Origin of the sequence: Lysobacter yananisis (genome assembly GCF_031199375.1) — a bacterium.
In the GTDB taxonomy this organism is placed as follows: domain Bacteria; phylum Pseudomonadota; class Gammaproteobacteria; order Xanthomonadales; family Xanthomonadaceae; genus Lysobacter; species Lysobacter yananisis.
In genome coordinates this window covers 3,727,840-3,840,041 of sequence record NZ_CP133568.1, presented here as the reverse complement: position 1 = coordinate 3,840,041, position 112,202 = coordinate 3,727,840, and the positions used below count along the sequence as shown (strand labels likewise).

The window sequence follows — 112,202 nt, the reverse complement described above, 5'->3', positions numbered from 1 at the left end:
GATGGTGTTCACATCGACCGCTTCGCCGCTTTCCACGGCATTGCGGCCGAGGTCGTAGCCGAGCGCGTAGCTCAGCTTGCCCTTCTCGGAAGAAGTGTCCTGCGCGACGGCGTTGCCGGCGGTCAGAGCCAGGGCCGCGACGGCGGCAGCAATCAAACGCAACTTCATTCGATGAAATCTCCGGTAATGGCACGGGGCGACCTGGGCCGCCCCGATCAGCTGGGGGCGGCTTCCAATGCCCCGTATGTAGTGTCCATCGGTCGAAAGGCCCCGACAGGACGGGTTAGGATACCGGCGGCAGCGCTTAACCGCTACTGACGCCAGCCCGCTCTGACCGCGCCGCCGGCGCGGAGTTCAACGCCGGTCGCAATCCCCCTCGTCCCTGAATCTACGGCCATCACATGACCGAATCGCCCTTGCTGATCGCCGATCGCGGCGCCGTGCGCCAGATCACCGTCAATCGTCCCGACAAGCTGAATGCGCTCAACGCGGCCACCCTGGACGCCCTGCTGGCCGCCTTCGAGGCCGCCGCGGCCGATCCGGCGGTGCGCGCCGTGGTCCTGACCGGCGCCGGCCCCAAGGCCTTCGTCGCCGGCGCCGACATCGCCGAGATGAACGGACTCGCTCCGGTTCAGGGTCGCGACTTCTCCCTGCGCGGGCAGAAGCTGATGCGCCGGATCGAGAAGATGCCCAAGCCGGTGATCGCCATGATCAACGGCTTCGCCCTCGGCGGCGGCCTGGAACTGGCGATGGGCTGCCACCTGCGCATCGCCGCCGACAGCGCCAAGGTCGGCCAGCCGGAAATCAACCTCGGCCTGATCCCGGGCTTCGGCGGCACCCAGCGCCTGCTGCGCCTGGCCGGGCGCGCGGCGACCCTGGAACTGTGCCTGCTCGGCGCGCCGATCGATGCGGCGCGCGCGCAGCAGCTCGGCATCGTCAACCGCGTGGTCGCGGCGGCCGAGCTGGAAGCGGAAACCTTCAAGCTCGCCGAGCAGTTGGCCTCATCCGCGCCGCTGGCGCTGCGCGGCGTGCTCGACTGCATCGCCGTCGGCGGCGAGTGCGGGATCGAGGAAGGCCTGGAATACGAGACCGCGCAGTTCGGCCTGATGTTCTCCACCGACGACATGCGCGAAGGCACCGGCGCGTTCCTGGAACGGCGCAAGCCGGCGTTCCGCGGCAGTTGAGCGACCGGTGAGCGAGCGCGCGCCGAACGCCTGCGTGTGCGCCTGCGCCGATGCGTCCGGCGCGCGCGCGCATGCGATCGCGCGCGCGCTGGCCGACGACGATCTCGACCGCGCGATCGCGCTCGGCCTGCTCGATCCCGACTTCGATGCCGCCTGCGTCTGCGCCGCCTGCGCGCCGGCGTGCGCGCAGCGCAGCCGCCACGCGCGCCAGGCGCGCCTGCGCGCGCTGGCCGCGCGCGAACGCTACCGCGCCCGCGACCGCCGCCTGCAGCGCCGCGCCGAGGAACGCACGGCGCAGCGCGCCGCGGCGTCGGTCCGGACGGCTGCCGAGACGTCCGCCGACGACACCGCGGCCGACGCGGCGACGGCCTCGACTGAGCCCCCGAACCTCCCCGCCGCCGAAACCGCGCCGCGCCCCGCTCTGCCGAGCGCCGCAGCCGCCGCGCTCGCGCGCGCCAAAGCCAAGGCCGCCCAGCGCGGAACGCCGTAGCCGTTCGCGCCGGCCTTACCCTTCGAACCTCCTTCGCACCGCCCTCCCCGCATGCCCAAGACCGCGCCCGCCTCCCGGCCAGCCACGTCCGCCCGCTCCGCGTCCTCCGCCGCGAACAAGCCCGCGGCGAAACGGACTTCGGCGGCGGGCTCCGCCAAGAAGACCGCCGCAAGCAAGAGCGCCGGGAAGACCGTCGCGAGCAAAGCCGCGACCAAGAAACCGGCGGCGAAGAAACTCGCGACCGCGAAGAAAACCGCCGCCAAGCCCTCGCCCAAACCGGTCCGCCCGAGCGCACGCGTCGACGCGACCGTGCGCGAACGTCCCGGCGCGCAGATGAAGCCGGCGCAGATCGAGGAGATGTTCGCCCGCTTGCAGGCGCTCAACCCGCATCCGACCACCGAACTGGAATACACCACGCCGTTCGAATTGCTGGTCGCCGTCGCGCTCTCGGCGCAGGCCACCGACGTCGGCGTCAACAAGGCCACGCGCAAGCTGTTCCCGGTGGCGAACACGCCGCGGGCCCTGGTCGATCTCGGCGTGGACGGGCTCAAGCCCTACATCGCCACCATCGGTCTGTTCAACACCAAGGCGCAGAACGTGATCGCGCTGTCGCAGCAGTTGCTGGACCGGCACGGCGGCGAAGTGCCGCGCGAGCGCGCCGCGCTCGAAGCGCTGCCGGGCGTCGGCCGCAAGACCGCCAACGTGGTGCTCAACACCGCGTTCGGCGAGCCGACCATCGCGGTCGACACGCACATCTTCCGGGTCTCCAACCGCACCGGACTGGCGCCGGGCAAGGACGTGCTCGCGGTCGAGCACAAGCTGGTGAAAGTGGTGCCGGATCGCTACCTGCAAGACGCTCACCACTGGCTGATCCTTCACGGACGTTACGTTTGCAAGGCACGCAAACCCGACTGCCCGCATTGCGCGATCCGTGATCTTTGTCGCTTCCCGGACCAGACGCCGGGCGATCCGGAGCCCGTAGCTGTCTGATCGGAAAGGATATTTCAGCCGAAACCTGACCGTTGTAACCACGTCATCCGGCGGTCATGCCCAAGAAATAAGTCAGTCCTGTCACATTTACGCAACTTTCACACCCTAGCCTGCGCGCCATCTCTCCACGCCTCAGGGCTAGCCCAATGAAACTCTCGCGCACCACCCTCGCCGTTGCGTTGCTCGCTGCGCTCGCCGCGCCCGCCGCGCACGCCGAAATCGCCCTCGACGTCATCGGCGACTCGGAAGTCACCTTCGAAGGTCTGGTCCAGGCGGATTACAACGACTTCAACAGCGATGTCCTGAACCTCAACGGCGACCTGCCGGACGGCAAGGACACCGACCAGGAACTGCGCCGCGCCGAGCTGGTGCTCAAGGGCAAGGGCCCGGGCAACTTCGAGTGGGTCGCCGGCTACGACGCCAAGGCCGACAAGTTCCTCGACGTCAACCTGAAGTACAAGATCGGCGGCGACGGCAACCACTACGTGCAGTTCGGCCAGTTCAAGCAGCCCAACAGCATGGAAGAGCTGTCGTCGACCAAGAACAACGACTTCATCTCCAAGGCGATGGTGACCAACACCTTCGGCATCGCCCGCCGCCTCGGCGTCGCCTACAGCTACGGCACCAACGACTGGAGCCTGACCGCCAGCTACTTCGGCGACGAGCTGACCCGCAACCAGAAGCACGGCAAGGGCTACGGCCTGCGCGGCACCTTCGCCCCGATCAACGAGAAGGGCAACGTCCTGCACCTGGGCCTGTCGTACGTGAACCTGGACGCGGAGCTGGAAGGCAACACCGGCATCCTCGACAACAGCGCGCGCATCCGCACCCGTCCGCAGGTCGATCTGGCCTCCGGCCGCCTGGTCGATTCGGGCACCCTGACCAACGTCGACACCCAGGCCATCATCGGCGCCGAGGCGATGTACGTGCAGGGCCCGTTCAAGGTCCAGGCCGAGTACATGCGCAGCACGCTGGACCGCTACAAGACCGCGACCCTGACCGGCAAGGACTACACCACCGACAGCTGGTACGTCAGCGGCGTGTGGAACATCACCGGCGAGACCTGGGGCTACAAGTCGGGCACCCCGACCACCCCGCTGCCCAACGAGCCGGCCACCGGCATGTGGCAGGTCGGCCTGCGCTACGACAAGATCGACCTCAACGACGGCAGCCTGCGTCCGGGCGCCACCCCGACCGCCGCCCCGATCGTCGACGGCGTGCTCGGCGGCGAGATGAGCGCCTGGACCGTGGGCGTGAACTGGTACTGGCGCTCGAACTTCAAGTTCATGCTGGACTACTCCATCGTCGACAGCTCGCGCTACATCGGCAAGACCAGCGCGACCTACTCGCAGAACCCGCAGTACAACAACCGCACCTTCAACCGCGTGGTCGACGACAGCCCGAACGTGCTGTCGGCGCGCCTGCAGTTCTACTGGTAAGCGCTCGACGGATCTCTCTCCCCCTCGATCGGTTTCGATCGTTACAGGGCGCGGCAGGTGCCGCGCCCTTCTTTTCGCAGCCCGTCTTTCGCAGCCGCGCCGGCGACGCCGACGGCCGCGCATCGGACGCCGGGGGACGTCATCGCTTCGTCATTCTTCCGACCTGCCGCTGTCACCGATCCGTTATGCAATGCGCGCCAACGGATTCGTGCCAGCCGTCTCTCTTCAGGAGCCCCATCGTGTTCAATTCCCGTAGCTTCCGCGTGACCGCGCTGGCCCTGGCCGCCGCGTTCGCCTTCAATGCGCAGGCCGCCGACGTGACCGGCGCCGGCGCCTCGTTCGTCTACCCGGTGATGTCCAAGTGGTCGGCCGACTACGCCAAGGCCACCAACAAGAAGGTCAACTACCAGTCGATCGGTTCGGGCGGCGGCATCGCCCAGATCAAGGCGGCGACCGTGGACTTCGGTTCGTCCGACGCTCCGCTCAAGCCCGAAGAGCTGGCCAAGTTCGGCCTGGCCCAGTTCCCGTCGGTGATCGGCGGCGTGGTGCCGGTGGTCAACGTCCCGGGCGTGGCGTCCGGCGCGATGAAGCTCGACGGCGCGACCCTGGCCAACATCTTCCTCGGCAAGATCACCATGTGGAACGATCCGGCCATCGTCGCCCTCAACGGCGGCCTGAAGCTGCCGGAGAAGAAGATCACCGTCGTGCACCGCTCCGACGGTTCGGGCACCACCTTCAACTTCGTCAACTACCTGTCGAAGATCAGCCCGGAGTGGAAGTCCTCGGTCGGCGAAGGCACCGCGGTCAAGTGGCCGACCGGCATCGGCGGCAAGGGCAACGAGGGCGTGGCCGCCTACGTCAAGCAGATCCAGGGCGGCATCGGCTACGTCGAGCTGTCCTACGCGCTGCAGAACAAGATGTCGTACTCGCGCCTGAAGAACGCCGACGGCAAGTTCGTGCTGCCGACCGACGAGACCTTCTCGGCCGCCGCCGCCAGCGCCGACTGGGCGAATTCGAAGGACTTCTACCTGGTCATGACCAACGCGCCGGGCGAGAACTCCTGGCCGATCACCGCGACCAACTTCATCCTGATGTACAAGCAGCCCAAGAACGCCGAAGGCGCCAAGAACGCCAAGGAATTCTTCAAGTGGGTCTACGCCAACGGCGATGCCCAGGCCAAGACCCTCGACTACGTGCCGCTGCCCGACGCGCTGGTCAAGCAGATCGAGACCTACTGGCAGAGCAACATGAGCTATTGATCGACCGGGAAGGCGATCGGACCGGGGGGTTGCGGTCGCTTGCCAGGGGAGATCGGACGCAACGGGCCTTCGGGCCCGTTTCGTTTTTTGCGGCCCGCGCGGGGATGGGCTCGCCAGGGCCGGGCTCGCCGGAACCGGGCCGGAGCGCCGGCGCTTGTGGGAGGGCCTTCAGGCCCGACGCTCTTGTCCCACGTCGCGGCGATCTGGAACAAGAGCGTCGGGCCTGAAGGCCCTCCCACAACACCGCCCACAACACGTCCCGGCCGCCACCCAGGCCACGCTCCGCATTCGAACCCGGGCCGCGCCCAGGCCGCCCGAGATCGCTTTGTTACCGCCAAATCGCGCGCAAACCCCGCAAAACCGCGACCCCGGACACCCCTGGCGGGCTTTCACTACAGATTCGTGACGAATCCATGTCATAGCGGTGTAACAAAAAGATCATCAAATGGCGCCACCCAGCCGGCGCCCAGCCGGCCTCCCCACGATGGAGTTCCGAATGAAATCGTCGCCGGCCCGCCTCGCCGTCCTCTCCCTTGCCATCGCGCTGACCGTCGCCGCCTGCGGCGGCGGCAACCAGCCCAATCCGGCGGCCTCCGGCGACGCCAATACCGACGCCGCCGCCCCGGCCGGCGACAAGGTCGCCGCCCAGATCACCGGCGCCGGCGCGACCTTCATCTTCCCGCTGCTGTCGAAGTGGTCGGACGACTACAACAAGGCCACCGGCGCCAAGGTCAACTACCAGTCGATCGGCTCCGGCGGCGGCATCGCCCAGATCAAGGCCGGCACGGTCGACTTCGGCTCCTCCGACAAGCCGCTGCCGAGCGACGAGCTCGCCGCCGCGGGCCTGGGCCAGTTCCCCTCGGCGATCGGCGGCGTGGTGCCGGTGGTCAACGTCGACGGCATCGACGCCGGCAAGCTGCGCCTGACCGGCCCGCTGCTGGCCGACGTGTTCATGGGCAAGGTCGCCAAGTGGAACGACCCGGCGATCGCCGCGGCCAACCCGGGCACGACCCTGCCGGACCTGAAGATCAACATCGTGCACCGCTCCGACGGCTCGGGCACCACCTTCAACTTCTCCAACTACCTGTCCAAGGTCAGCCCGGAGTGGAAGGCCAAGGTCGGCGAAGGCACCTCGGTGCAGTGGCCGGGCGGCGTCGGCGGCAAGGGCAACGAAGGCGTGGCCTCGTACGTGAAGCAGATCAAGGGCTCGATCGGCTACGTCGAACTGGCCTACGCGATGCAGAACAAGATGGCCCACACCCAGTTGCAGAACGCGGCCGGCCAGTTCGTCCAGCCCAGCGCCGAATCGTTCCAGGCCGCGGCCTCGACCGCCGACTGGGCCAGCGCCAAGGACTTCAACCTGGTCATCACCAACGCCGGCGGCGAGAAGTCCTGGCCGATCACCGCGACCAACTTCATCCTGATGTACAAGACCCCGAAGGACGCCAAGCGCAGCGCCGATACCCGCGCGTTCTTCAAGTGGGCCTTCGAGAACGGCCAGTCGCAGGCGCAGGCCCTGGACTACGTGCCGCTGCCGCCGGAACTGGTGAAGCAGATCGAGGCGTATTGGGGCGCGGAGTTCAAGTGACGTTCTGACCCGCGCCCGCTTAGCGGGCGCGGCTTTGTCAGAACGTCATTCCCGCGAAAGCGGGAATCCAGAGCCTTCAGCGCGTTGCCTCCTACCCTGAGCGCCACGTCGCGATGAAGCCCTGGATTCCCGCCTACACGGGGATGACGGCAGGTAAGAAACGCAACACCTGACTGTTCATCGGCTTCGGCACTCACGCTCCACGCCGAAGAAAACCGCGAGCACCCAACGCACCACCCGACAGCCAGCCTCCTTCCCACGCGTGGCCCCGCCGGACATCTCTCGCAAATGAACGCGACCGCCCTACCCGCCCAGACCGGGACCTCCTCCGCCCGCGACGTCAAGGACGCGCGCCAGGACCGCCTGTTCCGCTACGTCCTCACCGCCACCGTCGTCTTCGTCCTCATCGCCCTCGCCAGCGCCGCGCTGTCGATGCTGTGGGGCGGCCGCCACGTGCTGGAAGAAGAAGGCCTCGACTTCTTCATCACCGCGCAGTGGAACCCGGTCGAGAACCACTACGGCGCGCTGGTTCCCATCTACGGCACCATCGTCACCGCGCTGATCGCGATGGTCATCGCCGTGCCGGTGAGCTTCGGCATCGCCTTCTTCCTGACCGAGGTCGCGCCGCGCTGGGCGCGCGGTCCGATCGGCACCGCGATCGAACTGCTCGCCGGCATCCCCTCGATCATCTACGGCATGTGGGGCCTGTTCGTGCTGGTGCCGGTGATGACCGAATACGTCACCCCGTGGCTCAACGACAACATCGGCACCTGGCCGGTGATCGGCGCGCTGTTCCAGGGCCCGCCGCTGGGCATCGGCATGCTCACCGCCGGCATCGTGCTGGCGATCATGGTCATTCCTTTCATCTCCTCGGTGATGCGCGAAGTGTTCCTGACCGTGCCCACGCGCCTGAAGGAATCGGCCTACGCGCTGGGCTCGACCAAGTGGGAAGTCAGCTGGGACATCGTCCTGCCCTACACCCGCTCGGCGGTCATCGGCGGCATCTTCCTCGGCCTGGGTCGCGCGCTCGGCGAGACCATGGCGGTGGCCTTCGTGATCGGCAACTCGGTCAACTTCTCCGCTTCGCTGCTGGAGCCGGGCACCACCATCGCCGCGCTGATCGCCAACGACTTCGGCGAGGCCACCGAGACCTACCGTTCGGCCCTGCTGCTGCTCGGCTTCGTGCTGTTCATCGTGACCTTCGTGGTGTTGGCCGCGGCGCGGCTGATGCTGATGCAACTCGCGCGCAAGGAGGGCAACTGATGAGCGCCGTCGCCAACAAGCACGACGCGGCCGAAGCCGCGCGCCACCGCACCGCCGATGCGCTGTACCGCCGCCGCCGCGTGGTCAACGCGGTGTCGGTGGTGATGGCCTGCGCCGCCGCGCTGTTCGGCCTGTTCTTCCTGGGCTGGATCCTCTACACCCTGATCTCCAAGGGCATCGGCGGCATCAACCTGGCGCTGTTCACCCAGAACACGCCGCCGCCGATGCAGGAAGGCGGTCTGCTCAACGCCTTCTTCGGCAGCGCGGTGATGTGCCTGATCGCCATCGTGATCGGCACCCCGCTCGGCATCGCCGCCGGCACCTGGCTCGCCGAATACGGCGCCGGGCGCAAGATGGGCACGGTGGTGCGCTTCGTCAACGACATCCTGCTGTCGGCGCCGTCGATCGTGCTCGGCCTGTTCGTCTACACCCTGGTGGTGATGCAGACCGGCGGCAACTTCTCCGCGCTGGCCGGCGCGATCGCCCTGGCCTTCATCGTGCTGCCGGTGGTCGTGCGCACCACCGACGAGATGCTGCGGCTGGTGCCGCCGCAGATGCGCGAAGCGGCGCTGTCGCTGGGCGTGCCGCAGTGGAAGGTGATCATGCAGGTGCTCTACCGCAGCGCCTCGGCCGGCATCGTCACCGGCGTGCTGCTGGCGCTGGCGCGCATCAGCGGCGAAACCGCGCCGCTGCTGTTCACCGCCTTCGGCAACCAGTACTGGAGCCACAACGTGCTGCAGCCGATGGCGAGCGTGCCGGTGGTGATGAACCAGTTCGCCGGCAGCCCGTACGAAACCTGGCAGACCCTGGCCTGGGCCGGCGCGCTGGTGCTGACCTTCTTCGTCCTCGTCGTAAGCCTGCTCGCGCGCGCGCTGGTGCTGCGCAATCGGATCTCCAATGACTGACCTCTCCACCACCCCCGCCGCCGCCCGGAACCCGGTTATGAATGACGCTCGCTCGTCCGACGCACGCCTGTCCGTCGCCACGCCCAGCCGCGAAGCGGCCGGCGCCAACCCGGTCAAGCTGGCCGCGCGCGATCTGAACTTCTATTACGACAAGTTCCACGCGCTCAAGTCGATCAACCTGGAAATCCCGGAGAAGCAGGTCACCGCGCTGATCGGCCCGTCGGGCTGCGGCAAGTCGACCCTGCTGCGCATCTTCAACCGCATCTACGCGCTGTACCCGAAGCTGGAGGCGCGCGGCCAGGTGCTGCTGGACGGGGAAAACATCCTCGACCCGAAGTACCCGATGAACCGCCTGCGCAGCAAGGTCGGCATGGTGTTCCAGAAGCCGGTGCCGTTCCCGATGACCATCTTCGAGAACGTCGCCTACGGCATCCGCCACCACGAGAAGCTGTCGAAGTCGGAAATGAACGACCGCGTCGAGCAGGCCCTGCGCCAGGGCGCGCTGTGGGACGAGGTCAAGGACAAGCTCGGCCAGAGCGCGCTGGGCCTGTCCGGCGGCCAGCAGCAGCGCCTGTGCATCGCCCGCGCGGTCGCGCTGCGCCCGTCGGTGCTGCTGCTCGACGAACCGACCTCGGCGCTGGACCCGATCTCCACCAGCCGCATCGAGCAGCTGGTCGAGGAGCTGAAGAAGGACTACACGATCGCGATCGTGACCCACAACATGCAGCAGGCCGCGCGCGTGTCCGACTTCACCGCCTTCATGTACCTGGGCGACCTGATCGAACACGGCCCGACCGAACAGATCTTCTCCAAGCCGACCAAGCAGCAGACCGAGGACTACATCACCGGTCGCTTTGGGTGAGGGGCCGCGCTTAGCCGGTGCCCTGTCGGCACCGGCTGCGGCACCGAACGACCGGCCATGGATGGCCGGGCCGGACTGTCCGAAGATGCGCCGTCCCGCCATGGACGGCGGCGTCGGCCCAGCAAGAACACGAGCGAGATTGGAACCTACATCCATGAGCAACCAGATGCACGACCACATCGTCAAAAGCTACGACGACGAGCAGCGCCGCCTGCTCGACGAAACCCTGCGCATGGGCGAGATCGCCGCGGCGCAACTGGAATCCGCGCTCGACGTGGTCCAGCGCCGCGACGACAAGGCCGCCGAGCGCATCATCGCCAACGACGAGGCGATCGACGCGCTCGAGCAGGAAATCAGCCACGACGTGATGAAGCTGGCGCTGCGCGGGCCGATGGCGCGCGACCTGCGCGAGATCCTCGCCGCGATCCGCATCGCCTCGGACATCGAGCGCGTCGGCGACTACGCCGCCAACGTCGCCAAGCGTTCGACCGCGCTGAACCTGTCGCCGCCGCTGCCGCACGTGGCCGGCCTGCACGCGCTGGGCACCCTCGCGGTCAAGCAGTTGCGCGACGTGCTGGTGGCCTACCGCGACAACGACGTCGAACTCGCGCAGCGGGTGCGCGACCGCGACGCCGAGGTCGACACCGCCTACACCGGCCTGTTCCGCGAACTGCTGACCTACATGATGGAGGACGCGCGCAGCATCACCGCCTGCACCCATCTGCTGTTCATGGCCAAGAACATCGAGCGCGTCGGCGACCACGCCACCAACATCGCCGAGAACGTGTGGTTCCTGGTCAAGGGCGACGAACCGCTGCCGCCGCGCGACAAGCGCGACGCCACCAGCACCACCGGCGCGGTCTGACCCGCCGGCGCCGGCCGGCGGAAGCTTCCGCCACCGGCACGCTTGCTGGCCCGCCGCGCGCCGCGCGGCGGGCCGTCGCGTTTTCGCGGGCCCGATCCGCGCAACGCCGTCGCAGACGCCCGCTGCACCGCAGCATGCCGCGCGGGCCGGGCCGACGCGCCGCCGCGGCCACCGGCTCGCGCGCAAACGCCGCCGCCGCGCGGATGCAACCGTTTTCAACGTCCGCGCGCTGAATGCTTTCTTAACCCAGGCGCGCCGCCGCGCCGCGGCCGCGAATCCTTCGGCCCCGCCCCCGACTCTTGATGGATGCCCGCAGCCCCCGGCTTTGGGTGTATTTTCCACAGGCTTAAGGAGGACACCGGGGACATGACGTCGTTACTGGCCAATGGCGATCTGGCCGCCGCCCGCGCGGGCGATACGGCCGCCTTGGAGCGGGTGCTGCGGCACTCGCGCCAGGACCTGCGCCGCTACGCCGAATTCCACTGCGTCATCAACGACGTCGAGGATGCGGTGCAGGAAAGCCTGATCACGGTGTCGCGCAAGCTGCGCGACCTGCGCGTGCTCGAGTGCTTCGTCTCCTGGACCTTCCGCATCGTCAAGCGCGAGTGCAACCGGCTCAAGCGCGGGCGCCGCATGTTCAGCGGCCAGCCGATCACCGAGGAGATCGCGCCGGTGGTCGTGCCCGAACCGGCCGAGTGGCGCCACGACGTCGCCGCCGCGCTGGAATCGCTGCCGGCGCATTACCGCCAGATCGTCCTGCTGCGCGACCTGGAGGGCCTGACCGTGGCCGAGATCGGCGCCGAGCTGGGCCTGAGCCGCGAGGCGGTGAAGTCGCGCCTGCACCGGGCGCGGGTGCTGGCGCGCGAGTACCTGTCGCCGTGACTGCATCCGCGCCGCGCCGCCCGCCGTATCCCTGTTTCGAAACCGGTCCGCAGTCGCGGGCCGGCCCGGATTCCGTACCGGCCAGGCCGTTACGGTTGTCACCGCGCACCACCCCGCAATCGTTCTAAGCTCCGCACCAGCACCATCCACCGGGCCCCTCGCGGCCCAGCGCAACCCACGGCGGAGCAATCGCCCGTCGCCACAAGGAGAGAACGCATGTCCAAGAAAATCAACAAGCCCGTCGCCCTCGCTCTCGGCGCCACCCTGCTCGGCGGCCTGAGCCTGTCGGCTTCCGCGTTCGCGATGAGCGACCTGTCGCAGGGCTACATGCTCGGCGCGCAGCAGGCCCAGGCCGCCGAGAAGGCCGCCGACGCCAAGGCCACCGACGCCAAGAAGGCCGAGGGCAGCTGCGGCGCGAAGAAGGCCGAAGGCAGCTGTGGCGGCGACAAGAAGAAGGCCGAGGGCAGCTGCGGCGGCGACAAGAAGAAGGCCGAAGGCAGCTGCGGCGGCGACAAGAAGAAGGCCGACGCCAAGGGCAAGAAGGCCGGCGAAGGCAAGTGCGGCGAAGGCAAGTGCGGCGGTTCGATCTGATCGCGGCATGACGATGGACGGCACGCATCCGCTGAACCCGGATGCCGTCGGCCTCGGCCTGCGGCGGGCCCTGTTGGGCCCGCTGCAGTCCGCGCCGCACGCGCCCGGCGCCGCGCGCGACTTCGATTTCCTGGAGCTCGCTCCGGAGAACTGGATCGGCGTCGGCGGCCGCTACGGCGAGCAGCTGCGCGAGCTGTCCGCGCATTACCCGCTGGTGTGCCACGGCCTGTCGCTGTCGCTCGGCGGCACTGCACCGCTGGACGAGACCTTCCTCGCCCGCGTGCGCCGCTTCCTCGACGAACACGCCGTGGCCTGCTACAGCGAACACCTGAGCTATTGCAGCGACGACGGCCATCTCTACGACCTGCTGCCGATTCCCTTCACCGAGGAAGCCGTGCGCCACGTCGCCGCGCGCATCCGCCGCACCCAGGACATCGTCGGCCGCCGCATCGCGGTGGAGAACGCCTCCTACTACGCCGCGCCGCACCAGGAAATGAGCGAGATCGAGTTCACCCGCGCGGTCCTGGCCGAGGCCGATTGCGACCTGCTGCTGGACGTCAACAACGTCTACGTCAACTCGATCAACCACCGCTACGACGCGCGCGCGTTCATCGCCGCGATGCCGCACGAGCGCATCGCCTACATCCACGTCGCCGGCCATTACGACGAAGCCGACGACCTCAAGGTCGACACCCACGGCGCGCCGGTCAAGCACGAGGTCTGGGACCTGCTCGGCGACGCCTACCGCCTGTTCGGGCCGCGCCCGACCCTGCTGGAACGCGACTTCAATTTCCCGCCTTACCAAGAGCTGGTCGACGAGCTGGGCATCGTGCGCCGGATCCTGCGCGAATCGGCCGTCCCGGCCGCGCGCGAACCGGCCCGCCGCGCCCGCGCCTGAGCACATGAGCGACGCCCCTTCGCGCCTGCGCGCGCAGCAGTTCGAACTGACCCGGCACCTGCGCGATCCCGCCGCGAGCCCCGCGCCGTCCGGCATCGAGGACCGCCGCCTGGCGGTCTATCGCGAACTGCTGTTCAACAACATCGCGAGCCTGCTGTCGGGCAACTTCCCGGCGATTGAACGGATCCTGGGCGAGCGGCGCTGGGAGCGGCTGGTGCGCGACTTCTATCGCGACCACCGCTGCCACACGCCGCTGTTCGCCGAAATCGCGCGCGAGTTCCAGCGCTACCTGCAGGACCTCGACGAGCGCGAGCCGGACGGGCTGGACCCGCCGTTCCTGCTGGAGTTGGCGCATTACGAATGGGTCGAGCTGGCGCTGCAGCTGAGCGAGGCGCAGGCGCCGCGCGACGATGCCGGCCACGACGCAGCCGACCTGCTCGACCGCGCGCCGCGGCTATCGCCGCTGGCCTGGCCGCTGGCCTACGCCTGGCCGGTGCACCGGCTCGGGCCCGACTACCAACCGGCGCAGCCGCCGCCGGCGCCGACTTTGTTGCTGCTGCGCCGCGAAGCCGACGGCGAGGTGCGCTTCTCCGAGCTCAGCCCGCTCGCGTTCCGCCTGTTGCAGCGGCTGGAAGAATCGCCGCAGTTGGACGCTCGCGCGCAACTGCGCGCGCTCGCGGCCGAAGCCGGCAGCGACGACGAAGCCGGTTTTGTCGAGATGGGCGCGGCGTTGTTGCGGCAGATGCGCGCCAACGGCGTGGTCTACTTCTGAGCCGAAGCCCCCTGCAGGAGCGGCGCGAGCCGCGACCAACCGAAGAAGTCCACGCCAGCGCCCCATCCGAAGCCAGATCGACTGGCACACTCGCAAACCGCGCCGATCAGCCGCAAACAGCGCCCATCGTCCAGGCTTCGGCCCGACGCGTGGTATTAAACCGCTGCGGTTGTTAGGCTTCCCGCCATGATCGACCCCGGCCCCGCCTCCAGCGCCGCTCCCGCCGCGCCCGTCCCTGCCACCCTCGCCACCCGCTTCCGCGGCTACCTGCCGGTGGTCGTGGACGTGGAGACCGGCGGATTCGACTGGAACAAGCACGCCCTGCTGGAAATCGCGGTGCAGCCGATCGAACTGGACAGCGACGGCCGGCTGGTGCCCGGCGAGGTCGCCAGTTCGCACGTGGTGCCGGCCGCCGGCACCCTGATCGACCCGAAGTCGCTGGAAGTCACCGGCATCGACATCGACCACCCCTTCCGCGACGCCAAGCCCGAGCGGCAGGCGCTGGAAGCGGTGTTCGCGCCGGTGCGCGAGGCGGTCAAGCGCCACGGCTGCCAGCGCGCGATCCTGGTCGGCCACAACGCCCACTTCGACCTCAACTTCCTCAACGCCGCGGTCGCGCGCAGCGGCCACAAGCGCAACCCGTTCCATCCCTTCAGCGTGTTCGACACCGTCACCCTGGCCGGCGTGGCCTATGGCCAGACCGTGCTCGCGCGCGCGGTGCAGGCCGCCGGGTTCGTGTGGAACGGCGAGGAAGCGCATTCGGCCGTGTACGACACCGAGCGCACCGCCGAGCTGTTCTGCAAGATCGTCAACGCCTGGCCGGCGCGCGGCGGCTGAGCCGCGCCGCCCGCGCTCATGGACGAGCCCGTTACGCCGCCCTATCTGTGGATTCCGGGCCTCGGCCCCGATCCGGATGCGTTGCGGCGGCTGCGCGAACGCGCGCCGCGACCGCGCGAGCCGATGGGCGAAGCCTGGTTCATGGGCGGCGACCGGCAGATGTACGCCGGGCTGATGCACCCCGATCCGCAGGCCTGGGCCGCGCGCGAACTGGAACACGCGCTGGATGCGCTGACGTCCGGTCCGCGCTGCTTCGACCACAGCGACGAATGGAGCCAGTGGTTCGATTACCTGCTGCCGCGGGTGCTCGCACGCGCCGACGATCACCGCAATTTCGAACTGCTGGTCACCGCGGTGTTCGTGCATTGCCTCGATCCCGCGCTGCCCGGGCGCGCGCCGCGGTTCCGTCGCGACCTGCTCGACACGCTCGGCCGCAGACTGATGGCTCCGTCGTGCTGGCTCCCCGCATCGGCCGACGGCAGCGACGGCCTGTTGCGGCCCCTCGGAAGCGGCTACTACAAGATCGAACCGGGCCGCGCGATCTCGGCGGCGTGCAGCCTGGTCCTGCGCTACCTGGACGCGGAACTGATCGACGGTTGGATCGGATCGGTGCTGGCCATCGACGATGCCTCGTGGCGTTGCGCGTTCGTGGTCTGGCTCGCCGGCGCCGCAACGTTGGTGTTCGACGACGCGCAACCCGAAGACATGGACAACCCGCCTCACCTGGACATCGGCTGGAACGGCCATTGGCTGCTCGAAGGCAGCGTTCCGTCGCGGAATCTCGACCGGGATGCGCCCCGGTTCGGCTTTTTCGCCGCCTCCCAGCGCGAGGCCCTGCTCGCTTCGGTCGGGCGCCGACTCGATCTGGCCAGCCTGCTGGGCTGGGGCGAAGCGCTGGCCGCCGGGCTCGCCGCCGATGGCGATCGCGTCACCACCGCGTGGCAGTACGACGACGCGGTAATCACCGTCCTCGATCGCTACGGCCTGACTTGAGCCTCGCCGCGGCACCGCCGAAATCGTTGCATGGGCGCAACATCCTCGACTGTCCTTTCCGGCAAAGCGCGCTCGTTGAATGAGCATGGGCGGCATCGCGGCGCCTCGCCCGGCGCCCGCATCGCGCGCGTCCAGGCCCACGGACAGGAGAACAGGATGTTCGCTTTCGACGACGAGCAATTCCTCGACGGCTACCGCAAACGCTTCGGCCCGCTGCGCGACGACCTCGCCCAGGCCGTGCGTTTCCTGATCGGCCGGATCGAGCGCGACGCCAGTTTCAGCGTCGATCCGGTGCATCGCCACCAGATCGCGTATTGCCTGGCGACGTTCAAATGGGAAACCGCGCATACGCTGCGGCCGATCGACGAGTTCGGCGACGATGCGCGCTTCGAGCGCCTGTACGGGCCGGACACGCGCATCGGCAAGGCGCTGGGCAACAGCAAGCGCGGCGACGGCGCCCGCTATCACGGCCGCGGCTACGTGCAGCTGACCGGGCGCGCCAACTACGAACGCGCCGGCAAGTTCCTCGGCATCGACCTGGTCGGCAAGCCCGAGGACGCGAAGCGGCCCGAGATCGCCTACGCCATCGCCATGCAGGGCATGAAGCAAGGCTGGTTCACCGGCAAGAAGCTCGATCACTACTTCAAGCCGGGGCAACTGCCGAACTACGAAGAGGCGCGGCGGATCATCAACGGCCAGGACAAGGCGCAGACCATCGCCGACATCGCGCGGCGCTTCGACGAGTTGCTGGCGAACGCGCTGGAATGAGCGCCGCGGCGGCGCAAGGCGGTGCCGCCGACGTCAACCCAGCGCCGATCGCAGCGGCCTGCACGTAAGGCCCGCCTGCGCCAGCGTTCAGCCGGCCGCGTCGCGCGGCAAGGCCATGTGGATCAGCGGGAACGGGCGCCCCTGCCCGTCCAGCGGCGAGCGCCCGGTGTCGACGAAGCCGTAGCGGCGATAGAAGCCGTGCGCCTGCGGGTTGTGTTCGTTGACGTCGACCGTCAGCGCGCCGCGCAGGCCGCGCGCGTGGTCGAGCAGGCGCGTGCCGATGCCCTGGCCGCGCCGTTGCGGCTCCAGGAACAGCATCTCGACCTGCGCGTCGGCCAGGCCGACGAAACCGGCGAGGCCGTCGGCGTCTTCGAACACCCAGATATCGACCGCGTCGAGATAGACATCGCGCACCTGCGGACGCAGTTCGTCGATATCGGCCTCGGCGAGGAAGTCGTGGGTGGCGCGCACCGAGCGCTCCCACAGCGCCAGCAGTCGGGGATTGTCGTCGCGGCGGCGTTCGCGGATGGGCATGGCGCGGGTCCCGTCGTTGGGCTATCGGTGGAAACCAAAAGCGGCGCCGCTGCCGCGGCGCCGCTCGGGGCGATGATGATCGGTCGCCGGCAGCCTCGCCAGCACCGCAGCGCGAATCACGAATGCCCGGGCCGCGGCCCGGACGCCGGGACCTCAGGCCAGCTTGAGGCCGACCAGGCCGGCGACGATCAGCACGATGCTGGCGATGCGCAGCGCGGTGGCCGGCTCGTTGAACAGCACCATGCCGAGGATGACGGTGCCGACCGCGCCGATGCCGACCCAGATCGCGTAGGCGGTGCCGACCGGCAACGACTTCATCGCCAGGCCGAGCAGGCCGACGCTGATCGCCATCGAGGCGACGGTGCCGACCGACGGCCACAGGCGGGTGAAGCCCTCGGTGTATTTGAGGCCGATGGCCCAGCCGATTTCGAACAGGCCGGCGAAGACGAGAAGAACCCAAGGCATGATGCAGCTCCCATATCGATGGGGCCGTCCCCGGATGTAACGCGCGTCGCCGCGATGGATCGGACTGCGCGGACCCGGGCCGTCCCGGGTCGGTCGCGGCGCATTATATCGACGCGGTCGCGGGCGGGGCCGCGGGCGGGGTCATGGGGTCAGCGGGGGGTTACATAGGTCTTTGCGGCGTCATGGCCGTGCGGGAATCGCTGCGCCGGAGCGGAAAGCGTCGGGACTGAAGTCCCTCCCACAAAAGCCGAGCGTCTCCCAAATGCCTCGAACGGTCCGATGGCGGCGGTTGTGGGAGGGACTTCAGTCCCGACGCTTTCCGGCCAGACCGCCGCGCCTGCTCACCCGCGCTGCCGCACCGCCTCGAACAAGGTCACGCCCGCCGCCACCGACACGTTCAGGCTCTCCACCCCGCTGGCCGCATCGCCGCCGGGCATCGGGATCTTGACCAACTGGTCGCAGGTCTCGCGGGTCAGCCGGCGCAGGCCGTCGGCTTCGCCGCCGAGCGCCAGGGCGACATTGCCGCGCAGGTCCAGCGAATACAGCGAGGCCTGCGCCTCGCCGGCCAGGCCGTAGATCCACACGCCCAGCTTCTGCAGGTCGCGCAGGGTCCGCGCCAGGTTGGTCACCGGGACCACCGGCACGCTGTCGGCGGCGCCGGCCGAGGTCTTGCGCACGGTGGCGTTGACCTGAACCGACTTGTCCTTGGGAATGATCACGGCGGTCGCGCCGGCCGCGGCCGCGCTGCGCAGGCAGGCGCCGAGGTTGTGCGGGTCCTGCACGCCGTCGAGGATCAGGATCAGGGCGCGGCCCTCGGCGGCCTCGACCAGGCCTTCCAGTTCGTTCTCGCTCCAGGTCTTGGCCGCGGCATAACGCGCGACCACGCCCTGGTGGCGCAGCCCGCCGACCACGCCGTCGAGCGCCTGGGTCGCGACCCGGCGCACGTCGATGTCGGCGCGGCGCGCGGCGGTCTCGATCTCGGCCAGGCGCGGGTTCTTGGCGCCGGCCTCGATCAGCACCTCGCGCACGTTGGCCCCGTCGTGCTCGATCGCGGCGGAGACGGCGTTGATGCCGGCGATCCATTGTTTCTGGCTCATGGGTGGTCCGTGTGGGCCTGGGGCCCGGTGAGGCGTGGGGGCGGCAATTCTACGGCATGAGCGCGCTGAAGCCCGATGGCCCCCTGTAGGAGCGGCGCGAGCCGCGACCGCGACAACGCAGCTGCGGCGAGGGTTTCGGCGCGGCGGAAACCCCGCAGTCGCGGCTTGCGCCGCTGCTACAGGGGGCTACCGCAACCATGCTCAATACTTCTGCTTGGTCCGCTTCGCCGGCTGCCCGCGCGGCGGCAGCGGCTTGGCGCCGCGCTCCTCGTCGACTAGCCGGAAGTCGATCTTGCGGTCTTCGACGCTGGCCTTGAGCACGACGATGCGCACGCGGTCGCCGAGCCGGTACTCGCGGCCGGTGCGTTCGCCCGAGAGCGTCTTGCGGATCGGGTCGAAGTGGTAATAGTCGTGCGGCAGCTGGGTCACGTGGACCAGGCCGTTGACCTTGGAGTCGTCGAGCTCGATGAACAGGCCGAAGCTGGTCACGCCGCTGATCACGCCGTCGAACTCGCCGCCGACGTGCTGTTCCATCCACGCCGCGCGGTAGCGCTCGTCGACCTCGCGCTCGGCCTCGTCGGCGCGGCGTTCGCGCTCGGAGCACTGCAGCGCCAGCGCCGCCATCTGCCGCGGCGAGTACAGGTACGCGGACGGCTTGGCGCCGCTGAGCGCGTGCTTGATCGCGCGGTGCACCAGCAGGTCCGGATAGCGCCGGATCGGCGAGGTGAAGTGGGCGTAGGCGTGCAGCGCCAGGCCGAAGTGGCCGGTGTTCTCCGGCGCGTACACGGCCAGGCTCTGGCTGCGCAGCAGCACCGATTCCAGCAGCGTGGCGTCGGGGCGGTCGCGGATCTTCTTCAGCAAGTGGGTGAAGTCGCGCGGTTCCACCTGGTTCCAGGCCGGCATGCGCAGCTTGAATTCCTTGAGGAACTCCTGCAGGTCGGCGTACTTCTGTTCCGGCGGCCGCTCGTGCACGCGGTACGGCGCCGGGACTTCCATGCTCATCAGGTACTTCGCGGCCTCCACGTTGGCCGCGATCATGCATTCCTCGATCAGCTTGTGCGCGTCGTTGCGCTGGAGCATCCCGGCCTGCACCACCTCACCGTCCTTGCCGATGACAAAGCGCACTTCGCTGGATTCGAACTCGATCGCGCCGCGCTGCTGGCGCGCCTTGACCAGCACGTGGAACAGCTCGTGCAGGCGCTGGATGTTCGGCAGCAGCGAACCGATCTGCGCCTGCGCTTCGGCCTTGGCCTCCTCGGGCACGTCGCCGACCGCGTTCCACACGGTGGTGTAGGTCAGGCGCGCGTGCGAATTCATCACCGCTTCGTAGAACTTCGACGAGGTCACCTCGCCGCTGTGGTCGATCTGCATGTCGCAGACGAAGCACAGCCGGTCGACCTTCGGATTCAACGAACAAATGCCGTTGGACAGCGTCTCCGGCAGCATCGGCACGACGAAGCCGGGGAAGTAGACCGAGGTCGCGCGCTTCTGCGCTTCGTCGTCCAGCGGCGTGCCGGGGCGGACGTAATGCGAGACGTCGGCGATGGCGACGACCAGGCGGAAGCCTTTGCGGTTGCTCTCGCAATAGACCGCGTCGTCGAAGTCCTTGGCGTCCTCGCCGTCGATGGTGACCAGCGGCATCGCGCGCAGGTCGACGCGCTGCGCGGCGACGGCCTCGGGCACGGTCAGCGGCACCGCCGAGGCTTCGTCGAGCGCTTCCTGCGGGAACACGTCGGGAATCTCGTGGCCGTGGATCGCGGCCTGCACCGCCAGCGAGGCGGTGAGCTTTTCGCCGAGCACCGCCAGCACCCGGCCGATCGGCGGACGGTGGTGGTCCGGCGCCTGCACCAGCTCGCAGACCACCAACTGGCCGTTCTTGGCGTCCATGCGCGCATCCGGCGGAATCTGCACGTTGCGCTGGATGCGGCGGTCGTCGGGCACCACGTAGCTGATGCCCTGCTCGAGGGTGAAGCGGCCGATCAGGCGGTTGAGCCGGCGTTCGAGCACTTCCACGATCGCGCCTTCGCGGCGGCCGCGGCGGTCGACGCCAGTGACGCTGGCGAGCACGCGGTCGCCGTGCATGGCCTTGCGCATTTCGAACGGCGGCAGGAACAGGTCGTCGCCGCCGCCGGATTCCGGGCGCAGGAAGCCGAAGCCGTCGGGGTTGGCGATCACCACGCCCGGGATCAGGTCCATTTGCGCGGCCGGGGCGAATTCGCCCTTGCGATTCAGCAACAACTGCCCGTCGCGGATCATCGCCGCCAGTCGCTTGCCGAGCGCGTCGGCGCGCTCGGGCTCGGTCAGTTCCAGGCGCTGGGCCAGTTCCTCGGCGCGCATCGGGCCGTCGGCGCCGCTGAGGGTCTGCAGGATCAGCTCGCGGCTGGCGATGGGCTGGGCGTAGCGCGCGGCCTCGCGCTCGGCGTGCGGATCCTGGTGCGCGCCGTAGTTCGCGCTGGGCAGCGGCGCGGCCGCCGGGCGCTTGCCCGGCGCGCCAGGGGTGCGGGCGGGCGCGGCGCCGGAACCCTCGCCCTTGGCCGGGCGGGCCTTGCCGCGCGGGCCCTTGCCCGGGCCGTGCTGGAGGTTTTCCGGCAACCAGGCCGGGCGCGGCGCGGCGGGCTTGCGGGCGCTCTTCTTGGCACCCGGGGCCGCGCTGGAGGAGGTGGTGGTATTGCCGGTCTTTCCGGTCTTGTTCTTGGTCTTCTTGGCCATGGCCGATATGGTCTCACATCCCCATGAAAGCGGCGTCGGGGCGGCGTGCAGGGCATGCGAACGGCGGCGGCGGGCGACGGACGGTAAGGCGGCGCAAGCCGATCGCCGCACTGCGCGAAGGAGCACGATCCGCGGACTTGGGCGCCGCGCCTGGATGACGCCCTGGATTCCCGCGTTCGCGGGAATGACGGAATCGAAGGGTCGCGTTCGCTGGCCGATGCGCTCGTTCGCTCACGCACTCGCCTCATGCACTAGCGTCGCGAGCTCGTGCCGTGCGCTCGCGCGCATGCCGGCCGCGGTTGCGCCGCGTCGTTTTCGTCGCTTCATCGCGCCATCATTCGTCGCGCCGACAGGCGATAGCTCAATCGCGCGGACCGGCCTTGCATTCGCTCGCACGCGAATCGCAACGATGCGATTCGACCCGGCGCGACTTCGCATTTCACCCTCGACACTCCGCGTCGCTCGCGCAAATCCGGCGTGCATACCGGACTACGCTCACACCGAATCCCGGCACTCGCCGATCCACGCATTTGTGATCGCAACCACGCTTGCCCGCGATGGTTTCGCCAGTAACCGCTTGCACTTCCATGGCTTCCGAGAAGCCCGCTTGAGCGCACAAAAAACGCATGCGGATGCCGACAAGGTTGAATCGCGCCCGCGTCCTCAGCGAGCGCCGCGGCGCGAGTCCGCCGCCCTTCCCTATTCGCCATTCCGACAAGGAAACGCACGATGATCCGCAAGAACGCGCTTTGCCTGGCGCTCGTCGCCGGGCTGTCTGGTTTCTGCACCCTGGCTTCGGCCAAGTCCCCGGTCGCCGAGATGGATTCGGCGCCGGTCACCGGTACGCCCTCGGCCGGCGCCATGGGCGCTGCCGAATTCGCCGCCACCGCCAAGGCCAGCGTGCCGCGCGTGGTCAGCCTCGGCCAGCCCACCAGCCTGGACGTGTCGGCGCTCAAGAGCCGCCGCTTCGAGCAGGACAAGCACGGCCAGCCGCTGGAGATCGGCTTCGCCCGCGACATCGCGCGCAGCGCGGTCGATCTGAACACCCTGGCCTGGCAGCCGCTGGCCGACGGCGGCCGCGCCGCGCGCTTCGAAGTGTCCTCGGCCGGCGCGGTGGCGTTGCGCGCGGGCCTGTCGCTGCGCGGCGCCGGCGCGAAGTCGGCGACGCTGCACTTCGCCGGCAGCGACGGCCGCGTGTTCGCCCAAAGCGGCGCCGATTTCGCCGGCAACGAACTGGGCTGGTCGCCGGTGGTGGCAGGCGACACGCTGACCGTCGAACTGGTGCTGCCCAAGGGCGTGAACGCCAAGGCGCTCAAGCTCAACCTGCCGCAGCTTTCGCACCTGGACATCAGCCCGGTCGCCAGCGACCGGCAGATCCAGGAGAAGGTCGCCAAGGTCGGCGAGAGCGACTACTGCGAGAAGGACATCGTCTGTCGCGTCAGCCCGCCGTCGGGCTTCGTCTCGACCGCCAAGTCGGTGGCGCGCATGACCTTCACCACCTCCGGCGGCACCTACCTGTGCACCGGCACCCTGCTCAACAACAACCACTCGCCGAAGAAGCGCCTGTTCTGGACCGCGGCGCACTGCATCAGCACCCAGACCGTCGCCAACACCCTGCAGACCTACTGGTTCTACGACGTCACCACCTGCGGCGGCAGCACGGTCAACCCGGCCTTCACCACGCTCAGCGGCGGCGCCTACCTGCGCCACGCCAACACCACCCGCGACACCGCGCTGCTGGAACTCAAGACCGCGCCGCCGTCGGGCGCCGTCTACGCCGGCTGGTCGAGCGCGGCGATCGCCGCCACCGGCACCGCCATCGAAGGCATCCACCATCCGGCCGGCGACGTGAAGAAGTACTCGCTGGGCTCGGTGAACGGCCTGTCGACCTCGATCGACGGCAAGTCGCCGCTGTACCGCGTGGTCTGGAGCACCGGCGTGACCGAGGGCGGCTCCTCGGGCTCGGGCCTGTTCACCGTCACCAGCAGCGGCGGCTACCAGCTGCGCGGCGGCCTGTACGGCGGCACCTCGTACTGCAGCGCGCCGCGCGATCCGGATTACTACTCGCGCTTCGCCGACATCTATTCGAGCGTGTCGTCGTACTTCAATCCGTAAGCGTCGCATCGCAACGCAAAGCCGGCCGTCGCCTCGCGCGACGGCCGGTTTTTTTTTGGGGCGGATTTTTTTTATGGGGCGGATGCAAGCCGCGACCGCGGCATCGCGGCTGCGACGCGAACCCGGAACGGCGCGGCCGCGGCTTGTGCCGCGCCTGCAGGGGCGTCCGGACCGTTCGTCGCAAACCCTTTATCTCGCGATTGCAGGTTATGGCGGACTGCCATAACCTGCAAAACGTATTTAAGGGGTTTTCGATGCGGCTCGAACACCATCAATTCCGCGACATGGACCTGATCGGCGGCGATCCCGCCCTGGACCTGGTCAATACCGTCACCGCGCGCGACACTCTGCCGCGCGACTGGCTCGACGATTACCCCGCACTGCTGCGCTGGGCGCGCAAGGCCGCGCTGATACCGGCCGCCGAACTGCAGGCGCTGGAGCGCCTGGCCGCCGCACCGGCGGCGAAGTCGGCGGCCGCGCTGGCCCGCTGCAAGCAACTGCGCGAGGCCTTGTGCGCCGCGCTGTATGCGCTGGCCGGCGGCAGCGAACCGGGCGCCGCCGAGCTCGAAATCCTCGACCAAGCGCGCTTGTCCGCCTCGCGCGCCGCGCGCCTGGTCTCGCGCGGCGGGCGCCTGCGGACGCAATGGTCGGCGCAGCGCTCCGGGCTCGACCTGATCGCCCACGTCGCCACCGCCCATGCCATCGAACTGCTCAAGGACGCGCGCCTGGAACGACTGCGCGTGTGCGACGGCCGCGACTGCGGTTGGGTGTTCGTGGACAGTTCCAAGAGCGGGCGCCGGCGCTGGTGCGACATGGCCACGTGCGGCAACGCGGCCAAGGCGCGGCGCTTCAATCAACGCCACAAGGAATGAACCCGCGCCGCGATGCGCGGCCCGTCCGATCCAACCGTCCACCGTGCCGGAGCGCCGATGCGCCGTTTCCGCCTGCCCCGCAGCCTGCGCCCCGCCGCTGCGTCCGACTCTCCCGCGCGCTGGCTGCCGATGGCGATCCTCGCCGCGGCCTGCGCCAGCGTCTGCGCACTGGCCTATCCGCGTTCGCCGGCAGCGACGCCGCAACGCTGGGCGCCAGCCGGCATCGCCAGCGACCAGTACGAATCCTCGCCGACCTTCTCGCCCGACGGCCGCGAGCTCTATTTCATGCGCAGCGACCGCGACTTCGCCCAATGGCGCATCCTGCATTCGCGCTGCACCGACGCCGGCTGGTCGCCGCCGGCGCCGCCCGCCTTCGCCGCGGCGCGGCCGGGGCTCGACGCCGATCCGTTCGTGAGCGCCGACGGCAAGCGCGTGTACTTCGTATCGGCGCGCCACGACCCCAAGGGCGAAGACCTCGACATCTACTACGTCGAGCGCGAAACCGGCGACTGCAAAACCGACGACTGCTGGAGCGCGCCGGTGCGGCTGCCGACGCCGGTGAACTCGCCGGCGTCCGAGCTGCTGCCGCGCGCGCTGGCCGACGGCCGGCTGCTGTTCGGCTCGGCGCGCGCCGGCGGACTCGGCCAGGGCGATCTCTACCTCGCCGCGCCGCGGCCCGGCGGCGGCTGGCGCGTGCGCAACCTCGGCGCGCCGGTCAGCAGCGCGGCCAACGAGTACGAAGCCGAAATCTCGCGCGACGGACGCGAACTCATCGCCGTGACCGACCGCGGCGACCGTTCGCACCTGTACCGCTATCGCCTGGAAAACGGCCGCTGGCGCGCGCGCGGCAGGATCGCCGCACGCGCCGATGCGTTTCAGGTCGGCCCGCTGCTGTCGCCGCGCGGCGACCGCCTGCTGTTCGCCCAGGCCGACGGCGAGCGCTCCGGCGAGTTCTTCCTGATCGACCTCAAGCCCGATCCCGACCCGCGCTGGCCGCCGCATTGTGCCGGCGCGGACTGAGCCCGGAACGAGCCGGATCGCGCCTCAGGGCAGCAGCCAGGCGTGAACGCTGCCGACCAATCCGCCGATGGTGGCGAAGCCGGCCAGCACCAACAGCACGACCCGCAACGCGATGCCCGCGCCGACCGGCCGCTGGACCACGATCCACGCGCGCTGCTGCGCTTGCGGCGACATGCCGTCCACGCTCAGGCTCAGTTCGCTGTCGCGCGCGAGTTCGAACCAGCCGGTGCTGATCCGGGTCGAACTCAAGCCGCTGACCTTGGTGCGGCTGAGATACTTGCGATGGACCGCGATCGGCTCGCCGCCGGCGGCCTCGTGCAATGCGTAGCGCACGCCGAGGAAATCGGGACTCAGGGTGCGCCCCTCGATGCACAGGTCGTAACGGCCGGCCGGCACGCTCAGGCGCTCGCCGCTGCGCGCCGGCACGCGCGCGACCAGCGCGCGGTCGAGCAACCGCAACAGCGAGCCGATCGTCCGCGCCAGCGCGACCAGGCCGGCGACGAACAGCAGCGGACACAGCAGCCCCCACACGGTGACGCTCATCGCCGCGTCCTCGCCGCCCGCCGCCTCAAGCCGAAATGCCGGGCACGTGCTCTTCCGCCTCGGCGGGATCGTGCTGGCGCGGCTTGGGCGCGATCAACGGCGTCTGCTGCATGTTGCCGTACAGCAGCGACACGCCCGCGCGCACGCCGTCGACCAGTTCCAGCTCGAAGCGCTCGGCGTCGCGGCGGCGGATGTCGGCCACCACCTCGGCCGCGTCGTCGGCCGACACGCCCAGCTCGATCAGCGCCGCTTCGCCGAAGCGCATCGCCGATTCGAAGGTCTCGCGCACCTGCAGATCGACCCCGGCATGCACCAGCTCCAGCGCGTGCTCGCGGTCGAAGCTGCGCGCCAGCACCCGCGCCTGCGGGAACTCGTGGCGGATCAGCTGCGCCGTGCTGGTCGCCGCGGCGCGGTCGTCGATGCAGATCGCGATCAGCTGCGCGGTCGCCGCGCCGGAGGCGTGCAGCACGTCCAGGCGGGTGCCGTCGCCGTAGTAGACCTTGAAGCCGAAACTGCGCGCGCTCTCGATCATCTCCACGTCGGTGTCGATGATCGCGACCTCGACCCCGCGCGCCAACAGCGACTGCGACACCACCTGGCCGAAGCGGCCGAAGCCGATCAGCAGCACGCTGCCGCTGAGGCCGTTGGGCTCGTCCACGCCCTCCAGCGACAGCGCGGTCTTGGGCGAGAGCCGGCGCAGCACGATGATCGCCACCGGCGTGAGCACCATCGACAGCACCACGATCGCGGTGAGGTTGGCGCCGATCTCGGCCTGGATCAGGCGCGCGTTGACCGCCGCGGAGAACAGCACGAAGGCGAACTCGCCGCCTTGCGCCATCAGCACCGCGCGGTCCAGCGCCTCGGTGTGGCAGGACTTGAGCAGGCGCGCGACGATGTAGATGCACAGCGCCTTGACCAGCATCAGCGCGAACACGCCGCCGACGATCAGCGGCCAGTTGGCGGCCACCACGGTCAGGTTCAGCGACATGCCCACGCTGAGGAAGAACAGGCCGAGCAGGATGCCGCGGAACGGTTCGACGTCGGCCTCCAGTTGATGGCGGAAGCTGGATTCCGACAGCAGCACGCCGGCCAGGAACGCGCCCATCGCCATCGACAGGCCGCCGACCTGCATCAGCAGCGCCGCGCCGAGCACCACCAACAGCGCGGCCGCGGTCATCACCTCGCGCGCCTTGGCCGCGGCGAGCACGCGGAACATCGGGTTGAGCAGCCAGATGCCGGCGGCGAGCAGCGCCGCCAGCGAGGCCATGGCGATGCCGACATCGGCCCAGCGCGAATGCGCGGCGGCCGCGGCGGCGCCCGGTTCCGGCGGCGCCATCAGCGCCACCAGCGCCAGCAGCGGCACGATCAGCAGGTCCTCGAACAACAGGATCGAGACGATGCGCTGGCCGCGCGGCAGCGCCAGATCGCCGCGCTCGCCGAGGATCCGCATGACGATCGCAGTGGAGGTCAGCACGAAGCCCATCGCGCCGATGAAGGCCACCACCGGCGGGAAGCCGAACAGCAGGCCGACGCCGGTCATCGCCGCCGAGCACAGCGCGATCTGCGCGGTGCCGAGGCCGAAGATCTCGCGGCGCAGGCTCCACAGGTGCGAGGGCCGCATCTCCAGGCCGATGATGAACAAGAACATCACCACGCCGAGCTCGGCGACATGCAGGATCGCCTGCGGGTCGGCGAAGAAGCCCAGCCCGAACGGGCCGATCGCCAGGCCCGCGGCCAGGTATCCGAGCACCGAGCCCAGGCCGATGCGCTTGAAGATCGGCACCGCGACCACGCCCGCCGCCAACAGCACCACCACCTTGACCAGTTCGCTCCCGCCCGCCGCTTCGGCCGCCATCGCACTCTCCTCTTGCCGCGCCGCCGGCGCGCCGTTCACGTTCACAGGACCAACCGCGCGGGTTGGGGCCACAGCCTAGCAGGCACAGGCACCCGCCGATGCGCACGCGCGCCGCACGCTGCATTGCCCGTGGCGACGCTTGCGGCGGCGATCGGCGTGCGTGGCGGGCGCTGATACCGCGTCCGTTGCCGGCGCGTGCGCCGCGAGCGCCGCGCTTATCGCCAGCGCCGTGCGCCTCGCCGGCGCCGAGCAGCTCGCCAGCACCAGGCGCTCACCAACACGTATCATCGCGGCGATGCCAGCACCTGCCGCTCCCTCCGCCTCTTACGGCTTGCCGCGCTCCGCGCCGCTGCGACGCGCGTGGCGGCTCGCGGCCGCGGCCGTCTGTCTGGCCTGGGCCGCCTGCGCCGGCGCCGCGGGCGTCGACGGCGCCGGTTCGAACGGCGCCACCTCCAACGGCACCGCCCCCAATGGCGCCGGCTCCAATGGCCCGATTCCCCACGCCACCGGCTCCGACCGCGCGCTCCCCGACAACGCGATCAGCGTGCTCGACGCCACCCGCGCCGACCGCCGCATCGAAGCGGCCAACGTCGAACTGCGCCGCGACGGCCAACCCACCCTGGCCGCAACCAGCGACGCGCAAGGCCGCGCCGCGCTCGATCAGGCCGCGCTGCGCGATCCGGCCGCGCGCCTGAGCATCCGCAAGCCCGGCTATGCCGAACTGCTGGCGCAATGCCCCTGCGACGGCCGGCGCTATGCCTTGAGCCCGGCCCTGGCCAGCCTCGACGGCCTGCGCGTGGTGCTGGGCTGGGACGCGCCCGGCGTGGACCTCGACGCGCACCTGAGCTTCCCCGGCAACCACGTCTACTTCCAGCGCCCGCGCGGCCTGGAGGCGCGCCTGGACCTGGACGCGGCCGACCGTCGCCGTCCGGAGACCGTCACCATCGCCCGCCGTCGTCCCGGCGAGGCCTACACCTATGCCGTGCACGACTTCGGCCATCGGCAGCGACCCGAAGCCGACGCGCTGGCGCGCAGCGGCGCGCGGGTCTACGTCTACGTCGGCCAATCGCTGGTGCGCACCTACGCCGTGCCGGCGCAACCCGGCAACGTGTGGACGGTGTTCCGCATCGACGGCGAGGGTCGGTTCGAAGAGATCGACCGCATCGCCGCCAGCCGCGCCAGCGCCGATGCGCTCGGCGCCGAACTGGCGCGCGCGCCGGGCCAGGCGGCCGCCGCCGCAGCGGTCGAAGGCGAGGACGCGGTCGCGGCCAACCAGCGCGGCGAAGCCGCCTATCGCGGCGGCGACCTCGCCGCCGCCATCGCCGCCTACCAGCAGGCGATCGAACTCGATCCCGGCTACGCCCTGGCCTTCAGCAACCTCGGCCTGGCCTACGTGCGCAAGGGCCGCGCCGCCGAGGCGATCTGGACCTCGCGCCGCGCCATCGCCCTGGCCAAGGGACCCGGCGCGGCGACCATCCGCGCCGGCGCGTACTACAACATCGGCAAGCTCTACGAACTCGACGGCCAGTACGAGCGGGCGATGTCGAACTACCTCGCGGCCAAGCGCGAGAAACCCGACAAGAGCTACGACGAAGCGCTGCAGCGGGTCAGCGGCTACTGAGCCGGCCGCGCGACGGCCGCGAAGCCCGCACGCCCTTCGCGATCACTCATGGACACGCAGGCCAGCGACAGACCGGCCGAGGACCGACGAACATGGACACCATTCAAGACCACAGCCATTCCCCGTCGCCGGCCCGACGCCTGCGCGCCGCGGCGCTGCGCGCACCGGCGTTCGCCGCGCTGTGCGCGCTGCTGGCGCTGGCCCCGGCCCACGCCGCCGGTCCGGCCGAGGTCGCCGCCGCCGACCGCGCCGCCTGGCCGCGGCCGATCGATTCGCCGGCCGCGTTCGACCGCGCCTCGCGCGCCGAGATCCTCGCCTTCGCCCATGAGCTGGCGCTGTCGGAACCGCTCGACGACGCCGCGCTGGCGCAGCGCCTGCGGCTCAAGCAGGTCGATCGCGCCAGCGTCGACAAGATCCGCGCGCGCTGGTGGCGGCGCCTGAGCGACAACTACCGCCTCGCCGCGCGCGCCTGCGCGCCGCGCGAGCCGTTCTGCGCGCCGGCCGGCGATGCCGCCGCGCTGCGCGCGCTGGCGACCGACTTCGGCGCCGCGCCGCAAGCCGAGTTCGCCGCCTGGCGCGCCGACGCCGCGCGCTTCCACCGCATCTACCTCGACGAACAGCTGCGCCTGGCGGCGCTGTTCCCGCGCACCAGCAGCGAGATCGACACCTACTCGGCGCAGGAGATCGACGGCAGCGAACTGCCCGACCGCCAGTTCCTGCTGACCTTCGACGACGGCCCGACCGCGCCCGGCGGCAACACCGACACGCTGCTGCGTACCTTGCGCGAGCACAAACTCAACGCGACCTTCTTCGTGCTCGGCGAGCGGCTGCAGCCGCGGCTCAAATCCGAAGCCGCGGCCAAGACCTATGCCGGCATGTGCGTGGCCTCGCACGGCTGGGAGCACCAGTCGCATTCGCGCTGGCCGCAGTGGCAGGACTCGGTGATCCGCAGCAGCGCGCTGGCGCGCGAGCACGCCGGCGCGCTGTACCGGCCGCTGTTCCGCCCGCCGTACGGCCAACGCCGCGCCGACAGCGGCGAATTCTTCCGCGCGCAAGGCCTGCGGGTGGCGCTGTGGACCATCGATTCGCAGGACTGGAACGCCAAGGTCGGCGCCGGCGAGGTGCAGGGCCGCTTGCTGAGCCTGATGCTGTTGTGGCGGCACGGCACGATCCTGTTCCACGACATCCACGACAAGGCCCGCGTCGCCCTGCCGTGGCTGCTGCGCCAGACCCGCGGCGCCGGTGTGCGCTGGGTCGATTGCAACACTTACCCCGCTCCCTGAGCGAAGCCCCTGTAGGAGCGGCGCAAGCCGCGACCGCGACACTTCGACTACGGCGAAAGTTGCGACGTAGCCGGAGTGTCGCGGTCGCGGCTTGCGCCGCTCCTACAAAAGCCGACTGCGAACCGCCGGGCCTTGCGCCCGCGGCGCCGATGAGCCGTTTGCGCCGCCTTTGGCGAGTAACACGGCGGCGCCGCGCATCCGCGGCGCCGTCCACGCCAAGGAGGCAATACTCATGTCCCACCGGTTCCCGTTCTCGCTGCCGGCGCTCGCCGGCGCCCTGTACCTGGCCCTGCCGCTGGCGGCGTTCGCCAGCCCGCCGCCGAACGCCAACCAGACCGTTCCGGTCTGCGGCTACGTCATGGAAATGAATCTCGGCTTCGTCGCCACCGGCACCACCGCGCGCGTGCTGGCCCAGGCCAACCTGCGTCCGGACGGTTTCAGCCCGCCCGCGCCGCCGCCGGTCAGCTACACCGTGTACGCCGCCGGCTGGTGGCGCGACGACACCCATCCGAACTGGGAGATCGACGAGGACTCGCGCAGCGGCAGCCAGTCGTTCCCGGCCGAACCGGCGGTCGCCGGCCAGCACGTGTTCCTCAGCGGCGGCTGCCAGCTCAAGGGCGTGGCCACCGTCGTGGTCAACTGCCCGTCCGGTCCGCCGCAGGTGCGCACGCTCGAACGCACCTGGGTCGGCTGCGGTCTCTGACCGCGGCGGCGCGGGCGGCCTCGGCCGCCCGCTTTTTTCATTGTCGCGGCCTCGGCCGCCCGATCTTTTGCTGCTGCGGCCGCGGCGGCGTGCTGTTGCCGCTGCGGACTTGTCCAACCGCTTCTTGCCGCTACCGCCCAGGCCGCCCGCTGTTCGCTGCCGCGGCCTCGATCAACCGCGCTTCAGCGCAGCCCGATCGCGCTCACCGCAGCGAACTCAGGCCAGCGCCGCCTGATGCACGCCCGCGACCGCGCGCCCGGACGGATCGGCCGCGTTGGCGAACGCCGCGTCCCAGGCGATCGCCGCCGGCGACGAACAGGCGATCGACTTGCCGCCCGGCACGGTGTTGGCGCAGGCCTCGCCGGGGAAGTGGCGCTCGAAGATGCTGCGGTAGTAATACGCTTCCTTGGTCTGCGGCGTGTTGATCGGGAAACGCACCGCCGCCGCGGCGAGGTCGCGGTCGCTGACCTGGGCCTCGGCATGGGCCTTGAGCCCGTCGATCCAGCCGTAGCCGACGCCGTCGCTGAACTGCTCCTTCTGCCGCCACAGGATCGAGTCGGGCAGATAGCCTTCGAACGCTTCGCGCAGGACCGATTTCTCGATCTTGCCGGCGGCCTTGTCGACCATCTTGGCCTGCGCGTCCATGCGCATCGCCACCTCCATGAACTCCACGTCCAGGAACGGCACCCGCGGCTCCACGCCCCAGGCCATCATCGACTTGTTCGCGCGCAGGCAGTCGTAGCTGTGCAGCGCGTCGAGCTTGCGCACCAGCTCCTCGTGGAACTCGCGCGCGTTCGGCGCCTTGTGGAAGTACAGATAGCCGCCGAAGATCTCGTCGCTGCCCTCGCCCGACAGCACCATCTTCACCCCCATCGCCTTGATCCGCCGCGCCAGCAGGAACATCGGCGTGGACGCGCGGATGGTGGTGACGTCGTAGGTCTCGATGTGGGCGATCACGTCCGGCAGCGCGTCCAGGCCTTCCTCGAAGGTGTAGGTGAAGCCGTGGTGCACGGTGCCCAGCGCCTGCGCCGCGACTTCCGCCGCGGCCAGGTCGGGCGAGCCGTCCAAACCGATGGCGAAAGAATGCAGGCGCGGCCACCACGCCTCGGACTGGTCGTCCTCCTCGATCCGGCGGCGGGCGAAGCGCGCCGCGCAGGCCGCGACCAGCGACGAATCCAGGCCGCCGGACAGCAGCACGCCGTAGGGCACGTCGCTCATCATCTGCCGGTGCACGGCGCGCTCGAACGCCTCGCGCAGTTCCTGCCGGCTCACCTCGACCCCGCGCACCGCGTCGTAGTCGCGCCACGGACGCTGGTAGTACTTCACCGGCGCGCCGACTTCGCTGTCGTAGTAATGGCCCGGCGGGAACGGCGCGACGTCGTCGCACAGCCGCGCCAGCGCCTTCATTTCCGAGGCCACCCACAGGCGGCCGTCGGCGTCGTGGCCCCAGTACAGCGGGCACACTCCGATCGGATCGCGCGCGATCAGGTAGCGGCCGCGCGCGCTGTCCCACAAGGCGAAGGCGAAAATGCCGTTGAGCCGGCCGAGCAGTTCGCCCGGTTCCAGGCCCTCGCGGTACAGCGCGTTGACCACTTCGCAGTCGGACTTGGTCTGGAACTCATACGGCTGGGCGAGTCGCTGTTCCAGCTCGCGGTGGTTGTAGATCTCGCCGTTGACCGCGAGCGCCAGTTCGCCGTCGGCCGAGCGCAGCGGCTGCGAGCCGCCGCTGGGATCGACGATGGCCAGGCGCTCGTGCACCAGGATCGCGCGCGGTTCGGCGTGCACGCCGGACCAGTCGGGACCGCGGTGGCGTTGCCGCGCCGACAACGACAGCGCCAGGGGTCGCAGCGGACGCAGGTCGGCGCCGGCGCGCAGGTCGAACAGGCCGAGGATCGAGCACATCGGGGAATCTCCAGTGGGGTTCGAAGCGGTGGGAGGGGAAGCGGGAAGGTTTTTCGGAGGGCAGAAACGACGAAGCCCGCGCTGGTCGGCGCGGGCTTCGGTGCGATCTAGCGTGTCTTGCGCGCGCTAGTCGCCGGCCCGCGGGAGGCTGGCGTTATTGCGGTTATTGTTGTTGCCGCGCGCGTTCGCACCGGCCGCGCGCGCGTCGCCGGCCGAAGCGGCGGCGTTGCGGAAGGCGGCGGTGGCGAAGAAGGAAGTCACGGGCCGATCCTGCTTGAGGATCGGGCCGGATGCAAGCGCCGCCGGTCGATTCGCCGACCCGCGCCGCGCTTTTTGTGGGAGGGCCTTCAGACGTGGTGCCTTGGCCTTTTGTGGGAGGGCCTTCAGGCCCGATGCCTTCCGCTCAGATCGCCGCGACCTGAGACGAAAGCATCGGGCCTGAAGGCCCTCCCACAGAAGCCGCCTCCCGCTAAGGAGTTCTCCCTCAGGCCAGCACGAGTCCACATCGGCTAAGCTCGCCGGCACGGAGGACCCCATGGCCAAATGGATCAAGCGCGCCCTGCTCGCGCTGTTTTGCCTGTTCGCGATCGTCGCCGGCGGCGCCTGGTGGCTGCTCAGCGGCAGCCTGCCGCGACTCGACGGCCGCCCCGCCCTCGCCGGCCTGTCGGCGCCGGCCACGGTCCAGCGCGACGCGCTCGGCGTGGTCACCGTCGATGCCGCCAGCGAAATCGATGCGATGCGCGCGCTCGGCTACGTCCACGGCCAGGAGCGCTATTTCGAGATGGACCTGCTGCGCCGCACCGCCGCCGGCGAGTTGTCGGCGCTGTTCGGCGAACGCGCGCTCGATTACGACCGTCGCCACCGCGTGCACCGCCTGCGCGCGCGGGTACAGTCGCAACTGGCCGCCTTCAGCGGCGACAAGGCCGCGTTGCTGCAGGCCTACGCCGACGGCGTCAACGCCGGCCGCGAGGGGCTCTCGCGCAAGCCCTGGCCGTATCTGCTGCTGCGCAGCGAGCCCGAGCCGTGGACCGTGGCCGACTCGGCCCTGGTCGGCTATGCGATGTATTTCGACCTGCAAGGCGGCGACAACGCGCGCGAACTGGCGCTCTCGCGCATCCAGCCGCACGTGCCGGCGGCGCTGTTCGCGCTGCTGACCAATCCCGGCAGCACCTGGGACGCGCCGTTGTTCGGCGCGCCGTTCGGCGACGCGGCCCTGCCCGGTCCGGACCAACTCGATCTGCGCAAGCTGCCCGCGCCGCCGCCGGGCGCGCTGGTGCCGTTGCCGTTCCTCGACGAGATCGGCAGCAACAATTTCGCCGTCGCCGGCAGCCTGACCAAAGACCGCCGCGCGATCGTCGCCGACGACATGCACCTGGGCCTGCGCGCGCCGAACCTGTGGTTCCGCGCGCGCCTGCGCTATCCGGACCCGCGCTCGCCCGGCGGCAAGACCGACGCCAGCGGCTTCACCCTGCCCGGGCTGCCGGCGGTGGTGGTCGGCAGCAACGGCCACGTCGCCTGGGCCTTCACCAACAGCTACGGCGACTGGGCCGATTGGTCGCTGCAGCCCGGCTGCGCCGGCGACGCCAAGCCCGGCGAGTGCGCCGGCCTGAAGACCTTCGAGGAAACCATCGAAGTCGCCGGCCGCGCGGCGGAGAAGATGACCGTACGCGAGACCGACTGGGGCCCGCTGCTGCACGACAATCCCGACGGCAGCGCGCTGGCGCTGCGCTGGAGCGCGCACCTGCCCGGCGCGCTGAACATGGGCCTGGCCGACCTGCTGCACGCGGCTTCGGTCGACGACGCGCTGCAAGTCGCGCGCGGCGTGGCGCTGCCGGTGCAGAACCTGGTCGTCGGCGACAGCCAGGGCAAGATCGCCTGGCGCCTGCTCGGCCCGATTCCCGAACGCGAAGGCGCGTGCTCGACCGCCGCGCTGGTGGAGAACGCCGACGCCGCCGGCCGCGCGCTGCCGGCGCCGACCTGCCCGCCGTGGACGATCCAGACCGCCGACGCGCCGAGCCTGATCGCGCCGCCCTCGGGCCGGCTGTGGACCGCGAACACGCGCACCCTCGACGGGCTGGAGCTGGAACGCATCGGCCAGGGCGACTACGTGCTCGGCGCGCGCGCCGGCCAGATCCGCGACGGCCTGTTCGCCAAGCAGCGATTCGGCGAACGCGACCTGCTGGCGATCCAGCTCGACGACCACGCGCTGTTCCTCAAGCACTGGTGGGACTTGCTGCAGCGACAAGGCGGCCAGGCCGCTCAGGCCAAGGACCGGCCCGCGCTGGCGGCGCTGGCGCAGGCCGCGCAGCGTTGGGAAGGCCGCGCCGAACCGGGGTCGGTGAGCTACCGCATCGTCCGCGACTGGCGCCGCGCGGTGTTCACCCGCATCGCGAACGGCCTGACCGCGCCGGCGCAGGCGGCGCTGGGCACGCGGTTCGAGATGCCCGACCTCAAGCAGATGGAAGGCGTGATCTGGCCGCTGCTGACCCAGCGCCCGGCGCACCTGCTGCCGCGCAACGAAGAGTCGTGGGACGGTCTGCTCGAACACGCCGCGCAGGACGTGTTGGCCGAACTCAAGGTCGAGCCCGGCGCGAACGCGGCCGCGCAACTGTCCAAGCGCACCTGGGGCGAGCACAACACTGCCGCCATCTGCCACCCGCTGGCCTCGGCCCTGCCCGGCTTCGCCCGTCGCGCGCTGTGCATGCCGCCGGACCAGCTGCCCGGCGACGCGGCGATGCCGCGCGTGCAGCGCCCGGACTTCGGCGCCTCCGAACGCATGGTGGTCTCGCCCGGCCACGAAGCCGACGGCATCGTGCACATGCCCGGCGGCCAGAGCGGCCACCCGCTGTCGCCGTTCTGGGGCGCGGGCCACGACGACTGGGTGCACGGCCGGCCGACGCCGTTCCTGCCGGGCGCGGCGAAGTACACGATGACGCTGGAGCCGGCGAAGTAACGATCGCCGGCGTGGTTTCGCCGGCTACCTGCAGGAGCGGCGCGAGCCGCGACCGCGACAACGCAACTGCGGCGCAACCATCGTCGTAGTTGCGTTGTCGCGGTCGCGGCTCGCGCCGCTCCTACAAGAGGCGGCCGAGGCCGCGCTCAGAGCATCAAACGCTCGATCAGCGCCAGATACAGATCCGGCAACGCTTCCAGATCGGCCACCGACACGTTCTCGTCGACCTTGTGGATGCTCGCGTTGACCGGCCCGATCTCGATGCACTGCGCGCCCAGCGGCGCGATGAAGCGCGCGTCCGAAGTCCCGCCACCGGTGCTCTCTTCCGGCGCGGCGCCGGCGAAGCGCGCCAGCACTTCGCGCGCGGCCGCGCGCAGCGGCCCTTCCGGGGTGTAGAACGGCTCGCCGCCGCGGAACCACGCCAGCTCGTACTGCAACCCATGCGCGCGCAGCACCGCCTCGCATTCCTGCTCCAGCCGCTGCGCGTTCCAGCTCGGGTTGTAGCGCAGGTTGAACAGCACCTGCAGTTCGCCCGGGATCACGTTGTTGGCGCCGGTGCCGGCGTGGAGGTTGCTGATCTGCAGCGAGGTCGGCGGGAAGGTCTCGTAGCCGTCGTCCCAGCGCCGCGCCGCCAGTTCCGACAGCGCCGGCATCGCCTGGTGGATCGGATTGCGCGCCTTGTCCGGATAGGCCACGTGGCCCTGCACGCCGATCACCTTGAGCGTCGCCGACAAGGTGCCGCGCCGGCCCACCCGCAGCAGGTCGCCGAGCGTGCGCGTGGACGAGGGCTCGCCGGTCACGCACCAGTCGATGCGCTCGCCGCGCGCGCGGAAGGTCTCGGCGACGCGGCGCACGCCGTCGATGGCGTCGCCTTCTTCGTCGGAAGTCAGCAGCAGCGCGACCCGGCCGCGATGGCGCGGATGCGCCGCGGCGAAGCGCTCCAGCGCGACCACGAACGCGGCCACGCTGCCCTTCATGTCGGCCGCGCCGCGGCCGTACAGCACGCCGTCGCGGACCTGCGGCGCGAACGGATCGCTGGCCCAGCTCTCCACCGGCCCGGACGGCACCACGTCGGTATGTCCGAGCAGTACGAGCGTCGGGCCATCGCCGTCGCCGCGGGTCGCCCACAGATTGTCGACCTCGCCGTAACGCAGGCGCTCGCAGGCGAATCCGGCGCGCTGCAGGCGCTGCGCGATCAGGTCCTGGCAGCCCAGGTCGGCCGGCGTCACCGACGCGCGCGAAATCAACTCGCAGGTCAGCGCCAGCACCTCGCTCGGCGCGGCGGCCGCGCTCACGCGCCGATCCCGAAGCGCTGCTTGAAGCCGTTGTCGCTGAAACCCTGGGTCACCTTGCCGTCGTCGGTGACCACCACCGGCCGCCGGATCAGCTGCGGGTATTCCTTGAGCAGCAGCTTCCACTCCGCGTCCGAGGCCGGCTCCTTGCGGTTCGGCGGCAGCGTGCGCCAAGTGGTCGAAGACTTGTTGATCAGCGCGTCCCAACCGCCCAGCTGGGTCTTCCACTCGACCAGCGTCTCCGGCGTCTGCCGGTTGTCGCGGTAGTCGACGAAGCTGTGGGCGACGCCGAAGCGGTCGAGCCACTTGCGGGCCTTCTTGCAGGTGTCGCAGTTGTTCAATCCGTACAACGTGGTCATGTCTGCCTCATCGATGCTGCTTTCTGAGGGCCGCGATGCGGTGTTCCGGTTCCTGCGCCAATGAATGGCGTAAGTACGGAATCCAGCTCTCGGCCGAACTGGGCGGAACGAAACGATCTTGTCGCCAGGCCTTGCCAGCGACAAGATCAGACGAAGCGGGTTGCGGTCGCGGATCACCTCGATGCCGAAGAAAAAATCAAACGCATGGCCCCTCCTGCAACGATTCTCCGGCCGGACCGCAGCGGCGGTTCACGCCCGCGCCCGCTCGATGCGCGCACGCAGGTCGTGGGCCGTCGGATTGTCCGGCGACAGCGTCCATCGCCACGGTAGCGACGGCGGAAAGAACGAGATGGTGCGCCCGAATCGGCCCGGCTCGCGCAATTCCAGATTTATCTGGCTGCGGGTCCATCCACGCGTGGTGACGCGCTCCACATCGGCCAGCGCGACCCTGATCTCCTCACCTCTGCGCCGCACGCGCAGGACGTTTCCCACGATCTCGACTTCGTCGGCGAAACCGCGGACCGGCAGGAATCCGAGGAACAACGGCGCGAGGATATAGGGCGTGCCGAACATGAGCACGGCCTGCAACGGGATTTCGAAGCGCCAGGTCAGCCACGCGGTCCCGAGCAGCAGCAGCAGCGCCGACCATAGCAGCGACTTGCGCTTGTACCACCAGGTCCAGTCCGAAGACAGCCGGCGCTCCTGCATGGGGCTCAGTCCGCCAACCCGCGCAGCAGTTCGTTGATGCTGGTCTTCGACATCGTCTTCGCATCCACCTGTTTGACGATCACCGCGCAGTACAGCGAATGCGAGCCGTCCTTCGCCGGCAGCTGGCCCGACACCACCACGCTGTACGGCGGCACGTAGCCGTAGCTGATCTCGCCGGTGGCGCGGTTGTAGACGCGGGTGCTCTGGCCCAGGAACACGCCCATGCCGATCACGCTGTGGTGGCCGACGACGAAGCCTTCGACCACTTCCGAACGCGCGCCGATGAAGCAGTGGTCCTCGATGATCGTCGGCGAGGCCTGCAGCGGTTCCAGCACGCCGCCGATGCCGGCGCCGCCGGACAAGTGGCAGTGCTTGCCGATCTGCGCGCACGAACCGACCGTGGCCCAGGTATCGACCATGGTGCCTTCGCCGACGTGCGCGCCGATGTTGACGAACGACGGCATCAGCACCACGTCCTTGCCGATGTAGGCGCCGCGGCGGGCGATCGCGCCGGGCACCACGCGCGCGCCGAGCTTGCGGAAATCGGCTTCGCCGTAGCCTTCGAAGCGCGCCGGGACCTTGTCCCAGAACGGCGCCGGATCGGCCTCGACCACCTGCATGTCGTTGACCCGGAAGTACAGCAGCACCGCCTTCTTGAGCCATTCGTTGACCTTCCAACCGCCCTTGCCGTCGGGCTCGGCGACGCGGAACTCGCCCTGCTCCAGGCCCGCGATCACCCGCTCCACGGTCGGCCGGGTCGAGCCTTCGACCTCGTCCGGAGTCAGCATGGTGCGGCGCTCGAAGGCGCTGTCGATCATGAACTTGAGTTCGTCGGCGCCCGGCGCCTGCGGCTTCTTCTTCACGGCCTTGACGGCCTTCTTGGTCGTCTTCTTGACCGTCTTCTTCGGGGCGGAACTCATCGGTGGTCTCCTTCGAGGCAGGCCAGCAGCGCGTCGCGCAGGGCCTGCTGTTGCGTTTCGTCGAGCGCGAGATCGCGCTCGTCGGTGATCTGGAACACGTCCTCGGCGCGCTCGCCGAAGGTGGCGATGCGCGCGTCGTACACGCGCAGCTTCTGCCGGCGCAGCGTCTGCGCGACGTCAGCCAGCAGGCCCGGGCGGTCGGTGCAGACCAGGCTCAGCATGGTCCGCGGCCGCGCCTGCTCGCCCTTGCGGTAATCGGAGAACCCGATCTGCGGGGCGATGCGGAAATGGCGCAGGTGGCGCGGCTGCGCGCGCCGCGCCGGACGGATCTTGTCCAGCGGCCCGGCCAGCGCCGCGGCCAGCCGGCGTTCGACGTCCTCGGCGCTGGGCGGCTGGCGCGGATCGGTCGGCACCACTTCGAAGGTGTCGAAGATCGCTCCGTGCGGGCCGTCGAGCACGCGCGCCTGCTGGATCGCCAGGCCGAGCCGGTCGAGGGTGGCGACGATCGCGGCGAACAGGCCGTCGCGGTCGGGCGAATGCACGAACACTTCCAGCGCGCCGGCGTGGGCGCCGCCGTGCGCGCTGACCGGCCGCGCGCGCACCCGGGTGTCGCCGAGCGCGACGCCGCGCAGCGACGCCGCCTGCCACGCGATCTGGTCGGGCCGGCCGCGCTGGAACGCGATTTGCGGCATGCGCGCGAACAGCGCGGCGATGTCCTCGTCGCGCGCGCCGAACGCGGCCAGCATCGCGTGCGCGGCCTCGCGCGTCTCGGCCGCGCGTTCCTCGCCCGCGACCGGATGCTCCAGGCCGCGGCGCAGAGCCAGGCGGGTGGCGGTGTACAGGTCGGCCAGCAGCCGGTCCTTCCATGCGTTCCACAGCTTCGGCGAAGTGCCGGCGATGTCGGCGCAGGTCAGCAGGTACAGATGATCCAGGTGTTCGCGGTCGGCGACCTTGCTGGCGAAGCGGTGGATCACCTCGGGATCGGCGATGTCCTGCTTCTGCGCGGTCACCGACATCAGCAGGTGCTGGCGCACCAGCCATTCGACCAAGGCGGTATCGGATTCGCTCAGGCCCATCGTCGTGCCGAACGCGCGCGCGTCGTCGCCGCCGAGTTCGGAATGGTCGCCGCCGCGGCCCTTGGCGATGTCGTGGAACAGCCCGGCCAGCAGCAGCAGCTCCGGCTTGCGCAGGCGCGGCCACACTTCGTGAGCGATGCTGAAACGCTCGTCGGCCACGCCGGAGGCGAAGCGCGCCAGGTTGCGCAGCACCGCCAGCGTGTGCTGGTCGACGGTGTAGACGTGGAACAGGTCGAACTGCATGCGCCCGGAGACTTTCGAGAACGCCGGAATCCAGCGCCCCAGTACGCCCAGCCGGGCCATGCGCTCGAGCGCGTGCACCGGATGCGGGCCGCGCAGCAGCTTGAGGAAGCGCTCGCGCAGCGCCGGTTCGGCCTGCTCGTAGCCGGGCACCCGGGTCAGCGACTCGGCCAGCGCGCGCGCGGTCTGCGAATGCAGGCCGCGGATCTCGTCGTGCGCGGCCCAGGCGGCGAACAGCGCGAACACCTCGGCGGCGTCGCGCGGCCACTGCGGCTCGCGCGCGGCAATGTAGTCGCGGCGCAGCTCGAAGGCCTCGTACGGCGCGCCCAGCGCCACCGGCGCGGCTTCGCCCTCGATCTGTTCCTCGAACCGCTGCAGCAAGCGCTCGCCGATCCGCAGCACCAGCGCGGCGCTGCGGTAGAAGCCCTGCATCATCTGCTCGACGGCGAGGTTGTCGGCGCTGTCGACATGGCCCAGGCGTTCGGCGAGCAGCTTCTGGTAATCGAAGCGCAGCCGCTCCTCGCGCTTGCGCGCGACCAGGTGCAGGCCGAAGCGCAGCCGCGACAGCGCGCGGCGCTCGCGCTCCAGCGTGGCCCACTCGTCGGCGCCGAGCTGGCCGATGGAGACCAGCGATTCGAGGTCGGACGTGCCGATGATGCGCAGCGCCATCCAGTGCAGGGTCTGCACGTCGCGCATGCCGCCCGGGCCTTCCTTGAGGTTGGGCTCCAGGTTGTCGGCGGTGTCGCCGTAGCGCGCGTGGCGCTGGCGCAGTTCGTCGCGCTTGGCGACGAAGAACTCGCGCGCCGGCCATACCTGCGACGGCGCGATCGCCGCCTGCAGGGCCATGCGCGCGACCGCGTCGGCGTCGATCGGGCGCGCTTCCAGCATCGCGGTGAGCACGGTCAGGTCGCTGCCGGCCTCGCTGCATTGCGCCGGCGAGCGCACCGCGTGGCCGACCGGCAGGCCGGCGTCCCACAGGCTGGCGAAGAAGCAGCCGAGCTGTTCGGCCTGCGCCGCCTGGGCCTGCGGTTCGGCCAGCACCAGCAGGTCGATGTCCGATTGCGGGAACAGTTCGCCGCGGCCGTAGCCGCCGACCGCGAACAGCGCCAGCGGCGCGTCCTCGGCGATGCAGGCGCGCCACGCCGCGCGCACTTGCGCATCGACCGCGTCGGCGCGCGCGCGCAGCAACTTGTCGATGTCGGCGTCGCCGCCGTTGTCGAAGCGGTCGGCCAGCGCCGCGTCCACCGCCGCGAGCGCGGCGCGGATCGCCGCGGGCGTACCGGGCGCGGGCGGCGCGCCGTCGTCGGGATCCGAACCGGGATTAGGGCCGGGATTTGCGCCGCCCGCGCAAGGGCGGCGGGCGTCGGCGGCGCTGTCGGCCGCCGCCGCGGGCGTCGCCGAGCGTTCGTCGGCGACGGGGCCGGTCATAGGTCGTTGTCGTCGCCGGGCACGCGGGTCAGGATCTCGACCCCGTCTTCGGTCACCGCGACGGTGTGCTCCCACTGCGCCGACAGCTTGCGGTCCTTGGTCACCACGGTCCAGCCGTCCGGCAGGGTCTTATGCCGGTAGGTGCCTTCGTTGATCATCGGCTCGATGGTGAAGGTCATGCCGGGAACCAGCTTGATGCCCTCGCCCGGCCGGCCGACGTGCAGCACCTGCGGCTCTTCGTGGTAGACCCGGCCGATGCCGTGGCCGCAGTAGTCGCGCACCACGCTGAAGCGCTCGGCTTCGGCGTAGGTCTGGATGATGTGGCCGATGTCGCCGAGGGTGGCGCCGGGCTTGACCAAGCGGATCGCGCGGAACATCGCCTCGCGGGTCACCTCGACCAGGCGCTTGGCCATGACCGACGGCGTGCCGGCGTAGTACATGCGGCTGGTGTCGCCGTGCCAGCCGTCCTTGATCACGGTGACGTCGATGTTGACGATGTCGCCGTCCTTGAGGATCTTCGAATCGCTGGGGATGCCGTGGCAGATGACGTTGTTGACCGAGGTGCACACGGTCTTGGGGAAGCCCTTGTAGCCGACGTTGGCCGGGATCGCCTTCTGCACGTTGACGATATGGTCGTAACAGATGCGGTCCAGCTCGCCGGTGCTGACGCCCGGCTTGACGTAGGGGGCGACGACCTGGAGCACTTCGGCGGCCAGGCGGCCGGCGACGCGCATCTTCTCGATCTCTTCGGGGGTCTTGATGGAAATGGCCATGCCGGCATTATCGCTCATTCAGGCGACCGGGATCACCGCACCGTACGGTCCGCAGCGTGCCGGGAGCGGCGGTTGAAACGATCTCAGCCCATTAGGAGATCGGACTTCGCTCTTGTGGGAGGGCCTTCAGGCCCGACGCTCTTGTTGCAGATCGCCGCGAGCTGAGCCAAGAGCGTCGGGCCTGAAGGCCCTCCCACAGGAGCTTCCCGAGCGCTCCCGCCGCGCGAAGTTGCCCCAAGCCTCCGCGGCGGCTACAATTCCGCGGCTCTGCGACCGGACCGCCAGTTCCCTGGCCCCGACCGCGGCCGTCCACGCCGGACGTCACCGGCGAATTCACACCTGCCGCCATTCCCCGTGCCGGGGTGCCGCCCAGGGCCAGGAGCCGCAAGCTCCGCCCGCAGCGGTTCGGACACGGAAGCGACAGGGAGGCCCAACCCCGGAACCACGCGCCCGCGGCTCGCCGCGGACGCAGCGCCCACACCTATCGCGGCGCCGGTTCCACTGCCTTCGGAGTTTTGCAATGCCCCAGATCACCATGCGCCAGATGCTGGAAGCCGGCGTCCACTTCGGCCACCAGACCCGTTACTGGAACCCGAAGATGGGTCCGTACATCTTCGGCGCGCGCGGCAAGATCCACATCATCAACCTCGAGAAGACCGTTCCGCTGTTCAACGACGCGATGAACTTCATCTCGGGCATCGCCCAGAAGCGCGGCACCATCCTGTTCATCGGCACCAAGCGCTCGGCGCGCGAGTCGATCAAGGAAGAGGCCGAGCGTTGCGGCATGCCGTTCATGACCCAGCGCTGGCTGGGCGGCACCCTGACCAACTTCCGCACCGTCAAGCAGTCGGTCTCGCGCCTGAAGGAACTGGAAGCCGGCGAAACCGACGGCACCTTCCAGAAGATGGTCAAGCACGAAGTGCTGGGCCTGCGCCGCGAGCGCGACAAGCTGGAAGCCTCGCTGGGCGGCATCAAGGACATGAACCGCCTGCCCGACGCGCTGTTCGTGATCGACATCGGCCATGAAGACATCGCGATCAAGGAAGCCAAGAAGCTCGGCATCCCGGTCATCGCCGTGGTCGACACCAACTACAACCCGGAGCTGGTCGACTACGCCATCCCGGGCAACGACGACGCCATCCGCGCCGTGCAGCTGTACGCCCGCGCCGCGGCCGACGCCGTGCTGGAAGGCAAGGCCGCTTCGCCGACCGCCGGTGGCGTGCGCGAAGAAGACTTCGCCGCCGAAGCCGGCAGCGAAGACGCCGGCAAGGACGGCAAGGCTCCGCGCGGCCGCGCTCCGGCCGCCAAGAAGCCGGCCGCCGCTCCGGCCGCCGCCAAGCCGGACGCCGCTGCGGCCGAGTAATCGGCCCGCAGTCGCCGCACCGTCATGCAGCCGCGCGACACTGCGCGGCTGCGACACCCGCATCCCGCTCCCGCAGGAGCGGCGTAAGCCGCGACACAACGAAGCTCCGCGCGCGAACCGTCAGGGCCCTATCCGCCCCTTGCGCGCGCATCGGAGCGAAAGGCTGGCCGGACACCATCGCTCCGGCCGATTTCGCGCATCGCGCCGCTTCGCTCTGTCGCGGCTTACGCCGCTCCTGCGACGAGCCACACGAATACCCGAGGCAATTCTCATGGCTGAAATCACCGCTTCCCTGGTCAAGGAACTCCGCGAGCGCACCGGCGCCGGCATGATGGAGTGCAAGAAGGCCCTGACCGAAACCAACGGCGACCTGGAAGCCGCCGTCGAGTGGCTGCGCAAGTCCGGCGCCGTCAAGGCCGAGAAGAAGGCCGACCGCGTCGCCGCCGAAGGCCGCATCGCGGTCGCCCAGGACGGCGGCAAGGCCGTGCTGGTCGAGATCAACTCGGAAACCGACTTCGTCGCCAAGGACAGCAACTTCCTGGCCTTCACCGACGCCGTCGCCCAGGTCGCCCTGACCTCCGGCGCCGCCGACGTGGAAGCCCTGAAGGCCGCCAAGCTGCCGACCGGCGAGAGCGTCGAGGAAACCCGCGCCGCGGTCATCGCCAAGGTCGGCGAGAACCTGCAGGTGCGCCGCCTGGTCCGCCTGGAAAGCGCCAACAACGTCGCCGCCTACGTGCACGGCGGCAAGATCGGCGTGCTGATCGAGCTCAAGGGCGGCGACGCCGAACTGGCGCGCGGCATCGCGATGCACGTCGCGGCGATGAACCCGCCGCACATCAAGGCGTCCGACGTCCCGGCCGAGTTCGTGGCCAAGGAAAAGGAAATCGAGCTGGCCAAGATGTCCGACAAGGACAAGGCCAAGCCGGCCGACATCCTGGAGAAGATCATCAGCGGCAAGATCGCCAAGATCGTCAACGAGGTCACCCTGTACGGCCAGCCGTACGTGCTGAACTCGGACCAGACCGTCGAGCAGGCCGTGAAGGCCGCCGGCGCCGACGTGGTCAGCATGACCCGCCTGGTCGTGGGCGAAGGCATCGAGAAGCAGACCGACGACTTCGCCGCCGAAGTCATGAAGCAGGCCGGCCTGGCGTAAGCCGCCCGACCCTGTCGCGCAGTACGAAAAAGGCCGCGGTTTCCGCGGCCTTTTTCTTTGGCTCGACGCCCGCGCCCGCGGATCAGGGCTCCAGCGGCGGGCACGACTCGGCATAGGTGGTGGTGCGCGACACCACGGTCCATTGCCCGCCGGTGTAGCGGTACTTGGTCAGCACGATCTCGAACGCCCAGCCGGCGTATTCGCAGGTGGTCTCGGTGTAGAACGATCCTTCGACCGGATCGGCCCGGGCCGCCGGCATCGACAACAGCAGGCCGCACAGGCCCAGCGCGCACAGCGTCTTGCTCAGTACGTTCATGTCCGACCCCTCCTGGGTCTGCGGCGAGGCATTCGCCGTGGCCATCATAGGGCCGCCGGCGGCGCGGCGGTGGCCGGCCCCGCCGCCCGCGCGCGACGGCGCGGCCGCCTCGCCCGGGCGGGCCCGTCCCGCCTCAGCCCGCCTCAGCCCGCCATCAGCTCGATCCAGCGGCCGTGCACCCAACCGGACTTGCACGGCCCGCGATACGGCTGCCGTTCGGCGATCGGCGAACCCACGCCGCAGCGGCCGAGCCGCCCATCCTCGCTATAGACCACCGCGATCCAGTCGCCGCGCTGGTCGCACATCATCACCCAGAGGTCTTCGCCGAGTTTGTCGGTCATCGCATACGCCGCGCCGGGACCGTCGCGCACCGCCAGGAAGCCGTCGCCGCCGGCCTTGAGGCCGTGCACGCGCCCCTGCGAGCCGCACGCGTCGAGCACTTCGTTGCCGCCGACCACCACCGGCGCCGCGCGCGGCGGTGCGGCCACGGTCGAGTTCGCGGCCAACGCCAGCGTCAGCAGCAACGCAATCAGCGCAGATATGTTCGGTTTCATCGCAATCTCCCCGCCGCGCCTCAGCCGGCGACCACTTCGATCCAGGCCGTATTGACCCAACCGGATTTGCACGGGCCGCGGTAGACCTCGACCTCGGCGATGGCCCAGCTGACGCCGCACGCGCTGGCGTCCGCGCCCGCCGGCGCGTACACCACGGCCGTCCAGCGGCCGCGGCTGCCGCACAGATAGACCAGGCGCCCGTTGCCGAGCTTGTCGAGCATCGCGTAGTCGGCGCCGGGTCCGGCGCGCACGGCGAGAAAGCCGTCGCCGTCGGCCTTGAGCCCGCGCACCCGCCCGGTCGAACCGCAGGCGTCCCATTCCTCGCTACCTCCGACTTCCACCGGCACCGCGCGCGGCGGCGCGGCCAAGGCCTGGGCCTGGACCAGAACCGCGGGCAGCGCCAGCGCGATCGTCAGCAGCGCCGCTTTTCCCGGCGTCATCGCAATACTCCTTTATCGCTGCGTTTTTGCGATCCGATGCGGTGCGCGAGCGGCGTCAGCCGGCGACGATGCGGATCCAGTTCCAATGCACCCAGCCGAAATTGCACGGCCCCCGGTAGCGGCGGATATCGGCCGATTCGGGCTCGCAGAGCATGCGCGAACCCGGCGGCGGATACATCACCGACACCCAGCGGCCTTCGCTGCGGCACAGCCGGACCCGGCGCTCGCTGCTGAGCCGGTCGACCTCCGGATAGCCGGTGCCCGGCCCCTCGCGCACGGTCAGGAAGCCGTCGCGCCCGGCCTTGAGCCCGACCACTTCGCCGATCGACTCGCAGGGGCCGCCCGCGCCGATGTCGCCCACCGGCGTGGACGCGGGCGGCTCGGCTGCCGCCGCGACCGCGAGCAGCGCCAATGCGCCGCCCAGACACACCACCATCGTTCGATTCATCGCTGCGCTCCTTGCTGCTGCGTGCCGCTGCGTCCCGTTTTCCCTGCCGCCCGCGCCGGCGCGCCGCCACGGCGACGCGCCGGCGAGGACGCCGCCGGAGTTACTCGCCGCTCTGGAAGTAGACCTCTTCGTACGGCTGCACCACCACCCAGCCGCTGCCGGAGAACTTGAGCTGGATGCTCTCGCCCGAGCCGCGGCCGAACAGCGTGCCCAGCGAGATGTCGGTGACGATGTCCGGGCTCAGCCCGCCCGACCAGGCGACGGTGGCGTTGGGGTCGGTGAACACCGGCTGGTCCGGGGTCACCGCCAGGGTCAGCGGCTCGTAATGCGAGGTAATCGCGACCACGCCGCTGCCGCTGAGCTTGATGTTGAACAGGCCGCCCGACATCATCCCGGCGACCTTGCGCATCATCTTGATGTCCGAGGCGATGCCGTCCTCGAAGGCCAGCACGTCGTTGCCGTTGACGAAGATCGACTCGCCGTTCAGGCGCAGCAGGGTGATCTTCTTGCCGGCGTCGGCGACGTAGACCCGGCCCTGGCCTTCCATCTTCATCAGCTGGGTGCCCTCGCCGCTGATCGCCTTCTTCAGCAGGTTGGTGAAGCCCTGCTCCATCAGGCCCTGGCGCACGAACTTGACCCCGCCGCGGTAGGCGACCATCGAGCCGGACTTGGCCCAGACCCGGCCGTTGAGCTTGACCTCCAGCAGGTGCGAGCTTTCCAGCTCGAACGCTTCGGGGCTGAGGTCCTTCTGCTTGGAGCTCTCGAGGAATTCGTTGAGGTTCTTGATCGTCACTTGGCCATCTCCTTGGGTGGTGCGCGGCGCGCCGGGGGCGGCGACGGCCACGGCGGTTCCTGTAGCGGACCTGCGGCGGCGATCATACAGCCTGAACGTGGCCCGCCGCCGGTCGCGCGACCCGCCGAAAAGCGCTGCGGCCGGCCCATTCCCGCACGCCGCGGACGCCGGGCTTGGGCTACAATTCCGGCCGTTTTCCGCCTTCCCCCGAGACCGCCCATGTCCCAGCTCGCTTATCGCCGTGTCCTGTTGAAACTTTCCGGCGAGGCGTTGATGGGGGACGAGGACTACGGCATCGACCCCAAGGTCATCGGCCGGCTCGCGCGCGAAGTCATCGAAGTGCAGCAGGCCGGCGCCGAAGTGGCGCTGGTGATCGGCGGCGGTAACATCTTCCGCGGCGCGGGCCTGGCGGCCGGCGGCATGGACCGGGTCACCGGCGACCAGATGGGCATGCTGGCTACGGTCATCAACGCGCTGGCGATGCAGGATTCGCTGGAAAAGCTCGGCGCCAAGGTGCGGGTGATGAGCGCGATCAAGATCAACGACGTGTGCGAGGACTACATCCGCCGCCGCGCGATCCGCCACCTGGAAAAGGGCCGCATCGCGATCTTCGCCGCCGGCGTCGGCAGCCCGTTCTTCACCACCGATTCCGGCGCCGCGCTGCGCGCGATCGAGATCGGCGCCGACCTGCTGCTCAAGGCGACCAAGGTCGACGGCGTGTACGACAAGGACCCGAAGAAGCACGGCGACGCGGTGCGCTTCGACAAGCTCAGCTACGACGAGGTCATCACCCGCGACCTGCAGGTGATGGACACCGCCGCGTTCGCGCTGGCGCGCGACAGCGAACTGCCGCTGCGCATCTTCGACATGGGCCAGCCGGGCGTGCTGCTGCGCATCCTGCGCGGCGAGAACATCGGCACCCTGGTGCAGGGCCGCGGCTGAGGCCGGCGGGCCGCGCCGCGGCCGGCGCGGCGACGATCCGGACAAAGAGACGGCCTCGGACGCGTCGCGACCGGGGCCGTTGCCTTATGCGGGGAACGCGGCGGGCAAAAGTATCGGGCGGCGAATCGGCCGCCCAAGTGGATTCGATCCGGTCGTTCCGTATCGCGGAACTCGTATCGAAGGATTCGTATCGAAGGATTCGTATCGCGCGGTCCGTAACGCGGGATTCGTATCGCCGGGTTCGTATCGAGCGGCGTATCGACCGGTTCGGCGCGTAACTTCGGCCCGGCCGCTCGCATGCGGCCGGATCGTCCGGCCCGCGCGCGGCGCCGGCCGCGAGGACCGCGTCGCCGACGGCGGGTTTCAGGCGCCCGCGTCGGCCAATTCGCGGCGCACTTGCCGGATCGCCTGCTCGGCCGCGCGCAGCGACTCGCGCCGGAGCGTTTCGCTGTCGCGCAGCGCCGGCCCCGCGGCGTGGGCGGCGGCCGCGGCCTCGCGGCTGAGCGCCTGCACATCGATCGTCTCGACGGCGCGCCGCGCCATGTCCGCATACGCCTGCAGGCGCGCCCGGTCGGCCGCGCCGATGCGGCCATCGCGTTGCGCCTGGGCGGCGTCGCGATGCGTCTGCTGCGCGTCGCGCAGCGCCTCCTCGATGTCGCGCTGCTGCTGCGCCGAATCCAGCGCCTGCTGGCGCGCGTCGCGCGCGCGCTGCGCGGCGTCGCGGCGCGCCTGCTCGGCGTTGCTGCGCGCCTGCGCCGCATCGCGCCGGGCCTGTTCGCCGTCGCGCTGGCGCTGGCCGGCCTCGAGCCGGACACGCTCGCCATCGCGCCGCGCCTGTTCCGCATCGCGCAGCGCCTGGGCGCGGTCGCGCTGGGCCTGCTCGCGCACCAGCCCGGCCTCGCGCTTGGCCTGGTCGGCGTCGCGACGGGCCTGTTCGGCATCGCGCAGCGCCTGCGCATGGCTGAGCTCGGCCTCGCGGCGCGCGCGTTCGCCCTCGGCGCGGGCGCGACGGCCTTCTTCCTGCGCCTGGCGGCCGGCCTGCTCGGCTTCGGCGCGGGCGCGATCCGCCTGCGCCCGCGCACGCCGGCCCTGTTCCTGCGCCTCGCGCCCGGCGCGCTCGGCCTCGATCCGGGCGCGCTCGCCTTCGGCGCGGGCGCGGCGCCCTTCTTCCTGCGCCTCGCGCCCGGCGCGCTCGGCCTCGCGCGCGGCGACCGCCGCGTCGCGCATGGCGCGTTCGGCCTCGCGCGTGGCCTTGACCGCCTCGACCTCGGCCTGGGCCGCATCGCGCTGCATGCCGTCCAGACGCGCGCGGGTGGCGGCGTCGCGCACCGGTTCGTAGCGGCCGTCGTCGCGGACGCGGAAGTATTGGCCGTCCTTGATCGCCCAGGTCCGCATGTCGCCGTTGTTGATCTCGGTGATGCGCTGCTCGTTCTGCAGGGTCTTGCCGTCGCGGATGACGACCTTGGACGATTGGCTGCGCGAGGTGGTGCGCGCAGGCGCGGGAGCCGGCGCCGGCGCCGCACCGCTCGCGGCCGCGGCGACCGGGGCAGCGCTCGCCGCCGCGACGGCCGGGGATGCGGCGCTCGCGGCGACGGCGCCGACCGTCGCGGCCGCCGCGGCTTCGGCGGCGGCGGTGACCTTGTACGGCACCAATCCGAACGCGGCCACCGCGGCGATCAGCGCGGCGCCGCCCAGGCGCGCGGCCAATCTGCGCTCGGCCGGCGCGCGCGCGGCCAGGGTCTTGTTTTGCAGCATGGTCAGTCTCCGCTTGAGCACGGTGTAGGTGGGCGACGCGCCGGCCACGCCGGTCGCCGGACGCGGCGCCACGCCCAGGCGCAGCAACAGCCGGCCGTAGTCGTGGGCGGCGTAGCGGCGGCTGTCGAGCACGGCCGCGTCGCAGGCCTGCTCGCGGGCGATCGCGTATTCGCGCGCGATCACGTGGGCGAGCGGGTGGAAGAAGAACAGGTGGCGCGCCAGCGCCGGCACCCAGCCCCACCACAGGTCGCGGCGGCGCAGGTGGGTGAGTTCGTGGTGCAGGGCCATCGCCAGTTCGTCGTCGCTGAGTTCGGCCAGTTGCCGCTGCGGCAGCAGCACGGTCGCCGGCGGGCCGACCAGTTGCGGCGAATCGATCTGCGCCGACACCCGCAGCGGCGGCAGCCGGCGCAGGCCGAGGCTGGCGCCGAGCGCGCGATAGGCGCGCAGCGCCGGGCCGTGTTCGCATTCGTCGGCGCCGGCGACGCGGCGGCGCACCGCCAGATAGGCGCGCGCGCTGGCTGCGACCAGCACGATCACCCCGGCCAGCCACAACGCCGCGAACAGCGCCGGCCACGACAGCCACTGCAGCGCGTCGGCCGGCGCGGCGATCTGCGCCGGCGCCGCGGCCAGGTCGGCGCGGGTCACCAGGTAAGGCATCTGCGCCGCCGGCGACAGTTGTGCGGCGGCCGGCGCGGCGGCGGCTTCGGCGGTGCGCTGCCAGTCCGCCGGCAGCAGCGGCAGTTCCAGCGGCGCCGGCCACAACGCGCCGACCAGCAACTGCAGCGCCGCGCACCACCACAGCCAGCAGCGCACCGCCGCGCTCGGCCGCAGCCAGCGCACCAGCAACCAGATCGCCGCGACCATCAGCAGCGATTGAACCCCGGCCGCGAACAGCCGCGGCAACAACACCTCGCCGATCCAGTACAGGGTCATGTCAGTCCTCCTTGCGCCGCGCCTGCAGGTCGGCGACCAGGCTTTCCAGTTCGGCCAGTTCGGCGTCGCTGACCTGGGCGCGCTGCGACATCCACGCCACGAACGGCGACAGCGAGCCTTGCAGGGTGTTGGCGACGAAGCTGCCGACCGCCGAGCGCATCACGTCGTCGGCCGGGGTCTGGGTGGCGTAGCGGTACACGCCGCCGACCTTGCGCCGGCGCAGGTAGGCCTTGGCGCGCAGCCGTTCCATCATCGTCAGCACGGTCGAGCGGGCCAGCCCGCGCGCCTCGCCGAAGTCGGCCGCGACTTCGCCGACCGAGGCGTCGCCGCGCTCGGAGAGATAGTTCAGCAGCGCCAGTTCCTGGTCGCCGATCGACTTGCGCGCCATCGGGGATCGCCTCGTAGCTACAGTTGTAGTCAATGTGCCGTTGACTACAGTTGTCGTCAACGTGACTGAAGTCATGGGGCCGGGCCCGGCGCCGGGCGCTGCCCGACCCCGCCGCGGCGCCGGATCCGGCCGCCGGAGTTGTGATTCGCCGAAGTCGGTCAAGGTTTAAGGCCGCGCGGCGCGAGCGCTGTAATAGTGTTCGCGGCGATCGCCGTGACAGCATTCGCGCATGCACTCGCACAGCCATTCCCACGGTGGCCACGGCCACCACCACGGCCTGGAAAGCGGCACCCGCGCGTTCGCCGTGGTGACCCTGATCAACCTGGCCTACACCGCGCTGGAAGCCGGCTACGGTTTCTGGACCAATTCGCTGGCGCTGCTGTCGGACGCGCTGCACAACCTCGGCGACGTGGTCGGCCTGGGCCTGGCCTGGGGCGCGGCGGTGCTGGCCAAGCGCCTGCCGACCGACCGCCACACCTACGGCTGGCGCCGCGCCACGCTGCTCTCGCCGCTGGCCAATGCGCTGCTGCTGGTCGGCTTCTCCGGCGCGCTGGGCTGGGAGGCGATCCGCCGCTTCGGCGCGCCGCCGCAGATCCCGGCGCTGCCGGTGATCGTGGTCGCCGCGCTCGGCATCGCGGTCAACCTCGGCGCGGCGTGGCTGGTGCGCGACGGCCACGAGCACGATCTCAACCGCCGCGGCGCGTTCCTGCACCTGATGGCCGACGCGGCGGTGTCGCTGGCGGCGGTGCTGGCCGGCGCCGGCATGTGGCTGACCGGCTGGGCCTGGCTGGACCCGGCGATCGCGCTGCTGATCGGCGTGGTGGTCGCGGTGGGCGCGTTCGGCCTGCTGCGCGAGGCCTTCAACGCGGCGATGGACGCGGTGCCGGCGAACATCGACCGCGGCCAGGTCGAAGCGCTGCTGCGCGCGCAGCCCGGCGTGCGCGCGGTGCACCACCTGCACATCTGGTCGCTGGGCGCGGGCGAGATCGCGATGACCGCGCACATCGTGCGTCCCGACGACCGCGACCACGACGCCTTCATCGACACGCTCAACCGCGAGCTCGACCGCCGCTTCGGCATCAACCACCCGACCCTGCAGGTCGAGCACGGCGGCGCCTGCGAACACGACCGCCACGACCGCGCGCCGCACGGCGGGCATGGCGCGGCCGTGCGGCATGGGCATGGGCATGGGCATGACCACGACCACCACGATCACGATCACGACGATCACGGCCACCACGACCACGATCATCGCGATCACGCCGGGCACGCCCACGCCCACCGCGAAAGCGAGCCGGCCGCCGCCCACGCATGCGATTCGCACACGCGCGAAACGCAGGCCCGCGCCGCCGCCGATGCGTACGAACGCGAGCGCGAGCGCCACGACCACCCGCGCCAGCACGACCACGCCCCGCACCGCTGACCCCTCGATGCTGCACTGCAGCGCGACCGCCCCGAGCGCCGCGACCGCCCCCGCGGCCCGCGCCGGCGCGCGCAAAACCCCGCGCACGGGCGTTTGAAACCCGACGCCGGCAGCGCTTTCCCGCTCGCGCCGCTCGCCGTCCCGCGCCCCCGCCATGCAGCGCCTGGGCGCTGTTTTGGCCGCTTCCGGCGCCGTTCCCGGCCCCTGCCGCGGCCCGCCGCCGCCCCCGGCGCCGGCCGACGTGGTCCGCAAAACCGGCCCCAGCCCATATAATCCCGCGATTACCGCTACAGGATCGGAGCCGGCGATGCTCAACGACATCAAGAAAGACGCACAGAACCGCATGGCCAAGAGCGTGGAAGCCTTCCGCCACGATCTGACCAAGGTCCGCACCGGCCGCGCCTCGACCGCGCTGGTGGACCACCTGAAGGTCAACTACCACGGTTCGGAGATGCCGTTGAACCAGGTCGCCAGCGTCCAGGTCAGCGACGCGCGCACCCTGACCATCACCCCGTGGGAGAAGCAGATCGTCGGCGCGGTCGAAAAGGCCATCCTCGCCTCCGACCTGGGCCTGACCCCGAACACCGCCGGCACCGTGATCCGCATCAACCTGCCGGCGCTGACCGAGGAGCGCCGCAAGGAGCTGACCAAGGTCGTGCACAGCGAGAGCGAGAACGCCAAGGTCGCCGTCCGCAACATCCGCCGCGACGCCAACCACCAGGCCAAGGAACTGCTCAAGGACAAGAAGGTCACCGAGGACGAGCTGCGCGGCTTCGAAGGCGACATCCAGAAGATCACCGACAGCGCGATCAAGGACGTCGACGGCGTGGTCAAGGCCAAGGAACAGGAGCTGATGGCGGTCTGACCGCCGCGCGGCGGTCCGGCACTGAACTTCCGCGCCGCGCGCGGGTCCAGTTCCGGTTCGCCGCAGTTCACGCCCCGCGCCCCGCGCGGCGCGCGCCCTGCCGTTCCGCCGCGCCGCCGCGCTTGTCCCGTCCTTCCGCCTGAGGTTCCCGTCATCGGCGCCATGCCTTCCGAGCCCGCCAACGCCGCGCCCGCACGCATCCCGCGCCATCTCGCCGTGATCATGGACGGCAACGGCCGCTGGGCCGAACGCCGCCGCCGGCCGCGCATCATCGGCCACCGCGCCGGCGCGCGCGCGGTCAACGTCTGCATCGATTTCTGCATCGAGCGCGGCGTCCAGGCGCTGACCCTGTTCGCTTTCTCCAGCGAGAACTGGGGCCGCCCCGAGGACGAGGTCGGCGGCCTGATGAAGCTGTTCCTCAACGCGCTGGAGCGCGAGGTCGAGGAGCTCGACCGGCGCGGCGTGCGCGTGCGCTTCATCGGCGAGCGCGAGCGCTTCTCCGACAAGATCCGCGAACGCATGGCCGCGGCCGAGCGCCAGACCGAGCGCAACGGCGCCCTGCACCTGACCATCGCCGCCAGCTACGGCGGCCGCTGGGACATCGCCCAGGCCGCGCGCTCGCTGGCCCAGGACGTGGCCGCCGGCCGGCTGGCGCCGCAGGACATCGACGAGCGCCTGCTCGGCGCGCGGGTGTGCCTGGCCGACCTGCCGCCGCCGGACCTGTTCATCCGCACCGGCGGCGACACCCGCATCAGCAACTTCCTGCTGTGGCAGCTGGCCTATACCGAATTGTGGTTCACCGAAGCCCTGTGGCCCGAGCTCGACGCGGCCATGCTGCAGCGCGCGCTGGACGAATACGCCGGGCGCGAGCGCCGTTTCGGCCTGACCGGGGCGCAGATCGCGGCCCAGACCAACGAGACCGTTGAATGACCAAAACCCGCCTGATTGCCGCGCTGGTCATGGCCCCTGTGGCGATCGCCGCGATCCTGCTGCTGCCGACCCCGTGGCTGATCGCGGCGGCCGCGGTGGTGTTCCTGGCCGGGCTGTGGGAGTGGTTCGACCTGGCCGAGATCGAGGACACCCTCTCGCGCACCGTGCTGCTGGTCGTGCACATGGCGCTGATGGTGGCGCTGGTGTGGGCCTCGCGCGGCGGCGGCGCCGGCGATCCGGCCCAGCCGCCGTCGATGGTGCTGTTCAAGATCGCCTCGCTGGTCGGGGTGATCTGGTGGCTGCTGGCCCTGCTGTGGCTGCAGCGCTTCAACTTCGCCAGCGACCACCGCACCTACGCGCGCATGTTCAAGCTGGCCGCGGCCGCGCTGAGCGTGATCCCGGCCTGGTGCGCGCTGACCTGGATCCACGCCGAAGGCGGCAACGGCCACTGGTGGCTGCTGACCGCGCTGGCGGTGGTGTGGGCGGCCGACTCGGGCGCGTATTTCGCCGGGCGCAAGTTCGGCATGCTCAAGCTGGCCCCGCGGGTCAGCCCGAACAAGACCGTCGAAGGCCTGATCGGCGGCGCCGTGGCCGGCGTCGCGGTCGGCGTCGGCCTGTCGCTGCTGGCCGGCGCGACCACCGCGCAGCTGCCGTGGGTGGCGCTGGTGTCGCTGGTGGCGGTGCTGTTCTCGGTGGTCGGCGACCTGTTCGAGAGCCTGCTCAAGCGCCATGTCGGGGTCAAGGATTCCGGCCACCTGATTCCGGGCCACGGCGGCGTGCTCGACCGCATCGACGGCGTGCTCGCCGCGCTGCCGGCGTTCGCGCTGGGCAAGGCGATCTTCGGGTTCTGAGCCGATGACGCTGCCCCCGCGCAAGGTCGCCGTGCTCGGCGCCACCGGTTCCATCGGCGCCTCGGCGCTGGACGTGATCGCCCGCCATCCGCAGGCCTTGCAGGCGACCGTGCTCGCCGCCGGCGGCAAGGTCGAGGCGCTGCTGGCGCTGTGCGAGCGCCATCGCCCCGAGCATGCGGTGATCGCCGATCCGGCCTGTTTCGAGCTGCTGCGCGACGGCTTGCGCGCGCGCGGCCTGGCCGCCCAGGCCCATTGCGGCGACCAGGCCCTGGTCGAGCTGGCCGGCTCGGACGCCTGCGACACCGTGGTCGCGGCCATCGTCGGCGCCGCCGGGCTGGATTCGACCCTGGCCGCGGCCCGCGCCGGCAAGCGCCTGCTGCTGGCCAACAAGGAATCGCTGGTGCTGGCCGGCGAACTGCTGATGCGCGCCGCGCACGAGGCCGGCGCGACCATCGTGCCGATCGACAGCGAGCACAACGCGATCTTCCAGTGCCTGCCCGACGCCCACGCCCACGCCGGGCTCAAGCGCATCCTGCTGACCGCCTCGGGCGGGCCGTTCCGCGGGCGTACACGTTCGGACCTGGGCGAAGTCACCCCCGAGCAGGCCGTCGCCCACCCGAAGTGGTCGATGGGGCCGAAGATCTCGGTCGACTCGGCCACGCTGATGAACAAGGGCCTGGAGGTGATCGAGGCCCACCACCTGTTCGGCCGCCCGGGCCTGCCCATCGAGGTGCTGGTGCACCCGCAGAGCCTGGTCCATTCGCTGGTCGAATTCGTCGACGGCTCCACCCTGGCCCAGCTCGGCCTGCCGGACATGCGCACCTCGCTGGCGGTCGGCTTCGGTTGGCCTCAGCGGATCGAATCGGGCGTGTCCGGGCTGGACCTGCTGGCCCACGGCAAGCTCGAATTCGAGCGCCCCGACCTGGACGCCTTCCCGTGCCTGCGCCTGGCCTTCCAGGCCCTGGCCGCCGGCGGCACCGCACCGGCCACGCTCAACGCCGCCAACGAAGTGGCGGTTTCAGCCTTTCTTCAGCGCCGTGTGGGTTTCCTAGCGATACCCGCGCTGGTCGAGGACACCCTCGCCGCGCTCCCGCCCACCCCGGCCAGCTCGCTGGCGGCGCTGCGCGAGGCCGATGCCCAGGCCCGCCGCCACGCCGAGCAGGCGATCGGCCACGCTGCCCGAACCTTGCGAGCCTGACGCGGCCATGAGCGAAATCCTGGGCTCCCTGTGGTGGCTGATCATCAGCATCGGCCTGCTGGTGACCTTCCACGAATTCGGCCATTTCTGGGTCGCCCGCCGCTGCGGGGTCAAGGTGCTGCGCTTCTCCATCGGCTTCGGCAAGCCGCTGTGGATGCGGGTCGGCAAGGACGGCACCGAATACGCGATCGGCCGCATCCCGCTCGGCGGCTACGTCAAGATGCTCGACGAGCGCGAGTACGAGATCGGCGAGGCGCTCAAGCCGCATGCCTTCAACCGCAAGCCGGTGTGGCAGCGCATCGCGATCGTGTTCGCCGGCCCGGCCGCCAACCTGATCCTGTGCGTGGCTTTCCTGTGGGGCATGTTCGTGATCGGCCGGCCGGATTTCGCCCCGGTGGTCGGCTCCAGCGCCGGCATCGCCGCCGAAGCCGGGCTGCGCCGCGGCGACACCGTCGAGGCCATCGGCGAGCGCGCCACGCCGACCTGGAGCGAGGTGCAGATGGCGCTGATCCCGCACGCGCTCGACCGCGAGGACGTCGCGGTCAAGGTGCGCGCGCAGAACGGCAGCCAGCAGACCCGCACCCTGCGCCTGTCCCAACTGCCGGCCGGGTTCGACGAGCGCCGCGTGGTCCAGGTGATCGGCCTGGGCGGGCGCCACGAGCTGATCCCGGCCCTGGTCGGCCGGGTCGAACCCGACAGCGCCGCCTGGCGCGTGCTGGCCGAGGGCGACCGCATCACCGCCCTGGACGGCGACCCCATCGCCAGCTGGAACGACCTGCCGGCGGCGGTCGCCAAGCTCGGCGAGCGCGGCGGCAAGGCGATGATCGAGGTGCTGCGCAACGGCGACCGCCTGGCACTGGAAATCCAGCCGCGGCAGATGAAGCGCGACGACGGCGAGACGTTCTGGGGCCTCGGCGTGGCCGTCGCCGCCCCGACGCCGCCGCAGCGCGACGCGGTGCTGCGCTACGGCCCGGTCGCGGCCGTGCCGGCCGCTTTCCGCGAAGGCTGGCACCAGGCCGGCGAGCTGTTCGCGATGATCGGCCGCGCCTTCACCGGCCGGGTCTCGCTGCAGAACACCGTGGCCGGCCCGGTCACCATCGGCCGCGCCGCCAACGCCTACGCCAGCAACGGCCCGGCCTGGTACCTGCAACTGCTGGCGATGCTGTCGCTGAGCCTGGGCATCCTGAATCTGCTGCCGATCCCGATCTTGGACGGCGGACACCTGCTGTATTACCTTATCGAGCTTGTCAAAGGCAGCCCAGTCAGCGAACGCGTGATGGCGGCCGGGCATTTCGTCGGCCTGGCGCTGATCGCGAGCCTGATGGGCCTGGCCTTCTACAACGACATCTTGAACAACCTGGTGCGCTGAATGCCGGCCTGACGCTCGCTCCAACGCTATCGCCCCGACCCACCAGCCGCTTCAGCCCCCTGCCCGCGCCGCTGCGCTGCAGACCAGACCCCCAACGGACGTAATGATGACGCGAACCCCTAATCGCCGCCTGCTGGCCCTCGCCCTTGCCACGGCAATGACCTCGGCCCCGGCGATTCCCGCGATGGCGCAGTCCGCCGATCCGTTCGCGCTGGGAGGCGGCGCCAAGACCCCGGCGCCGGGCTCGTTCACCGTCAGCGACATCCGCATCGACGGCCTGCAGCGCATTTCCGCCGGTACGGTGTTCACCTACCTGCCGGTCGAGCGCGGCGACACCATGGACAGCGCCAAGGCCGGCGACGCGATCCGCGCGCTGTACAAGACCGGCTTCTTCGAGGACGTGCAGCTCGACCGCCAGGGCACCATCCTGGTGGTCACCGTGACCGAGCGTCCGGCGATCAACAAGCTGACCCTGACCGGCAACAAGGACATCAAGTCCGACGACCTGCTCAAGGGCCTGAAGGAGATCGGCCTCGCCGAAGGCGAGACCTTCGACCGCCTGGCCCTGGACAAGGTCACCCAGGATCTGGCGCGCCAGTACAACAACCGCGGCAAGTACAACGTCGAGATCACCCCGACCGTGTCGCGCCTGGACCGCAACCGCGTCGACATCACGATCAACGTCAAGGAAGGCAAGGCGGCGAAGATCCGCCACATCAACCTGATCGGCAACGACAAGTTCGAGCAGAAGGACATCCTCAACGCCTGGGAGTCGCGCGAGCACAACTGGCTGAGCTGGTACCGCCGCGACGACCAGTACTCGCGCGAGAAGCTGTCCGGCGACCTGGAAAAGCTCAACTCGTTCTACCTCGACCGCGGCTACGTCGACTTCAGCATCGACTCGACCCAGGTCGCGATCAGCCCGAACCGGCAGGACATGTTCCTCACCGCCGGCATCAGCGAGGGCGACCAGTACAAGATCGCCAGCGTGCAGGTCACCGGCGACACCGTGCTGCCGAAGGAAGACATCGAGAAGCTGGTCATCGTCAAGCCCGAGCAGATCTTCTCGCGGCGCCTGCTGGAGATCAGCTCCGACGCGATCACCGCGACCCTGGGCAACGTCGGCTACGCCTTCGCCCAGGTCAATCCGATCCCGGACATCAACCGCGAGAACAAGACCGTCGGCATCAACATGCAGGTGGTGCCGGGCCCGCGCGTCAACGTGCGCCGGATCGTGTTCAAGGGCAACACCCGCACCGGCGACGAGGTCCTGCGCCGCGAGATGCGCCAGTTCGAAGGCACCTGGTACTCGCAGGCGGCGATCGACCGCTCCAAGATCCGCCTGCAGGGCCTGGGCTACTTCGAGACCGTGGACGTGGAAAGCAAGCCCGTGCCGGGCAGCAGCGACCAGGTCGACGTGGTCTACAACCTCAAGGAAACCACCTCGGGCAGCTTCGTGTTCGGCCTGGGCTACTCGCAGCTCGGCAAGCTGACCACGCAGATCCAGCTTTCGCAGAACAACTTCCTCGGCAGCGGCAACCGCGTGTCGGTGCAGGCGCAGCGCAGCTACTACCAGGAGCGCTTCGACTTCTCCTACACCAACCCCTACTTCACCGACGACGGCGTCTCGCTGGGCTACAACCTGTCCTGGCGCAAGCTCGATTACTCCGACTTCAACACCGCGCAGTACTCGACCACCAACGGCACCGCGCAGGTCGTGCTCGGCATTCCGCTGACCGAGACCGACTCGATCACCGGCCTGGTCGGCATCGACAGCAACGAGATCATCGCCGGCGAGGGCTACACCCCGCGCAGCATCGTCGACTACCTCGACGCGCTCGGCCACCGCACCTTCCACGCCTGGCGCGCGCAGGTGGGCTGGGGCCGCAACAGCCTCAACCACGCGCTGACCCCGACCGCGGGCACCCAGCAGCGCCTGTGGCTGGAAGCGACCCTGCCTGGCTCGACCGCCGAGTACTACAAGCTCAACTACAGCTTCTCCAAGTTCTGGCCGCTGTCGCGCCACCTGGTGCTCAACACCCGCGCCGAGGTCGGCTACGGCGACAGCTACGGCAAGGACGTCAGCCGCGTCATCGACCGCGACGGCCCGACCGGCCCGCTGCCGCCGGAGACGATCACCGCCACCGGCCTGCCGTTCTTCGAGAACTTCTACGCCGGCGGCGTGCGCTCGGTGCGCGGCTTCACCGACAACACCCTCGGCCCGCGCGAGGCGGCGACCAACGGCAGCTACGCGCAGCCGCTGGGCGGCGCGTTCAAGACCACCGGCTCGCTGGAAATGTATTTCCCGACCCTGCTCGACACCCCGGCCGCGCGCGTCTCGGCGTTCGTGGACTTCGGCAACGTGTACAAGGACTACGACGCCTTCGACGCGGGCGAGCTGCGCGCCTCGGCCGGCATCGCGCTGATGTGGCGTTCGCCGATGGGCCCGATCTCGATCAGCTACGCGTTCCCGTTCAAGAAGCAGGACGACGTGCTCGACGTCAACGGCAAGCCCACCGGCCGCGGCGACGAACTCGAGCGCCTGCAGTTCACCTTCGGCGGCACGTTCTGAGCGCGGCCGCGCGGCCGCACGCATCCGTGGACAGCCAAGGCCACACCGCCCGCGAACTGGCCGAGCGTTTCGCGCTCGGCCTGCACGGCGACGGCGAGGCGCGCGTGAGCGGCGTCGGCACCCTGGCCAAGGCCGGGCCGGCGCAGTTGGCGTTCCTGGCCAACCCCAAATACCGCTCGCAACTCGACGCCAGCGCCGCCGGCGTGGTGGTGATGCGCGAGCAGGACGCCGCCGGCTACGCCGGCACCGCGTTGATCGCGCGCGATCCCTACTCGGCCTTCGCCAAGATTTCCGCCTTGTTCGAGCCCCGCCCCGAGCGGCCGCCGGGCATCCATGCGTCCGCCGCGATCGATCCCTCCGCCGAGGTCTCGCCGGCGGCGCACGTCGGCGCGTTCGTCAGCATCGGCGCGCGCAGCCGCGTCGAGGCCGGCGCCACGATCGGCCCGGGCTGCGTGATCGGCGAGGACTGCACGGTCGGCGAAGGCTGCGAGCTGGTCGCGCGGGTGACCCTGGTGACCCGGGTGCGCCTGGGCCAACGCGTGCTGATCCATCCCGGCGCGGTGCTCGGCGCCGACGGCTTCGGCCTGGCGATGGAAGCCGGCCGCTGGCTCAAGGTGCCGCAGCTCGGTGGGGTCCGCATCGGCGACGACTGCGAGATCGGCGCCAACACCTGCATCGACCGCGGCGCCATCGAGGACACCGTGCTCGAGGAAGACGTGCGCCTCGACAACCAGATCCAGATCGGCCACAACGTCCACATCGGCGCGCACAGCGCCATGGCCGGCTGCTCGGCCGCGGCCGGCAGCGCCAAGATCGGCCGCTACTGCCTGATCGGCGGCGGCGCCGGCGTGCTCGGCCACCTGGAAGTCTGCGACAAGGTCACCGTTACCGCGATGAGCCTGGTCACCAGCTCGATCCGCGAGCCGGGCGAGTACTCCTCCGGCACCCCGCTGATGGACAACCGCAGCTGGCGCAAGAACGCCGCGCGCTTCAAGCAGCTCGACGCGATCGCCCGGCGCACCCGCGGCAGCGGCAGCGGCGACGACGGGGCCTGAGCCGCGCGCGGCGCGCGCCCGCATACGATGCCGCTTCCATACGGTGCCGCCACACCCGCCGGGGAAACTGCGGGACAATGACGGAACCGCGTCACACCACAAGGGCCGCCAGGCGCGGCGGCCGCGAGCACAGGACGTGCGTCAAAGGACGAAAGACAAGATGAGCCAGACCCTGCAACTCCCGCTCGACGTGCCGGCGATCCAGCAACTGCTGCCGCACCGCTACCCGTTCCTGCTGATCGACCGCGTGCTGGAACTGGAACCCAACAAGCGCGTGCTCGCCATCAAGGGCGTGAGCTGCAACGAGCCCTTCTTCAACGGCCACTTCCCCGGCAACCCGGTCATGCCCGGCGTGCTGGTGATCGAGGCGCTGGCCCAGGCCGGCGGCCTGCTGACCCAGGTCACCCATGGCGGCGTCGCCGCCGGCCGCTCGTTCTACCTGGTCAAGGTCGACAAGGCCAAGTTCTCGCGCATGGTCGTGCCCGGCGACCGCCTGGAACTGGAAGTCACGCTCAAGCGCATGATCCGCAACATGGCCCTGTTCGACGGCGTCGCCCGCGTCGACGGTAACGTGGTGGCCTGCGCCGAGATCATGTGCGCCGAGGCCAAGGAATAATCCGATGAGCGCCGCCATCCACCCCACCGCCTTCGTCGACCCCGCCGCGAAGCTCGGCGACGGCGTCGTGGTCGGCGCGTTCTGCTACATCGGCGCGGACGTCGAGGTCGGCGCCGGCACCGCGTTCGGTCCGCACTGCGTGGTCCAGGGGCCGACCCGGATCGGCCGCGACAACCGCTTCCACGCCCAGTGCGCGATCGGCGGCGACCCGCAGGACAAGAAGTTCGCCGGCGAGCGCACCGAGCTGGTCATCGGCGACGGCAACAGCTTCCGCGAGTTCGTCACCGTCAACCGCGGCACCGGCAGCGGCGGCGGCGTCACCCGCATCGGCGACCGCAACTGGCTGCTGGCGTACACCCACATCGCCCACGACTGCCAGGTCGGCAACGATTGCGTGTTCTCCAACAACTCCACCCTCGCCGGCCACGTGGTGGTGGAAGACCACGTGATCATGAGCGGCTTCGCCGGCATCCATCAGTTCTGCCGGGTCGGCGCGCACGCCTTCATCGGCATGGGCGCGCTGGTCAACGGCGACGTGGCGCCGTTCCTGATGGTCGCCCAGGACGGCTACGGCCGCCCGCGCGGGATCAACGCCGAAGGCCTCAAGCGCCGCGGCTTCGGGCCCGAACGCATCGCCGCGATCAAGCGCGCCTACCGCGCGGTGTTCATGTCCGGCGCCTCGCTCGAAGACGCGCGCGCCAAGCTCGAAGCGCTCGCCGCCGACAGCGCCGACGTGCGCGCGTTGCTCGACTTCATCGGCAACGGCGAACGGCCGCTGCTGCGCTGAGGCGACGGTGACCGCGAAGGTCCAGCGCCTGCGCATCGGCCGGACCGTCTTCGCCTATGCCGCCGACGGCGCCGAACACCGCGCCGAAGCCGCCGAGATCTTCATCGACGAGCGCCCGCTCGCGCACTGGCTGGGCATCGCCCGCGACCTCGGCAACGCCGACACCGACCTGGACACCCGCGCTCCGCCGGCGCTGGCCGAACGCGGCCGCGCCGCGTTCCTGGGGCTGCAGCCGGCGCACAACCCGTTCGGCTCGGGCCGGCTGGTGCTGTACCGCTGCCACTGCGGCAGCGACTACTGCGGGACGATTTCCTGCCTCCTGGACATTGACGACGATCACGTCGTTTGGCGGCAAGTGACCCGCGAGGACGATAATGGCCCCATGCCCGGGGCCGATCCGGGCGAGAATGCGGGCTCGTCCTGGCTCCCGCCCGGCGCGCCGCTGCGGTTCGTGTTCGACCGCCGCCAGTACCGACGGGAACTGGAACGCCACTTCCAACAGCGCCCCGACTGACGGCGCCACGTCCAAGAGCGCCCCATCCCCCGATGAACGCCCCTGCGCCCGCCCCCATCGCCGCCGCCATCGACCAGATCTTCCCCGCCGCGCCCCCGCCGCCGCCGCGTTTCGCCCTGATCGCCGGCGAGGCCTCCGGCGACCTGCTCGGCGCCGGGCTGATCGAGGAACTGCGCCGGCGCCATCCCGGCGCCGAGTTCGTCGGCATCGGCGGCGAGCAGATGCGCGCAGCCGGCATGGACACCTGGTTCGACGCCGGCGAGCTGGCGGTGATGGGCCTGTCGGAAGTGCTCAAGCACCTGCCGCGGCTGCTGCGCCTGCGCCGCGACGTGCGCCAGCGCATCCTCGATTGGAAGCCCGACGCCTTCATCGGCATCGACGCGCCCGACTTCAATCTCGGCGTGGAGCGCTGGCTCAAGCAGCGCGGCGTGCGCACCGTGCACTACGTCAGCCCGTCGGTGTGGGCGTGGCGGCGCAAGCGCGCGCAGAAGATCGGGCGCAGCGCCGACCGGGTGCTGTGCCTGTTCCCGATGGAACCGCCGATCTACGCCGAATACGGCGTGGACGCGCGCTTCGTCGGCCATCCGCTGGCCGACGAAATGCCGATCCACCCCGACCGCGACGGCGCGCGCATGACCCTGGGCCTGGACGACGAGGCGCCGATCCTGGCGATGCTGCCGGGTTCGCGGGTCGGCGAGATCGAGACCCTGGCGGCGGACTTCATCGCCGCCGCGGCCGTACTGCTGGCGGCCGAACCGCGCCTGGGCATCGTCGCGCCGATGGCCAGCGCGCGCGCGCGCGGCGCGTTCGAGCGCATCCTCGACGCCCATCCCGACGGCGCGCGGGTGCGCCGCGCGCTGCGCATCGTCGACCGCGGCGCGCGCACGGTGATGGTCGCCAGCGACGCGGTGCTGCTGGCCTCGGGCACCGCCACCCTGGAAGCGATGCTGGCCAAGCGGCCGATGGTGGTGGCCTACAAGGTCTCGCCGCTGACCTACGCCCTGGTCAAGCGCCTGGGCATGCTCAAGGTCGACCATTACGCCCTGCCCAACGTGCTCGCCGGCGAACCGGTGGTGCCCGAGCTGATGCAGCACGACTGCACCCCGGAGAATCTCGCCGGCGCGGTCCTGCGCTGGCTGCGCGACCCCGCCGCCGGCGCCGCGCTGCTGCCCAAGTTCCAGCGCATCCACCTGGAACTCAAGCGCGACGCCTCCGCGCGCGCGGCCGACGCGATCGTCGAGCTGATCGGCGAGAGCGCCGGGGCGACGGCGTGAGCCCGCGTCTGCGTCTGGATTAGACTTTGAGGAGTGAGCGTGGAGGAGTGAGGAGCGAGCGAAAGCAGAGCGTCGCGCTTTCGCTCGCTCCTCACTCCTCCACGCTCACTCCTCGCTCTCCATTCCTCACTGAAACCCGCCGCCCGTGACCGCCCCCACCACCGCCCGCCGCTCCCGCCTCATCGCCGGCGTCGACGAAGCCGGCCGCGGCCCGCTGGCCGGGCCGGTCGCGGTGGCCGCGGTGATCCTCAACCCGCGCCGCCGCATCGACGGCCTCGACGATTCCAAGAAGCTCAGCGAACGCAAGCGCGACGCGCTGTTCCCGCTGATCCAGGAACGCGCGCTGGCGTGGCGGATCGAGTTCGTCGAGGTCGAGGAGATCGACCGCATCAACATCTTCCAGGCGACCATGGCCGGCATGCGCCGCGCGCTGCTGGCGCTGGCGCCGCAGGCCGAACTGGCGCGGGTGGACGGCAACCACCTGCCGCGCGACCTGCCCTGCCGCGGCGAGGCGCTGGTCGGCGGCGACGCGCTCGAACCGGCGATCATGGCCGCCTCGATCCTGGCCAAGGTCGCGCGCGACCGGTTGATGGCGCAGGTGCACCAGGACTGGCCGCAATACGGCTTCGACCGCCACAAGGGCTATTCCACCGCCGCGCACCTGGCGGCGCTGCGCGCGCACGGCCCGTGCCCGCAGCATCGGCGCAGCTTCGCGCCGGTGCGGATCGAGACCGAGCAGCGTTCGCTGTTCTGAGGCGGCGATGGCCGGGCTCCGGGCCCGAAGCCCGGGCGGTTGTGGGAGGGCCTTCGGGCCCGATGCTCTGGTTTCAGATCGCCGCGACCTGGGACAAAGGCATCGGGCCTGAAGGCCCTCCCACTACAACCGCCTGAACGCCCAGGCGTGCCACAGGTCACAGCGACTTCAGACCCTCGCGCGCAGACTCGCGCCAGGCGCATCGTTGGCCATCCTCCCAACGCACCGGTCCGCGTCGTTCCCCGGCCCGCGACGCGAACCTCCCCGCCCCCGAATCGGCCGGACGCGAGGTGTTCCATGCGCATGCCTCACCCCACCCCGACCGCCGAACCGCTGCCGTTCGAACGCGCGCCGCCGCCGCACCACCTGCAGCCCTACGAGCCGGCCATGGCCCTGCGTCCGGCGGCCATCGCCGCCTTCGATGCGCTGCTGCACGAACTCCACCCCGATGCCGCCCGGGTCGACGCCGACCGCCTGCAGCGCTTGGCCGCATGGCTGGCCGCGCTGGCGCCGGAGCAGGCCCGGCATGTGGTCGACGAGCGCCTGCGCTGCCTGCAGGAGCTGCGCACGATGGCCGCCGACCCGGCCTGGAACTGCGAGCCGGCGCTGCGCCGGCGGCTGGAGCGCTTGTTCGCCTACGTCGACCAGGACGAAGACCTGATTCCCGACCGGGTGCCGCTGCTGGGCCTGCTCGACGACGTGCTGCTGGTCGAACTGGCGTGGCCGGCGTTCGCCGCCGAAGCCGAGGACTACCGCGACTTCTGCGCCTACCGGCGGTTGGAGCATCCCTCTGGCGACGCCGAAGCGCAGCGCGCGGCCTGGGCGCGCGACCGGCTCGCCGAACTGGCGCTGCTGCAACACCACGCCCGGGTCAGCGACAGCCACTACGCCAACGGACGCACGCCCGAGCCGGTGTTCCGGATCGCGTGAACGCAAGGCGCGGCCCGCCACCGCGCTCCTGCACCGGCTCCCTGTAGGAGCGGCGCAAGCCGCGACCGCGGGGCGGCCGGTCGCGTCGCGACCGCGGCTCGAGCGTTCGCTGCTCGCGAGGTTGCCGCGCAGCGAACGGTCGGCGGTGGTCTGCGTTCGCGATGGCGAGCCGCCGACGCGACCGGCCGCCCCGCGGTCGCGGCTTGCGCCGCTCCTACAGTCGAGTCGCCGGGTCCGGCAACCGCGCGCCCAACCGCGCGCCGCACGATTCCCAATCCGGTGAGATCGGCCGCGCGCCGGCGATCGCGCCGTGTCAAGCCTTGCCCCACGGCGCCGGGCTGATACCCTGCAATCCGGCACTTTCCCCGCCGTGCCGACTGCCGTCCCGGGCTCCCGCCGCCAAGGCGCGCGACGCCCGGCACGAGCTGCCCCCGGCACGGCCGCAGAACCGGTACGCATGTCCGCTCCCTTCGTTCATCTCCACCTGCACAGCGAATACTCGCTGGCCGACTCGACCCTCCGCATCGGCGAACTGGTCAAGCGTTGCGTCGCCCTCGGCCAGCCGGCCGTGGCCCTGACCGACCTCGACAACATCTTCGCCGCGGTCAAGTTCTACAAATCCTGCGAAGGCGCCGGCATCAAGCCGATCATCGGCGCCGACGTGCAACTGGCCGACGGCAACGAAGCCGCCACCCGCCTGACCCTGCTGTGCCGCGACCGCGGCGGCTACCTGAGCCTGTCGCGCCTGCTCAGCCGCGCGTGGATGGAAGGCCACCGCACCGAAGGCGTGGTGCTGCGCCCGGAATGGCTGCGCGAGGACAACGACGGCCTGTTCGCGCTGGCCGGCCGCGCCAGCCTGGCCGGGCGCCTGGCCGCGAGCAACCGCGAAGAACTCGCCCACGCCTGGCTGGTCGATTGGCAGGGCGTGTTCGGCGACCGGCTGCACCTGGAACTGACCCGCACCCAGCGCGACGGCGAAGACGCCTTCAACGCCTTCGCCCTGCACGCCGCGAGCAAGCGCGGCCTGCCGGTGGTGGCCAGCAACGACGCGCGCTTCCTCGACCGCGACGGCTTCGAAGCGCACGAGGCGCGCGTGTGCATCGCCTCCGGCCGCGTGCTCGACGACCCCAAGCGCCCGCGCGACTACAGCGAGGAGCAATACCTCAAGACCGGCGAGGAAATGGCCGCGCTGTTCGCCGACGCGCCCGACGCGATCGACAACGCCCTGGCCCTGGCCACGCGCTGCAACGTCGAGCTCAAGCTCGGCGAGTACGCGCTGCCTGCGTTTCCCACGCCGAGCGACCACACCATCGAATCGTGGCTGCGCAGCCAGTCGCGCGAAGGCCTGGCCAAGCGCCTGGAGAAGAATCCGCTCGCGCCCGGCAAGACCCGCGAGGACTACGACCAGCGCCTGGAAATCGAGCTGGACGTCATCATCAAGATGGGCTTCCCCGGCTACTTCCTGATCGTCGCGGACTTCATCAACTGGGCCAAGGACCACGAGATCCCGGTCGGCCCGGGCCGCGGCTCGGGCGCAGGCTCCTTGGTGGCCTGGGCGCTGGGCATCACCGACCTGGACCCGCTGCCGTACGACCTGCTGTTCGAGCGCTTCCTCAATCCCGAACGCGTGTCGATGCCCGACTTCGACATCGACTTCTGCATGGACCGCCGCGACGAGGTCATCGACTACGTCGCGCGCAAGTACGGCCGCGACCGCGTCTCGCAGATCATCACCTACGGCACCATGGCGGCGAAGGCGGTGGTGCGCGACGCCGGTCGCGTGCTCGGCCATCCGTACGGCTTCGTCGACGGCATCGCCAAGCTGATCCCGATGACCCTGGGCATCTCGCTAGACGACGCCCTGGGCGAATCCGAAGCCGCGGCGAAGAATCCGGAACTGGCCTCGGCCGACCTGATCCAGCGCTACCGCAACGAAGACGACGTGCGCGACCTGCTCGACCTGGCGCGCAGCCTGGAAGACCTGACCCGCAACGCCGGCAAGCACGCCGGCGGCGTGGTCATCGCGCCGAGCCCGCTGTCGGACTTCTGCCCGCTGTTCGCCGAACACGACGGCGAAGGCCGCGGCCGCAACCCGGTGACCCAGTTCGACAAGGACGACGTCGAAGCCGTCGGCCTGGTCAAGTTCGACTTCCTCGGCCTGCGCACGCTGACGATCATCGATTGGGCGGTGCGCGCGATCAACAAGCGGTTGGCGAAGGAGCATGCTGCCGCGGGACCGGGGACCGGGGACCGGGGACCCGGCAACAGCAACAGCAACGGCGCGGATGCCGCTTCCGGGTCCCCGGTCCCCGGTCCCCGGTCCCCCGCACCGACGCTGGACATCACCGCCCTTCCCCTCGACGACAAGGAAACCTACGAACTGTTCGCGCGCGGCGACACCGTCGCGGTGTTCCAGTTCGAATCGCGCGGCATGCGCGAGCTGCTCAAGCGCGCCAAGCCCGACACCTTCGAGGACATCATCGCGCTGGCCGCGTTGTTCCGTCCCGGCCCGCTGGGTTCGGGGATGGACAAGGACTGGGTCGACCGCAAGCACGGCAACGCCGAGGTCACCTATCCGCACGACTCGCTGGAGCCGGTGCTGGCGCCGACCTACGGCGTCATCGTCTACCAGGAACAGGTGATGCAGATCGCCCAGGTCCTGGCCGGCTACACCCTCGGCGGCGCCGACATGCTGCGCCGCGCGATGGGCAAGAAGAAGCCGGAGGAAATGGCCAAGGAGCGCGCCAAGTTCGAAGCCGGCTGCGCCGAGCGCAACATCCCGGCCAAGCAGGCCAGCCCGATCTTCGACCTGATGGAGAAGTTCGCCGAGTACGGCTTCAACAAGTCGCACTCGGCCGCGTACGCGCTGGTCGCGTACCAGACCGGCTGGCTCAAGCGCCATTACGGCGCCGAATTCATGGCCGCGACCTGCTCGTCGGACATGGACAACACCGACAAGGTGGTCAACTTCCTCGACGAAGCGCGGGTGATGGGCATCACCGTGCTGCCGCCGCATGTCAACGAATCGGAGTACATGTTCGAGGCGATCGACGCCAACACCATCCGCTACGGCATCGGCGCGGTGAAGGGCGTCGGCCGCGGCGTGTGCGAGTCGATCGTGGAAGCGCGCCGCGCCGGCCCGTTCGTCGACCTGCTCGACTTCTGCAAGCGCGTGGACAGCGGCAAGCTCAACCGCCGCGCGCTGGAAGCGCTGACCCACGCCGGCGCGCTCGACGGCCTCGGCAAGAACCGCGCGAGCCTGATGCTACAGTTGCCCGAGGTGCTCAAGGCCACCGACCAGATGGCCAAGGAGCGCGCGGCCGGCCAGGTCTCGCTGTTCGGCGGCTTCGAAGCCGCCGCGCCGGCGCTGCACCTGGACCTCAGCGAAACCAACGAATGGCCGCTGGCGCAGATCCTGCACGGCGAGCGCGAGACGCTCGGCCACTACCTCAGCGGCCATCCGTTCGATCCGTACCGCGAGGAAGTGCGCGCGCTGGTCGGCACCGACCTCGGCGAGCTCGAAGGCATCTGGGAAAAGCGCCCGGAAAGCGCGCGCAGCGGCTGGCGGCCGGAACTGGAAGTGATCGTCGCCGGGCAAGTGGTCGGCCTGCGCAAGAAGGGCGACAGCCAGATGTTCGTGCAGATCGAGGACGGCCGCGGCCGCCTGGAGTGCGCGTTCTTCTCCGAAACCTACAGCGAGTTCGCCGCGATGCTCGCGCGCGACCGCCTGCTGGTGATCCAGGGCGGCCTGCGCGAAGACGCCTTCAGCGGCGGCTTCGCCCTGCGCGCGGCGCGCTGCTGGGACTACAACGCGGTCTGCGGCAAGCACGCCCAGCGCCTGGCCCTGCGCCTGGACCTGCGCGTGCCCGGCACCTGGCAGCGGGTCGACGCGCTGCTGGCCAAGCAACGCCCCGGCCCGACCCCGATCCGCCTGGACCTGTTGCGCGACGGCGCCGCCGGCATGCTCGATCTCAACGGCCCGCAATCGGTGCGCATCGACGCCGAACTGGCCGGCCTGCTGCGCGCCCAGCCGGGCGTCAAGGCGGTCAAGGTGACGCTGTCCAAGCCGTGGGCGCGGGAGTGAGGGCAGGAGCGAGCGGAGAGGAGTGAGGAGTGAGGAGTGAGGAGTGAGCGGAGAGGAGTGAGGAGTGAGCGAAAGCGGCGAGCTCGTTGCTTTCTCTTTGCACCGCTTCCGGCCCCGCACTCGCCTCGCCGGCCGCACCGCCGAAGCCACGGACGAGCGAACCGCCAGCACAAGCTGCGACCCCGCTCACTCCTCACTTCTCCCCGCTCACTTCTCACTTTTCCGTACCCGCCCCATGCCTATCGGTACGGTCCGGCCGGCTAGGCTAGACTGTGCCCTTCCCCGGCCCATGGCCTACGCATGAACCCCAATTACCTCGACTTCGAGCAGCCCATCGCCGACCTGGAAGCCAAGATCCAGGAGCTGCGCCATGCCAGCAGCGGCCCGGCGGTCGACATCGACACCGAAATCCACGCCCTGCAGGACAAGCTGCGCCTGCGCACCGCGCAGATCTTCCGCGATCTCTCGTCGTGGCAGATTTCCCAGCTCGCCCGCCACCCGGCGCGGCCGTACACGCTCGACTACGTGCGGGTGATGTGCGACGAGTTCCAGGAACTGGCCGGCGACCGCGCCTTCGCCGACGACAACGCCATCGTCGGCGGCCTGGCCCGCATCGGCGGCCGCGTCGTGGTGGTGATCGGCCACCAGAAGGGCCGCGACACCAAGAGCAAGATCAAGCGCAACTTCGGCATGCCGCGGCCGGAGGGCTACCGCAAGGCGCTGCGGCTGATGAAGCTGGCCGAGCGCTTCGGCCTGCCGCTGCTGACCTTCATCGACACCGCCGGCGCCTGGCCCGGCATCGACGCCGAAGAGCGCGGCCAGTCCGAGGCGATCGCGCGCAACCTGCTGGAGATGGCCGAGCTCAAGATCCCGGTGATCTGCACCGTGATCGGCGAAGGCGGCTCCGGCGGCGCGCTGGCCATCGGCGTCGGCGACCGCACCTTGATGCTGGAATACAGCACCTACTCGGTGATCACCCCGGAAGGCTGCGCCTCGATCCTGTGGAAGACCGCCGAGAAGGCCAAGGACGCGGCCGAGCAGCTCGGCCTGACCGCCAAGCGCCTGTCCGAGCTGGGCCTGATCGACAAGATCGTGCGCGAGCCGATCGGCGGCGCGCACCGCAATCCCAAGCAGATGGCCACGCGCCTGAAAGCGGTGCTGCTCAACGAACTCGACGCGCTCGAGAACGTGCCGGTGCCTGAGCTGCTGCAGCGCCGCTACGAGCGGCTGCGCGGCTACGGCGCGTACGAAGCCGCCTGAGGCCGCGTGAGGCCTGCGATCTCTGACGCCGCCTGAGCGCGGCACGACGACGGAGAGCCACGGATGGCGCTGGGAACCTTCTTCAAATGGGCCGGGGGCGGCGCGGTCGCCCTCCTCGCGGCGCTGTGCCTGCTGCTGCAGGGCGCGTATTGGTACGGCGCGTCGATGTTGCCGGAACAGCTGCCGCAGCCGAGGCGCGAGTATCCGGCGTTGGCGCGCGAGATTTTGTGGCGCAGTTTGGGTGGCGGCGATAGCGCGATCTCGGCCCGTCGGCTCAACGCTTTCAGTTACACCGGATTGGTCCTCGGATCGCTGGCGACCTTCCTGGCCAGTCCGCATGCCGAGCAGTACGAACCCGCCGACCTGCGTCTGGTGAGCCTTACCACCGACGCGAACCGATGGGCGATCGTCGAGGCCAACCGCGCCAGGATCGCCGCGTCAGTCGCTGCGCCCGATCCTGCACCCGCGCCGACGTCCGGCGGCGTCGACGCCTCGACGCTGCAGCAAATGACGCCTCGCAACGAATTCGAATCGACCGCGCTGTTCATCCGCTCCAGCCGCGAATGGCCGGCCGAACGCATGGCCGACCTGGTGCTGGACTCCGGCGATTACGGCCGCGACAGCGACACCCTGGAGCAAGCCGCGCTGGCCTACTTCGCGCAGCCGGTCGAACGGCTCACGCGCGAGGAATTGACGGTGCTGGTCCTGCTCGACCGCGGCCTCGGTGATCGCGACCCGCATTGCCATGCGCAGGCGTTCCGTGAAGCCTACGCCGACGCGTTGCAAACCATCGGCGATCCCAAACTGCCCGCGTTGTCGGCGCAGACGCTGGCGCGGCTGCAACCCATCGACTGCCCGCCCGACGCATGAGCCGGGACACGACCGCAACGCGCGACCGCGCGCCTCGCCGGCGACGCTGGCCGATCGTCGCCGGCGCGCTGCTGATCGTCTTCGCCGCGGCGCCCTTCGCATTGCCGTATGCGTTGTACTGGCACGCGCTGAAGGACCTGCGCGAGCCTTTGCCGCAAGCGCAACAGCGCTATCCGGACGCGCTGCGGCAGCTCTACTGGAACCTGCATGGCGGCCACGGACCGATCCGGGTGCGCCGGCTGAGTCCGCCCGGCTACGCCCTGGAACTGTTCGCCGATCCCGGCGATGGGCGCGCGGCCAGCGTGGCCGCCGACCAGCAACTGCTGAATCGCGTCGCCGGCCTTCGGCAAACCTGGCTGCCGCCGCGCACCGGCATGCTGCGTTGGCATCTGACCCAGGCCGCGCTGGCGATCCGCCTGAGCCGCGAGTACGACGGCGAGCGATTGATCGACTACGTGTTGGAGCGCGACCGTTTCGCCGACCAGGGCGCGGTCGGCATCGACGCGGCCGCGCGCGCGTACTTCGACCTGCCGCTGCGGTCGCTGTCGGCGCAGGAACAACTCGCGCTGCTGGTGCTGGCGCAGGGTCCGTCGTACTTCGATCCGGCCTGCCATCGCGACCGCTTCGCCCGGCGCTATGCATGGGCGCTGGAAAAGACCGGCCTGGCGTCGACGCAGGCGATACCGGCGCGGATGCGCGCGGGAACTTGCGCGCAGCGCGGTGGCGACGGCACGAACTGAGCGTAAAGCGTCGGGCCTGAAGGCCCTCCCACAACAGCGCCCAGCTCCGAGAGGGCTTGCTGTCGTGGGAAGGCCTTCAGGCCCGACGCTTTACGTTCAGCTCAGGCCGACGGCTCAAGCCCACGCGCGCTGATACTGCTCCGGCACATGCCCCGCCGCGCCCAACTCGCGCGCCGCGCGAAGCGGGAAGTACGGGTCGCGCAACAACTCGCGCGCCAGCAACACCACGTCGGCCTCGCCCTCGGCGACGATGCTCTCGGCCTGCGCCGCGCGCGTGATCAGGCCGACCGCGCCGGTGGCGATGCCGGCCTCGCGGCGGATGCGCGCGGAGAACGGCACCTGATAGCCCGGTTCGTCGCCGGGAATGCGCGCGTTCGGCACCAGGCCGCCGCTGGACACGTCGATCAGATCGACACCGAGGTCCTTGACCATGCGCGCCAACTCCACGCTCTGTTCGATGTCCCAACCGCCCTCGGCCCAGTCGGTCGCGGAAATGCGCAGCCACAACGGCAAGCGCTCCGGCCACACCTCGCGCACCGCCGCCAGCACTTCGCGCAGCAAGCGGGTGCGGTTGTCGAAACTGCCGCCGTAGCGGTCCTCGCGCCGGTTCGACAGCGGCGACAGGAACTGGTGCAACAGGTAGCCGTGCGCGGCGTGGATCTCGACCAACTGGAAGCACGCGTCCAGCGCGCGTTGCGCGGCCGCGGCGAAGTCGTCGACCACGGTGCGGATCTCGATCGGCTGCAGTTCGCGCGGCCGTGTCGCGCCTTCGCGGTAGGGCAGCGGCGAAGCCGCCACCGGCGTCCAGCCGCCGTCCTGCGGCGCCACCGGCCGTCCGCCCAGCCACGGCGCCTCGACGCTGGCCTTGCGCCCGGCGTGCGCCAGTTGCACGCCCACCGCCGCCTCGCGCGAACGCAGGAAGCAGGAGACGCGATGCCAGGCTTCGGCTTGCGAGGCGTTCCACAGGCCGGTATCGGCGGCGGAGATGCGCCCTTCCGGCGACACCGCGCAGGCCTCGGTCAGCACCAGTCCGGCGCCGCCGACCGCGCGGCTGCCGAGGTGGACCAGATGCCAGTTGTTGGGCACGCCGTCGCTGGCCGAGTACTGGCACATCGGCGAAACCGCCAGCCGGTTGCGCAGGGTCAGCGAGCGTTGCTGCAGCGGAGCGAAAAGCCGGGACACGACGGGACTCTCACGATGGGAACGCGAATCAAGGTATAGGCGCTCCGGCGCCGGGGCAGCATCACGCATGGGTTGCTGCGTCCCGTTGCCGTGGCACCATGCGCGCATGCCTGCCTCCGGCGCCGATGCGCTCCCCGCCGCCCTCGCCGCCCTGCCCGCCGCGCCGTTGTGCGTGGGCTACAGCGGCGGCCTGGATTCCAGCGCGCTGCTGCATGCGCTGGCGGCCTCGCCGCAGGCGCGCGCACGCGGCCTGCGCGCCTGGCACGTGCACCACGGGCTGCATCCGCAGGCCGACGCCTGGGCCGCGCATTGCGCCGACGTCTGCTCCGGCTACGGCCTGGAACTGACCGTTTCGCGGGTATCGGTTGCGCGCGACGGCGGCGACGGCCCCGAGGCCACCGCGCGCGCCGCGCGCCATGCCGCGTTCGCCGCCGGCCTCGGCGCGGGCGAAGTGCTGGCGCTGGCGCACCACCGCGACGATCAGGCCGAGACCGTGCTGCTGCGCCTGCTGCGCGGCTCCGGTCCGGACGGACTGGCGGCGATGCGCGAATGGCGCGAGTGCGGCCGCGGGCGCTTGTGGCGGCCGCTGCTGGCGCTATCGCGCGCGCAGTTGGAAGCCTACGCGCAGCGCCACGGCCTGCGCTGGATCGACGACCCCAGCAACGCCGAGGACCGCTACGACCGCAACTTCCTGCGCCAGCGCGTGCTGCCGCTGCTGCGCGAGCGCTGGCCGCAGGCGCCGGCGGCGCTGGCGCAATCGGCGCGCTTGCAGGAAGACGCGGCCGGCCTGCTCGAAGAGGGCGACGCGCTGGCCCTGGCCCAGGCGCGCAGCCTCGACCCGCATGCGCTCTCGCGCAGCGCCCTGCGCGCGCTGGCGCCGGCGCGGCGCGCGCGGGTGCTGCGGCGCTGGATCGCTGCGCTCGGCCTGCCGCCGCTGCCGGCGCAGGGCGTGGCCCAGATCGACACCGACCTGCTGTGCGCGCGCGCCGACGCCGACGCCGAATTCGCCTGGAACGGCGCCCGCGTGCGCGCCTGGCGCGACCTGCTGCACGCCGCGCCGCAACGCCCGCCGCTGCCGCCGGACTGGCGCGCCGACTGGGACGGCGCCGCGCCGCTGGCGCTGCCGGGCGGAGGTCGCTGGCATCTGCACGGAACCGACCGCTTCGACGCCGCCCTGCGCGCGCACCCGCGCGCCGGCGGCGAACGCATCGCCCTGCCGGGCCGCGACCACCGCCACAGCCTCAAGCACGCGCTGCAGGCCTTGGGCGTACCGCCATGGGAGCGCGAACGCCTGCCGCTGCTGAGCGCGGCCGACGGCGAACTGCTGGCCGCGGGCGACCTGCTCTACTCCGCGCGCCTGCAAGCGTGGCTGCGCGAACGCGCGGCGCGGCTGGAGTGGGAACCGTAACCTGCGCCGCCGTTGTCGATGCGCGGTCGCGGCTCGCGCCGCTCCGCCAAGGTAAGCCCGAAGCCGCGCCAAACCCCGCCGCGCCGCACCTGCGACCCGCGGACGCGGCCTCTTCACCCCGCGCGCATTGACCCCGTCCGCCCCCCGGCTCACACTTTCCCCATGCCCCGCAAAACCACTACCGAAGCCTCGCCGGTCGCCGATTTCGAGCAGTCGCTGGATGCGCTCGAGCAACTGGTCGAGAAGATGGAACACGGCGAAATGAGCCTGGAAGAGTCGCTGGCCGCCTACGAGCGCGGCGTCGGCCTCTATCGCCGCTGCCAGAGCGCGCTGGAGCAGGCCGAACTGCGCGTGCGCCTGCTGACCGATCCGCAGGAACCGGCGAGCGCCGAACCGTTCGGCAACGCCGGCCCGCCGGGCAGCGATGTCGATGCCTGAGCCGCGCGCCGCCGCGTCCGCGCCCGGCGCGGACGCCACCGCCGATCCGCGCGCCGGCGTGGACGCCGCCACCGATCCACGCGCGCTCGATGCCGTCCTCGGCCGCTGGCGCGAGCGCGCCGACGCCGCGTTGGCGCGGGTCCTGCCCGACAGCGAGGCCGAGCCGCGCCGCCTGCACCAGGCCATGCGCCACGCGGTGCTGCTCGGCGGCAAGCGCATGCGGCCGCTGCTGGTCTACGCCAGCGGCGCCTTGTTCGAAGTCGCGCCGATCGTGCTCGACGCGCCGGCCGCCGCGGTCGAGCTGATCCACGCCTATTCGCTGGTCCACGACGACCTGCCGGCGATGGACGACGACGCCCTGCGCCGCGGCCAGCCGACCGTGCACGTGGCCTTCGACGAAGCCACCGCGATCCTCGCCGGCGACGCGCTGCAGTCGCTGGCTTTCGCGACCCTCGCCGACACCGAAACCGCCGACGCGATCCGCGTCGACCTGCTGCGCAGCCTGGCCCAGGCCGCGGGCGTGGCCGGCATGTGCGGCGGCCAGGCGCTGGACATCGACGCCACCGGCGCCGGCGTGCAGTTGCGCCTGGACGCGCTGGAGCGCCTGCACTCGCTCAAGACCGGCGCGCTGATCCGCGCCAGCGTGCGCATGGGCGCGCTGTGCGGCGGCGCCGACGCCGCCGCGCTGGCGGCCCTGGACCGCTACGCGCGCGCGCTCGGCCTGGCGTTCCAGGTGCGCGACGACATCCTCGACATCGAAGGCGACAGCCAGACCCTGGGCAAGACCGCCGGCAAGGACCTGGCCCAGGACAAGTCGACCTTCCCCGCGCTGATCGGCCTGGACGCCTCGCGCGCGCGCCTGGACGAACTGGCCGCGTCGATGCATCAGGCGCTGGAGCCGTTCGGTCCGCGCGCGGCCACGCTGCACGCGCTGGGGCGGCTGGCGATCGAACGCGATCGCTGAGCCGCACGGCGACGCTGCGACGACGACACGAGCGGGCTTCGGCCCGCTTTTTCGTTGCGGCGGCTGCGCCGGGGCGCGGCGGCGATTCCCGGTCCCGCGCTCGGCCGGGTTGTCTTGGCTCGGCGGCAGCGCCTACGCTGGCGCTCGGGGCATGCGCGGCGTTTGGTCCGTTGCCCCCGAAAACGCCGGACCCGGGCGATCGTCTCGACCGTCGTCCGCGCGCGGCCGCGGCTCGGCAAGGATGCACACCTATGAAGCGCTTGTTTCTGCTCGGCATCGCGTTGTGGCTCGGCGCAGCCCTCCACCCGGCGCGGGCCGCGACGCCCGACGGCACGAATCCGCGCATCGATTCCGACGCGCTGCCGATGCAATCGGAATGGCAACTGCGCTCAGTGATCGATCCGCAGGCGCCGCCCTGGCAGGACGTCTTCGCCTTCACCCTGGGCATGGCGCCGGAGTCGATCGAGCGCTCGCGCTGGTTGAGCCTGAACCCCGGCGCGAACAGCGCCCGCTCGCCCGGGCTGTTCGACACGCTGCAGGGCCGCACGCTGTTCCTCTCGCCGGCCGCGCGCAGCGTGTGCGGCGGCCGCTGGCGCGTCGTGCGGCTGGAGCGCGCCGCTCTCGACGCCGCGCTGCGGCCCTCGATCGAGGTGCGGCTGGTCGAGCGCCAAGCCGACGGCAGCCAGCGCGTCGTGGCGGCCTCCGGGCGCATCGACGAGCAAGGCCGATGGGCGGTGCCGCCCAAGACCTGCGCGGGCGAAGACGCGGCGCCCGCCGGTTCTCTCGCCGTCTCGTCCGACCCGACGCCGGACGAACGCGCGCAAACCGCTCCGAGCCTGCGCGTAGACACTCAGTCCGGGCAGCCCGGCCTGCGCGACGCGCACGGCAAATGGCTGACCCCGGCTCCGGTACGCGACATCGCCACGGCGCAATGGATGCGCGACCGGCAAGAACCGATCCCCGCGGACGCCACCGCCTGGGGCCTTATCGACGCCCGCGGGCGCACGGTCATCCCCTTCTTGTTTCGCGAACTGGCCGACGCGGCGAGCCCGCGCCGCATCCGCCTGTGCGTCGCCGCCGGCACGCCGCGCGAATGCCGCTGGCAGCGGCTGCGCGGCGGCGACACCGCCGCCGCGCTGCGACCGGCCCAGGACCCGGACAGCCAGCGCTGGGGTTACCGGGACGCCGCGGGACGCTGGGCGATCGCGCCGCAGTTCCGCCAGGCCCGCGCCTTCCGCCACGGCTATGCGGCGGTGTCGGGGCCGTATCCGCACGACTGGCGGCCGCCGGGCTGGCAGGACGGCCGCCCGGTGCTCCGCGGCTTCCGGCGCGCGGGCCGGCATTGGGTGGCCGAGGCCATGGTCCGCAACGCGGACACCGGCGGCGAATGGAGCCTGCGCTACGGCGTGCTGAACGACGCCGGGCAATGGCTCGCGCCGATGCCGGATTACGCGCTGCACATCGTCGTGCTGGTTCCGCCCGGCGGCCGCAGCGGCTACTACGCGCAGATGCTGGCCGAGCATCTGCCCAAGCTGCTCGGCCGCGAAGTGCAGGTCGACTACATGCCGCAGGCGAGCGAGGCCGACTATCGCCGGCTGATGACCCAGGGCGGCGACGCCAAGCTGCTGCTGGCCGCATTGCGGTTGCCGCGCGGAGGTATCGAGGGCGTGCACACCAGACTCCCCGTCGACCAGCTGATGCATGCGCTGCACCCGGTCGCCTTGCTGGCCTCGGAGCCGCTGGTGCTGGCCATCGACAGCGCGAAAGCCGATGCGTTGGGCATCCGCGACACCCAAGGCCTGCTCGCCCATGCGCGCGCCCACCCCGGCGCGCTGCGCATCGCCACCGGCGACAACGGCTGGACCGGGCACCTCGCCTTCGGCCAGTTCCGCGCGCTCAGCGGCGTCGATGTGCGGCGCGTCGTGTTCAAGGGCATCTATCCCGATTCGGACACCGTCACCCGCGAGCACGCGGCGGAGCTGCTGTTCGCGCCGGTGAACGGCGTCGCGGTCGCCGTGCAGCGCGGCCAGTTGCAGGTGCTGGGCACCGCCGCCGAGCCCGCGCATCCGCAGACCTTCGACGGCGCGACGTGGCCGACGCTGGCGTCCACCGCGGCGCTGGCCGGCTTCGCCGCCTACGACCGCTTCAGCCTGTGGGCGCCCGCCGATTCGGACGCGGTGTCCAGGCGCAAGCTGCAGGAGGCCGTGGCCGCGATGCTGGCGTTGCCGTCGGTGCGAAGGCGGTTGCAGGACATCCAGGTCGTCGCCGGCAGCGGTTCGGCGGAGGATCTGTTGGCGCTGGAACACGAAGAACGCCGGCGTTGGGAGCTCGCTCTGTCGGGCTCCGTTGATTCGACGCCTGTCGATTCGGCGCCTGTTGATTCGATGCCTACTGATTCGGCGCCTGCGCCGAAGCACGCCGTTTCGAGCCCGGCGCCGGCGTCGCCGCCGTCGCGCTGACCGGTCGCCGTCGGATCTCGGCCGAGCGATCGAGCGAGCTCCTCGCCTGCCCGACCGGCCGCGGCGCGGGGCGACTCGCGCCAAAACGAAAAAGGCGGGCCGAAGCCCGCCTTTTCGCTTCCGCGGCGGCTCGCGCCGCCCGCGGCTTACTTCACCAGACGCAGGGTGAAGGGGTAACGGTAGGCTTCGCCCTTGTTCGCGGCCAGCGCGGCCATGATGGTCAGCACCAGCCAGGCCAGGCCGACGGCGATCATCACCAGCACGCCGATCAGCACCAGGGTCAGGATGCCGCCGATGATCATCGCGATCAGCACGGTGATGTTGAAGTTCAGCGCTTCCTTGCCCTGGTCGGCGACGAAGGGCATGGTGTCCTTCTTGATCAGCCACACCACCAGCGGGCCGAGGATGGTGCCGAAGGGAACGATCAAACCGACCAGCGTGCTCAGATGAGCCAGCATGCCCCAAGTCTTCTCGTCCTGACTGATATCGTTCATTACGCTTCCCCTACGTGGTATTGGATGGAGTGGGTGATCGAAGTTCCCGCGCCGGCGGCCCGGTTCCCCTGCCCGGCATCATAAACCCCTTTCATCACAGATTAACCACGCCGCAACGCAAGTTTCGCAGGCCGCGGCGCAACGCAGTGCGGCGGCGTACCCGGCCGTGCCCGGCCGCAGGCGGCCGCGCGAACGCCGGGTTTCGGAATCGGAAAGACGCGCAGTCCGTCGCGGCCGACGCCGGCCGCGCCCCGCTCAGGCCCGCAGCCAGTCGCGCAGCGGCGGCAGGCCGCGGCTATCGGGGAACACGCTGCGCTCCACCGCCGCGTCGGCCAGGCCGAGGTGCTCGACCAGCACGCTCTTGAACACCGCGCGCAGGTCGGTGGTGGCGCGCAGGTCGCGGCCTTCGTTGAGCTGGGACGGCCCCAGCCCCGGCCAGTCGCCGCCGATGCGGCCGCCGCGCACCGCGCCGCCGCACAGCAAGGCCATGCCGCCGGTGCCGTGATCGGTGCCGTCGGTGCCGTTGAGCGCGGCGGTGCGGCCGAACTCGGTGACCACCACCACCACCGTGCGCGGCCACGCCGCGCCGAAGCCTTCGCGCGCCGCCGCCAGGCCCTGGTCGAGCTCGGCCAGCTTGCGTTGCAGCTGCGGCGCCTGGTTGCGGTGGCTGTCCCAGCCGCTGTCCTCGACGAAACCGATGCGCGGGCCGTCGGCCGCGCTCATCCGCTGCGCCGCCACCCGCATCGCCTCGGGCAGGGCGAACGCGCCCTTGCCGTCGCGCGGCATCCCGCCGCTGCCGGCGGAGCGCTCGAAGGTTTCGCTCAGGCGCGGATCGGCCGCGTACAGCGGTTGCAGCTGTTGCAGCAGTTGCGGATCGACCGGTCGCGGCAACGGCGGCCACCAGTTGCTGACGCGGTCGCTGCCGCCGCGCAGCGCCAGCGGCATCACCGCCGCCACCGCCAGCGCCTGCCCGCCGGACATCGCGCGCACGCAGCGGCCGAGCCAGCCGTCGCGCGCGCCGTTCGGCGTGGCGGTGCCGTTCTCCAGGCAATCCTGGGCGTCGAAGTGCGAGCGCTGCCGGTACGGCGGCGCCACCGCCACCAGCGGCAGCAACTGCCCGGCGCGGTACATCGCCGCGGACTGCCGCATCGCCGGGTGCAGTCCGAACAAGCCGTCGACGCGGATCGGATCGGCGACCGCGCCGTCGCGGCGCAGTCCGGCGTAGGCGGGCTCCGCATACGGCGGCAGCAGGTGCAGGCCGTCGAGGCCGCCGCGCAGCAGCACCAGCAGCAAGCGCGTGTCGCCCGCGCCGGCCGCGGCGACGCGCGGGAACAGGGTCAGCAGCGCGCTGGCGCCGAGCGCGGCGAGCAGGCCGCGACGCTGCCGTTCGAGCGCGCTCATCGTCTCCTCGTGCGCCATCTCAGACTCTCCACTGGAACGCGGGGCTGGCGAACAGCAGCGAACAACCGTCGCTGGCCGAACCGGCGCGGCGCAGGCCGATGGCGAAATCGCCGCTCACCGCCTGGCTGCCGAGCACCGCCAGCGCGCGCTGGTACGGGCTGATGTCGGCCGAATCCACCCGCGCGGCGAACATCTGCGCGGCCTGGATGCGCTTGAACAAACCGTCGGGGCTGCTCCAATCGGCGGCGGTGTCGGGAAAACCGGCCGGCGAGCGCGGAGTGAACACCGGCTGGCCGAGGCTGGCGAGCAGGCCGACCAACGCGCGCGCCTGATCGTCCACCGGCAGTTCGCCGGCGCGCAGCGCGGAGATCACGAAATCGTTGGGCGTCTTGAACTTGCGCGCGTCCGCCGACCAGGCCTGCTCGCTTTCGACCAGCGCCCGGTACAGCGCGCGCAGGTCGCCGTCCTCGCGCAGATAGGCCTGGGCCATGCGCTCCACCAGCGCCGGCGGCGGCTGGTCGGCGACGAAGTGGCGGGCGAGCTTGAAGCTGAGATGGCGCGCGGTGGCCGGATGCCGGGCCAGGTCGGCCAGCACCGCGCGGCCCTGCTCCTGCCCGCCTTCGGCGTAGCTGCGGCCGAGCACGCGGCGCGCGCCGGGCTCGTGGGCGTTGGCGCGGAACACGAACGACTGCGCGGCATCTTCGTCGCGCGGGCCGGGCGTGCTCCAGCCGGTGATCGCGCGCGCCAGTTCGATCACGTCCTCCTGGCGGTAGCCGCCGTCGACGCCGAGGGTGTGCAGTTCCAGGATCTCGCGCGCCAGGTTCTCGTTGAGGCCGCGCTTCTCGCGCCCGAGCTTCTGCGCGCGCATCGCGGCGCGCGAGTCGTCGCCGATGGAGGCGGCGTTGTCGAGATAGCGCAGCATCGCCGGGTGCCGCTCCACCGCCAGCAGCATGTCCTCGAAGCGGCCGAGCACGTGCGGGCGGATCGCCTCGCGCTCCATCGAACCGGCGTACAGGCGCGCGTTGCCCTTGTCGATCGACACGGCGAAGTGGTTCGACCAGAACTGGCTCAGGCGTTCGACGAAGGGCGCATCGGTGTCGGCGGCGTGGCGGTAGCGCGCGGCGAACTCGGCCAGTTGCTGGCGGCGCAGTTCGCGGCGCAGGGTTTCGCCGGAGTCGGCCGGGCCGTCGGCGCCGGCGCGCGCTGCGGGACTGCGCTCGCGCGCGGCCTGCGCCGGATCGGCGTCGCGCGCGCGGCGGCGGGCGCGCGGCGCGGTTTCGTCTGCGGCCGTCGCGGGCGCGGCGGGGTCGGCCGCCGCGGCCGCCGCGGCCATCGCCGGCTCGCCATCGCCGGCGGCCGCCGCGCGGCGCGCGCGCGCGGCGCGATTGAGCTGCTGCTGGCGGAACTCCAGGCGCATGGTCTCGACGCTGCCGGGCAAGCCGGCGAACGCGTCGAGCGCGGGCGGGCGGCGCAACTGCGCGAGCAGGATCTCGCGTCCGTCGCCGCCGCCGCGCTCCAGTTCGCCCGGGCGCGCGCCCAGTCCGAAACGATTGGCGGCCGTGGCCTTGCTGGCGCTCATCGGGGTTCCCGGCGGGTGGACTACCCGTTGGAAACGGCCGGACGCGGATCGGGTTGACAGCGCCGGCGCCCGTTCAGGGCGATGCGGCGGGTGATGGAAGGGAGATGCCTTTGCGGGAGGGGCTTCAGCCCCGACGCCTTGCGCTCAGGTCGCGGCGAGCGGGCACAAAAGCGTCGGGGCTGAGGCCCCTCCCACAAAAGCCGTCGCACCGCCGAAGTTCGTCGTCGGCCGCGCGGCGCGCGCGCGGCGCAAACCTCACTCGCCCGCCACCGTCATCTTGCCGAGCAGGATCGAACCGGTGCGGATGTGCGAGCGCGGGTCGACGTCGCTGCCGACCGCCTCGATCCCGGCGAACATGCGCCGCAGGTTGCCGGCGATGGTGATGCCGTCGACCGGATACTGGATCTCGCCGCCCTCGACCCAAAAGCCGGCCGCGCCGCGCGAGTAGTCGCCGGTGACGCCGTTGACGCCCTGCCCCATCAGCTCGGTGACCAGCAGGCCGCGGCCCATCTGCTTGACCAGGGCATCGAAGTCGCCGGCATTGGCGGCGACATGCAGGTTGTGCACGCCGCCAGCGTTGCCGGTGGTGCTCAGGCCGAGCTTGCGCGCCGAGTAGCTGCCGAGCACGTAACGTTGCAGCACACCGCCTTCGACCAACGACGATTCGCGCGTCGCCACGCCCTCGGCGTCGTAGGCGGTCGAACGCAGGCCGCGCATCAGGAACGGGGTTTCCCGGATCGAGAACCATTCGGGAAACAGCGTCTGCCCGACGCTGTCGACCAGGAAGCTGGTGCGCCGGTACAGGTTGCCGCCGCTGACGGCGCTGATCAGGTGGCCGATCAGCGAGCGCGCGCTCTCGGCCGCGAACAGCACCGGATAGTCGCCGGTCGCGAGTTGGCGCGGCGCCAGCCGCGAGACGGTGCGCTCGGCGGCCTTGCGGCCCACCGCCGCGGCCGACTCCATGTCCTCCGGCGCCAGCCCCAGGGTGTACCAGCCGTCGCGCTGCATCTGATCGCCGCGCCCGGCGATCAGCGCGCAGCTCAGGCTGTGCTGGGTGCTGCGCTCGCGGCCGATGAAGCCGTGCGAGTTGGCGTACACGCCGATGCTGGCGCCGGTGCCGATCGAGGTGCCGTCGGAATTCTCGATCCGCGCATCGAACCCGCGCCCGGCCGATTCGCAGGCCAGGGCCAGCTCGATCGCCCGGTCGGCGTCGATCAGCCAGGGGTGCCAGGTGTCGAAGTCGCGTTCCTCGCGCGCCATCAGCGCGGCGTCGGCCAGGCCCGCGGCCGGGTCGTCCTCGGTGTAGCGGGCGATCGCGCAGGCCTGCTCGACCGTGGACTCCAGGCTGTCCTCGCGCAGATCGGCGGTGCTGGCGCTGCCCTTGCGCTGGCCGAAGTAGACGGTCACGCCGATCCCGCGGTCGCGGGTGGACTCCACCGTCTCGACCTCGCCCATGCGCACGTTGACGCTGAGGCCGGCGTCTTCCGAACACGACACCTCGGCCTGGGTCGCCCCGCGCGCGCGCGCGGCCGCCAGCAGGCGCTGGGACAGCTCGGCCAGCGCGTCCAGGCGCTGTTCCGGATCGGCGAAGGTGTGGGCGGCGGCGGTGAGGGCTTGCGCGTTCAATGGCTTATCCTAGTCGGTGGCGGCGCCGCGGGCGGCGTCGCCGTAATGTTCAGTTTATCGAGGGAAGTGCGATGCGCGGCAGAGACGAAGACACCGGCGAATTTTTCAGCCCCAGCCGCAGCCAGAACCGGCGCGAGGCGCTGGAGGTGCTGGCGCTGGCGGAAAAACTGGTCGCCCTGACCGAGGCCCAGCTGGCCAAGCTGCCGGTGCCCGAGGCGCTGCTGCCGCACATCCGCGAGACCAAGCGCATCACCGCCCACGTCGCCCACAAGCGCCAGCTGGCGTTCCTGGCCAAGCAGATGCGGCGCGAAGACGAAGACGCGCTGGAAACGCTGCGCGACGCGATGGACGAGAACGGCGAGGCGGCGCGGCGCGAAGTCGCGGCGATGCACCGGGTCGAGCAATGGCGCGAGCGCCTGCTCGAGGACGGCGACGCCGCGTTGGCCGGGCTGCTCGACGAATACCCGCAGGCCGACCGCCAGCGCCTGCGCCAGCTGGTGCGCAACACGCTCGAGGAGCGCAAGCGCAACAAGCCGCCGCATTCGTTCCGCGAGCTGTACCGCGAGCTGCGCGCGGCGATCCTCGGCCAGGGCGCGGGCGACGAAGCCGACCACGACGACGAAACCTCGCCCGAACAGGAATAAGCCGCCAAGCGCGCGCCGCCGATGACCATCGACCCGCGACTGCTGCGCATCGAGACCTGGCGGACGCGCTTGATCGACGAAGGCTTCGACGGGATCGAAGCCTTCGCCGCGGCGTATCCGCACGCGGATCGCAAGCGGCTCAAGCGATTGATACAGGAAGCCGCGTCGATGCGGCACCGCCACCGGATGCCGCGCAAGCTGCTGCGCTACATCCGCGGGCTGGACGAGGCTGCGGACGCACAGCCGCAGCGATAGCCCCGGCCGATCTCACGCGCTGGTGCCGCCGACGGTCAGCCCGTCGATCAGCAACGACGGCTGGCCGACGCCGACCGCCACGCTCTGCCCGTCCTTGCCGCACACGCCCACGCCTTCGTCGAGCGCCAGGTCGTGGCCGATCATGCTGACCTTCTGCATCGTCTCCGGGCCGTTGCCGATCAAGGTCGCGCCCTTCACCGGCGCGGTGATCTTGCCGTCCTCGATCAGGTAGGCCTCGGTCGCCGAGAACACGTACTTGCCGCTGGTGATGTCGACCTGGCCGCCGCCGAAATTGACCGCGTACAGGCCCTTCTTGACCGAGCGGATCATCTCTTCCGGGTCGTGCGCGCCGGCCAGCATGTAGGTGTTGGTCATGCGCGGCATCGGCAGGTGGGCGAAGGATTCGCGACGGCCGTTGCCGGTCGGTTCCATGCCCATCAGCCGGGCGTTGAGCGTGTCCTGCATGTAGCCGACCAGCACGCCGTCTTCGATCAGCGTGGTGCAGTTGGTCGGAGTGCCTTCGTCGTCGACGTTGAGCGAGCCGCGGCGGCCTTCCAGGGTGCCGTCGTCGGCGATGGTCACGCCCTTGGCGGCGACGCGCTGGCCCATGCGGCCGGCGTAGGTCGAGGTGCCCTTGCGGTTGAAGTCGCCTTCCAGACCGTGGCCGACCGCTTCGTGCAGCAGCACGCCGGGCCAGCCCGAGCCGAGCACCACCGGCATCACCCCGGCCGGCGCGTCGACCGCGTCGAGGTTCACCAGCGCCTGGCGCAACGCTTCGCGCGCCCACCGCTGCGGCCGGTCGCTGGCGAGCAGTTCGGCGTAGCTGTAGCGGCCGCCGCCGCCGGCGTAGCCGCTCTCGCGGCGGCCGTTCTGTTCGACCAGGACCTGCACGTTCAAGCGCACCAGCGGGCGCACGTCGGCGGCGAGCACGCCGTCGCTGCGCGCCACCAGCACGGTGTCGAGCACGCCGTTGAGGCTGACCACGACCTGGCGCACGCGCGGATCGGCGGCGCGCAGCAGTTGGTCGAGCTGGCGCAGCGCCTCGACCTTGGCCTCGTTGGAAACCGAATCGATCGGATCCTCGCTGCGGTACAGCGAACGGCCGCCGCCGCGCACCAGCGCGCGCGGCGCCTGCGCGCCGCCGTCGCGGGCGATCGCGCGCGCCGACTTGGCCGCGCCGAGCAAGGCCTCGCCGTTGATCTCGTCGGAATAGGCGAAGCCGGTCTTCTCGCCGCTGATCGCGCGCACGCCGACGCCCTGCTCGATCGAATGCGCGCCGTCCTTGACGATGCCGTCCTCGACCGTCCAGCTCTCGCGGCGCGAATGCTGGAAATACAGATCGCCGAAATCGATGCCCGGCCCGAGCAGGGTGCCGAAGCTGCGCTCCAGGCCGCTGGCATCGAGCCCGGCGGGCAGGAGGAGGCGGGATTCGGCGAGCTGGATCGGCAGGGTCATGTGGGAACCGGGATGAGGAAAAAGGGCATCTTAGGCGCCCGCGGCGCCGCTGTGGCGGGGCGCGGGGCGGGATTGGGACAAGACACTAGATAGTGGCGCCGGGCGCCGGATCAACCGTGGGCGGGGCTTGGGGCTGGCGCCTTTCGGTGGGTCGCGGCGATCTGGCACGAGAGCGTCGGGCCTGAAGGCCCTCCCACAGGAACAGCGTCTCGACCCTGGGCTGTGTGAAGGGACTTCAGCCCCCGGGCTTGTGGGAGGGGCTTCAGCCCCGAAGCTCTCCGGTCGGGTCGCCGCGATCGGGCACAAAAGCATCGGGCCTGAAGGCCCTCCCACAGGAGCGGGGCTGTGACCCAGGATTTGGTGGGAGGGGCTTAAGCCCCGACGCTTTTCGCTCAGGTCGCCTGATCTGGCACAAGAGCATCGGGCCTGAAGGCCCTCCCACGACGGCCGCGAGCCTTTTCGGCACTCGGGGTCCGAAGGCCCCGAGGTAAGCCCTAGCCCGCCGGCGGCGCCGGCCGGGCGGCGGCGCGGGTCTGCTCGCGGCTCAGCACTTCGACCTTGGGCTCCTTCCACGGGCCGGTCACACGGTAGGTACGCGAGGTCAGGCTGCCGAGCGGTTTCTGCAGCACCGCGTTGGCCGCCGCGCCGATCGCCGCGCCGACCGGGCCGGCGGCGAGCGCGCCGACCGCGGTCAGCACGTTGGCCGCCTTCGGCCGCACTTCGATGGTCTGGTCGTAGCTCTGCGCGCGCAGGTCGGCGGCGCCGCGGATGGCGATGCTCGCGGCCGGGCCGTCGATGCTGAGGTCGTCGCTGCGCGCGCTGCCGTTGCCGAAGCGCACCGTGCCGCCGACCCGGTCGAAGGCGAAGCCCTTGGAGAACAGGTCGCGGAAGTCCAGGGTCAGCCGGCGCGGCAGCTGGGCCACGCTGAGCAGGCCGAGCATGCGGCCGGCGCCGGGTTCGATCTCGATCAGGCGGCCGTCGCGCACGTCCAGGCTGAGGCTGCCTTCCAGCGAGCCCAGCGCCATCGCCGCCGGCGCGCCGGGCCAGCCGGCGTCGAGCCGCGCCTTGCCCTTGCCGCCGCCGATCTGGCCGCCGAAGCCGAAGCCGTTCATCAGCGCGCCGACGTCGCCGCTGTCCACGGTCGCGCTCAGGTGGGTGCGCGCGGCCGCGCCGCGGCCGGTCCAGTCGCCGCTGAGGTCGATGGACTGCTTGCCGCCGCGGGTGCTGATCTGGTCGATGCGCATGCCCGCCGGGGTCGGCCGGGTGCGCACGCTGGCGGTGCCGAGCGCGGCACTGCCGAAGCGCAGGTCGGCGATGTCGATGGTCAGCGCGGGGATCTTGGCCGGGTCCATCGAGGCGTCGGCGGGCTTGGCCGCGGCGGCGGCGCTCGCCGTCGCGTGCGCGCTGTTGCCGGCACCAGTGCCCGCAGTCGCGCCGCCGCCCGCATCCACCGCCGTCCAATGCACCCGCGCGAACTTGCCGGCGATGCTGCCGCCCCCGCCCGCCGGGATCATCACCGCGCCGTCCAGCGCCGCGCCCTCGGCGCGCACCGCGGTCGCGCCGCGCGCCGCCGGCGCCACCACCAGCCGGGTATTGGGGAACACCCCGCCGAGCAGTTGCAGGCGCTGCACGTTCACGTCGATGCGCTGCAGCGGCAGGCTGTCGTCGGAACCGTCGCCATGCGCCAGCGCGATCCAGTCGATCGCTTCCAGCGTGTCAGTGCGGCCGGTCACCAGCAGCCCGCTCGGCGGCGGCAGGTCGTCGACGCGGTTGGCGCCGAGCACCACCCGCACCCCGGTCTTGCCGTTGCTGTTGCGCGAACGCAGCGCCAGGGTGTTGCCGAGCGCGACCCGCACATCGCCGCTGCCGAGCGGCAACGGCGTCTCGATGGTGGCCTGCAGCGGCGTCGCCGCGGCCTTGTTCAACGGCGGCGGCATGCCGATCGAGGTGCCGACCAAGTTGGACTGCAAGTGCAGCAAGGTCGGCGCCTGCACCGATGCGCCGGCCGCCTTCACCGCCGGCGCCCTAGGAATCGCGATGCCCACCGTCCACAGCGAGCGCCCGTCCAGATACTCCTTGAGCCAGGCCAGATCGTCGGGCCCGCGCGCGATCAGGTCGTCGGCCGCGGACATCGCGTCCAGCCCGGCCTCGAACGCATTGCCCTTGTCGCGCACGTAGTCCTCGCCGGCGCGCAGCGACAGCTTGCCGGGGGCGCCGTCGTGCAGCACCGCCAGGTTCTCCGCGGCGAATCCGGCGCGGCTGAAATCGGCATGGCCGCGCACTTGTTCGAAGGCGACCTTCCAGCGCGGATCGGCGAGCTTGGCGTCGGCCAGATCGACGCCGCCCTTGAGCGTGGTGCGCCCGCCCTCGCGCAGCGCCAGCTGCATGTCGAAGGCGACCGCGGCCGGGCCGCTCGCGCGCAGGTTGTCGAGGGTGTCGGCGTGTTCCTTGTGCAGCGGGCTCTGCCGCAGCAGCGACAGCAGCTGGCCGGCCTCGGCGTCGGTCTCGGCTTTCACGTACAGCACGCCGTCGTGGTAACGCTCGATCCCCGACCGCACCTTGCGCACGCCGACCCCGGCGATCTTGCCGCCGCCCTCGACGCTGAACCCGTCGCCGACGAAGGCGATGTCGGCGTCCAGGCCCTCGACCGCCGGCCAGTCCGGCTGGAACTTCACGGTCGCCCCGCGCAGCTTGCCGCCGGCGTAAAACAAGCCGTTGTTGCGGTTGAACGGCCAGTCGTCGAGATCGCCCGAGACCACCGCATGCGCATCGGTCAACGTGCCCGCGACCAGCGCGGTGTCGAGCCAGTTCAACAGCCGCTGCGACATCTGGCTGCGCACCCAGAAGCCCTTCGCCACCGGCAGCCGGGTCGGGTCGAGGTCGGCGGCGATGTCGATCCACGGCCGCGAACCGTCGCCCTGCCACCACATCCCGCCGCGCGCGCGCAGGCCGAAATCGCCGCCGTCGATGCGCAGCGCGGTGGTGCCGACGCGCCAGCCGGCGCCCTCGCGCCAGCCGCCGACGCTGCCGACCAGCTTGACCGTGTGCGGCACGCCGAACCCCGACGGCCAGTCGAAGCGCATCGGCGCATTGGGATCGAGATCGAACGCGAATCCGTCGGCATCGGCCTGGAACGTGCCGGCCAGGCCTTGCAGGCCCGGCGAATGGCCGACCGGATCGAAGCCGAGCGCATCGACCCGGGCGCTGGCGAACATCGGCCCGTCGCGATGGCCGTTGACCGCGATCGCGCTCAGCGCCACCCGCGGCTTGGCGGTCTCGAACCAGCGGCGCAGGCGTTCGGGCAGCGCGTCGCTGAGCGCGGCGACCGCGATCAGCGGACCGGCGTCGATGCGGTCGGCGCGCAGCGCATAGCGCTCGCCGCCGGCCACCGCGAGGCCGTCGAGGGTCTGCACGTTGGCGCCGCTGCCGATCCGCAGCCGGGACGCGTCCAGGCGCCAGCCGTTGTCGGTGAGGCGGTAATGCGCGAGCGCCTCGACGTGTTCGAACTCGACCCGCGCCGGCGGCGGGGGTGTGCCGGACGCGCCGTCGGTGGCCGAGCGCGGCGCTTCGGCTCCGGCGCGGGCGGCTGCGCTCGCGGCGACCTGGCCGGAAGGCGTCGGGCCTGAAGGCCCTCCCACGGGCGTTGCGGCCGGCTTTGTGGGAGGGGCTTCAGCCCCGACGCGGTTCGTTCCGCTCGCCGCGGACGGGCCAGGCGGCCCGTTCACCGCGGCGGCGACCGGCGCCGCAGCGGCGGCGATCGCCGCCGGCACCGAGGTCGACGCCGCGGTCGCCGGCGCATCGGCCGGCGCGGTGCGCTCGGCGCGCAGGCCGACCCGATCCAACGCCGCCGACACCATCACCCCGGCGATCCGGTGCTCGCGCAGGTCGGCCCACGCCTCGGCCCGGCCCTGCCCCGATTCGATCCGGATGCCGGCGACCTTCAACAACGGCGACCAGCCCGACAAGTCGGCGCGCACCGCGCCGGCATAGGCGCGGCCGTCGCCGCGCTTGCGGTCGAAATCCAGCACCACGTCCAGCGGCGTCGACGGCGCGCCGGCCACGCCGACGCTGGGCCAGGCGCGCGCACCGGCGCGCACGCGGTCGCCGTTCACGCGCAGGCGCAGGTCGATCTTCGGCACCCGCGCATCCACGCCCAGGCTCGGCGCGACCACCGCCAGCTTGGCGCCGATCACCTGCAACTCGCCCAGGCCTTCCAGCGCCGACAGCGGATCGCCCTGCTCCTCGCGCTCCTGCCCGGGCAGGCCGCGCACCTTCCAGCGGCCGTCGTCGGCGCGCTCCAGGGTCAGGTCGAGCCCGCTCAGGCGCAGCTCGGAGAACGCCTGGCCCGGCAACACGCCGGCATACAGCGACACCAGCATCTCGGCATCGCCGATGTTGAACGCCTGCGCGCCTTCGCCGATGCGCAGCCGATCCAGGCGCAGCAGCGGCCCGCGCCGGGTCCATTGCGTCTCGACCCGGTCGAACGCGACCGGCCGCCCCGCGCGCTGGCTCAACCACGCCGCGACCTTGTCCGGATGGCGCTCGGCCAGCGGCAACAACTGGCTGGCCACCGCCAGCAACGACGCCACCAGCACCAGCACCACCGTCGCGCCGTAGAACACGGCACGGCGCGCGATGCGCAGGCGGCGGCGCAGGGGCGTGGGCATCAGCGCAACGCTCCGCGGGGCGCGGCGCTCAGGCAAGCGGCGCGACCGGCAACGCGCAGCGCAAACATCGCGCGCGCCGCGGCCCGCGCGCGCGACCGACGCGGCAACGCGGAACAGCGCCGGCCGTTCCCCGCCGCCCGCGCCGCGTCCGCGTTAAAGCAACACCACATCGAACTGCTCCTGCGCATACTGGTCGTCGGCCTGGAACCGGATCGACTTGCCGAGGAATTCCTCCAGCTCGGCCACCGCCGCCGACTCTTCGTCGGTGATCCGCGCCACCACCTTGGGCGAGGCGATCACCAGCAGCCGCGCCGCGTCGAACTGGCGCACCTGGCGGACGATGTCGCGAAAAATCTCGTAGGTGACCGTCTCCGGCGTCTTCAGCGTGCCGCGGCCGCCGCACTCGTGGCAGGCCTCGCTGAGCTGGCGCTCCAGGCTCTCGGTGGTGCGCTTGCGGGTCATCTCCACCAGCCCCAGCGGCGAGAACTCGTACACCGTGGTCTTGGCGTGGTCGCGGGTCAGCGCCTTCTCCAGCTGGCGCAGCACCTGGCGCTTGTGCTCCTGGTCGGTCATGTCGATGAAGTCGATGATGATGATCCCGCCCAGGTTGCGCAGCCGCAGTTGCCGGGCGACCGACTGGGCCGCCTCCAGGTTGGTGCGGTAAACGGTTTCCTCGAGGTTGCGTTGACCCAGGAACGAACCGGTGTTGACGTCGATGGTGGTCATCGCCTCGGTCTGGTCGATGACCAGATAGCCGCCGGACTTCAGCGGCACTTCCTTGTCCAGCGCGCGCTGGATCTCGTCCTCGACCCCGTACAGGTCGAAGATCGGCCGCGCGCCGGTGTAGTGCTCGATCTTTTCCGCCAGCCCCGGCATGTACTGGGCGGCGAAGCTGCGCAGGCGCTCGCTGGTCTCGCGCGAGTCGACCTTGACCTTCTCCACGTCGCGCCGGATCAGGTCGCGCACCGCGCGCAGCGGCAGGCTCAGGTCCTCGTACACGCGCTCGCCGATCTTGCTGCTGCGCGACTTCTCCGCGATCAGCGCCCAGGCCCGGCTCAGGTAGGCGATGTCCTCGGCCAGCGCCTCCTCCGGCTGGCCTTCGGCGTTGGTGCGCACGATGTAGCCGTGCTGCTCGGTCGCCGGCGCCTGCGCGGTCACCAGCGACTTCAGCCGCGCCCGCTCGCCTTCGTCCTCGATCCGCGCCGACACCCCGACCACGCGCGTGCGCGGCAGCAGCACGAGGTAACGCGAGGGGATCGACAGCTGCGTGGTCAGGCGCGCGCCCTTGCTGCCGATCGGGTCCTTGACCACCTGCACGATGATTTCCTGGCCCTCGCGCAGCAACTCGGCGATCGGCCGGGTCGGCGCCGGCGGCAGCGGCGCCTCGTCGCCCTCGCCTTCGCCGCTCTGGTTGGGCTTGACGATGTCGGCCGCGTGCAGGAACGCCGCGCGCTCCAGGCCGATCTCGACGAACGCCGCCTGCATCCCCGGCATGACCCGCTGCACCTTGCCCTTGTAGATGTTGCCGACCACCCCGCGGCGCCAGCCGCGCTCGATGTGCAGCTCTTGCAGCATGCCGTTCTCGACCACGGCGACGCGGGTCTCGCGCGGAGTGACGTTGACCAGGATTTCTTCAGTCATGAGGCGGCGCGGGTCCGGTGCGGGGCGTGGAAACGATGAGGGAAACGGCGGGTCGGAAACGTACGGGGAAAGCTTGGGGAACGCGACGGGGGACGATGCGCGAGGGGCCCGGGACCAAGATAGCGCGCGGCGCCCGCAGGATCGGAGCCGGCGCGGCAGCCTAAGTTCCGCCGCGTCGGAAAAGCGCCCGCGGCGCAGGCTCGCGCCCGCGCTAGGCGCCCAGGCCGAACTCGCGCAGCAGCCGCGCGGTCTCGTGCAGCGGCAGCCCCATCACGCCGGAGTAACTGCCGGCCAGGCGGCTGACGAACACCTCCGCGCCGCCCTGGATGGCGTAGCCGCCGGCCTTGCCCATCGGCTCGCCGCCGGCGACGTAGCGTTCGATCTGCCCTTCGTCGAGCGCGGCGAAACTGACCTCCGACACCGACACCGCCTGCGCCTCGCGCGCCGGCGTGACCAGCGACACCGCGCTGATCACCTGGTGGGTGCGGCCGGACAGCCGGCGCAGCATGGCGCGGGCGTCTTCGGGATCGCGCGGCTTGCCGAACACCTCGTCGTCGAGCACCACCTCGGTATCGGCGCCGAGCACCGCCGCGGACGGATTGGCGACCACCTTGAGCAGGCCGGCGCCGGCCTTCTCGCGCGCGACCCGGCGCACGTAGTCGGCGGCGGGCTCGCCGGGCTGGCGCTGTTCGGGGATATCGAGATCGATGAGGCCGAATTCCAGGCCGAGGCGGCCGAGCAATTCGCGTCGCCGCGGCGACTGGGAGGCTAGATAGAGCATGTGCGAAAGCATAACCCGCGCTGACTGAGCGCCGCCTCAAGCCCGACGGCGCAAACCCCGCACCGAATCACGGTTCGTTAACCGGTTCAGCAAGACCCTTACCTCGTCCCTCAAGGAGTTCCACATGACCCGGTCGTCGTCCTCGCCGCTCGTCCGCCTGCCGTCGCTGTCGTCCCGCCTGTCCCGCCTGTCGTTGCGCCCGCTGGCGCTCGCCGCCGTCCTCGCCTTCGGAGCCGCAACCGCCATGACCGCGTCCGCCCAGACCGCGCCCTACGTCGCCACCGACGGCACCCTGCTGTCGGTCTCGGCCGAATCCACCGCCAAGCGCACCCCCAACATCGCCACCGTGTCCACCGGCGTGGTCACCCAGGCCGCCGACGCCAACGCGGCGATGCGCGCCAACGCCGAGCAGATGGCCAAGGTGGTCGCCGCGATCAAGGCCGCCGGCATCGCCGAACGCGACATCCAGACCAGCGGCATCAACCTCAACCCGCAGTACCGCTACCAGGAAAACCAGCCGCCGCAGATCACCGGCTACCAGGCCAACAACAACGTCAACATCGTGATCCGCGACATTTCCAAGGTCGGCAAGATCCTCGACTCGCTGGTCGCCACCGGCGCCAACCAGATCAACGGCCCGACCTTCGACCTCGACGACAAGGACAAGGACGCCGCCTTCGACGAAGCCCGCCGCGGCGCCATCGAAAAGGCCCAGGCCCGCGCCGAGATGTACGCCAAGACCCTCGGCATGAAGGTGCGGCGCATCGTCAGCGTCAGCGAAGGCGGCCGTTTCGCCCCGCCGATGCCGATGCCGATGATGGCCATGCGCATGGAGAAGGCCGGCGCCGCCGCCGACACCTCGGTGTCGCCGGGCGAGAACAGCCTGTCGATGAACCTCGACGTCGTGTTCGAGCTGGGCAAGTGAGATGAGCGACAAGAACACCGTGCCGGGCAGTTCCGACCCGCGCCCGGGCCGCAGCCCGGGCTACCCCGAGCCGCAGCCCAAGGACCGCGAGGATGCGCATCGGCCGAAGCGGCCCAAGCCCGATCCCGACGAGGGCGGGCTGGACCGCGAGCCGGAGACCGGGCCGGACCCGGACTGAAGCCGGTTTTCAATCCCGCCGATGGCAAAGACGAGGCCCGCGCATGCGGGCCTCGTCGTTTTCGCGGATCGGGGGAACGGGCAGCTGCTGCGCGGCCGTCGCGCCGTCGCGCAGGCTGAGTCGTGCCCACGTGCGACGACAGACTCGTTCGCCCGCAGCAAGTGGCCAAGCGCATGACCGGCCGAACGCCGTTGCCGGTCGTTCAGGAAAACCGCTTCGCACCGAAGGACGCGCGGCCCGCACGAGGCCTCGAAAATAAGCGCCGATCCCTGCACGAATCCGGACGTTGTCCACGTACTCGGCGCGTCCGGTGGGACCGCCCTCAGTCCGCTCCTCCACCCAAAGTCGCAAACGAGAACCGCTTGCATCGCCACCCGGGCGCGGCGCATTTTTGTGATACGGCGCCGTCTTCAGCTTCAACCCCGTGGGCGGTTCCGGGCCGTTGTCAGTGCTGCACGACACACTCAAGGAGGATGCCCATGGTCCGCACGCTCCCGTCCCACCACGCCCACGAATCCCTGGACGGCACCCGCATCGCCGCCAACGCCGGGGCCATCGCCTTCAACGCCGCGATGCTGATGCTGATGCTGGCGCCGTTGAGCGCGCCGCAACTGATCCAGAAGTCGCTAGATCCGGTGACCGATGTGATCCTGCTGCCGCGGGAGAAGAAGCCGGTCGTGATCGAACACAAACCGCCGCCGGTGATCCGCCAAGTGGAGACCAAGCCGCAACCGCGCACCCCGCCCGTCGTCCAGCAGCAAGCGCCGCCCCAGGAGATCGTGGTCGACCAGCCCGCGCTGCCGATGGATTTCCAGGGAGTCGAGCAGGTCGCGATCGCGACCCCGCCGAGCACCAACGTCGGCCGCGGGATCATCGAAGGCGCAACCCTGCAGGTGCTGCGCAACCCGGCGCCGACCTATCCGGTCGACGCGATCCGCAACAACCTCACCGGCACGGTCGAGCTGGAGATCCTGGTCGGCATCGACGGCAAGCCGCTGGACGTCAGCATCGTGCGCAGCAGCGGCCACCGCTCGCTCGACCAGGCCGCGCGCAAGGTCGTGCTGCAGCGCTGGACGTTCCAGCCGGCGATGGAGAACGGCCAAGCCGTGCAGGCGCGCGGCCGGGTGCCGATCCAGTTCAAGCTCGACCAGTAACGCTGCAGCCCGCCCGTCGCCACGGCGCAAGCCGCCGCCGAGCCCGCTGCACGCAAGGCCCTCGCCCGAGGGCCTTGCGCTTTTTGCAGGAGGCTTCCAGGCCCGAGGCCTTCAGCTTGTGTGAGAGGGCCTTCAGGCCCGATGCCTTCGGCTTGTGTGGGAGGGCCTTCAGGCCCGATGCCTTCGGCTTGTGTGGGAGAGCCTTCAGGCCCGATGCCTTCGGCTTGTGTGGGAGAGCCTTCAGGCCCGATGCCTTGGGCTTTTGTGCGAGGGCCTTCAGGCCCGATGCCTTTCGCTCAGGTCGCGGCAACCTGGGACAAAAACATCGGGCCTGAAGGCCCTCCCACAAAAGCCGCAGGCCGTCCCGAAAAAACGCGCAGCCGCGGCGATAGCTCAGGCGCGGTGATAGGGATGATTGGCCAGCAACGCCGCCGCCCGATACAACTGCTCGGCCGCGACCAACCGCACCAGCATGTGCGGCAAGGTCAACGGCCCCAGCGACCATTGCTCGTCGGCGCGCGCCAGCACGTCGGGCGCATGCCCCTCGGGCCCGCCGATCAGGAACGCCAGATCGCGTCCCTGCCCGCGCCAATGCTCCAGGCGTTGCGCCAGTTGCTCCGACGTCCACAACCGCCCGCGCCCTTCCAGCGCCACCACGCAGGCGTTCTTCGGCAACGCCGTCAACACCCGCGCGCCCTCGTCGGCGGTCGCGCGCGCCGCATCGCGGCCCTTGCCGCGCAGGCCCGGTTCGATCTCCACCAACTCCAGCGGCAGCCAATGCGACAAGCGCTTCTGGTATTCGCCGAAGCCCTCGGCGACCCAGCGCGGCGCGCGTTCGCCGACGGCGATCAGTTTGCTTTTCATGCGCGCATGGTAGCCCGGGGCTGGTGGAGGCGATGCGGGGGCGTGGCCTGCGCGACGCTTGAATGATGCGATGCGCAGGCGCGAGCTTCGCGGTGGCTGGGTTGTCGCGGTCGCGGCTTGCGCCGCTCCTACAGGGAGCGTGCCGCTGCGGCGCGTCGCGATTGCAGAAGTGGCGCAAGCCGCGGCCGCGACAACCCAACCACCGCGCCGACCGCCCGCATCACCCGTCACTCATCCCGCAGAAACGAAAAGGCCCGGCGATCGCCGGGCCTTTCGTTTACGCAGCGCGGGCGAATCCGCGCCTCAGCGCAGGTTGTCCTCGACCACCTTGATCTGCATGCGCTTGCGCAGCGACGAGGTCAGTTCGGTCACTTCGTCCTGCGCCGCCGCCTGCGCGGTCTGGCTGCGCAGCATGTCCAGCTCGGACGGCTTGAGCGTGGCCTTGTCGCCCGGCGCGATCTTGCCGATGGCGAACACGACGTAGCGTCCGTCGGGCAGCTTGGCCTTGCCTGCCGCGATCTTGCCCTGCGCCGCCGGCTGCACGGCGAAGATTGCCTCGGTCATCTCCGGCGGCAGCATCGGCATGCCGCGGATCACGCCCGGCAGTTCCTGCGGTGGCGGCAGCTGCTTGGAGCTGGCGATGGCGGCCAGCGCCTCGCCGCCGACGATGCGCGCGATCAGCGCGTCGGCGTCCTTTTCCGCGGCCTTGGTCACGCGGTCGGCGCGGACCGCGGCGATCACCTTGTCGCGCACCTGCGCCAGCGGCTGGGCGCGCTCGGGCGTGTGCGAGACCACGCGGATCAGCACGCTGTGATCCTGGCCGATGTCGATCGGATCGCTGACGGTGTTGTCCTGCATGCGCTGATCGGAGAACGCGGAGCGGACCACCGCCGGGTTCTGCGCGATGCCGGTGTTGGCCGCGGCGTTGCGGGTCACCACGGCGAGCTTCTGCACCGGCAGGCCGACCGCCTTGGCCGGGCCTTCCAGCGTGGTCGGGTTCTTGTAGACCTGATCGACCAGCTTGGCCGAGAACTCGTTGAACGCGCGCTCGCGCGCGGCCTCGGTCTCCTCGCGCAGCAGGGTCTCGCGCACCGCCTCGAACGGCTGCTGCGAGCCGCTCTTGATCTCGCGCACCTGGATGATGTGCCAACCGCCCTCGGCCTTGACCGGGTCGCCGACCTGGCCGGCCTGGAGCTTGAACGCGGCGTCGTTGAACGCGCCCGGGATCGCGCCGTTGCCCATCCAGCCCAGGTCGCCGCCGGCGGCCTTGGAGCCGAGGTCGTCGCTGTTGGCGCGCGCCAGCGCGGCGAAGTCGGCGCCGGGCGCCTTGGCCTGCGCGGCGAGCTGCTTGGCCTTGTCCTCGGCGGCCTTCTGCGCGGCCGCGTCGGCGCCGGCCGGCACGTTGATCTGGATGTGCGAGACCAGGCGCTGCTCGGCGGCCTGGAACTTGTTCTTCTCGTTCTCGTAGCGCTTGAGCAGGTCGGCCTCGGACGGCGCCGGCGGCGGCGGCATGTTGGCGGCGTTGAGCTCGACGTACTCGATGCTCACGCTCTCGGGCAGGCGGAAATCCTTGCCGTGGCCGTCGTACCACTTCTGGATGTCGGCCGCGGCGACCTCGGCGGTATCGGCCGGCTGCGGCGGCAGCTCGATCAGGCTGATGTCGCGCTTCTCGCCGAGCAGCTTGATCAGCCGGTCGGTCTCGCTGGAGGTGGCGAAGCTGCTGCCGGCCAGGGCGGCGGGCAGCATCGAAGTCTGCAGGCTGTCGCGCACGTACTGCTCGAACTGGGTCGGCGTGCGCGGCGGGTTGCCCATCTGCAGGCCGAGGATGTAGCGCTCCTGGTTGAACTTGCCGCTGCCGTCCTGGAAGTCCGGGATGCCCTGGATCGACTTGACCACCAGCGCGTCGCTGACGATCACGCCGTCGACTTCGGCGGCGAGCTTGCGCACGCGCTCGTCGATCAGGCCGTCGAGCACTTCGCGCTTGTTCTCGAGCTTCTCGAACTCGCGCGCGTCGAAGTTGGCGCCCTGCTGCTGGCGGGTCTGGTCGCGGGCGCGGTTGAAGCGCTCGTCGAAATCGGCGCGCGTGATCGACTCCTTGCGCCACAGCATCGACGCCGGCCACCACGACGGCGCCGAACGCCACCACGTCGGCGCGATCTCGATGCGCGCGACCGCGTTGTCGGTACGCTGCACCATGTACTGCTCGATGCCGACGAAGGCGAAGGGGATGATCAGCAGGCCGAGGATCACGGTGGCGATCCAGCCCGAGGTCTTGTCGCGGAGTGTCTGCAGCATGTCCGGGTCGGGTTAAGTCGTAAGCCGGACAGTTTAGCGCGGTTCCGCGACCTGGCGGCGTGGGACGACGGCCGTCGCATTCGGCCGCATTTGGCCGCGGTCGGCCCGTCCCGGCCGGCCGGCGCACGCGGCCCGGGCCGGCGCCGAGGCCCGCGGGCGATCCCGCGGCCGGGCGCCGGTTGCGAACGCGCGTGCGCATCGCCCGTGCGCGGTAATGCGGATACGGGAATCCGCGCGCGCGATCGGCCACGGAAATCGGCCGCGGAAAAAAGAAAAGGCACCGTTTCCGGTGCCTTTTCGCTACAACTGGCGGAGTGGACGGGACTCGAACCCGCGACCTCCGGCGTGACAGGCCAGCATTCTAACCGACTGAACTACCACTCCGCGCTTTGAAACTCCGGCCTTCGATCCGTGCCGCAGCGCGACAAAATCGAGGACCCTCACTTATATAAAAAACGAAGGCGCCGTTTCCGGCGCCTTCGACAAAACTGGCGGAGTGGACGGGACTCGAACCCGCGACCTCCGGCGTGACAGGCCAGCATTCTAACCGACTGAACTACCACTCCGCACTTTGAAACGTTGCCGCTGAAACTTTACAACCAAAATCGGTTTCCGAAAACCCGTTTCGCTCGTCGATGCCGCTTTCGCGAAGCAACCGCCACGGCAGAAAGACCAGCGACTCTGGTGGGTGCTGAGGGTTTCGAACCCCCGACCCTCTCCGTGTAAAGGAGACGCTCTACCGCTGAGCTAAGCACCCGGATGACCTGGGCTGACTGCTTTGGGTTTCGTCGACAGTGCGCTGCACCGCCGCCGAGTTGATTAGTTTACGGCATCCTTCAGCGCTTTGCCAGCCTTGAAGGAGGGATTCTTCGAAGCCGGGATCTTGATGGTCTCGCCGGTCTTGGGGTTGCGGCCCTGGCGGGCGGCGCGCTTGCGCACCTGGAAGGTGCCGAAGCCTACGAGCGTGACAGTGTCGCCCTTCTTCAGCGCCTTGGTGACGACGTCGATCAGCGCATCGACGGCGGCGGTAGCGTCGGTCTTCGACAGCTCGGCGGTTTCGGCGACGGCGCCTACGAGTTCGGCCTTGTTCATTATTTTCTTGACTCCCTGTGCGGTTGCGACCGCGAGTTCTGAGAATCGGAGCGAGGCCGCAGGAGGCGCGCTCCGATCAAGTGTGCCGCGCAGAAGTTGTGCTTGTGGATTGGGGCTGCGCGGTTGCGGTCGTTATACCAGCGGCCTATAGGGGGCGCAAGCTTGAAAGCCAGCTGTGGCGCGGCTTTCAGCGTTTTTTCGCGCCCGCTTCCGGTGCCCTCCGACCGACGGCCCGAGTCAATGCTTGACGTCGGGCTGCGGGCCGCTCTTGCCGCTTTCGCGCACCGCGATGTCGCCTTCGCCCTCGCCCGACGCGGCGGCCGGAGCCGGCGCGATCGGCCGCTCGAGCGCGATGTCGAGCACCTCGTCGATCCAGCGCGCCGGGATGATCTTCAGGCCCTGGGTCACGCTCTTGGGCAGGTCGGCGAGATCCTTGCGGTTCTCCTCGGGAATGATCACGGTGCGGATGCCGCCGCGCAGCGCCGCCAGCAGCTTCTCCTTCAAGCCGCCGATCGGCAGCACGCGGCCGCGCAGGGTGATCTCGCCGGTCATCGCCACGTCGGCCTTGACCGGGTTCTTGGTCAGCATCGAGACCAGCGCGGTGGCCATGCCGATGCCGGCGCTGGGGCCGTCCTTCGGCGTGGCGCCCTCGGGCACGTGCACGTGCACGTCGTGCTTCTGCAGGAACTCGACGTCGATGCCGAGGCGCTCGGCGCGCGCGCGCACCACCGACAGGGCCGCCGACACCGACTCCTTCATCACGTCGCCGAGCTGGCCGGTCAGGATCAGCTGGCCCTTGCCCGGCACCAGCGTCGCCTCGACCTGCAGCAGGTCGCCGCCGACCTCGGTCCAGGCCAGGCCGGTGACCAGGCCGATCTCGTTCTGCTCCTCGGCGCGGCCGAAATCGAAGCGGCGCACGCCCAGGTACTTCTCCAGGTTCTTGGAGCCGACGTTGACCGCGCCGTCCTTGCCCTTCTTCGCCGGCTTCGGACCGGCGAGCGCGATTTCCTTGACCACCTTGCGGCAGATCTTGGAGATCTCGCGCTCCAGGTTGCGCACGCCGGATTCGCGCGTGTAGTAGCGGATGATGTCGCGCACCGCGCTTTCGGCGATCTTGATCTCTTCGGGCTTGAGGCCGTTGTTCTTGATCTGCTTGGGCAGCAGGTAGCGCATCGCGATGTTGAGCTTCTCTTCCTCGGTGTAACCCGGGATCCGGATCACTTCCATGCGGTCCAGCAGCGGACCGGGAATGTTGAGCGAGTTGGAGGTCGCGACGAACATCACTTCGCTGAGGTCGAGGTCGACTTCCAGGTAGTGGTCGTTGAACGCGTTGTTCTGCTCCGGATCGAGCACTTCCAGCAGTGCCGAGGACGGATCGCCGCGGAAGTCCATCGACATCTTGTCGATCTCGTCGAGCACGAACAGCGGATTCTTGCTGCCGACCTTGTTGAGGTTCTGCACGATCCGGCCCGGCATCGAACCGACGTAGGTGCGGCGATGGCCGCGGATTTCGGCCTCGTCGCGCACGCCGCCGAGCGACATGCGCACGAACTTGCGGTTGGTGGCCTTGGCGATCGACTGGCCGAGCGAGGTCTTGCCGACGCCCGGCGGGCCGACCAGGCACAGGATCGCGCCCTTCATGTTCTTCACCCGCGACTGCACCGCGAGGTATTCCAGGATGCGTTCCTTGACCTTCTCCAGGCCGAAGTGGTCGGCGTCGAGCACGTCCTGCGCGGCCTTAAGGTCCTTGCGGATCTTGCTGCGCTTCTTCCACGGCACGCCCAGCAGCCAGTCGAGGTAGTTGCGCACCACCGCGGCTTCGGCCGACATCGGCGACATCTGCTTGAGCTTGTTGAGCTCGTTCTTAGCCTTGGTCTCGACCGGCTTGGGCATGCCGGCCTCGGCGATCTTGCGCGCGAGCTCGTCGATGTCGTTGGGCGCATCGTCGATCTCGCCGAGCTCCTTCTGGATCGCCTTCATCTGCTCGTTGAGGTAGTACTCGCGCTGGCTCTTCTCCATCTGCGACTTGACCCGGCCGCGGATGCGCTTTTCCAGCTGCTGCACGTCGATTTCGCCGTCGACCAGGCCGACCAGCTGCTCCAGGCGCGCGCCGACGGCGTGGGTCTCCAGCAGCTTCTGCTTGTCGCCGATGCGCACGCCCAGGTGCGCGGCGACGGTGTCGGCGAGGCGGCCGGGCTCGTCGATGCCGGCGAGCGTCTGCATCAGCTCCGGCGGCAGCTTGCGGTTGGTCTTGACGTACTGTTCGAACAGGCCCATCAGCGAGCGCGCGATGGCCTCGATCTCGCGCTCTTCGCGATCGATCTGCGGCTCGACCACGACCGCATGGCCGGCCAGCGCGCCGTCGCGCTCGGCCACCTCATCCACGCGCACGCGCGAGACGCCTTCGACCAGCACCTTGATGGTGCCGTCGGGCAGCTTGAGCAGTTGCAGGACCTGGGCCAGGGTGCCGATCTCGTAGAGATCCTCGGCGCCCGGGTCGTCGGTCTCGGCGGACTTCTGCGCGACCAGCAGGATGCGCTTGTCCGATTCCATCGCCAGGTCGAGGGCGCGGATCGACTTGTCGCGGCCGACGAACAGCGGAATCACCATGTGCGGGAACACGACCACATCGCGCAGCGGCAGCACCGGCAGGGTCATGGATTCGGCGGAAGACTGGGTCATTGGAGCTCTCGACAAGCGTGGGGTGAGGATGCCGCGGCATCCAGGCTCCCGTTATGGGGGTGGCGGCCCGGGAGCGCAAGCAAAGCCCGCCGGGCGGCCCGCAAAATCGACAAAAACCGCTTTGAAATCATCGCCTTGTGATACAAATCCGGGGGCGGGACAAAGCGTCCCGCCCGCCCCCACCGTCAGGACGCCAGCGATGCAACGATTGCAGACCGCCATCGACCGATACAACGAGATCCGGACCCGGTTCTGGGACGACGACTACAACACCCTGCTGCCGGTCGGGCCCGCCGCCAGCGACGAGATCGCCCGCCTGCAGGCGCTGGAACCGCGCCCGCTGCCGCAGGACCTGGAGGCCTTCTATCGCCAGTTCGGCGGCCTGCAGAACTGGCACAACACCGAGTCGCATTGCGTGCAGCTGCCCGGCCCGGCGCAACTGGCCGACGGCCTGGAGCACGCCGACGCCTGGCAGCGGATCCGCTCGCTGGGTCTGGCCGACATGATCGTCTACAGCTGGGCCAACGACCGGCCCGAGTTCGAGCCGGGCCGGACCTTCGAACAGGCCGAGCTCGATGCGCTCAACGCGCGCTACCGCTGCTTCGGCTGGTACCGCACCGATACCGTCGCGGAAAGCGCGTGGTACCTGTACGCCGACGAGGACGGCCGCTTCGGCGCGCTGTACTACGACCAGGACGATTTCGGCGGCGTGCGCCGCGAACTGCGCGCGATGCTGGCGGCGAACCCGGCCCGGCAGACGCTGGAAGAGGCGTTGTGCGAGGGCGTGGAGCGGGCGCGGCGGGCGATGGTCGAGTGGAACGGGGATGGCGACGAGGACGAGAACGACAGCGCCGCCTGATGCGCGGGCCTTGAGCGATTGTGGGAGGGGCTTCAGCCCCGACGCTTTTGTGCCGGATCGCCGCGATCGGAATGGAAAGCGTCGGGACTGAAGTCCCTCCCACTAAAGCAGATCGACACTCACTCGAAACAACCGCCGAAGCGATTGTGGGAGGGGCTTCAGCCCCGACGCTTTTGTGCCAGGTCGCCGCGACCTTGGCGGAAAGCGTCGGGACTGAAGTCCCTCCCACAAAAGCCGGACGCTTCGGGACTGATGCCGCTCCGACAAGAGCGGGAAGCGTCGGGGCTCAAGCGCTCCTGCGGCAAGCACAAAAACCCGCCCCCGAAAACGATCGCCCCCGCACTGGGCGGGGGCGAAGGTCTTACTCGGCCGAGGCCACCTTGGGCTGTTGCTGCGCCGGCGGCGTCTGGTAGATCAGGTACGGCTCGGACTTGTGTTCGATCACCGACTCGTCCACCACCACCTTGCTGACGTTCTCCAACGACGGCAGTTCGTACATCGTGTCCAGCAGCACCGATTCGACGATGGTGCGCAGGCCGCGCGCGCCGGTCTTGCGCTTGAGCGCCTTCTTGGCGATGGCCGAGAGCGCGTCGGGGCGGAACTCCAGCTCGACGTTCTCCATCTCGAACAGCTTGCGGAACTGCTTGGTGATCGCGTTCTTCGGCTCGGTCAGGATCGAGATCAGCGCCGGCTCGTCGAGTTCCTCGAGCGTGGCGACCACCGGCAGGCGGCCGACGAACTCGGGGATCAGGCCGAACTTGATCAGGTCCTCGGGCTCGACGTCGGCGAGAATCTTGCCGATGTCGATCTTGCGCTCGGCGCTCTTGACCTTGGCGCCGAAGCCGATGCCGCCGGCCTCGGTGCTGCGCTGCTGGATGATCTTGTCCAGGCCGGCGAACGCGCCGCCGACCACGAACAGGATGTTGCGCGTGTCGACCTGCAGGAATTCCTGCTGCGGATGCTTGCGCCCGCCCTGCGGCGGCACGCTGGCGATGGTGCCTTCGATCAGCTTGAGCAACGCCTGCTGCACGCCCTCGCCCGACACGTCGCGGGTGATCGACGGGTTGTCGCTCTTGCGTGAGATCTTGTCGATCTCGTCGATGTAGACGATGCCCTGCTGGGCCTTCTCGACGTCGTAATCGCACTTCTGCAGCAGCTTCTGGATGATGTTCTCCACGTCTTCGCCCACGTAACCGGCTTCGGTCAGCGTGGTGGCGTCGGCGATGGTGAACGGCACGTTGAGCAGCCGCGCCAGCGTTTCGGCGAGCAGGGTCTTGCCCGAACCGGTCGGGCCGACCAGCAGGATGTTCGACTTCGACAGTTCGACGTCGTCGTTCTTCTGCCGGCTCTCGATGCGCTTGTAGTGGTTGTACACGGCGACCGCGAGCGTGCGCTTGGCGCGCTGCTGGCCGATCACGTACTGATCGAGCACCTCGAGGATCTCGCGCGGCTTGGGCAGGTGGCTGCGCGCCGACTGCGCCTTCTCCTCGAGTTCCTCGCGGATGATGTCGTTGCACAGCTCCACGCACTCATCGCAGATGAACACGCTCGGGCCCGCGATCAGCTTGCGGACTTCGTGCTGGCTTTTACCGCAGAACGAGCAATACAGGATCTTGTTGCTGTCGCCCGTGCTGCGTCCTTGTCGTTCGTCGGTCATGCTTGGTTTGGCCCGTTGGTGCTCAGTCTTGTGGTGCGCGTTGGCTTCTTAATATGCCCAAAACGCCTGGGCGGCAAGCGCCGCCGAGGCTTGTTCAGGCGGCTCGGCCCGAGGATAGCACAGCGCCCCGGACCGTCCCTTTCGCCGCATACCGCAGTGCGATCAAGGGTTTGCGCGCTGTGTCGGCCCGCCCGGCGGCGTCCTTACGAGGCCTGGATGGTCTCGTCCGGACGGCGCTCGAGCACCTGGTCGACCAGGCCGTAGTCGCGCGCGGCCTCGGCGCTCTTGAAGTTGTCGCGCTCGGTGTCGCGGGCGATGGTCTCCAGCGACTGGCCGGTGTGCTTGGACAGGATCTCGTTCAGGCGCTGGCGCAGGGTCAGGATCTCGCGCGCGTGGATGTCGATGTCGGTGGCCTGGCCCTGGAAGCCGCCGAGCGGCTGGTGGATCATGACCCGCGAATTCGGCAGCGCCAGGCGCTTGCCCTTGGCGCCGGCGGCGAGCAGCAGCGCGCCCATGCTGGCGGCCTGGCCGATGCAGATCGTGCTCACGTCGGGCTTGATGTACTGCATGGTGTCGTAGATCGCCATGCCGGCGGTGACCACGCCGCCCGGGGAGTTGATGTAGAAGTTGATGTCCTTCTCGGGGTTTTCGGCCTCGAGGAACAGCATCTGGGCCACGATCACGTTGGCGACGTGGTCGTCGACGCCGCCGACCAGGAAGATCACGCGCTCTTTGAGCAGGCGCGAATAGATGTCGTAGGCGCGCTCGCCGCGGCTGGTCTGCTCGACCACCATCGGCACCAGATTCAGGGCTTTGGTTAGGTTATCCATGGATTGAACGGCACCTGTGGCTGACGTAGGGGGGCGCTGGGTTGCTTGCGCGGTTGAGCCCAACTTGGGGCCGGTCGCGGCGCAGCGCAAGAGGCGCGATTGCCAAAAACGCGGCGTGGGCGCCGGCCGGCGGGGTTGCGTGCCGGTGCGGCCCGCGCTCCGGGCCGATGCGGCCGGCCGCTGCGGCGAAGGCCCGCGCGGGCCGGGCCCCGGGGGCGGACCGCGAAACGCGGGGCGCGGGAACTGCGGCCTGGTCGCGCAGGGACCTCGCAAAGCAAGCGGCCCGCGGCGAGAGCCGCGGGCCGGTGCGATCGCTCAGTTCGGACGGATCGCGTCGCTGAACGACAGCGGCTGCTCGGTGTGCTGGGCGCGCTCGGCGATCCAGTCGATCACCTGCTCTTCCATCACCCGGTTCTGCAGGCCGGCCATCAGCTGCTGGTCGTTGCGGTACAGGTCGATCACCTGCTGCGGCTCCTCGTAGGTCGAGGCGATCAGGCGCAGGGTCTCGTTGACGCGCTTGGGCTCCAGGCGCAGGTCGTTGCGGCGGGCGATCTCGCCGACCAGCAGGCCGACCAGCACGCGCTTGCGCGCGGCGTCCATGTAGTTCAGGTAGGCGTCGTCCGGCGCGGTGACCTGGCGACCCTGGCGGCGGGCCTGCTCGACGGTCTGCCAGACCATGTTGCGGGCTTCCTGCTCGACCAGCTTCGGCGGCATTTCCACCGACTCGTAGGCCTTGACCAACTGCTCGCCGACTTCCTGGCGCAGGCGGTTCATCAGCGCGCCCTTGAGCTCGCGCTCCAGGTTGGTGCGGATGTCGGCGCGGAACTGCTCGGCGTCGCCGCTGCGCACGCCGAAGCTCTTGATGAACTCGGCGTCGACCACCGGCATCACCGGCTCGGACACGTGGTTGAGCTTGAGGTGCACGTTGGCGGTCTTGCCGGCGACCTCGGCGGCGCGCCAATCGGCCGGGAACTCGACTTCGGCGACCTTCTCCTCGCCGGCCTTGACCCCGACCATGGCGTCTTCCAGCGGCTTGAACATCGCGCCCGAGCCGATCTGGGTGCTGCCGTATTCGGCGCCCTCGGCCGGCATGCGCAGGCCGTCGATCTCGGTCCAGGTCTCGACTTCGACCACGTCGCCTTCCTGGGCGCCGCGCTCGACCGACTGCAGGGTGCGGCGCTGCAGGCGCAGGTTCTCGATCATCGCGTCGATGTCGGCGTCGGTGACCTCGGCGGCGTGGCGCACCACTTCCAGCTTGGCCACGTCGATGTCGCCGAAGTCCGGCACGACCTCGAAGACGGCCACGTAGGACAGGGTGCCGTCGGTCTCGCCGGCCGGCTCGATGCTCGGGTTGCCGGCGATCTGCAGCTGTTCCTTGCGGATCGCGTCGCCGAAGCTCTCGCGCAGCATGCCGTCGAGGATTTCGGCGCGGACCTGGGCGCCGAAGCGCTGCTCGATGACCTTGGTCGGCACCTTGCCGGGGCGGAAGCCCTTGATGTTGGCGCCGCGCGCGATCTCGCGCAGGCGGCCGCCGACCTGGCTTTCCAGGTTTTCGGCCGGCAGGCTGAAGGTCAGTCGGCGCTCCAGCGAGCCCAGCGATTCCAGCGAAACTTGCATATCCACTCCTGCGACCGCGGCACCCGCCGCGGCGACGATGTTGTTGATCCGGTCCGGCCGCCGGCCCGGGGTGACGCTCGCCGGCCGGCGGAACTTGCTAGTTTGGCCGATTACGCGCTGGCCTGCCAGCGTTGCGGGGCGCAAAGGCCGGCGGGTGGCGGGTTTTGGGGTCGCGGGCCGGGTTTTGCGCAGGTGTCGCAGGAGGCCATGGGACGGGCCGGTAGCCAGTCGCGGCCGAAAGGGCCGGCGAGGCCGGAACAGGGGGGCGCGGGCCGGGCTTGCGGCGGTGCGGCGCGGCCCCGAAGGCGACCGTTGGCGAGAGCGCCGAGGACAGGCGGGATGATCTACCCGGCCGTCGGACGTCGCAGTCAAGGTGCGGTCGGCGGCAGAAACGCCGGCCGGCCCGGCCTGCCATTGCAGGGGCAACGGCGGCCGATCTTCCGCGCGCGGCCTTGGTGCGAAAGGCGGGACTCGAACCCGCACGGTGTGAACCGCTGGAACCTAAATCCAGTGCGTCTACCAATTCCGCCACTTTCGCAAGCGCCGGCGCGCGAGGCCGGGCCCGCATTCTAACGGCGCGCGGGCGCAAAGCCGAGCCCTCGCCGCCCGACCCAGGCGCGCCGCCTGGGGATCGAAAAGCCTAAGTCCAGCCGTCCCAGGCAACGGCCCGGGCACAACGCGCCAACCCAGACCCGCGCCTACCGCGAGACCGCCGCCCCACCCCGCCGCCGCAAGCGCCAGCGCCGGCAAGCCGGCGACGAGCACGCGCGGCTATGCTGCCTGCCTCCCCTTCCGCCGGCGACCGCCATGCGCGAGCTGTATCCCGAGATCGAGCCTTACCGCACCCACCGCCTGGCCGTGGACGCGATCCACGAGCTGCATGTCGAGGAATGCGGCAATCCCGACGGCCTGCCGGTGCTGTTCCTGCACGGCGGCCCCGGCGCCGGCGTGTCGCCGTATCACCGCCGCTTCTTCGATCCGGCCCGCTACCGCATCGTGCTGTTCGACCAGCGCGGCGCCGGCAAGTCGACGCCGCACGCGGAGTTGCGCGACAACACCACCTGGGACCTGGTCGCCGACATCGAACGCATCCGCGCGCTGCTCGGGATCGAGCGCTGGGTGGTGTTCGGCGGCTCCTGGGGCTCGACCCTGGCGCTGGCCTACGCCCAGGCCCATCCGCGACCGGTGCGCGCGCTGGTGCTGCGCGGCATCTTCCTCGGCCGGCCGCCGGAGTTGCGCTGGTTCAACGAACTCGACGGCGGCGCGCGCTGGATCTTCCCGGAACGCTGGCAGCGCTACCTCGACTACATCCCCGAGGAGGAACGCGGGCAGATGGTCGAGGCCTACTGGCGGCGCCTGGACAGCGACGACCCGCAGGTGCGGCGCGAGGCGGCGATGGCGTGGAGCGATTGCGAAGGCGGCAGCACCACCTTGCTGCACGATCCCTTCGAGCCGGGCATCCACGGCGACACCGATTCGGCGGTCAGCGTCGCCCGCGCCGAAGCGCACTACTTCCGCCACGACGTGTTCCTGGAGCCCGACCAGTTGCTGCGCGACATCGGCCGCATCCGCGAGATCCCGGCGACCATCGTGCACGGACGCTACGACATCATCTGTCCGGTCAAGAGCGCGGTCGATCTGGCCGCGGCCTGGCCGGAGGCGGAGCTGCGCATCGTCCTGGCCGGACACAGCGCGGCCGATCCGGCGATCGTGGACGCGCTGGTGACGGCGACCGACACGCTGGCGGAGCGGTTCGGCTCGCCGCGAAGCTAGGCCGACACCGCGTCCAGGACCGGCCACTGCGCCGCGCACGCCGGACAGCGGCCGCGGCCGAACAGGTGCGCGATCCAGGCCTGCAGTTCGGCGTCGTCGTGACGCCGCGCGCCCTGCCATAACCACTCGCCGACCGAAGGCAGGCCGGCCGGATCGTCTGAACTGGCCGGATCGGCCGGATTGGCCAATTCGGCCAATTCGGCCGGCGCGATCGGCGCGGCGCGCTCGTTGTGGCCGTGGATCCATTCCTGGTCGATGACGAAAAACCCGTACTCCCCGATCACGATCATCAGATCGGTTGCGCACGCCGGGCACTGCCCGTCGAGTTCGCCGCTCAACAGGCGATCGTACTGCTCCGCCCACGGCTCGCCGTCGAGCAGCAACACCGCCTGCTGCAGGCAGACGATGTCCGCGCGCGACAGCACCGGCGCCCGCAGCGAATCCGCGGCGAGCGAACGCAGCTCCGCGGCCAGCGCGGCATAGCGCGCGCGTTCGTCCGCGCCGGTTTGCGGCGAGGCGAGAATCGTCGCCGCCAGCGAAACCGGCATGACCCGCGCCGGCGGCGCCCATCCGCGCGCGGCGTCCAACAGCGCCGGCAGCGCCGGATAGCTCGCCGAATAGACCGTGCCCTGGTGGCAGATGCGCGACCACAGCTCGGTCCAGACCTCCGCGGCGGGGTCCGGGTCCAGCGCGGCCAACAGCGCCGGCACCGCGTCGGCGGGGCCGTAGGCGTCCTGCAACTTGCTCCATTCGATCATTCGGTCTCCTGTGCGCGGCCGACGCAGGGCCGCGGCCGGAACCGCACGATACGGAAAAAACCCCTGCGCGCCGATGCCCGGCGGCATCGCTCGCGTTCGCCGCGCGCACCGCCCGCCCGCGCAAAAATAACGGACCTGCCGACTCGACGTCGACAGGTCCGTCTTTCACGGAAACCGCGTCCCGGCCATGCGCTCACGCTTGCGGCGCGAGACCGGCCGTCGCCCAGCGGCGCGGCCGCGGCTGCCGACGGATCCGATCAGAACACGCAGCGTCCGCCGCCGATCGGGCAGGC

General features: G+C 70.5%; 104 protein-coding genes, 4 tRNA genes and 3 pseudogenes (2 of these 111 only partly in view). 63 read left to right on the top strand and 48 right to left on the bottom strand.

What is annotated here, in order from left to right; translation table 11 throughout:
- Positions 1–168 carry the 5' end (the start) of an FKBP-type peptidyl-prolyl cis-trans isomerase N-terminal domain-containing protein gene (locus RDV84_RS16100; protein ID WP_057948195.1) on the bottom strand. Its footprint begins 519 nt before the window's first position, so 168 of the gene's 687 nt are visible here — the first part of the coding sequence; it begins with the start codon at positions 166–168; its stop codon lies off the left edge, out of view.
- Between the two features lie 233 nt (positions 169–401).
- Between RDV84_RS16100 and RDV84_RS16095 the strand changes: the two genes are divergently transcribed.
- The 5 genes from RDV84_RS16095 to pstS (RDV84_RS16075) all read left to right on the top strand — a co-directional run bounded on the left by RDV84_RS16095 (position 402) and on the right by pstS (RDV84_RS16075) (position 5,362).
- Positions 402–1,184, top strand: a complete 783-nt coding sequence (locus RDV84_RS16095; RefSeq protein WP_057948196.1) for an enoyl-CoA hydratase/isomerase family protein — start codon at positions 402–404, stop codon at positions 1,182–1,184.
- Positions 1,185–1,260: 76 nt separating this feature from the next.
- Positions 1,261–1,674 (top strand): hypothetical protein, encoded by a 414-nt coding sequence (locus RDV84_RS16090; protein ID WP_309153742.1) that lies wholly within the window; start codon positions 1,261–1,263, stop codon positions 1,672–1,674.
- 333 nt (positions 1,675–2,007) lie between these two features.
- Positions 2,008–2,664, top strand: a complete 657-nt coding sequence (gene nth, locus RDV84_RS16085) for an endonuclease III (protein ID WP_057950175.1) — start codon at positions 2,008–2,010, stop codon at positions 2,662–2,664.
- Positions 2,665–2,810: 146 nt separating this feature from the next.
- Positions 2,811–4,103 (top strand): OprO/OprP family phosphate-selective porin, encoded by a 1,293-nt coding sequence (locus RDV84_RS16080; protein WP_057948198.1) that lies wholly within the window; start codon positions 2,811–2,813, stop codon positions 4,101–4,103.
- Between the two features lie 239 nt (positions 4,104–4,342).
- Positions 4,343–5,362, top strand: a complete 1,020-nt coding sequence (gene pstS, locus RDV84_RS16075; protein ID WP_057948199.1) for a phosphate ABC transporter substrate-binding protein PstS — start codon at positions 4,343–4,345, stop codon at positions 5,360–5,362.
- Here pstS (RDV84_RS16075) and RDV84_RS26625 read toward each other — a convergent pair.
- Positions 5,356–5,601 (bottom strand): DUF6053 domain-containing protein, encoded by a 246-nt coding sequence (locus RDV84_RS26625; protein ID WP_425608217.1) that lies wholly within the window; start codon positions 5,599–5,601, stop codon positions 5,356–5,358. The two genes, pstS (RDV84_RS16075) and RDV84_RS26625, sit on opposite strands and share 7 nt — an antisense overlap.
- Positions 5,602–5,858: 257 nt before the next feature.
- On the opposite strand from RDV84_RS26625, the gene pstS (RDV84_RS16070) reads away from it, so the two are divergent.
- The 12 genes from pstS (RDV84_RS16070) to RDV84_RS16015 all read left to right on the top strand — a co-directional run bounded on the left by pstS (RDV84_RS16070) (position 5,859) and on the right by RDV84_RS16015 (position 16,586).
- A complete protein-coding gene (pstS, locus tag RDV84_RS16070; RefSeq protein WP_309150908.1) occupies positions 5,859–6,950 on the top strand; it encodes a phosphate ABC transporter substrate-binding protein PstS in 1,092 nt (363 codons plus the stop codon).
- Positions 6,951–7,238: 288 nt separating this feature from the next.
- On the top strand, positions 7,239–8,213 hold the full coding sequence (gene pstC / locus RDV84_RS16065; protein ID WP_057948201.1) for a phosphate ABC transporter permease subunit PstC: 975 nt from the start codon (positions 7,239–7,241) through the stop codon (positions 8,211–8,213).
- Positions 8,213–9,118, top strand: a complete 906-nt coding sequence (pstA, locus tag RDV84_RS16060; protein WP_309150907.1) for a phosphate ABC transporter permease PstA — start codon at positions 8,213–8,215, stop codon at positions 9,116–9,118. Before pstC ends, pstA begins: the two co-directional genes overlap by 1 nt.
- Positions 9,111–9,980, top strand: a complete 870-nt coding sequence (gene pstB, locus RDV84_RS16055; RefSeq protein WP_425606249.1) for a phosphate ABC transporter ATP-binding protein PstB — start codon at positions 9,111–9,113, stop codon at positions 9,978–9,980. The genes pstA and pstB overlap by 8 nt, the downstream gene beginning before the upstream one ends.
- Positions 9,981–10,134: 154 nt before the next feature.
- Complete coding sequence (gene phoU, locus RDV84_RS16050) at positions 10,135–10,845, top strand: phosphate signaling complex protein PhoU (RefSeq protein ID WP_057948204.1); 711 nt, start codon at positions 10,135–10,137, stop codon at positions 10,843–10,845.
- A 366-nt stretch (positions 10,846–11,211) separates the two neighbouring features.
- The gene (locus RDV84_RS16045; RefSeq protein WP_057948205.1) at positions 11,212–11,727 is read left to right on the top strand and encodes an RNA polymerase sigma factor; all 516 of its coding nucleotides are present in this window, start codon (positions 11,212–11,214) and stop codon (positions 11,725–11,727) included.
- Positions 11,728–11,943: 216 nt separating this feature from the next.
- On the top strand, positions 11,944–12,318 hold the full coding sequence (locus tag RDV84_RS16040) for a hypothetical protein (protein WP_309150906.1): 375 nt from the start codon (positions 11,944–11,946) through the stop codon (positions 12,316–12,318).
- A gap of 7 nt (positions 12,319–12,325) precedes the next feature.
- Positions 12,326–13,216: an HvfB family MNIO-type RiPP peptide maturase gene (locus RDV84_RS16035; RefSeq protein ID WP_309150905.1), complete on the top strand. Its 891-nt coding sequence runs from the start codon at positions 12,326–12,328 to the stop codon at positions 13,214–13,216.
- Positions 13,217–13,220: 4 nt separating this feature from the next.
- Positions 13,221–13,988: an HvfC family RiPP maturation protein gene (locus RDV84_RS16030; RefSeq protein ID WP_309150904.1), complete on the top strand. Its 768-nt coding sequence runs from the start codon at positions 13,221–13,223 to the stop codon at positions 13,986–13,988.
- A gap of 186 nt (positions 13,989–14,174) precedes the next feature.
- Positions 14,175–14,825 (top strand): ribonuclease T, encoded by a 651-nt coding sequence (rnt, locus tag RDV84_RS16025; protein ID WP_309150903.1) that lies wholly within the window; start codon positions 14,175–14,177, stop codon positions 14,823–14,825.
- A gap of 18 nt (positions 14,826–14,843) precedes the next feature.
- Entirely contained in the window at positions 14,844–15,818 is a 975-nt protein-coding gene (locus tag RDV84_RS16020; RefSeq protein WP_309150902.1) for a hypothetical protein, read from the top strand.
- A 156-nt stretch (positions 15,819–15,974) separates the two neighbouring features.
- A complete protein-coding gene (locus RDV84_RS16015; protein WP_309150901.1) occupies positions 15,975–16,586 on the top strand; it encodes a glycoside hydrolase family 19 protein in 612 nt (203 codons plus the stop codon).
- A gap of 87 nt (positions 16,587–16,673) precedes the next feature.
- Here the strand turns inward: RDV84_RS16015 and RDV84_RS16010 are convergent, their stop codons facing one another.
- From RDV84_RS16010 to rnr, 4 genes are all read right to left on the bottom strand, one after another.
- On the bottom strand, positions 16,674–17,120 hold the full coding sequence (locus tag RDV84_RS16010) for an acetyltransferase (RefSeq protein ID WP_057948211.1): 447 nt from the start codon (positions 17,118–17,120) through the stop codon (positions 16,674–16,676).
- 153 nt (positions 17,121–17,273) lie between these two features.
- Positions 17,274–17,585, bottom strand: coding sequence for a quaternary ammonium compound efflux SMR transporter SugE (gene sugE / locus RDV84_RS16005; RefSeq protein ID WP_057948212.1), 312 nt, complete (start codon positions 17,583–17,585; stop codon positions 17,274–17,276).
- Between the two features lie 341 nt (positions 17,586–17,926).
- Positions 17,927–18,682 carry a 23S rRNA (guanosine(2251)-2'-O)-methyltransferase RlmB gene (rlmB, locus tag RDV84_RS16000; RefSeq protein ID WP_309150900.1) on the bottom strand — a complete coding sequence of 252 codons (756 nt, stop codon included), beginning with the start codon at positions 18,680–18,682 and terminating at the stop codon, positions 17,927–17,929.
- Between the two features lie 201 nt (positions 18,683–18,883).
- Positions 18,884–21,391, bottom strand: coding sequence for a ribonuclease R (gene rnr, locus RDV84_RS15995; RefSeq protein WP_309150899.1), 2,508 nt, complete (start codon positions 21,389–21,391; stop codon positions 18,884–18,886).
- A 729-nt stretch (positions 21,392–22,120) separates the two neighbouring features.
- On the opposite strand from rnr, the gene RDV84_RS15990 reads away from it, so the two are divergent.
- The 3 genes from RDV84_RS15990 to RDV84_RS15980 all read left to right on the top strand — a co-directional run bounded on the left by RDV84_RS15990 (position 22,121) and on the right by RDV84_RS15980 (position 25,398).
- Positions 22,121–23,506 carry a trypsin-like serine peptidase gene (locus RDV84_RS15990; protein ID WP_309150898.1) on the top strand — a complete coding sequence of 462 codons (1,386 nt, stop codon included), beginning with the start codon at positions 22,121–22,123 and terminating at the stop codon, positions 23,504–23,506.
- Between the two features lie 254 nt (positions 23,507–23,760).
- Positions 23,761–24,378: a CGNR zinc finger domain-containing protein gene (locus tag RDV84_RS15985; RefSeq protein WP_309150897.1), complete on the top strand. Its 618-nt coding sequence runs from the start codon at positions 23,761–23,763 to the stop codon at positions 24,376–24,378.
- Positions 24,379–24,435: 57 nt separating this feature from the next.
- Entirely contained in the window at positions 24,436–25,398 is a 963-nt protein-coding gene (locus RDV84_RS15980; protein WP_309150896.1) for a TolB family protein, read from the top strand.
- A gap of 24 nt (positions 25,399–25,422) precedes the next feature.
- Here the strand turns inward: RDV84_RS15980 and RDV84_RS15975 are convergent, their stop codons facing one another.
- Together RDV84_RS15975 and RDV84_RS15970 are read right to left on the bottom strand one after the other, a co-directional pair.
- Positions 25,423–25,941, bottom strand: coding sequence for a hypothetical protein (locus tag RDV84_RS15975; RefSeq protein WP_309150895.1), 519 nt, complete (start codon positions 25,939–25,941; stop codon positions 25,423–25,425).
- A gap of 25 nt (positions 25,942–25,966) precedes the next feature.
- Positions 25,967–27,796 (bottom strand): monovalent cation:proton antiporter-2 (CPA2) family protein, encoded by a 1,830-nt coding sequence (locus RDV84_RS15970; RefSeq protein ID WP_309150894.1) that lies wholly within the window; start codon positions 27,794–27,796, stop codon positions 25,967–25,969.
- Positions 27,797–28,127: 331 nt separating this feature from the next.
- Between RDV84_RS15970 and RDV84_RS15965 the strand changes: the two genes are divergently transcribed.
- From RDV84_RS15965 to RDV84_RS15955, 3 genes are all read left to right on the top strand, one after another.
- Positions 28,128–29,417, top strand: a complete 1,290-nt coding sequence (locus RDV84_RS15965; protein ID WP_309150893.1) for a YfaP family protein — start codon at positions 28,128–28,130, stop codon at positions 29,415–29,417.
- 92 nt (positions 29,418–29,509) lie between these two features.
- A complete protein-coding gene (locus RDV84_RS15960; RefSeq protein ID WP_309150892.1) occupies positions 29,510–30,700 on the top strand; it encodes a polysaccharide deacetylase family protein in 1,191 nt (396 codons plus the stop codon).
- Positions 30,701–30,932: 232 nt separating this feature from the next.
- Positions 30,933–31,403: a hypothetical protein gene (locus tag RDV84_RS15955; protein WP_250449682.1), complete on the top strand. Its 471-nt coding sequence runs from the start codon at positions 30,933–30,935 to the stop codon at positions 31,401–31,403.
- A gap of 216 nt (positions 31,404–31,619) precedes the next feature.
- On the opposite strand, the gene asnB is transcribed toward RDV84_RS15955, so the two are convergent.
- Entirely contained in the window at positions 31,620–33,305 is a 1,686-nt protein-coding gene (gene asnB, locus RDV84_RS15950; protein WP_309150891.1) for an asparagine synthase B, read from the bottom strand.
- Positions 33,306–33,595: 290 nt separating this feature from the next.
- On the opposite strand from asnB, the gene RDV84_RS27375 reads away from it, so the two are divergent.
- Positions 33,596–33,727 (top strand): DUF6053 domain-containing protein, encoded by a 132-nt coding sequence (locus tag RDV84_RS27375; protein WP_486624510.1) that lies wholly within the window; start codon positions 33,596–33,598, stop codon positions 33,725–33,727.
- Here the strand turns inward: RDV84_RS27375 and RDV84_RS26620 are convergent.
- Complete coding sequence (locus RDV84_RS26620) at positions 33,709–33,759, bottom strand: DUF6053 domain-containing protein (RefSeq protein ID WP_425606382.1); 51 nt, start codon at positions 33,757–33,759, stop codon at positions 33,709–33,711. The two genes, RDV84_RS27375 and RDV84_RS26620, sit on opposite strands and share 19 nt — an antisense overlap.
- 81 nt (positions 33,760–33,840) lie before the next feature.
- Here RDV84_RS26620 and RDV84_RS15945 point away from each other — a divergent pair, with 81 nt between their 5' ends.
- On the top strand, positions 33,841–36,258 hold the full coding sequence (locus RDV84_RS15945; RefSeq protein ID WP_309150890.1) for a penicillin acylase family protein: 2,418 nt from the start codon (positions 33,841–33,843) through the stop codon (positions 36,256–36,258).
- 146 nt (positions 36,259–36,404) lie between these two features.
- On the opposite strand, the gene dapE is transcribed toward RDV84_RS15945, so the two are convergent.
- The 7 genes from dapE to RDV84_RS26615 all read right to left on the bottom strand — a co-directional run bounded on the left by dapE (position 36,405) and on the right by RDV84_RS26615 (position 43,251).
- Positions 36,405–37,553: a succinyl-diaminopimelate desuccinylase gene (dapE, locus tag RDV84_RS15940; RefSeq protein ID WP_309150889.1), complete on the bottom strand. Its 1,149-nt coding sequence runs from the start codon at positions 37,551–37,553 to the stop codon at positions 36,405–36,407.
- The gene (locus RDV84_RS15935; protein WP_309150888.1) at positions 37,550–37,909 is read right to left on the bottom strand and encodes a Spx/MgsR family RNA polymerase-binding regulatory protein; all 360 of its coding nucleotides are present in this window, start codon (positions 37,907–37,909) and stop codon (positions 37,550–37,552) included. Before RDV84_RS15935 ends, dapE begins: the two co-directional genes overlap by 4 nt.
- Before the next feature lie 249 nt (positions 37,910–38,158).
- Complete coding sequence (locus RDV84_RS15930; protein WP_309150887.1) at positions 38,159–38,617, bottom strand: hypothetical protein; 459 nt, start codon at positions 38,615–38,617, stop codon at positions 38,159–38,161.
- A gap of 5 nt (positions 38,618–38,622) precedes the next feature.
- Positions 38,623–39,537, bottom strand: a complete 915-nt coding sequence (gene dapD / locus RDV84_RS15925; RefSeq protein WP_425606250.1) for a 2,3,4,5-tetrahydropyridine-2,6-dicarboxylate N-succinyltransferase — start codon at positions 39,535–39,537, stop codon at positions 38,623–38,625.
- A complete protein-coding gene (gene glnD / locus RDV84_RS15920; RefSeq protein WP_309150886.1) occupies positions 39,534–42,281 on the bottom strand; it encodes a [protein-PII] uridylyltransferase in 2,748 nt (915 codons plus the stop codon). The genes dapD and glnD overlap by 4 nt, the downstream gene beginning before the upstream one ends.
- Positions 42,278–43,054: a type I methionyl aminopeptidase gene (gene map, locus RDV84_RS15915; protein WP_057948237.1), complete on the bottom strand. Its 777-nt coding sequence runs from the start codon at positions 43,052–43,054 to the stop codon at positions 42,278–42,280. Before map ends, glnD begins: the two co-directional genes overlap by 4 nt.
- Before the next feature lie 83 nt (positions 43,055–43,137).
- Positions 43,138–43,251 carry a DUF6053 domain-containing protein gene (locus tag RDV84_RS26615; protein ID WP_425606252.1) on the bottom strand — a complete coding sequence of 38 codons (114 nt, stop codon included), beginning with the start codon at positions 43,249–43,251 and terminating at the stop codon, positions 43,138–43,140.
- A gap of 323 nt (positions 43,252–43,574) precedes the next feature.
- Here RDV84_RS26615 and rpsB point away from each other — a divergent pair, with 323 nt between their 5' ends.
- Both rpsB and tsf read left to right on the top strand, forming a co-directional pair.
- Positions 43,575–44,417 (top strand): 30S ribosomal protein S2, encoded by an 843-nt coding sequence (gene rpsB / locus RDV84_RS15910; protein ID WP_057948238.1) that lies wholly within the window; start codon positions 43,575–43,577, stop codon positions 44,415–44,417.
- Positions 44,418–44,688: 271 nt separating this feature from the next.
- Complete coding sequence (tsf, locus tag RDV84_RS15905) at positions 44,689–45,570, top strand: translation elongation factor Ts (RefSeq protein WP_057948239.1); 882 nt, start codon at positions 44,689–44,691, stop codon at positions 45,568–45,570.
- An 82-nt stretch (positions 45,571–45,652) separates the two neighbouring features.
- Here tsf and RDV84_RS15900 read toward each other — a convergent pair whose 3' ends face one another.
- The 5 genes from RDV84_RS15900 to RDV84_RS15880 all read right to left on the bottom strand — a co-directional run bounded on the left by RDV84_RS15900 (position 45,653) and on the right by RDV84_RS15880 (position 48,121).
- A complete protein-coding gene (locus RDV84_RS15900; RefSeq protein ID WP_057948240.1) occupies positions 45,653–45,886 on the bottom strand; it encodes a hypothetical protein in 234 nt (77 codons plus the stop codon).
- A 143-nt stretch (positions 45,887–46,029) separates the two neighbouring features.
- Entirely contained in the window at positions 46,030–46,440 is a 411-nt protein-coding gene (locus RDV84_RS15895; RefSeq protein WP_309150885.1) for a hypothetical protein, read from the bottom strand.
- A 20-nt stretch (positions 46,441–46,460) separates the two neighbouring features.
- Positions 46,461–46,880, bottom strand: coding sequence for a hypothetical protein (locus RDV84_RS15890; protein ID WP_309150884.1), 420 nt, complete (start codon positions 46,878–46,880; stop codon positions 46,461–46,463).
- A 55-nt stretch (positions 46,881–46,935) separates the two neighbouring features.
- Positions 46,936–47,328: an SH3 domain-containing protein gene (locus RDV84_RS15885; protein ID WP_309150883.1), complete on the bottom strand. Its 393-nt coding sequence runs from the start codon at positions 47,326–47,328 to the stop codon at positions 46,936–46,938.
- Between the two features lie 100 nt (positions 47,329–47,428).
- The gene (locus tag RDV84_RS15880; protein ID WP_309153740.1) at positions 47,429–48,121 is read right to left on the bottom strand and encodes an AIM24 family protein; all 693 of its coding nucleotides are present in this window, start codon (positions 48,119–48,121) and stop codon (positions 47,429–47,431) included.
- A gap of 219 nt (positions 48,122–48,340) precedes the next feature.
- Between RDV84_RS15880 and pyrH the strand changes: the two genes are divergently transcribed.
- Positions 48,341–49,063 (top strand): UMP kinase, encoded by a 723-nt coding sequence (gene pyrH / locus RDV84_RS15875; RefSeq protein ID WP_057948245.1) that lies wholly within the window; start codon positions 48,341–48,343, stop codon positions 49,061–49,063.
- A 363-nt stretch (positions 49,064–49,426) separates the two neighbouring features.
- Here the strand turns inward: pyrH and RDV84_RS15870 are convergent, their stop codons facing one another.
- Together RDV84_RS15870 and RDV84_RS15865 are read right to left on the bottom strand one after the other, a co-directional pair.
- Positions 49,427–51,751, bottom strand: a complete 2,325-nt coding sequence (locus tag RDV84_RS15870; protein WP_309150882.1) for a M56 family metallopeptidase — start codon at positions 51,749–51,751, stop codon at positions 49,427–49,429.
- 1 nt (position 51,752) lies between these two features.
- Positions 51,753–52,139 carry a BlaI/MecI/CopY family transcriptional regulator gene (locus tag RDV84_RS15865; RefSeq protein WP_078998049.1) on the bottom strand — a complete coding sequence of 129 codons (387 nt, stop codon included), beginning with the start codon at positions 52,137–52,139 and terminating at the stop codon, positions 51,753–51,755.
- A gap of 229 nt (positions 52,140–52,368) precedes the next feature.
- Here RDV84_RS15865 and RDV84_RS15860 point away from each other — a divergent pair, with 229 nt between their 5' ends.
- The 19 genes from RDV84_RS15860 to RDV84_RS15775 all read left to right on the top strand — a co-directional run bounded on the left by RDV84_RS15860 (position 52,369) and on the right by RDV84_RS15775 (position 74,231).
- Positions 52,369–53,562, top strand: coding sequence for a cation diffusion facilitator family transporter (locus RDV84_RS15860; protein ID WP_309150881.1), 1,194 nt, complete (start codon positions 52,369–52,371; stop codon positions 53,560–53,562).
- A gap of 307 nt (positions 53,563–53,869) precedes the next feature.
- On the top strand, positions 53,870–54,427 hold the full coding sequence (frr, locus tag RDV84_RS15855; protein ID WP_057948248.1) for a ribosome recycling factor: 558 nt from the start codon (positions 53,870–53,872) through the stop codon (positions 54,425–54,427).
- Between the two features lie 162 nt (positions 54,428–54,589).
- The gene (uppS, locus tag RDV84_RS15850; protein WP_057948249.1) at positions 54,590–55,357 is read left to right on the top strand and encodes a polyprenyl diphosphate synthase; all 768 of its coding nucleotides are present in this window, start codon (positions 54,590–54,592) and stop codon (positions 55,355–55,357) included.
- Positions 55,354–56,208: a phosphatidate cytidylyltransferase gene (locus tag RDV84_RS15845; RefSeq protein ID WP_309150880.1), complete on the top strand. Its 855-nt coding sequence runs from the start codon at positions 55,354–55,356 to the stop codon at positions 56,206–56,208. The genes uppS and RDV84_RS15845 overlap by 4 nt, the downstream gene beginning before the upstream one ends.
- A 4-nt stretch (positions 56,209–56,212) precedes the next feature.
- Positions 56,213–57,406: a 1-deoxy-D-xylulose-5-phosphate reductoisomerase gene (locus RDV84_RS15840; protein ID WP_309150879.1), complete on the top strand. Its 1,194-nt coding sequence runs from the start codon at positions 56,213–56,215 to the stop codon at positions 57,404–57,406.
- Between the two features lie 7 nt (positions 57,407–57,413).
- Complete coding sequence (rseP, locus tag RDV84_RS15835; RefSeq protein ID WP_057948252.1) at positions 57,414–58,775, top strand: RIP metalloprotease RseP; 1,362 nt, start codon at positions 57,414–57,416, stop codon at positions 58,773–58,775.
- Between the two features lie 106 nt (positions 58,776–58,881).
- Complete coding sequence (gene bamA / locus RDV84_RS15830; protein WP_309150878.1) at positions 58,882–61,347, top strand: outer membrane protein assembly factor BamA; 2,466 nt, start codon at positions 58,882–58,884, stop codon at positions 61,345–61,347.
- A 26-nt stretch (positions 61,348–61,373) separates the two neighbouring features.
- On the top strand, positions 61,374–62,402 hold the full coding sequence (lpxD, locus tag RDV84_RS15825; protein ID WP_309150877.1) for a UDP-3-O-(3-hydroxymyristoyl)glucosamine N-acyltransferase: 1,029 nt from the start codon (positions 61,374–61,376) through the stop codon (positions 62,400–62,402).
- A 160-nt stretch (positions 62,403–62,562) separates the two neighbouring features.
- Complete coding sequence (fabZ, locus tag RDV84_RS15820; RefSeq protein ID WP_057948254.1) at positions 62,563–63,018, top strand: 3-hydroxyacyl-ACP dehydratase FabZ; 456 nt, start codon at positions 62,563–62,565, stop codon at positions 63,016–63,018.
- A gap of 4 nt (positions 63,019–63,022) precedes the next feature.
- Entirely contained in the window at positions 63,023–63,805 is a 783-nt protein-coding gene (lpxA, locus tag RDV84_RS15815) for an acyl-ACP--UDP-N-acetylglucosamine O-acyltransferase (RefSeq protein ID WP_057948255.1), read from the top strand.
- Positions 63,806–63,812: 7 nt separating this feature from the next.
- Entirely contained in the window at positions 63,813–64,319 is a 507-nt protein-coding gene (locus RDV84_RS15810) for a hypothetical protein (RefSeq protein ID WP_309150876.1), read from the top strand.
- Positions 64,320–64,351: 32 nt separating this feature from the next.
- Complete coding sequence (gene lpxB, locus RDV84_RS15805; protein ID WP_250449667.1) at positions 64,352–65,593, top strand: lipid-A-disaccharide synthase; 1,242 nt, start codon at positions 64,352–64,354, stop codon at positions 65,591–65,593.
- A 145-nt stretch (positions 65,594–65,738) separates the two neighbouring features.
- Positions 65,739–66,347 carry a ribonuclease HII gene (rnhB, locus tag RDV84_RS15800; RefSeq protein ID WP_078998056.1) on the top strand — a complete coding sequence of 203 codons (609 nt, stop codon included), beginning with the start codon at positions 65,739–65,741 and terminating at the stop codon, positions 66,345–66,347.
- Positions 66,281–66,484: a DUF6053 domain-containing protein gene (locus tag RDV84_RS26610; RefSeq protein ID WP_425608175.1), complete on the top strand. Its 204-nt coding sequence runs from the start codon at positions 66,281–66,283 to the stop codon at positions 66,482–66,484. Before rnhB ends, RDV84_RS26610 begins: the two co-directional genes overlap by 67 nt.
- 166 nt (positions 66,485–66,650) lie before the next feature.
- Positions 66,651–67,277 carry a hypothetical protein gene (locus tag RDV84_RS15795; RefSeq protein WP_206744974.1) on the top strand — a complete coding sequence of 209 codons (627 nt, stop codon included), beginning with the start codon at positions 66,651–66,653 and terminating at the stop codon, positions 67,275–67,277.
- Positions 67,278–67,734: 457 nt separating this feature from the next.
- Positions 67,735–71,361, top strand: a complete 3,627-nt coding sequence (gene dnaE, locus RDV84_RS15790) for a DNA polymerase III subunit alpha (RefSeq protein WP_250449664.1) — start codon at positions 67,735–67,737, stop codon at positions 71,359–71,361.
- Between the two features lie 300 nt (positions 71,362–71,661).
- The gene (locus RDV84_RS15785; protein ID WP_309150875.1) at positions 71,662–72,621 is read left to right on the top strand and encodes an acetyl-CoA carboxylase carboxyltransferase subunit alpha; all 960 of its coding nucleotides are present in this window, start codon (positions 71,662–71,664) and stop codon (positions 72,619–72,621) included.
- Between the two features lie 63 nt (positions 72,622–72,684).
- The gene (locus tag RDV84_RS15780; RefSeq protein WP_309150874.1) at positions 72,685–73,491 is read left to right on the top strand and encodes a hypothetical protein; all 807 of its coding nucleotides are present in this window, start codon (positions 72,685–72,687) and stop codon (positions 73,489–73,491) included.
- Positions 73,488–74,231: a transglycosylase domain-containing protein gene (locus RDV84_RS15775; RefSeq protein WP_309150873.1), complete on the top strand. Its 744-nt coding sequence runs from the start codon at positions 73,488–73,490 to the stop codon at positions 74,229–74,231. The genes RDV84_RS15780 and RDV84_RS15775 overlap by 4 nt, the downstream gene beginning before the upstream one ends.
- Before the next feature lie 114 nt (positions 74,232–74,345).
- Here the strand turns inward: RDV84_RS15775 and RDV84_RS15770 are convergent, their stop codons facing one another.
- On the bottom strand, positions 74,346–75,413 hold the full coding sequence (locus tag RDV84_RS15770) for an NADH:flavin oxidoreductase/NADH oxidase (RefSeq protein WP_309150872.1): 1,068 nt from the start codon (positions 75,411–75,413) through the stop codon (positions 74,346–74,348).
- A gap of 106 nt (positions 75,414–75,519) precedes the next feature.
- Here RDV84_RS15770 and tilS point away from each other — a divergent pair, with 106 nt between their 5' ends.
- From tilS to RDV84_RS15750, 4 genes are all read left to right on the top strand, one after another.
- Complete coding sequence (gene tilS / locus RDV84_RS15765; protein WP_309150871.1) at positions 75,520–76,821, top strand: tRNA lysidine(34) synthetase TilS; 1,302 nt, start codon at positions 75,520–75,522, stop codon at positions 76,819–76,821.
- A 162-nt stretch (positions 76,822–76,983) separates the two neighbouring features.
- Entirely contained in the window at positions 76,984–77,259 is a 276-nt protein-coding gene (locus RDV84_RS15760) for an exodeoxyribonuclease VII small subunit (protein ID WP_057948264.1), read from the top strand.
- A complete protein-coding gene (gene ispA / locus RDV84_RS15755; RefSeq protein ID WP_309150870.1) occupies positions 77,252–78,223 on the top strand; it encodes a (2E,6E)-farnesyl diphosphate synthase in 972 nt (323 codons plus the stop codon). Before RDV84_RS15760 ends, ispA begins: the two co-directional genes overlap by 8 nt.
- Positions 78,224–78,393: 170 nt before the next feature.
- Positions 78,394–80,682: a tripartite tricarboxylate transporter substrate-binding protein gene (locus tag RDV84_RS15750; protein ID WP_309150869.1), complete on the top strand. Its 2,289-nt coding sequence runs from the start codon at positions 78,394–78,396 to the stop codon at positions 80,680–80,682.
- Between the two features lie 146 nt (positions 80,683–80,828).
- Here RDV84_RS15750 and RDV84_RS15745 read toward each other — a convergent pair whose 3' ends face one another.
- The 3 genes from RDV84_RS15745 to RDV84_RS15735 all read right to left on the bottom strand — a co-directional run bounded on the left by RDV84_RS15745 (position 80,829) and on the right by RDV84_RS15735 (position 84,156).
- Complete coding sequence (locus RDV84_RS15745; RefSeq protein ID WP_078998065.1) at positions 80,829–81,176, bottom strand: DUF4870 domain-containing protein; 348 nt, start codon at positions 81,174–81,176, stop codon at positions 80,829–80,831.
- Between the two features lie 255 nt (positions 81,177–81,431).
- Entirely contained in the window at positions 81,432–82,577 is a 1,146-nt protein-coding gene (locus RDV84_RS15740; RefSeq protein WP_309150868.1) for a DUF1501 domain-containing protein, read from the bottom strand.
- Between the two features lie 19 nt (positions 82,578–82,596).
- Positions 82,597–84,156 (bottom strand): DUF1800 domain-containing protein, encoded by a 1,560-nt coding sequence (locus RDV84_RS15735; RefSeq protein ID WP_309150867.1) that lies wholly within the window; start codon positions 84,154–84,156, stop codon positions 82,597–82,599.
- Between the two features lie 127 nt (positions 84,157–84,283).
- On the opposite strand from RDV84_RS15735, the pseudogene RDV84_RS26605 reads away from it, so the two are divergent.
- A pseudogene (locus RDV84_RS26605) lies at positions 84,284–84,349 on the top strand (DUF6053 domain-containing protein); the annotation flags it as partial.
- A gap of 62 nt (positions 84,350–84,411) precedes the next feature.
- Here RDV84_RS26605 and pmbA read toward each other — a convergent pair.
- The gene (gene pmbA, locus RDV84_RS15730; RefSeq protein WP_309150866.1) at positions 84,412–85,782 is read right to left on the bottom strand and encodes a metalloprotease PmbA; all 1,371 of its coding nucleotides are present in this window, start codon (positions 85,780–85,782) and stop codon (positions 84,412–84,414) included.
- A 71-nt stretch (positions 85,783–85,853) separates the two neighbouring features.
- On the opposite strand from pmbA, the gene yjgA reads away from it, so the two are divergent.
- Positions 85,854–86,426 carry a ribosome biogenesis factor YjgA gene (yjgA, locus tag RDV84_RS15725; protein WP_057948269.1) on the top strand — a complete coding sequence of 191 codons (573 nt, stop codon included), beginning with the start codon at positions 85,854–85,856 and terminating at the stop codon, positions 86,424–86,426.
- Between the two features lie 21 nt (positions 86,427–86,447).
- The gene (locus RDV84_RS15720; protein WP_309150865.1) at positions 86,448–86,681 is read left to right on the top strand and encodes a dual-action ribosomal maturation protein DarP; all 234 of its coding nucleotides are present in this window, start codon (positions 86,448–86,450) and stop codon (positions 86,679–86,681) included.
- Positions 86,682–86,693: 12 nt separating this feature from the next.
- Here RDV84_RS15720 and tldD read toward each other — a convergent pair whose 3' ends face one another.
- Positions 86,694–88,136 (bottom strand): metalloprotease TldD, encoded by a 1,443-nt coding sequence (gene tldD / locus RDV84_RS15715; RefSeq protein WP_309150864.1) that lies wholly within the window; start codon positions 88,134–88,136, stop codon positions 86,694–86,696.
- Between the two features lie 110 nt (positions 88,137–88,246).
- The gene (locus RDV84_RS26600; protein WP_425606384.1) at positions 88,247–88,333 is read right to left on the bottom strand and encodes a DUF6053 domain-containing protein; all 87 of its coding nucleotides are present in this window, start codon (positions 88,331–88,333) and stop codon (positions 88,247–88,249) included.
- Positions 88,334–88,386: 53 nt separating this feature from the next.
- Here RDV84_RS26600 and RDV84_RS26595 point away from each other — a divergent pair, with 53 nt between their 5' ends.
- Positions 88,387–88,485, top strand: coding sequence for a DUF6053 domain-containing protein (locus tag RDV84_RS26595; RefSeq protein ID WP_425606254.1), 99 nt, complete (start codon positions 88,387–88,389; stop codon positions 88,483–88,485).
- Positions 88,454–88,627, top strand: coding sequence for a DUF6053 domain-containing protein (locus tag RDV84_RS26590; protein ID WP_425608216.1), 174 nt, complete (start codon positions 88,454–88,456; stop codon positions 88,625–88,627). Before RDV84_RS26595 ends, RDV84_RS26590 begins: the two co-directional genes overlap by 32 nt.
- Before the next feature lie 3 nt (positions 88,628–88,630).
- On the opposite strand, the gene RDV84_RS15710 is transcribed toward RDV84_RS26590, so the two are convergent.
- From RDV84_RS15710 to RDV84_RS15700, 3 genes are all read right to left on the bottom strand, one after another.
- On the bottom strand, positions 88,631–92,803 hold the full coding sequence (locus RDV84_RS15710) for a YhdP family protein (protein WP_309150863.1): 4,173 nt from the start codon (positions 92,801–92,803) through the stop codon (positions 88,631–88,633).
- A 153-nt stretch (positions 92,804–92,956) separates the two neighbouring features.
- Positions 92,957–94,444 (bottom strand): ribonuclease G, encoded by a 1,488-nt coding sequence (rng, locus tag RDV84_RS15705; RefSeq protein WP_078998072.1) that lies wholly within the window; start codon positions 94,442–94,444, stop codon positions 92,957–92,959.
- Positions 94,445–94,655: 211 nt separating this feature from the next.
- Positions 94,656–95,225 (bottom strand): Maf family protein, encoded by a 570-nt coding sequence (locus tag RDV84_RS15700; RefSeq protein WP_057948274.1) that lies wholly within the window; start codon positions 95,223–95,225, stop codon positions 94,656–94,658.
- Between the two features lie 124 nt (positions 95,226–95,349).
- On the opposite strand from RDV84_RS15700, the gene RDV84_RS15695 reads away from it, so the two are divergent.
- From RDV84_RS15695 to RDV84_RS26585, 4 genes and pseudogenes are all read left to right on the top strand, one after another.
- The gene (locus RDV84_RS15695) at positions 95,350–96,150 is read left to right on the top strand and encodes an SIMPL domain-containing protein (RefSeq protein ID WP_078998074.1); all 801 of its coding nucleotides are present in this window, start codon (positions 95,350–95,352) and stop codon (positions 96,148–96,150) included.
- A gap of 1 nt (position 96,151) precedes the next feature.
- Positions 96,152–96,328 carry a hypothetical protein gene (locus RDV84_RS15690; RefSeq protein ID WP_309150862.1) on the top strand — a complete coding sequence of 59 codons (177 nt, stop codon included), beginning with the start codon at positions 96,152–96,154 and terminating at the stop codon, positions 96,326–96,328.
- A 479-nt stretch (positions 96,329–96,807) separates the two neighbouring features.
- Complete coding sequence (locus tag RDV84_RS15685; protein WP_250449651.1) at positions 96,808–97,482, top strand: energy transducer TonB; 675 nt, start codon at positions 96,808–96,810, stop codon at positions 97,480–97,482.
- Between the two features lie 141 nt (positions 97,483–97,623).
- Positions 97,624–97,827, top strand: a pseudogene (locus RDV84_RS26585) (DUF6053 domain-containing protein); the annotation flags it as partial.
- Between the two features lie 48 nt (positions 97,828–97,875).
- Here RDV84_RS26585 and rlmH read toward each other — a convergent pair.
- From rlmH to lon, 7 genes are all read right to left on the bottom strand, one after another.
- On the bottom strand, positions 97,876–98,346 hold the full coding sequence (gene rlmH, locus RDV84_RS15680) for a 23S rRNA (pseudouridine(1915)-N(3))-methyltransferase RlmH (RefSeq protein WP_309150861.1): 471 nt from the start codon (positions 98,344–98,346) through the stop codon (positions 97,876–97,878).
- 303 nt (positions 98,347–98,649) lie between these two features.
- Positions 98,650–100,641 carry a SurA N-terminal domain-containing protein gene (locus RDV84_RS15675; RefSeq protein ID WP_309150860.1) on the bottom strand — a complete coding sequence of 664 codons (1,992 nt, stop codon included), beginning with the start codon at positions 100,639–100,641 and terminating at the stop codon, positions 98,650–98,652.
- A 307-nt stretch (positions 100,642–100,948) separates the two neighbouring features.
- Positions 100,949–101,025 (bottom strand) — tRNA-Asp (locus RDV84_RS15670).
- A gap of 105 nt (positions 101,026–101,130) precedes the next feature.
- Positions 101,131–101,207, bottom strand: a tRNA-Asp gene (locus tag RDV84_RS15665).
- A 116-nt stretch (positions 101,208–101,323) separates the two neighbouring features.
- Positions 101,324–101,398, bottom strand: a tRNA-Val gene (locus RDV84_RS15660).
- 62 nt (positions 101,399–101,460) lie between these two features.
- Positions 101,461–101,733, bottom strand: a complete 273-nt coding sequence (locus tag RDV84_RS15655; protein ID WP_057948278.1) for an HU family DNA-binding protein — start codon at positions 101,731–101,733, stop codon at positions 101,461–101,463.
- A gap of 237 nt (positions 101,734–101,970) precedes the next feature.
- Positions 101,971–104,415, bottom strand: a complete 2,445-nt coding sequence (gene lon / locus RDV84_RS15650) for an endopeptidase La (protein WP_057948279.1) — start codon at positions 104,413–104,415, stop codon at positions 101,971–101,973.
- 199 nt (positions 104,416–104,614) lie between these two features.
- Here lon and RDV84_RS15645 point away from each other — a divergent pair, with 199 nt between their 5' ends.
- Positions 104,615–105,274 carry a hypothetical protein gene (locus RDV84_RS15645; protein WP_309150859.1) on the top strand — a complete coding sequence of 220 codons (660 nt, stop codon included), beginning with the start codon at positions 104,615–104,617 and terminating at the stop codon, positions 105,272–105,274.
- Between the two features lie 22 nt (positions 105,275–105,296).
- Here RDV84_RS15645 and RDV84_RS26580 read toward each other — a convergent pair.
- Positions 105,297–105,503: pseudogene (locus RDV84_RS26580) on the bottom strand (DUF6053 domain-containing protein); the annotation flags it as partial.
- Between RDV84_RS26580 and RDV84_RS26575 the strand changes: the two are divergent.
- A complete protein-coding gene (locus tag RDV84_RS26575; RefSeq protein WP_425608215.1) occupies positions 105,421–105,687 on the top strand; it encodes a DUF6053 domain-containing protein in 267 nt (88 codons plus the stop codon). The pseudogene RDV84_RS26580 and the gene RDV84_RS26575 sit on opposite strands and share 83 nt — an antisense overlap.
- On the opposite strand, the gene clpX is transcribed toward RDV84_RS26575, so the two are convergent.
- The 4 genes from clpX to RDV84_RS15625 all read right to left on the bottom strand — a co-directional run bounded on the left by clpX (position 105,636) and on the right by RDV84_RS15625 (position 109,916).
- A complete protein-coding gene (clpX, locus tag RDV84_RS15640) occupies positions 105,636–106,931 on the bottom strand; it encodes an ATP-dependent Clp protease ATP-binding subunit ClpX (RefSeq protein WP_057948281.1) in 1,296 nt (431 codons plus the stop codon). The two genes, RDV84_RS26575 and clpX, sit on opposite strands and share 52 nt — an antisense overlap.
- 203 nt (positions 106,932–107,134) lie before the next feature.
- Positions 107,135–107,761 (bottom strand): ATP-dependent Clp endopeptidase proteolytic subunit ClpP, encoded by a 627-nt coding sequence (gene clpP, locus RDV84_RS15635; RefSeq protein WP_057948282.1) that lies wholly within the window; start codon positions 107,759–107,761, stop codon positions 107,135–107,137.
- A 315-nt stretch (positions 107,762–108,076) separates the two neighbouring features.
- The gene (gene tig / locus RDV84_RS15630; protein ID WP_309150858.1) at positions 108,077–109,378 is read right to left on the bottom strand and encodes a trigger factor; all 1,302 of its coding nucleotides are present in this window, start codon (positions 109,376–109,378) and stop codon (positions 108,077–108,079) included.
- Between the two features lie 453 nt (positions 109,379–109,831).
- Positions 109,832–109,916, bottom strand: a tRNA-Leu gene (locus RDV84_RS15625).
- A 269-nt stretch (positions 109,917–110,185) separates the two neighbouring features.
- Here RDV84_RS15625 and pip point away from each other — a divergent pair.
- Positions 110,186–111,151, top strand: a complete 966-nt coding sequence (pip, locus tag RDV84_RS15620) for a prolyl aminopeptidase (RefSeq protein ID WP_309150857.1) — start codon at positions 110,186–110,188, stop codon at positions 111,149–111,151.
- Here the strand turns inward: pip and RDV84_RS15615 are convergent.
- Positions 111,148–111,909: a hypothetical protein gene (locus RDV84_RS15615; protein ID WP_309150856.1), complete on the bottom strand. Its 762-nt coding sequence runs from the start codon at positions 111,907–111,909 to the stop codon at positions 111,148–111,150. The two genes, pip and RDV84_RS15615, sit on opposite strands and share 4 nt — an antisense overlap.
- A 257-nt stretch (positions 111,910–112,166) precedes the next feature.
- Positions 112,167–112,202, bottom strand: the 3' portion of a protein-coding gene (locus RDV84_RS15610; RefSeq protein ID WP_309150855.1) for a hypothetical protein. It continues 186 nt past the right edge of the window; only the last 36 of its 222 coding nucleotides appear in the window; its start codon lies off the right edge, out of view — the gene reads right to left on this strand; it ends in the stop codon at positions 112,167–112,169.

Coding starts and splice junctions, on each gene's coding strand:
- RDV84_RS15890 (WP_309150884.1), bottom strand. CDS start 46,880: ATGACGCCGGGAAAAGCGGCGCTGCTGACGATCGCGCTGGCGCTGCCC.
- RDV84_RS15700 (WP_057948274.1), bottom strand. CDS start 95,225: ATGCTCTATCTAGCCTCCCAGTCGCCGCGGCGACGCGAATTGCTCGGC.
- RDV84_RS16095 (WP_057948196.1), top strand. CDS start 402: ATGACCGAATCGCCCTTGCTGATCGCCGATCGCGGCGCCGTGCGCCAG.
- RDV84_RS15795 (WP_206744974.1), top strand. CDS start 66,651: ATGCCTCACCCCACCCCGACCGCCGAACCGCTGCCGTTCGAACGCGCG.
- dnaE (WP_250449664.1), top strand. CDS start 67,735: ATGTCCGCTCCCTTCGTTCATCTCCACCTGCACAGCGAATACTCGCTG.
- RDV84_RS16080 (WP_057948198.1), top strand. CDS start 2,811: ATGAAACTCTCGCGCACCACCCTCGCCGTTGCGTTGCTCGCTGCGCTC.
- phoU (WP_057948204.1), top strand. CDS start 10,135: ATGAGCAACCAGATGCACGACCACATCGTCAAAAGCTACGACGACGAG.
- RDV84_RS15760 (WP_057948264.1), top strand. CDS start 76,984: ATGCCCCGCAAAACCACTACCGAAGCCTCGCCGGTCGCCGATTTCGAG.
- RDV84_RS15645 (WP_309150859.1), top strand. CDS start 104,615: ATGCAACGATTGCAGACCGCCATCGACCGATACAACGAGATCCGGACC.
- RDV84_RS15690 (WP_309150862.1), top strand. CDS start 96,152: ATGAGCGACAAGAACACCGTGCCGGGCAGTTCCGACCCGCGCCCGGGC.
- RDV84_RS15935 (WP_309150888.1), bottom strand. CDS start 37,909: ATGACCACGTTGTACGGATTGAACAACTGCGACACCTGCAAGAAGGCC.
- rlmB (WP_309150900.1), bottom strand. CDS start 18,682: ATGAGCCAGAAACAATGGATCGCCGGCATCAACGCCGTCTCCGCCGCG.
- RDV84_RS15990 (WP_309150898.1), top strand. CDS start 22,121: ATGATCCGCAAGAACGCGCTTTGCCTGGCGCTCGTCGCCGGGCTGTCT.
- tig (WP_309150858.1), bottom strand. CDS start 109,378: ATGCAAGTTTCGCTGGAATCGCTGGGCTCGCTGGAGCGCCGACTGACC.
- dapD (WP_425606250.1), bottom strand. CDS start 39,537: ATGAGTTCCGCCCCGAAGAAGACGGTCAAGAAGACGACCAAGAAGGCC.
- tilS (WP_309150871.1), top strand. CDS start 75,520: ATGCCTGCCTCCGGCGCCGATGCGCTCCCCGCCGCCCTCGCCGCCCTG.
- yjgA (WP_057948269.1), top strand. CDS start 85,854: ATGCGCGGCAGAGACGAAGACACCGGCGAATTTTTCAGCCCCAGCCGC.
- RDV84_RS15900 (WP_057948240.1), bottom strand. CDS start 45,886: ATGAACGTACTGAGCAAGACGCTGTGCGCGCTGGGCCTGTGCGGCCTG.
- rlmH (WP_309150861.1), bottom strand. CDS start 98,346: ATGAAAAGCAAACTGATCGCCGTCGGCGAACGCGCGCCGCGCTGGGTC.
- RDV84_RS15975 (WP_309150895.1), bottom strand. CDS start 25,941: ATGAGCGTCACCGTGTGGGGGCTGCTGTGTCCGCTGCTGTTCGTCGCC.
- map (WP_057948237.1), bottom strand. CDS start 43,054: ATGGCCATTTCCATCAAGACCCCCGAAGAGATCGAGAAGATGCGCGTC.
- rng (WP_078998072.1), bottom strand. CDS start 94,444: ATGACTGAAGAAATCCTGGTCAACGTCACTCCGCGCGAGACCCGCGTC.
- RDV84_RS15710 (WP_309150863.1), bottom strand. CDS start 92,803: ATGCCCACGCCCCTGCGCCGCCGCCTGCGCATCGCGCGCCGTGCCGTG.
- RDV84_RS15615 (WP_309150856.1), bottom strand. CDS start 111,909: ATGATCGAATGGAGCAAGTTGCAGGACGCCTACGGCCCCGCCGACGCG.
- RDV84_RS15785 (WP_309150875.1), top strand. CDS start 71,662: ATGAACCCCAATTACCTCGACTTCGAGCAGCCCATCGCCGACCTGGAA.
- RDV84_RS15655 (WP_057948278.1), bottom strand. CDS start 101,733: ATGAACAAGGCCGAACTCGTAGGCGCCGTCGCCGAAACCGCCGAGCTG.
- RDV84_RS15870 (WP_309150882.1), bottom strand. CDS start 51,751: ATGACCCTGTACTGGATCGGCGAGGTGTTGTTGCCGCGGCTGTTCGCG.
- rpsB (WP_057948238.1), top strand. CDS start 43,575: ATGCCCCAGATCACCATGCGCCAGATGCTGGAAGCCGGCGTCCACTTC.
- RDV84_RS15955 (WP_250449682.1), top strand. CDS start 30,933: ATGTCCCACCGGTTCCCGTTCTCGCTGCCGGCGCTCGCCGGCGCCCTG.
- tldD (WP_309150864.1), bottom strand. CDS start 88,136: ATGACCCTGCCGATCCAGCTCGCCGAATCCCGCCTCCTCCTGCCCGCC.
- RDV84_RS15740 (WP_309150868.1), bottom strand. CDS start 82,577: ATGAGCGCGCTCGAACGGCAGCGTCGCGGCCTGCTCGCCGCGCTCGGC.
- pstA (WP_309150907.1), top strand. CDS start 8,213: ATGAGCGCCGTCGCCAACAAGCACGACGCGGCCGAAGCCGCGCGCCAC.
- nth (WP_057950175.1), top strand. CDS start 2,008: ATGAAGCCGGCGCAGATCGAGGAGATGTTCGCCCGCTTGCAGGCGCTC.
- RDV84_RS16010 (WP_057948211.1), bottom strand. CDS start 17,120: ATGCCCATCCGCGAACGCCGCCGCGACGACAATCCCCGACTGCTGGCG.
- clpP (WP_057948282.1), bottom strand. CDS start 107,761: ATGGATAACCTAACCAAAGCCCTGAATCTGGTGCCGATGGTGGTCGAG.
- rnr (WP_309150899.1), bottom strand. CDS start 21,391: ATGGCCAAGAAGACCAAGAACAAGACCGGAAAGACCGGCAATACCACC.
- RDV84_RS15840 (WP_309150879.1), top strand. CDS start 56,213: ATGACGCTGCCCCCGCGCAAGGTCGCCGTGCTCGGCGCCACCGGTTCC.
- RDV84_RS15985 (WP_309150897.1), top strand. CDS start 23,761: ATGCGGCTCGAACACCATCAATTCCGCGACATGGACCTGATCGGCGGC.
- RDV84_RS15945 (WP_309150890.1), top strand. CDS start 33,841: ATGGCCAAATGGATCAAGCGCGCCCTGCTCGCGCTGTTTTGCCTGTTC.
- RDV84_RS15675 (WP_309150860.1), bottom strand. CDS start 100,641: ATGCTGCAGACACTCCGCGACAAGACCTCGGGCTGGATCGCCACCGTG.
- glnD (WP_309150886.1), bottom strand. CDS start 42,281: ATGACCGGCCCCGTCGCCGACGAACGCTCGGCGACGCCCGCGGCGGCG.
- pip (WP_309150857.1), top strand. CDS start 110,186: ATGCGCGAGCTGTATCCCGAGATCGAGCCTTACCGCACCCACCGCCTG.
- RDV84_RS15735 (WP_309150867.1), bottom strand. CDS start 84,156: ATGAGCGCCAGCAAGGCCACGGCCGCCAATCGTTTCGGACTGGGCGCG.
- frr (WP_057948248.1), top strand. CDS start 53,870: ATGCTCAACGACATCAAGAAAGACGCACAGAACCGCATGGCCAAGAGC.
- RDV84_RS15980 (WP_309150896.1), top strand. CDS start 24,436: ATGCGCCGTTTCCGCCTGCCCCGCAGCCTGCGCCCCGCCGCTGCGTCC.
- lpxB (WP_250449667.1), top strand. CDS start 64,352: ATGAACGCCCCTGCGCCCGCCCCCATCGCCGCCGCCATCGACCAGATC.
- RDV84_RS15960 (WP_309150892.1), top strand. CDS start 29,510: ATGGACACCATTCAAGACCACAGCCATTCCCCGTCGCCGGCCCGACGC.
- RDV84_RS15930 (WP_309150887.1), bottom strand. CDS start 38,617: ATGCAGGAGCGCCGGCTGTCTTCGGACTGGACCTGGTGGTACAAGCGC.
- RDV84_RS15865 (WP_078998049.1), bottom strand. CDS start 52,139: ATGGCGCGCAAGTCGATCGGCGACCAGGAACTGGCGCTGCTGAACTAT.
- RDV84_RS15720 (WP_309150865.1), top strand. CDS start 86,448: ATGACCATCGACCCGCGACTGCTGCGCATCGAGACCTGGCGGACGCGC.
- RDV84_RS15780 (WP_309150874.1), top strand. CDS start 72,685: ATGGCGCTGGGAACCTTCTTCAAATGGGCCGGGGGCGGCGCGGTCGCC.
- tsf (WP_057948239.1), top strand. CDS start 44,689: ATGGCTGAAATCACCGCTTCCCTGGTCAAGGAACTCCGCGAGCGCACC.
- fabZ (WP_057948254.1), top strand. CDS start 62,563: ATGAGCCAGACCCTGCAACTCCCGCTCGACGTGCCGGCGATCCAGCAA.
- RDV84_RS16040 (WP_309150906.1), top strand. CDS start 11,944: ATGTCCAAGAAAATCAACAAGCCCGTCGCCCTCGCTCTCGGCGCCACC.
- RDV84_RS15775 (WP_309150873.1), top strand. CDS start 73,488: ATGAGCCGGGACACGACCGCAACGCGCGACCGCGCGCCTCGCCGGCGA.
- ispA (WP_309150870.1), top strand. CDS start 77,252: ATGCCTGAGCCGCGCGCCGCCGCGTCCGCGCCCGGCGCGGACGCCACC.
- RDV84_RS15685 (WP_250449651.1), top strand. CDS start 96,808: ATGGTCCGCACGCTCCCGTCCCACCACGCCCACGAATCCCTGGACGGC.
- RDV84_RS15860 (WP_309150881.1), top strand. CDS start 52,369: ATGCACTCGCACAGCCATTCCCACGGTGGCCACGGCCACCACCACGGC.
- lpxA (WP_057948255.1), top strand. CDS start 63,023: ATGAGCGCCGCCATCCACCCCACCGCCTTCGTCGACCCCGCCGCGAAG.
- RDV84_RS16035 (WP_309150905.1), top strand. CDS start 12,326: ATGACGATGGACGGCACGCATCCGCTGAACCCGGATGCCGTCGGCCTC.
- RDV84_RS27375 (WP_486624510.1), top strand. CDS start 33,596: ATGCAAGCGCCGCCGGTCGATTCGCCGACCCGCGCCGCGCTTTTTGTG.
- RDV84_RS16020 (WP_309150902.1), top strand. CDS start 14,844: ATGGACGAGCCCGTTACGCCGCCCTATCTGTGGATTCCGGGCCTCGGC.
- rnt (WP_309150903.1), top strand. CDS start 14,175: ATGATCGACCCCGGCCCCGCCTCCAGCGCCGCTCCCGCCGCGCCCGTC.
- clpX (WP_057948281.1), bottom strand. CDS start 106,931: ATGACCGACGAACGACAAGGACGCAGCACGGGCGACAGCAACAAGATC.
- pstS (WP_309150908.1), top strand. CDS start 5,859: ATGAAATCGTCGCCGGCCCGCCTCGCCGTCCTCTCCCTTGCCATCGCG.
- lon (WP_057948279.1), bottom strand. CDS start 104,415: ATGACCCAGTCTTCCGCCGAATCCATGACCCTGCCGGTGCTGCCGCTG.
- rseP (WP_057948252.1), top strand. CDS start 57,414: ATGAGCGAAATCCTGGGCTCCCTGTGGTGGCTGATCATCAGCATCGGC.
- RDV84_RS15895 (WP_309150885.1), bottom strand. CDS start 46,440: ATGAAACCGAACATATCTGCGCTGATTGCGTTGCTGCTGACGCTGGCG.
- RDV84_RS16015 (WP_309150901.1), top strand. CDS start 15,975: ATGTTCGCTTTCGACGACGAGCAATTCCTCGACGGCTACCGCAAACGC.
- RDV84_RS15970 (WP_309150894.1), bottom strand. CDS start 27,796: ATGGCGGCCGAAGCGGCGGGCGGGAGCGAACTGGTCAAGGTGGTGGTG.
- bamA (WP_309150878.1), top strand. CDS start 58,882: ATGACGCGAACCCCTAATCGCCGCCTGCTGGCCCTCGCCCTTGCCACG.
- RDV84_RS16045 (WP_057948205.1), top strand. CDS start 11,212: ATGACGTCGTTACTGGCCAATGGCGATCTGGCCGCCGCCCGCGCGGGC.
- pstC (WP_057948201.1), top strand. CDS start 7,239: ATGAACGCGACCGCCCTACCCGCCCAGACCGGGACCTCCTCCGCCCGC.
- asnB (WP_309150891.1), bottom strand. CDS start 33,305: ATGTGCTCGATCCTCGGCCTGTTCGACCTGCGCGCCGGCGCCGACCTG.
- RDV84_RS15885 (WP_309150883.1), bottom strand. CDS start 47,328: ATGAATCGAACGATGGTGGTGTGTCTGGGCGGCGCATTGGCGCTGCTC.
- pyrH (WP_057948245.1), top strand. CDS start 48,341: ATGTCCCAGCTCGCTTATCGCCGTGTCCTGTTGAAACTTTCCGGCGAG.
- RDV84_RS16030 (WP_309150904.1), top strand. CDS start 13,221: ATGAGCGACGCCCCTTCGCGCCTGCGCGCGCAGCAGTTCGAACTGACC.
- RDV84_RS15845 (WP_309150880.1), top strand. CDS start 55,354: ATGACCAAAACCCGCCTGATTGCCGCGCTGGTCATGGCCCCTGTGGCG.
- RDV84_RS15745 (WP_078998065.1), bottom strand. CDS start 81,176: ATGAACGATATCAGTCAGGACGAGAAGACTTGGGGCATGCTGGCTCAT.
- uppS (WP_057948249.1), top strand. CDS start 54,590: ATGCCTTCCGAGCCCGCCAACGCCGCGCCCGCACGCATCCCGCGCCAT.
- sugE (WP_057948212.1), bottom strand. CDS start 17,585: ATGCCTTGGGTTCTTCTCGTCTTCGCCGGCCTGTTCGAAATCGGCTGG.
- pstB (WP_425606249.1), top strand. CDS start 9,111: ATGACTGACCTCTCCACCACCCCCGCCGCCGCCCGGAACCCGGTTATG.
- RDV84_RS15695 (WP_078998074.1), top strand. CDS start 95,350: ATGACCCGGTCGTCGTCCTCGCCGCTCGTCCGCCTGCCGTCGCTGTCG.